This is a genomic window from Scytonema sp. PRP1 (assembly GCF_036697665.2).
Taxonomy (GTDB): domain Bacteria; phylum Cyanobacteriota; class Cyanobacteriia; order Cyanobacteriales; family Nostocaceae; genus Kalymmatonema; species Kalymmatonema gypsitolerans.
In genome coordinates, this window is record NZ_JBAHYJ020000020.1 from 1 (window position 1) to 82,265 (window position 82,265).

Annotated in this window: 80 protein-coding genes and 1 pseudogene; 38 read left to right on the plus strand and 43 right to left on the minus strand. The window is 43.3% G+C overall.

Annotation, left to right across the window (positions count from 1 at the left end):
* Positions 1-295: 295 nt before the first annotated feature.
* Positions 296-1,051: a DUF4351 domain-containing protein gene (locus V5G28_RS03470; RefSeq protein ID WP_332993452.1), complete on the minus strand. Its 756-nt coding sequence runs from the start codon at positions 1,049-1,051 to the stop codon at positions 296-298.
* Between the two features lie 647 nt (positions 1,052-1,698).
* Here V5G28_RS03470 and V5G28_RS03475 point away from each other — a divergent pair.
* From V5G28_RS03475 to V5G28_RS03495, 5 genes are all read left to right on the plus strand, one after another.
* Positions 1,699-3,543 carry a HEAT repeat domain-containing protein gene (locus V5G28_RS03475; RefSeq protein ID WP_332993455.1) on the plus strand — a complete coding sequence of 615 codons (1,845 nt, stop codon included), beginning with the start codon at positions 1,699-1,701 and terminating at the stop codon, positions 3,541-3,543.
* A gap of 256 nt (positions 3,544-3,799) precedes the next feature.
* Positions 3,800-5,536, plus strand: coding sequence for an ATP-binding protein (locus tag V5G28_RS03480; protein ID WP_332993457.1), 1,737 nt, complete (start codon positions 3,800-3,802; stop codon positions 5,534-5,536).
* Between the two features lie 105 nt (positions 5,537-5,641).
* On the plus strand, positions 5,642-6,028 hold the full coding sequence (locus V5G28_RS03485) for a hypothetical protein (RefSeq protein ID WP_332993460.1): 387 nt from the start codon (positions 5,642-5,644) through the stop codon (positions 6,026-6,028).
* A complete protein-coding gene (locus V5G28_RS03490) occupies positions 6,010-7,209 on the plus strand; it encodes an ATP-binding protein (RefSeq protein WP_332993463.1) in 1,200 nt (399 codons plus the stop codon). Before V5G28_RS03485 ends, V5G28_RS03490 begins: the two co-directional genes overlap by 19 nt.
* A 298-nt stretch (positions 7,210-7,507) precedes the next feature.
* Positions 7,508-8,857: an ATP-grasp domain-containing protein gene (locus V5G28_RS03495; protein ID WP_332993465.1), complete on the plus strand. Its 1,350-nt coding sequence runs from the start codon at positions 7,508-7,510 to the stop codon at positions 8,855-8,857.
* 387 nt (positions 8,858-9,244) lie between these two features.
* Here V5G28_RS03495 and coaE read toward each other — a convergent pair whose 3' ends face one another.
* Complete coding sequence (gene coaE / locus V5G28_RS03500) at positions 9,245-9,850, minus strand: dephospho-CoA kinase (protein WP_332993467.1); 606 nt, start codon at positions 9,848-9,850, stop codon at positions 9,245-9,247.
* 334 nt (positions 9,851-10,184) lie between these two features.
* On the opposite strand from coaE, the gene V5G28_RS03505 reads away from it, so the two are divergent.
* Positions 10,185-10,955, plus strand: coding sequence for an SDR family oxidoreductase (locus V5G28_RS03505; protein WP_332993469.1), 771 nt, complete (start codon positions 10,185-10,187; stop codon positions 10,953-10,955).
* A gap of 41 nt (positions 10,956-10,996) precedes the next feature.
* Positions 10,997-11,653, plus strand: coding sequence for a methyltransferase family protein (locus V5G28_RS03510; protein WP_332993471.1), 657 nt, complete (start codon positions 10,997-10,999; stop codon positions 11,651-11,653).
* 247 nt (positions 11,654-11,900) lie between these two features.
* On the opposite strand, the gene V5G28_RS03515 is transcribed toward V5G28_RS03510, so the two are convergent.
* Together V5G28_RS03515 and V5G28_RS03520 are read right to left on the minus strand one after the other, a co-directional pair.
* The gene (locus tag V5G28_RS03515) at positions 11,901-12,644 is read right to left on the minus strand and encodes a serine hydrolase domain-containing protein (protein WP_332993473.1); all 744 of its coding nucleotides are present in this window, start codon (positions 12,642-12,644) and stop codon (positions 11,901-11,903) included.
* Complete coding sequence (locus tag V5G28_RS03520) at positions 12,638-12,985, minus strand: serine hydrolase (protein ID WP_332993476.1); 348 nt, start codon at positions 12,983-12,985, stop codon at positions 12,638-12,640. Before V5G28_RS03520 ends, V5G28_RS03515 begins: the two co-directional genes overlap by 7 nt.
* 318 nt (positions 12,986-13,303) lie before the next feature.
* On the opposite strand from V5G28_RS03520, the gene V5G28_RS03525 reads away from it, so the two are divergent.
* The 7 genes from V5G28_RS03525 to V5G28_RS03555 all read left to right on the plus strand — a co-directional run bounded on the left by V5G28_RS03525 (position 13,304) and on the right by V5G28_RS03555 (position 18,526).
* Positions 13,304-13,561, plus strand: coding sequence for a DUF1816 domain-containing protein (locus tag V5G28_RS03525; RefSeq protein ID WP_332993480.1), 258 nt, complete (start codon positions 13,304-13,306; stop codon positions 13,559-13,561).
* Between the two features lie 134 nt (positions 13,562-13,695).
* Complete coding sequence (locus V5G28_RS03530; RefSeq protein WP_332993484.1) at positions 13,696-14,055, plus strand: PRC-barrel domain-containing protein; 360 nt, start codon at positions 13,696-13,698, stop codon at positions 14,053-14,055.
* Positions 14,056-14,226: 171 nt separating this feature from the next.
* Positions 14,227-15,000 carry a ZIP family metal transporter gene (locus tag V5G28_RS03535; RefSeq protein WP_332993487.1) on the plus strand — a complete coding sequence of 258 codons (774 nt, stop codon included), beginning with the start codon at positions 14,227-14,229 and terminating at the stop codon, positions 14,998-15,000.
* 375 nt (positions 15,001-15,375) lie between these two features.
* The gene (locus tag V5G28_RS03540) at positions 15,376-15,771 is read left to right on the plus strand and encodes a VOC family protein (protein ID WP_332993489.1); all 396 of its coding nucleotides are present in this window, start codon (positions 15,376-15,378) and stop codon (positions 15,769-15,771) included.
* 56 nt (positions 15,772-15,827) lie between these two features.
* Entirely contained in the window at positions 15,828-16,544 is a 717-nt protein-coding gene (locus tag V5G28_RS03545) for an SDR family oxidoreductase (protein WP_332993492.1), read from the plus strand.
* Positions 16,492-17,325 carry an SDR family NAD(P)-dependent oxidoreductase gene (locus tag V5G28_RS03550; RefSeq protein ID WP_336229595.1) on the plus strand — a complete coding sequence of 278 codons (834 nt, stop codon included), beginning with the start codon at positions 16,492-16,494 and terminating at the stop codon, positions 17,323-17,325. Before V5G28_RS03545 ends, V5G28_RS03550 begins: the two co-directional genes overlap by 53 nt.
* Before the next feature lie 154 nt (positions 17,326-17,479).
* Positions 17,480-18,526, plus strand: a complete 1,047-nt coding sequence (locus V5G28_RS03555) for an S-adenosylmethionine:tRNA ribosyltransferase-isomerase (RefSeq protein ID WP_332993496.1) — start codon at positions 17,480-17,482, stop codon at positions 18,524-18,526.
* Between the two features lie 37 nt (positions 18,527-18,563).
* Here V5G28_RS03555 and V5G28_RS03560 read toward each other — a convergent pair whose 3' ends face one another.
* Complete coding sequence (locus V5G28_RS03560) at positions 18,564-19,253, minus strand: HAD family hydrolase (protein ID WP_332993499.1); 690 nt, start codon at positions 19,251-19,253, stop codon at positions 18,564-18,566.
* A gap of 253 nt (positions 19,254-19,506) precedes the next feature.
* Between V5G28_RS03560 and V5G28_RS03565 the strand changes: the two genes are divergently transcribed.
* The gene (locus V5G28_RS03565) at positions 19,507-20,106 is read left to right on the plus strand and encodes a tRNA-(ms[2]io[6]A)-hydroxylase (protein WP_332993502.1); all 600 of its coding nucleotides are present in this window, start codon (positions 19,507-19,509) and stop codon (positions 20,104-20,106) included.
* Positions 20,107-20,214: 108 nt separating this feature from the next.
* Entirely contained in the window at positions 20,215-20,724 is a 510-nt protein-coding gene (locus tag V5G28_RS03570; RefSeq protein WP_332993504.1) for a GNAT family N-acetyltransferase, read from the plus strand.
* 215 nt (positions 20,725-20,939) lie between these two features.
* Here the strand turns inward: V5G28_RS03570 and V5G28_RS03575 are convergent, their stop codons facing one another.
* Positions 20,940-23,264 carry a cytochrome-c peroxidase gene (locus V5G28_RS03575; RefSeq protein ID WP_332993507.1) on the minus strand — a complete coding sequence of 775 codons (2,325 nt, stop codon included), beginning with the start codon at positions 23,262-23,264 and terminating at the stop codon, positions 20,940-20,942.
* A 255-nt stretch (positions 23,265-23,519) separates the two neighbouring features.
* Here V5G28_RS03575 and V5G28_RS03580 point away from each other — a divergent pair, with 255 nt between their 5' ends.
* Both V5G28_RS03580 and V5G28_RS03585 read left to right on the plus strand, forming a co-directional pair.
* Entirely contained in the window at positions 23,520-24,191 is a 672-nt protein-coding gene (locus V5G28_RS03580; protein ID WP_332993509.1) for a ComF family protein, read from the plus strand.
* A 162-nt stretch (positions 24,192-24,353) separates the two neighbouring features.
* A complete protein-coding gene (locus V5G28_RS03585; RefSeq protein WP_073633210.1) occupies positions 24,354-24,815 on the plus strand; it encodes a PPC domain-containing protein in 462 nt (153 codons plus the stop codon).
* Positions 24,816-24,858: 43 nt separating this feature from the next.
* Here V5G28_RS03585 and cobS read toward each other — a convergent pair whose 3' ends face one another.
* The gene (gene cobS, locus V5G28_RS03590) at positions 24,859-25,644 is read right to left on the minus strand and encodes an adenosylcobinamide-GDP ribazoletransferase (protein ID WP_332993512.1); all 786 of its coding nucleotides are present in this window, start codon (positions 25,642-25,644) and stop codon (positions 24,859-24,861) included.
* Positions 25,645-26,228: 584 nt separating this feature from the next.
* On the opposite strand from cobS, the gene V5G28_RS03595 reads away from it, so the two are divergent.
* The 4 genes from V5G28_RS03595 (at position 26,229) to V5G28_RS03610 (ending at position 29,757) form a co-directional block, all read left to right on the plus strand.
* A complete protein-coding gene (locus V5G28_RS03595; RefSeq protein ID WP_096563129.1) occupies positions 26,229-26,681 on the plus strand; it encodes a hypothetical protein in 453 nt (150 codons plus the stop codon).
* 158 nt (positions 26,682-26,839) lie between these two features.
* Entirely contained in the window at positions 26,840-28,072 is a 1,233-nt protein-coding gene (locus V5G28_RS03600) for an RNA-guided endonuclease InsQ/TnpB family protein (protein WP_336229603.1), read from the plus strand.
* Between the two features lie 134 nt (positions 28,073-28,206).
* Positions 28,207-29,352: a tRNA guanosine(34) transglycosylase Tgt gene (gene tgt, locus V5G28_RS03605; protein WP_332993519.1), complete on the plus strand. Its 1,146-nt coding sequence runs from the start codon at positions 28,207-28,209 to the stop codon at positions 29,350-29,352.
* 267 nt (positions 29,353-29,619) lie between these two features.
* Positions 29,620-29,757: a photosystem II reaction center protein K gene (locus V5G28_RS03610; RefSeq protein WP_017318155.1), complete on the plus strand. Its 138-nt coding sequence runs from the start codon at positions 29,620-29,622 to the stop codon at positions 29,755-29,757.
* A gap of 394 nt (positions 29,758-30,151) precedes the next feature.
* On the opposite strand, the gene V5G28_RS03615 is transcribed toward V5G28_RS03610, so the two are convergent.
* Together V5G28_RS03615 and V5G28_RS03620 are read right to left on the minus strand one after the other, a co-directional pair.
* Positions 30,152-31,036 (minus strand): hypothetical protein, encoded by an 885-nt coding sequence (locus V5G28_RS03615; RefSeq protein ID WP_332993523.1) that lies wholly within the window; start codon positions 31,034-31,036, stop codon positions 30,152-30,154.
* A 41-nt stretch (positions 31,037-31,077) separates the two neighbouring features.
* Entirely contained in the window at positions 31,078-32,229 is a 1,152-nt protein-coding gene (locus V5G28_RS03620) for a hypothetical protein (protein ID WP_332993527.1), read from the minus strand.
* A 489-nt stretch (positions 32,230-32,718) separates the two neighbouring features.
* Between V5G28_RS03620 and V5G28_RS03625 the strand changes: the two genes are divergently transcribed.
* Positions 32,719-33,015 carry a 2Fe-2S iron-sulfur cluster-binding protein gene (locus tag V5G28_RS03625; RefSeq protein WP_332993529.1) on the plus strand — a complete coding sequence of 99 codons (297 nt, stop codon included), beginning with the start codon at positions 32,719-32,721 and terminating at the stop codon, positions 33,013-33,015.
* A 142-nt stretch (positions 33,016-33,157) separates the two neighbouring features.
* Positions 33,158-33,271: a photosystem II reaction center protein PsbM gene (psbM, locus tag V5G28_RS03630; RefSeq protein ID WP_041033332.1), complete on the plus strand. Its 114-nt coding sequence runs from the start codon at positions 33,158-33,160 to the stop codon at positions 33,269-33,271.
* A gap of 75 nt (positions 33,272-33,346) precedes the next feature.
* Here the strand turns inward: psbM and V5G28_RS03635 are convergent, their stop codons facing one another.
* The 6 genes from V5G28_RS03635 to V5G28_RS03660 form a co-directional block, all read right to left on the minus strand.
* Positions 33,347-34,198, minus strand: coding sequence for a universal stress protein (locus tag V5G28_RS03635; RefSeq protein ID WP_096563134.1), 852 nt, complete (start codon positions 34,196-34,198; stop codon positions 33,347-33,349).
* Positions 34,199-34,538: 340 nt separating this feature from the next.
* Positions 34,539-35,351, minus strand: a complete 813-nt coding sequence (locus V5G28_RS03640) for a DUF928 domain-containing protein (RefSeq protein ID WP_332993536.1) — start codon at positions 35,349-35,351, stop codon at positions 34,539-34,541.
* 44 nt (positions 35,352-35,395) lie between these two features.
* The gene (locus V5G28_RS03645) at positions 35,396-37,501 is read right to left on the minus strand and encodes a M3 family metallopeptidase (RefSeq protein ID WP_332993538.1); all 2,106 of its coding nucleotides are present in this window, start codon (positions 37,499-37,501) and stop codon (positions 35,396-35,398) included.
* Between the two features lie 311 nt (positions 37,502-37,812).
* A complete protein-coding gene (locus V5G28_RS03650; RefSeq protein ID WP_336229608.1) occupies positions 37,813-38,907 on the minus strand; it encodes an RNA-guided endonuclease InsQ/TnpB family protein in 1,095 nt (364 codons plus the stop codon).
* Positions 38,864-39,499, minus strand: a complete 636-nt coding sequence (locus tag V5G28_RS03655) for an IS607 family transposase (RefSeq protein WP_332993541.1) — start codon at positions 39,497-39,499, stop codon at positions 38,864-38,866. The genes V5G28_RS03650 and V5G28_RS03655 overlap by 44 nt, the downstream gene beginning before the upstream one ends.
* 28 nt (positions 39,500-39,527) lie before the next feature.
* Positions 39,528-39,815 carry a cupin domain-containing protein gene (locus V5G28_RS03660; protein WP_332993545.1) on the minus strand — a complete coding sequence of 96 codons (288 nt, stop codon included), beginning with the start codon at positions 39,813-39,815 and terminating at the stop codon, positions 39,528-39,530.
* Between the two features lie 351 nt (positions 39,816-40,166).
* Here V5G28_RS03660 and V5G28_RS03665 point away from each other — a divergent pair, with 351 nt between their 5' ends.
* The 3 genes from V5G28_RS03665 to V5G28_RS03675 all read left to right on the plus strand — a co-directional run bounded on the left by V5G28_RS03665 (position 40,167) and on the right by V5G28_RS03675 (position 42,443).
* A complete protein-coding gene (locus tag V5G28_RS03665) occupies positions 40,167-41,318 on the plus strand; it encodes an acyl-CoA dehydrogenase family protein (protein ID WP_332993547.1) in 1,152 nt (383 codons plus the stop codon).
* 385 nt (positions 41,319-41,703) lie between these two features.
* Positions 41,704-42,120: a XisH family protein gene (locus tag V5G28_RS03670; protein ID WP_332993549.1), complete on the plus strand. Its 417-nt coding sequence runs from the start codon at positions 41,704-41,706 to the stop codon at positions 42,118-42,120.
* Positions 42,108-42,443 (plus strand): XisI protein, encoded by a 336-nt coding sequence (locus V5G28_RS03675; RefSeq protein ID WP_041038455.1) that lies wholly within the window; start codon positions 42,108-42,110, stop codon positions 42,441-42,443. Before V5G28_RS03670 ends, V5G28_RS03675 begins: the two co-directional genes overlap by 13 nt.
* A 360-nt stretch (positions 42,444-42,803) precedes the next feature.
* Here V5G28_RS03675 and V5G28_RS03680 read toward each other — a convergent pair whose 3' ends face one another.
* The 5 genes from V5G28_RS03680 to V5G28_RS03700 all read right to left on the minus strand — a co-directional run bounded on the left by V5G28_RS03680 (position 42,804) and on the right by V5G28_RS03700 (position 46,584).
* A complete protein-coding gene (locus V5G28_RS03680; RefSeq protein ID WP_332993554.1) occupies positions 42,804-43,139 on the minus strand; it encodes a DUF5615 family PIN-like protein in 336 nt (111 codons plus the stop codon).
* On the minus strand, positions 43,132-43,443 hold the full coding sequence (locus tag V5G28_RS03685; RefSeq protein ID WP_332993557.1) for a DUF433 domain-containing protein: 312 nt from the start codon (positions 43,441-43,443) through the stop codon (positions 43,132-43,134). The genes V5G28_RS03680 and V5G28_RS03685 overlap by 8 nt, the downstream gene beginning before the upstream one ends.
* A 141-nt stretch (positions 43,444-43,584) precedes the next feature.
* A complete protein-coding gene (locus V5G28_RS03690; protein ID WP_332993558.1) occupies positions 43,585-44,154 on the minus strand; it encodes a Uma2 family endonuclease in 570 nt (189 codons plus the stop codon).
* Between the two features lie 157 nt (positions 44,155-44,311).
* Entirely contained in the window at positions 44,312-45,832 is a 1,521-nt protein-coding gene (gene xylB, locus V5G28_RS03695; RefSeq protein ID WP_332993560.1) for a xylulokinase, read from the minus strand.
* Between the two features lie 137 nt (positions 45,833-45,969).
* Positions 45,970-46,584, minus strand: a complete 615-nt coding sequence (locus V5G28_RS03700) for an MBL fold metallo-hydrolase (RefSeq protein WP_332993562.1) — start codon at positions 46,582-46,584, stop codon at positions 45,970-45,972.
* Positions 46,585-47,325: 741 nt separating this feature from the next.
* On the opposite strand from V5G28_RS03700, the gene pgmB reads away from it, so the two are divergent.
* The gene (gene pgmB / locus V5G28_RS03705; RefSeq protein ID WP_332993564.1) at positions 47,326-50,244 is read left to right on the plus strand and encodes a beta-phosphoglucomutase; all 2,919 of its coding nucleotides are present in this window, start codon (positions 47,326-47,328) and stop codon (positions 50,242-50,244) included.
* A 197-nt stretch (positions 50,245-50,441) separates the two neighbouring features.
* On the opposite strand, the gene V5G28_RS03710 is transcribed toward pgmB, so the two are convergent.
* Both V5G28_RS03710 and V5G28_RS03715 read right to left on the minus strand, forming a co-directional pair.
* A complete protein-coding gene (locus tag V5G28_RS03710) occupies positions 50,442-51,233 on the minus strand; it encodes a YdcF family protein (RefSeq protein ID WP_332993567.1) in 792 nt (263 codons plus the stop codon).
* Between the two features lie 46 nt (positions 51,234-51,279).
* Entirely contained in the window at positions 51,280-51,594 is a 315-nt protein-coding gene (locus tag V5G28_RS03715) for a hypothetical protein (RefSeq protein ID WP_332993569.1), read from the minus strand.
* A 167-nt stretch (positions 51,595-51,761) separates the two neighbouring features.
* Here V5G28_RS03715 and V5G28_RS03720 point away from each other — a divergent pair, with 167 nt between their 5' ends.
* Both V5G28_RS03720 and V5G28_RS03725 read left to right on the plus strand, forming a co-directional pair.
* Positions 51,762-52,952: a PstS family phosphate ABC transporter substrate-binding protein gene (locus V5G28_RS03720; RefSeq protein ID WP_332993571.1), complete on the plus strand. Its 1,191-nt coding sequence runs from the start codon at positions 51,762-51,764 to the stop codon at positions 52,950-52,952.
* 400 nt (positions 52,953-53,352) lie between these two features.
* On the plus strand, positions 53,353-54,969 hold the full coding sequence (locus V5G28_RS03725) for an iron uptake porin (protein ID WP_332993572.1): 1,617 nt from the start codon (positions 53,353-53,355) through the stop codon (positions 54,967-54,969).
* Positions 54,970-55,064: 95 nt separating this feature from the next.
* On the opposite strand, the gene V5G28_RS03730 is transcribed toward V5G28_RS03725, so the two are convergent.
* The 4 genes from V5G28_RS03730 to V5G28_RS03745 all read right to left on the minus strand — a co-directional run bounded on the left by V5G28_RS03730 (position 55,065) and on the right by V5G28_RS03745 (position 59,961).
* Positions 55,065-55,952 carry a TauD/TfdA family dioxygenase gene (locus tag V5G28_RS03730; protein WP_332993575.1) on the minus strand — a complete coding sequence of 296 codons (888 nt, stop codon included), beginning with the start codon at positions 55,950-55,952 and terminating at the stop codon, positions 55,065-55,067.
* 138 nt (positions 55,953-56,090) lie between these two features.
* On the minus strand, positions 56,091-56,873 hold the full coding sequence (locus tag V5G28_RS03735; protein WP_083630750.1) for a sulfite exporter TauE/SafE family protein: 783 nt from the start codon (positions 56,871-56,873) through the stop codon (positions 56,091-56,093).
* 156 nt (positions 56,874-57,029) lie between these two features.
* Entirely contained in the window at positions 57,030-57,899 is an 870-nt protein-coding gene (locus V5G28_RS03740) for a TauD/TfdA family dioxygenase (RefSeq protein ID WP_332993582.1), read from the minus strand.
* A 1,378-nt stretch (positions 57,900-59,277) separates the two neighbouring features.
* Positions 59,278-59,961: an EamA family transporter gene (locus tag V5G28_RS03745; protein WP_332993588.1), complete on the minus strand. Its 684-nt coding sequence runs from the start codon at positions 59,959-59,961 to the stop codon at positions 59,278-59,280.
* Between the two features lie 189 nt (positions 59,962-60,150).
* Between V5G28_RS03745 and V5G28_RS03750 the strand changes: the two genes are divergently transcribed.
* Together V5G28_RS03750 and V5G28_RS03755 are read left to right on the plus strand one after the other, a co-directional pair.
* On the plus strand, positions 60,151-60,324 hold the full coding sequence (locus V5G28_RS03750) for a hypothetical protein (protein WP_332993589.1): 174 nt from the start codon (positions 60,151-60,153) through the stop codon (positions 60,322-60,324).
* 399 nt (positions 60,325-60,723) lie between these two features.
* The gene (locus V5G28_RS03755; protein ID WP_096570675.1) at positions 60,724-61,179 is read left to right on the plus strand and encodes an RrF2 family transcriptional regulator; all 456 of its coding nucleotides are present in this window, start codon (positions 60,724-60,726) and stop codon (positions 61,177-61,179) included.
* Positions 61,180-61,300: 121 nt separating this feature from the next.
* Here the strand turns inward: V5G28_RS03755 and V5G28_RS03760 are convergent, their stop codons facing one another.
* From V5G28_RS03760 to V5G28_RS03770, 3 genes are all read right to left on the minus strand, one after another.
* Positions 61,301-61,552 (minus strand): hypothetical protein, encoded by a 252-nt coding sequence (locus V5G28_RS03760; RefSeq protein WP_332993590.1) that lies wholly within the window; start codon positions 61,550-61,552, stop codon positions 61,301-61,303.
* 28 nt (positions 61,553-61,580) lie between these two features.
* Positions 61,581-62,000 (minus strand): YidH family protein, encoded by a 420-nt coding sequence (locus tag V5G28_RS03765; protein WP_442994210.1) that lies wholly within the window; start codon positions 61,998-62,000, stop codon positions 61,581-61,583.
* A gap of 557 nt (positions 62,001-62,557) precedes the next feature.
* Positions 62,558-63,283, minus strand: a complete 726-nt coding sequence (locus tag V5G28_RS03770; RefSeq protein ID WP_332993593.1) for a cadmium resistance transporter — start codon at positions 63,281-63,283, stop codon at positions 62,558-62,560.
* 565 nt (positions 63,284-63,848) lie between these two features.
* On the opposite strand from V5G28_RS03770, the gene V5G28_RS03775 reads away from it, so the two are divergent.
* On the plus strand, positions 63,849-64,772 hold the full coding sequence (locus V5G28_RS03775) for a LysR family transcriptional regulator (protein ID WP_332993594.1): 924 nt from the start codon (positions 63,849-63,851) through the stop codon (positions 64,770-64,772).
* A 245-nt stretch (positions 64,773-65,017) separates the two neighbouring features.
* Positions 65,018-65,455 carry an RrF2 family transcriptional regulator gene (locus V5G28_RS03780; protein ID WP_332993596.1) on the plus strand — a complete coding sequence of 146 codons (438 nt, stop codon included), beginning with the start codon at positions 65,018-65,020 and terminating at the stop codon, positions 65,453-65,455.
* 67 nt (positions 65,456-65,522) lie between these two features.
* Here the strand turns inward: V5G28_RS03780 and V5G28_RS03785 are convergent, their stop codons facing one another.
* A complete protein-coding gene (locus V5G28_RS03785) occupies positions 65,523-65,678 on the minus strand; it encodes a hypothetical protein (RefSeq protein ID WP_332992628.1) in 156 nt (51 codons plus the stop codon).
* 72 nt (positions 65,679-65,750) lie between these two features.
* Between V5G28_RS03785 and V5G28_RS03790 the strand changes: the two are divergent.
* Positions 65,751-66,932: pseudogene (locus tag V5G28_RS03790) on the plus strand (RNA-guided endonuclease InsQ/TnpB family protein).
* Between the two features lie 111 nt (positions 66,933-67,043).
* Here the strand turns inward: V5G28_RS03790 and V5G28_RS03795 are convergent.
* Positions 67,044-67,724: a cadmium resistance transporter gene (locus V5G28_RS03795; protein ID WP_332993598.1), complete on the minus strand. Its 681-nt coding sequence runs from the start codon at positions 67,722-67,724 to the stop codon at positions 67,044-67,046.
* 170 nt (positions 67,725-67,894) lie between these two features.
* On the opposite strand from V5G28_RS03795, the gene V5G28_RS03800 reads away from it, so the two are divergent.
* Positions 67,895-68,560 (plus strand): cadmium resistance transporter, encoded by a 666-nt coding sequence (locus V5G28_RS03800; protein WP_332993600.1) that lies wholly within the window; start codon positions 67,895-67,897, stop codon positions 68,558-68,560.
* On the opposite strand, the gene V5G28_RS03805 is transcribed toward V5G28_RS03800, so the two are convergent.
* Positions 68,543-69,340, minus strand: a complete 798-nt coding sequence (locus V5G28_RS03805) for a sulfite exporter TauE/SafE family protein (protein ID WP_332993601.1) — start codon at positions 69,338-69,340, stop codon at positions 68,543-68,545. The two genes, V5G28_RS03800 and V5G28_RS03805, sit on opposite strands and share 18 nt — an antisense overlap.
* 757 nt (positions 69,341-70,097) lie before the next feature.
* Between V5G28_RS03805 and V5G28_RS03810 the strand changes: the two genes are divergently transcribed.
* Entirely contained in the window at positions 70,098-70,853 is a 756-nt protein-coding gene (locus V5G28_RS03810) for a phosphatase PAP2 family protein (protein WP_332993603.1), read from the plus strand.
* Positions 70,854-71,100: 247 nt separating this feature from the next.
* Here V5G28_RS03810 and V5G28_RS03815 read toward each other — a convergent pair whose 3' ends face one another.
* From V5G28_RS03815 to V5G28_RS03830, 4 genes are all read right to left on the minus strand, one after another.
* Positions 71,101-71,418 carry a DUF433 domain-containing protein gene (locus V5G28_RS03815; RefSeq protein ID WP_442994209.1) on the minus strand — a complete coding sequence of 106 codons (318 nt, stop codon included), beginning with the start codon at positions 71,416-71,418 and terminating at the stop codon, positions 71,101-71,103.
* A gap of 167 nt (positions 71,419-71,585) precedes the next feature.
* On the minus strand, positions 71,586-72,275 hold the full coding sequence (locus V5G28_RS03820; RefSeq protein WP_332993605.1) for a hypothetical protein: 690 nt from the start codon (positions 72,273-72,275) through the stop codon (positions 71,586-71,588).
* Positions 72,276-72,359: 84 nt separating this feature from the next.
* Positions 72,360-73,436 carry a magnesium-protoporphyrin IX monomethyl ester (oxidative) cyclase gene (acsF, locus tag V5G28_RS03825; RefSeq protein WP_336229619.1) on the minus strand — a complete coding sequence of 359 codons (1,077 nt, stop codon included), beginning with the start codon at positions 73,434-73,436 and terminating at the stop codon, positions 72,360-72,362.
* Between the two features lie 437 nt (positions 73,437-73,873).
* On the minus strand, positions 73,874-74,038 hold the full coding sequence (locus V5G28_RS03830; protein ID WP_332993609.1) for a hypothetical protein: 165 nt from the start codon (positions 74,036-74,038) through the stop codon (positions 73,874-73,876).
* A gap of 493 nt (positions 74,039-74,531) precedes the next feature.
* Between V5G28_RS03830 and V5G28_RS03835 the strand changes: the two genes are divergently transcribed.
* On the plus strand, positions 74,532-75,059 hold the full coding sequence (locus tag V5G28_RS03835) for a TM2 domain-containing protein (RefSeq protein ID WP_332993611.1): 528 nt from the start codon (positions 74,532-74,534) through the stop codon (positions 75,057-75,059).
* On the opposite strand, the gene V5G28_RS03840 is transcribed toward V5G28_RS03835, so the two are convergent.
* The 7 genes from V5G28_RS03840 to V5G28_RS03870 form a co-directional block, all read right to left on the minus strand.
* Positions 75,056-75,736, minus strand: coding sequence for a DUF2996 domain-containing protein (locus tag V5G28_RS03840; protein WP_332993613.1), 681 nt, complete (start codon positions 75,734-75,736; stop codon positions 75,056-75,058). The two genes, V5G28_RS03835 and V5G28_RS03840, sit on opposite strands and share 4 nt — an antisense overlap.
* Before the next feature lie 223 nt (positions 75,737-75,959).
* Positions 75,960-76,235, minus strand: a complete 276-nt coding sequence (locus tag V5G28_RS03845; protein WP_073635374.1) for a MoaD/ThiS family protein — start codon at positions 76,233-76,235, stop codon at positions 75,960-75,962.
* 95 nt (positions 76,236-76,330) lie between these two features.
* Positions 76,331-77,635 carry a threonine synthase gene (gene thrC / locus V5G28_RS03850; protein WP_332993615.1) on the minus strand — a complete coding sequence of 435 codons (1,305 nt, stop codon included), beginning with the start codon at positions 77,633-77,635 and terminating at the stop codon, positions 76,331-76,333.
* A gap of 255 nt (positions 77,636-77,890) precedes the next feature.
* Positions 77,891-78,145 carry a MoaD/ThiS family protein gene (locus tag V5G28_RS03855; RefSeq protein WP_442994211.1) on the minus strand — a complete coding sequence of 85 codons (255 nt, stop codon included), beginning with the start codon at positions 78,143-78,145 and terminating at the stop codon, positions 77,891-77,893.
* Between the two features lie 236 nt (positions 78,146-78,381).
* Positions 78,382-78,777: a type II toxin-antitoxin system death-on-curing family toxin gene (locus V5G28_RS03860; RefSeq protein ID WP_332993617.1), complete on the minus strand. Its 396-nt coding sequence runs from the start codon at positions 78,775-78,777 to the stop codon at positions 78,382-78,384.
* Positions 78,774-78,998: an AbrB/MazE/SpoVT family DNA-binding domain-containing protein gene (locus V5G28_RS03865; protein ID WP_332993619.1), complete on the minus strand. Its 225-nt coding sequence runs from the start codon at positions 78,996-78,998 to the stop codon at positions 78,774-78,776. The genes V5G28_RS03860 and V5G28_RS03865 overlap by 4 nt, the downstream gene beginning before the upstream one ends.
* A gap of 304 nt (positions 78,999-79,302) precedes the next feature.
* A complete protein-coding gene (locus V5G28_RS03870; protein ID WP_332993621.1) occupies positions 79,303-82,089 on the minus strand; it encodes a two-partner secretion domain-containing protein in 2,787 nt (928 codons plus the stop codon).
* Between the last annotated feature and the right edge of the window lie 176 nt (positions 82,090-82,265).

Here is an 82,265-nt window from a genome sequence, read left to right on the forward strand (position 1 = left end):
GGATTAAGGGGGGATCAAAAATCTAGATGGTAGATTGAAAAATGCCCAAATGCATCTCAATACAGGTTTTAGCTTAAGTTGACATCCATTAGCTATGCTGTGCCGCTACTTAGATCCCCCAACCCCCTTAAAAAGGGGGCTAAAATTTTATTTCCCCCCTTTTTAAGGGGGGATTAAGGGGGGATCAAAAATCTAGATGGTAGATTGAAAAATGCCCAAATGCATCTCAATAAAGACTTTTAGAGTTGACATTCATTAGCTATGCTGTGCCGCTACAAACTATTGTATAGAAAACTTAATTGCTTTCCTGTTCGTCTAGCCAAGTCACTAAATCAGCTATTGATGACATTCTAAAAAGCGCTCTACCTAAAGCTTCTAGCTGTTCTTTCTTGAAAACTTGAACTCGCTCAATAATTGAGGAATCAATTTCACCAAAGCGTTCATCAAGTAAAGACAGACAGAATCTAAGTTCTCCCTTCTGTTCTCCCTTCTCCAAAATATCCTGATAAATCACTGACTCTTGCATAACATCCTCGCTCAAAAATTGACGAATCAAGTTTTTCTCAAATTTCAAACCCGCTAATATCCCTGTGTAAGCTGCGATATTCTGCCTCGTCTCTCTATCCGGAATTCTAGCAACACTCTGGGCAACCTGCGATAATAACGCTTGTGGTGAGTTTGTTTGCGTTAACGGTGCTAACGGTAATAGTGCAGAATTGTTGAGAAATTGGACTGAATCTTGTTCCCACATCTGCAAAACGCGGTAGCGATGAGTTGTTGTTTCACTGCGATATTCTTCAGTGAATGCTATTTCGTCATTTGTTTGTTGTAAAAAAATGACGACTTGTGTGACAGGGACTTTATACTGACGGATCAATCTAACAGAATAATCCAACATCCGAAAAGAAATCGGTGTTTTAGACCTTGTTATGGTTTGAAATTCTATGTGTAAAATGCGGTTTTCTGTTTGCAGAAATGTCAAAGAATCAGCGCGAATTGGTTCAATGCTCAATTCTGTTTTTATAGCGGTTTTGAGGTAAATGAACCACATTTATGACCTCTCTCCAAACCTCTCTCCTACAAGGAGAGAGGCTTTAAATCTTTCCCCTTCCCTTGTAGGGAAGGGGGTTGGGGGGTTAGGTTTCTTGGCGTAGTCTAATTAACAGCAAAATTGCTGTAAGACTTCGATGCTTCGTGGTTCGACTGCTAGCAACCAACGCGCAAAATCCGTTAGATATTTTTCAGCTAAGATTTTACAAACGTTGTCCTAGCTCACAAATTAAACCTCTAGCATCTCTTTGATTCCATCTGTGTCCATCTGTGTCCATCTGTGGTTAATTATTCTTTTTTTTTCAACTGTAGGGTGGGCAGTGCCTAAGTAAAACTTGATGATTTCAACATTAGTTCATGGCACTGCCCACCTTACAAATTGCTAGGGTGTGTTATGTCGCAGGAATCGCGCACCATCAGAGATTTTCGGTACGTTAGGACTCATGTCCATAACGCACCCTACCAGATGAAAGTTTCAAAGTCGAGAATGTTGCAATCTATTAATGCATAAGTTAATCTCACCAACACCTATAAACAATAGAGAAAACCAACAACTCAGGCTAACCTCAGATTATGATACAACCATCAACGCCTAAGCCTTAATTCCACTGCTTGCAGCATCGCCCCCTCTTCCTGGCTGTGTCCCCCATGCTGAAAACTCCCCGCAAAACCAGAAAGTTTACCTTTCTCCTTTTCCCTCTCACCCTTTTGCTTGTTCTCCTCCTCTCCCTACCTTGGGTGAGTGCGGAAGAAACCGACAAGCCAAAGCCGCAGCCTTGGCAGATTGACGGCATAATGGCTGCGCTTGAAGATGATCTTCCTAGGGTAAAGCAATATGCTTTGGACAAGTTGACGGCATATGATCTGCAAAATTTGAAATCTGTGGGGAGGGAACCGGAAGAGATTGCTAAGAAAGCTGCCGAAATTCTCAAGGATGAAAAGGTTGACGCTAACGTTCGTGCCGAAGCGGCTAAAGCTTTGGGCAATTTGGGGCAAGCGGCAGCAAAATACGTTCCAGACATCGTCAATGTCAATTTCCTCAAGGATGATAAGGTTGACGCTAACGTTCGTGCCGAAGCGGCAAGAGCATTGGGCAATATAAAACAACTCAAGTTAGAAGACGTTATTGTCATCTTGAATTATGTTTATGAGCCAAATCAGGGAAAGCTTTGGTCAAGCCCTTCTTCTTTTTATGATATGAATTTTGAATATTGGCGGTTTTTAACCCATTTTCTTGGAGGTGGCAATGATGAGGTGAAAACACTGCTAAAGTGGCTTGGTAAACCTGATGAAAAAGCAATTCCCGATCAACTTAAACACGATGAAGCCAAGAAAACACTGGAATTATTTCGCAAGATTTGGGTGCTTAGCCAGGGGTTGAATGGATTAAGAGAAGACTTAGCAGAACAGATTTCGATAGTTGCATCCAACAAAAAAGTTCTTTGGAAACCGCAGGATATTAGTTTACTTGAAAGTCACTACAAAAATCTGAAAGCAGGTTATTCCACCAAAGCTCATGCTGTTAAGTCAGTCATAGATAATCTAGAATTTTGGAAGTGGTTTTTCCTTGCCAGAAACATCATCCTCATTCACCTTGCCATTTGGCTTACCCTCATCCTTGCCTACCCCATATCTCCCCAAGTGCAAACAATCTTCTGGAACCCCTGGATAAGGCGTATTTTGGGCTTTGGCTACATTGGCTTACTCCTAACTTGGATTCCTTACCTGCGTCGCCGACTGTTTGAACCATTCAAACCTATCCTGCTAGCTGATGCAGGATTAGACAATTTCAGTTCTCTAGCATATTTTCCCCAATCCGGCGTTGTAGAGACGCGTCATGGCGCGTCTCTACATCAGGATGCAGGGGAAATTCGACCAATTACGCAGGCGATTTCCAGTATCACGGGGCAAATCGTCTTAGAAGGCGACTCTGGTTTAGGCAAATCAATGTTTCTGCGCCATTTGGTGAAAACTTCCCAGCAAACAGTCGCCTATCTACCCGCCCAAAAGTGTGACAACGGCATCATTGAAGCAATTTATGCCAAGCTGCAAGGACAGGTACAAGATGCGAAATTCCTAAGAAACCTCATTTACTATGGTGCCATAGACATCTGCATCGACGGACTCAACGAAGTCACCGCCGATACGCGGGCGAAAATCTCGCAGTTTGCGGAAAGCTATTTCCGGGGCAACATTATTATGACGACACAGCCCTTGGATTGGATACCGCCCTCAACGGCAAAGAAATATGAATTGCAGCCGTTGGAACGTGAACAAATACAGCAGTTTTTGCTTTATCGTCAGCAGCAACTTCTACCAAGTTCGTCTCATACCCCACCTGACTTTTCACCGGATGTGGAAAACCTCTCTCCAAACCTCTCCCCACCTCTCCCTAACCCTCCCCTAAAAGGGGAGGGAAGAGGAGCAGCTTTTATACTGAGAGAGGCTTTTAATCTTCCCCCTTCCCTTGTAGGGAAGGGGGCTGGGGGTTAGGTTTTTCGTGGATTTTTCCACATAACGTGAAAAGTCAGAATAACCCACAATACCAAAATCCCACCCCGCCTTCTTTCCCCCTCCCCGCTTGCGGAGAGCAGCGCCGTGCGGGGGTTCCCCCCGTTGAGGCGACTGCGGAGGGTAGGGTGGGTTCCGAGATTACGAACAAGCCTGCGCCCGCTACATAGCAGCAGCATTCAACGATCAACAATCTCCAGAAGATTTAGCAGCAGCCAAGCGAATTCTTTCCAACCCAATGGATTTAACGCTGGTTGCCCTGATGCTATCACAAGGCAAACAACCAGATTTGTTTCGCCTGCAAGAACAGCAATATCAACTCATGGCGGAAGAATACCTGCGAGAATGGAAACACGAATTTCCACTCAAGAAGTTCTCGCAAGCAGTTTACCAGATGCGGCTCAACGACGAAAGCGCCATACCTGCTGATGAATTTAGGCAAGAATTAATCAGTATGGAAGATGAAAAATATAAAATGGTCGTCAGCCGTCAATGGGAAGATGCTGAGGGAGAACCGCACAAAAGCTGGTACTTTCGCCACGACAAAATTATGGAATTCTTCTTGGTGCAAAACTTTCTTGGCGAAAGTGAAGAAATTCAAGAGCGTGTTAATCAACACATAGATGAACCACGTTTTCGCGGTGTTTACTTATTGTTGGCAACCTTACTCCCCTTAGATACAGCCTTAGAACTACGAGAAAGATTAATCGAATACGCCGCTAATACCAAAGACCATACATTGAGCGATAAATATGTACAGTTATTAAAGTTACGGTTGCCACAATGGACACAAGACGGTACATTAAAGCAACTGCTACAACAACACGAACAGAAAGCTAAGTGTTTGGATTTAGCAACTAAGTTTCTGGAACTCGTAGGTGCGAAAATAAAACGAGAGAAAGAACTGCACCTGACAATCGAAACTATCGAAGGCAGTCTCAGTACCTACACGCCTTTACCAGTTTTGCTAACTGTGGATACGCCAACTGACCAAGATATCATCCGACTGGTTCAAATCTCCCAACAATTGGCAAGGGAGCAGACACAAAGGGCTGGCTTGCTGATATACAGAGTTCCACCGGATACCACCGCCAGAATGGAAACGGCTAAGGTACGGTTACGCGACCATTTTGTGCTGATTCCAATTCCTCTAGCGCAAGTGGAACAAGCGCTACCGAGCCAAGACGAGTGCAGAGGATTGCTAGAGGTGTATGTCGATCGCTACCTCCAGCGTGTTGATTTCTTTGATGACAAAAACGCCATTAGCGACACATTTTCTTTCTTTGGTCGCACAGAAATACTACAGCGTTTGGCAGAAGAACTGCTGAGATATCAAGGAATTGGGCTATTTGGATTACGCAAATCAGGCAAAACCTCTGTGCTGCTTCAGTTAGGATTCTTGTTGCGACAACATCCCATCGTACATATTGACCTGCAACGGTATGGCGGCTCTCGCTACAGTGCGGCTTTGTTCAACGATATCCTTCAGCTTCTTTCCACCCTAGAGACTGAGGCGAAACTCCCATCTTTTGAACCATTTCCCCTAGAGAAACCAGCCGCAGAGTTAACTGGAGAATTCATCCAAAGAGTGATTGACTTTGCCAGTGCAATCCAGCAAACTAAAAAGTATAAATTGCCCATCCTGTGCTTTTTGGATGAAGTAGAACGAATTCTTCCCACTCCAGAAGACTCGCGGGAGAAAGCAGAAGAATTTAATGCTTGTTTTGGGGCGCTACGAGTGTTGTGTCAAGAACAGCGTCAACTGTCACTTCTCGTCGCTGATGTGCATCCAGATTGCAATCGAATCAATATGTGGAAGCAACAAGGGGTGGCAACAAATCCAGTTTTTAGCTTCTTCAAAGAAGTCTTTCTGCCTCCTTTTTCTGAAGAAGAGACGAAAGATATGCTCATTAACATCGGCAAATTGATGGGCTTAGAGTTTGACGAACAAACCCCGAAACAAATTCATCGGTAAAGCGGTGGACACCCGTTTGTCTCTCGTCAACTTGCTCGGTTTTTAACAGAAAAAATACAAAATAAAATTCAAGAGAAAAATACAAAGCCTTCTCAAAGCAGAAATATGCTTATTGAATGGGCGACGGTAGAGCGATATTTAGAAAAGACTTTGACTCATAAAGGCGAGTTGAAAAATTACTTAGAAAAAAGCATTTGGGAAGATTTAGAAAAACGTAATTTTGATGTGGCGATCGCCCTGCTGCGAGCCATAGCCTGCAACGAACATTTTCGTGAGGGGATAACAGAACAAGCGTTACTCAACCAACTCAGTTCTGATTTTACAACCACCCAGTCTTTAGATGCTTGCTTGTGGCTCACAAATGTTGGATTGTTGTATCACGAAGAAGTGGAGCATCAGGATTTCTACCAAATCCGGATTCCACTCTTATCGCGGTGGATCCAAATGCAGATGACTGAGGAGGAGATTGAACAATGCAAAATTTTCCAGTAGAACGCCCGTTTGATAACTTCCGAGTAGCCATCACTGATCCGTCTCACTTCTTTGGACGCAGCGAATTGCTCAATACTATGCTTAAGTCACCCTTCCAAGTGCGGATTCTCCTAGCTGGAAGGCGTTTGGGGAAAACGAGTGCTTTGCGTGCTGTGGAGTGGAATTTGCTGAATCCAAATACTGGTAATCCCCGGCGGGCGTTTCCTGTACTGATAAACTTACAGTTAGAACAACCCAAAGATTTAGACAATCTGCGTTATCTCCTCATAGCCAGACTCCGCGAAGCAATAGAACGCTGGCGAGAAGTTCCTCTGGCTGGAATTCGGCAGATGTACCACGAGTTTCTCAGTCAAGTCAAGAGTGGCGAAGTGACTGTTAGCTTCCTCAAGCAGTTAAATATTAAATTTAATATCAACAATCCTGACTACGAACGACGTTTAAATAACGATAGCTTCCGGTTAGCGTTCTTAAAAACTATAGAGGAACTCCGCAAATTAAATTTTCAAGGTGTTTGCTTTCTCATCGATGGCGCTGAGTTCATCGTGCGCCAAAATTGGGCAAGCGATGCTTGGTCATATCTGCGAGGATTGAAAGATACCGATACTGCTATCAAACCTTTTTTGGGTCTTTTGCTATCAGGTTATCGAGATTTGAAGGAATATCAGCAGCGCGTCGGTTCTCCATTATTAAACATAGCAGAAATTGAATGGTTAGCTCCCTTAAGCGAGGAAGAAACAAAGAAATTGATAGGTGATCGCGCAGAACAGGAACAGATTTCTTTCCCCGACCAAAAAATGACCTCTATTATAGAATGGTCAGGATGCCATCCATATTTAATACAACAAACACTCAATATTATTTTCGACTACCAAACAGACTCTTGCACGAATTTAATCAATAAATTAATCCAGTATCACGACAAAGACTTTTCCTCATGGTGGAATGAAGAACAGCACTCTGGTTGCTTTGGAGAAACTGAACGAACAGTTTATCAAGCCCTGGTTGAAAACCGCAAAGGAACTCCTAAAACTTTGGCACAATATACAGGTTTCAGTCGAGGAAATGTGGCAGATGCTTTAGAAGTCATTGCGGGAACTGGTGTGATTCGGCTGTTGGATGAGGAGTATTATGCCGTAGGTTCTCAACTCTTTGAGGAATGGGTGACTCAACAGACACCTTGAGCTTATATTGATTTATTTAATGAAGGAAAAGTAGCACAATTATTATTATTAAAGTCATATAGCAGCTTTATTTGATTTATGAAATTTATCAACCGCCAAGACGCCAAGGACGCCAAGAAAAGAGAGAAGAAAGAAGAGAAAATTTCACAAAATATTTAGGAGTACTATATAAATAGTAACTTTTTTATAACCTAAAAAACAAAAAATAAAGATTTGTAAAATTCAGGTTTATACTTGTTTTTGCGCTATCAAGGCAACCGAGACTATAATTATTTTCAAGAGAAAATATTTAGAGCTAATGGTTGAATTGCAATTTATAAAGGCGCGTATTTTTGCAGTGTTCCAAAACTTGGGTACTCTTGCATTACTGGCGATCGCTTTTCCGTTCAACTGCATCGTCGTCTTAGCAGCGTTGCTGTTGAATTGTTTCACAAAACCGTTTCAAAAGCAAGTGGTTTTCACCGAGAATCCCAAAAATATCTTGATCGGTGGTGGTAGGATGACCAAAACCCTTCAGCTAGCGCGGTCATTTCACGCCGCAGGGCATAGGGTTATTTTAGTTGACATCCACAAATACTGGTTAAGTGGTCATCGATTTTCCAAGGCTGTCGCTGGCTATTACACCGTTCCTGAACCGCAGAAAGACCTAGAAGGCTACACTCAAGCTTTACGTGCGATCGCTAAAAAAGAAAACATAGACTTTTTTATCCCGGTTGCCATTTTCGCCGTCAGCTACTTTGATCCCCAGAACAAGCCAGTGTTAGTAGGCTATTGCGAGATTTTCCACTTCGATGGTGAAATCACCAAGATGCTGGATGACAAGTTTGCCTTTGCCGAAAAAGCGCGATCGTTCGGTTTATCAGTTCCCAAATCCTTTAAAATTACTGCTCCAGAACAAGTTCTAAACTTCGACTTTTCCCAGGAGAAGAATAAGTACATTCTCAAAAGCATACCCTACGACTCCGTGCGCCGCTTGAACATGACCAAGCTACCGTGCGACACGATTGAACAAACAGCAGCATTTGTCAAGAGTCTGCCGATCAGCGAGGACCACCCCTGGATTATGCAGGAATTCATCCCCGGACAGGAATACTGCACTCACAGTAGCTTACGAAATGGGGAGTTAAGACTGCACTGCTGCTGTGAGTCATCCGCCTTTCAAGTCAACTACGAAAATGTCGATAAACCTGAGATTCTGCAATGGGTGAGCCGTTTTGTCAAAGAACTGGGACTTACCGGAGAGGCTTCCTTTGACATCATTCAGGCTGTTGACGGAACTGTTTATCCAATCGAATGCAACCCCCGGACTCACTCCGCGATTACTATGTTTTACAACCACCCAGGAGTAGCAGATGCATACCTTGGTAAAGAGCCTTTGGCTGAACCTTTGCAACCTCTAGCGGATAGTAAGCCAACTCATTGGCTGTACCACGAAGTTTGGAGGCTGACTGGGATTAGATCATTAAAGCAATTACAAACCTGGGTAAGAAACATTTTGCGGGGGAAAGACGCAATTTTTGAGGTGGATGACCCCCTACCCTTCCTGATGGTACATCACTGGCAAATTCCCTTACTCCTTCTCGACAATCTACGAAGACTCAAAGGTTGGATAAGAATAGATTTTAACCTTGGCGAGCTTATAGAGTGAGATTGAGACTAAGCTGTTCCACAATAAGCTTGCATTATCTGGGCGGGCAAGATGCCCACCCCACAAAAATTTGAATTACCATTTTGATAGAATACTCAAGCTATCTACTGGGTTGCTAGTTAGTCATTAGTGGCGATCGCTTTATTAATAAAACTTACGCAAAAACCTCTCAAACTCTTATTTCTCTGTGTCCTCTGCGCCCTCTGCGGTTCGTTTTCCGTAACTTTTGCATAACTCCTAATTAAGCAAGACTACCCTTCCAAGCAGTGTTGATTTCCTGGACATATTAGTACACTCGCAACCCAAAGACACAAACAGGAGCTAAGAAAGTCACTATTTCCGGATAGTGTGAATCAGCAAAGCGAAATCCATACAATTTGAGGAGTGTCAAACATTGTATCTCGGCTCAAAGCCCAACATTGCTGCATCTACCTGTTTAAGCAGCACTTCGAGAGTAAAGGAGTTATCCAACACAACATCCGCACGGGCTACTTTTTCTGCTATTGGCATTTGACTCATTATCCGGGCTTGTGCTTGCTCTAAAGTTAAATTATTCCGCCGCATCAATCTTTCTAATTGCTGTTGTTCAGAACAACTGACTACCCAAATTTCTGTCACTAAATGAGTCATTCCCGCTTCAAATAGCAAAGGCACAACTAACACTAGTGTTTGTGCTGATGATACGGCAATTTCTTCTAGAAAGCGATCGCCCACATATGGATGAATCAAACCCTCTACCCAGTTGCGTTCCTCTTGACTGTTAAAAATAATCTCTCCCAACTTCTGACGGTTGAGGTTTCCATTTACAAGTAAAATTTGTTTACCGTAACGTTGAGCAATTTCTAGCAGAATAGGCGAATCTACAGATACTGCTTCTCTGGCATAAATATCTGCATCCAAAATAGGCAAATTGTAAGCACTAGCCAAATAATTGGCAACAGTGGTTTTGCCTGTTGCAATGCCTCCAGTTAACCCGATGATGTGTTTTGTCATGAGTTGATTAAAGCTATTAGCAATTAACCATTAGCAACTATAGCAATCCAAAATGATTTCTGAAAAATCTTAAGTATTGTAGGGTGGGCAGTGCTTACGGTATTTTGCCCACTACATCCGGGTTTTGCGTTCGCACTGCCCACCTTACGTGTCGTTCAAAAATCAAATAGGAGCCCTACAGTTATCAGTTATCAGTTATTAGAGGTTGGTTGTCTTGACTGTTCACTGTTCACTGTTCACTGTTCACTGGTCACTGGTCACGGTTCACTGGTCACTTGGTCACTGTTTACTGTTTACTGATAACTGTTCACTGATTGTTGACTCTTAACTAAAAATGCTTTCTGTAGAAAATCAAATTGTTTTGATTACTGGTGCAAGTAGTGGTATTGGTGCTGCTTGTGCCAAAGTCTTCGCAAATGCAGGTGCAAAACTGATTTTAGCGGCGCGGCGCTTGGAGCGTTTGCAGGAACTTGTAGAGACGCGCCACTTCTCATCTGTACAGTTCCATTTGTTACAGCTCGATGTGAGCGATCGCTCTGCCGTACAATCTGCTATCTCAACCCTACCCCCTGCCTGGTCTGATATCGACATCTTAATCAATAACGCTGGTCTGAGTCGCGGTTTAGACAAACTCCACGAAGGCGACATCCAAGATTGGGAAGAAATGATTGATACCAATATCAAGGGTTTGCTCTACCTCACTCGCTATGTTGTTCCTGGAATGGTGAAACGCGATCGCGGTCATGTGGTAAACATAGGTTCGATAGCCGGGCATCAAACCTATCCTAATGGTAATGTCTACTGTGGCACAAAAGCCGCCGTCAGAGCCATTTCCGAAGGTTTAAAACAAGACCTGTTAGGAACTCCTATCCGCGTCAGTTCTGTTGATCCTGGTATGGTAGAAACGGAATTTAGCGAAGTACGCTTTCATGGGGATAGCGATCGCGCCAAAAAAGTTTACCAGGGAGTCACTCCCCTCACACCCGATGATGTCGCCGATGTGATATTTTTCTGCGTCACGCGACCAAGCCATGTAAATATCAACGAAGTTATACTTATGCCAGTAGACCAAGCTAGCGCTACTTTGGTGAATCGGCGAAATTAAAATGAAGGAAAGTTAAAAATCTAAATTTGGTACAACTGTATATGCAAAATACTGCCAAGGCTGAAAAAACCGGGGTGACAGCACTCACGGCGGTTAACATAGCAAAAGCACTCCCAATCTTCTGCTTAATTGCTTTTGCTGTCGTCTTCGGTATTCAAGACTGGCGACAACTCATCTATATGTGCTTGCACATCAGCTATTGTATTTGGTGGTTAATCGACAACTGGTTTTACCCCCACCGGCGACAGATGTTTAATGATCCTGTAGGGGTTGGTGGATTTGTTTTCATACTATTGTCAGTCGGGGTTTTTTACGTGCTACCGGGATACCTGGCATTTATCAACCCCGTCCCTCTATCAATGACCACAGCAGCTCTTGCACTATCGCTTTACATTTTCGGCAGTCTGATCAATGCTACTGCCGATATCCAAAAGCTTACCGCCAAGCAGTACGAGGCAGGGTTAGTTTCTGACAACATCTGGCGTTTTTCCCGAAATATCAATTACTTTGGGGATCTACTACGGTATCTGAGTTTTAGTGTCGTCGCTGGTTCACCTTGGGCTTATTTGGTGCCTGCATATATCTTAGTTTTCTACCTCCAGCTTATGTCCCGCAAAGAACAGTCAATGTCCCAAAAATACCCGGAGTATGCCGAGTATAAGCAATCTAGCGCCCGTTTAATTCCGTTTATTTGGTGAAGCTCATATACCTGCTAGGACAGCATCCGCAGGTGATCCAGCGGCTAAAAGAGGAACACGCAGAGGTAATGGGAAGTTTGTCATCTATAAAAAGATATATTTTGTTTGAATCGCTGACATTTTCCGGCAGCGATTTTTTTTTGCAAAATTAATGACCACAGCTATTGTGGCATTATCACTTTTGAGAAAGCCTTTGTGGAATGGGCATCTTGCCCGTCCAGTTACTACAAATTAAATGCACATTAGCTTATGCAGCTTCAAGAACACGCAATAAATCATCGACCATTCCATAAGGATGCTCTGCGAGAGAGGTATTACAAAAAACAGCTAACGTCAGTTTGCGTCCGTGAAAATCGGGTAAATGCATAGCCCACAGATTATAGCCGGGACCACTTCCACCATGCCCATACTTCTCACCATACTTGGATTCAGGATCTGCCATAATTCCTAAACCATAACAAGGTTTTTTATACCAAGGCTCGTGAGTACCAGTGGGTACAAGAGTTAGCATTTGCTCTAACTGCTTAGAATCTAGCAATTTACCTGAAAAGATAGCCTCAAAAAATTTCACCACTTCTTCAGGCGTAGAAGCAATGAGTCCTGTCGCACACCAATCTGGATGATAACGAGGAATCACATTCTCCATAATTCGTTCCGAATTCAGGTATCGGCAATAACCAGGTGTCAGAACGCCTTTTGTGTCAACATGATGGGCGACATAAGTATTTTGTAAATCCAACACTGAAAAGACATCTTCTTCTAATGCTTGAGCAAATTTTTTACCGCTAACAGCTTCAATCACCTCATACAGCAACATATAACCTGTATTTGAATAACTCCATCCTTCTGGTGGTTCAAAATGGAGTTTTCCTGTACAGGTTAATTCAGCAACTTTCTTATGTGTCCAAGGAACAGAAGGATTCTCACAAACAGCAGGCAAATAATTTTCAAGGCTGGTGTAACTGGGTATTCCATTTGTATGATTTAGCAACCGACGTAATGTGACAGATCCTGAAATGGCATCTTAGGTAACCATTTCGTAAGTGAATCATCTAAATCTAACAAGTTCTCCTGAGCTAAACGCAATAAGCAAACGGAAACAAAAGTTTTGGTAATGCTGTAAATGTAAAATGAGCGATTAACGCCAAGAGCTTGTTTTGCCTCAAGATCAGAGAAACCACTGCTTCCTAACCAGACTCCATGTTTCTCATCATTGATAGCGACATTTACACCCATGCAGCCTGTAAAGTGAAGGGATTGGTTGAGCTGCGCTTGTAAAGTATCTTCTAACCTACTATCCATATAGTGAGGAGATGCCTTTTGATTTGCCATAAGTTTACATTTCTCTAAAAGCGGGTATCTACCTACTTATATTGGGTAAATCACCTACTGAATTTGACTGCTACTTTCTATAGTCTAAAGAATAAGTTTTTAATCTTTGCCGAATAGAAAAACTTTTATTCGCCAGAATATTGTGCATATTCTCTAAAAAAACTCCCCAGAGTTTAACCACCACATTCTTGAAGAGGTTGAGCTTAGCAATGCCTCTTCTTACTGTTTGGTTGACATCTCAACTCTCAGGTTTGAGCCTTGATTTCATCCCTTAGGTGAATGTAGGTAGTCCAATCAAGATAATTGCAGGAAACTGGCATGAATTTAGCAGAAATCCTTGAAAAGGAGCCAATGGAAAAGGGCTGGTGGGTACAAATTGTCTCCTCTGAGCCCTGCTGTACCTACTACTTTGGACCTTTCGAGAGTGCTCAGCAAGCTATTGTTGACCAAGATGGTTACATTGAGGATCTCCTAAACGAAGGAGCACAAGGAATTACTGTTGAGATTAAATGGTGCAAGCCAAAGGAACTCACTATTTGCCCAAAGGATGAATTGGCAGAGAGTTTTCAAATGTGAGGAGAGTTTAATTACCTAGCAACGACCCCAAAAGTAGAGCCGTAGTCAGTGATCCCATTAAGGTGGGCAAAGTTTTAGGAGTCGGTGACAAGACATCACACAACAAAAAACTAGATACAAAACAGGAGAAACCTATGACGCTTTCAAGAATCGAAGACTTTGAAGCAAGTTCCCGTCGCTCTTTTAGAGAGCATGAACTCATGCACTTTGAGGTTTACACTGCGAATGAAGTAAAGGCGGGAGAAGTGGTGGAAATCTTAGTCGATGAAGCCGGACATTCGCAGTACTTGGTTGTCGATCTCAATGACGAAATGACTGGCAAGCAGATACTACTACCATATAGTGAAGCTCAGGTTGACCAAACGACAAGGCGCGTCTACGTTAGTAGATTTAACAAAGCGCAAGTCGCTGAGTTGATGGCATACAACCCAACTGACAACAACATAGTCTGCGGCTTGAACGAGGAAGTGGCTTCTTCTTCGTATCCGTTGTAAAATGCACAAAGCTATATTTGTCAATACTTTCTGAAAATTTTGCACTACCGTAACACTTATCGGATAATCGCAGGCAGACAAAATGTCAGCGATTTTTTTGCGAAATAGTTGCAACTCATAATCATACCGACTATGATTTAAATCAGGAAGATTAAATAAATAACCCCAAGTATGCAAAGCCTTGTTATCGGTGCAGTTGCCAGTTTAGGTGCAGGACTTGCTACAGTTCTCGGTGCCTTGCCAATTTTACTGCCAATAAATCTCACGCAGCGTGTGCAGGGAATCATGCTGGGGTTTGGTGGGGGAGTGATGTTAGCGGCGACATCGTTTTCGTTAGTTGTGCCTGGTACGGAAGCAGCGATCGCCCAAGGTTATTCCAAAGCAAATGCAGCCTTAATTATCGTCATCGGTATTTTGCTTGGGGGAGTATTTCTGCAACTGGCACATAAATTATTACCGCACGAACACTTTTTCAAGCAGGAAGAAAGCGTTCGTGGCAGTAATCTAAAACGAATTTGGCTATTTATTGCCGCAATTACCATTCACAACTTCCCGGAAGGATTAGCTGTGGGAGTGAATTTTGGCAATAATAATATTAGCGATGGAATTCCCGTTGCTTTAGGTATTGGCTTGCAAAATATTCCTGAAGGTTTAGTCGTAGCATTAGCTTTGGTAGGTGAGAAATATTCACGAGGTTATGCTTTGTGGATTTCGCTGCTCACGGGTTTAGTCGAACCAATTGGTGGTGTGATTGGTGCTGGTGTGGTGAGTATTGCTAATTTCATATTGCCTTGGGCAATGGCGTTTGCAGCGGGAGCAATGTTGTTTGTGATTAGTGATGAAATTATCCCCGAATCTCATCGTAAAGGCTTAGAAAAAGAAGGAACTATTGGTGTCATGTTTGGCTTTGTCGTCATGATGTTTTTGGATATTGCTTTAGGATAATTCCTGGTATTTATCGTTACCAGGTTGAGCCTGGTACTTCTCGTTACCAGGCTCAGCCTGGTAACGCATTCCCTGAGGCTCCGCCTCACATTCTCCATAAGTTTTTTGTCCATAAGTTTTTTGACTGTCTTTTGAGGAAAGGCAGAGCCTCAAACAATAAGGGATTTCCAAGAAATAAATTATTCATCTTGTGGGGTGGGCGTCCCCGCCCGCCCAGTTAATAGGACGGGCTAGAAGCCCATCCCACAAGAAAAAGCTGGATATTTTTTTATTTGGAAGTCCCTAATCATTCCCTGGCTCTGCCAGGGAACGAGAAACAGAGCCAGGGAACGAGAAATATGAACGAGAAATATGAAAACCAAAAGGAGCAAAACAATGGACTTGATTCGCTTTGAACACATAAACGTTTCTTGCAAAGATATTGAAGCAACAAAGAAGTTTTATCAAACCCTATTTCCTGATTGGTATGTACGCGCCGAAGGCGTATTCGAGGGTAGACGCTGGATGCATTTGGGAAATAACCAATTTTATCTAGCTCTCAATGATGAAAGTGACCAAGAGCGTGTGCATACGCCCTACGAAAGCATTGGCATAAACCATGTTGGCTTTGTGATTAAAGACGGGGAAGCCATGAAAAAATTGCTTGATGCTGAGAACATTGAATATTACACAATGACAGCTCCTGAAACTAAGCACAGAATTTATGTCAATGATCCTGATGGTAATGAGATGGAGTTGGTTGAATATAACTCAGAGTACGCACTGAAATAATGGCTTGTGGTGGGTGCTGAAGCGCCTACTACTATTACCCAACAGGAGAATAAACAATGACTACAACACAGAAAGTAGCTGTCGTAACCGGTGCAAATCGCGGTTTGGGATTTGAAGCTTCTCGTCAGTTGGCTAAGAAAGGATATCAGGTAATTCTCACCAGCCGAGATGAAGCTAAAGGCAAAGCTGCTGCTGAAAAGTTACAAGCTGAAGGTTTGAATGTCATTTTTCATCCCCTTGATGTCACTAATGATGAAAGCAGTCAACAATTAGCTGAATTTCTTCATGAGCAGTTTGGCAAACTCGATGTCTTAGTAAATAACGCAGCCATCTACATCGATTCTCAAACAGGTGGAAACAGTGTGTTTGATGCCAAAATTGACACTCTGCGGCAAACAATCGAAACAAATGTTTACGGTGTTTTGCGAGTGACTCAAGCGTTGATTGGGTTGATGCAAAAACAAAATTATGGACGGATAGTGAATGTTTCTTCTGGTGCGGGACAACTGACTGATATGGGAAGCGGTGTTCCTACGTATCGCATTTCCAAAACCGCTTTGAATGCCTTAACGCGGATTCTTGCTAACGAATTACAAGGCAAAAATATATTAGTGAATTCCGTTTGTCCAGGTTGGGTGAAAACTGATATGGGTGGTCCAAATGCACCCCGCACGCCAGAACAAGGAGTCGATACGATTGTGTGGCTGGCAACTCTTCCTGATGAAGGTGCAACGGGTGGGTTCTTCCGCGATCGCCAACCAATTGACTGGTAATATAAAGGAGCAGAACATGAATAGATTACAAGGAAAGTATGCCTTAATCACAGGGGCATCACAAGGATTAGGGCGCCAACTCGCAATTGATTTTGCTCGTGAAGCAGCAGCAGGAATATCTATTGTGGCGCGTAATGTTGAGTGTCTGAATCAAGTGCGTAAAGATATTCACGAAATCGCACCCAAAACACAAGTTCTCATCATTGGCGCTGATTTAACTAAGCACGAAGATATCGAGCGTGTTGTTGCGACAACTTTATGCGAATTCAACGGTCATCTCGACATTTTAGTGAATAATGCATCGAGCATTGGTCCTTCTCCCATGCCTTACTTGCTCGATTACCCACTTGAAGATTTTCGTAACGTTATCAACACCAATTTAATCGCCCCATTTTTACTTATTAAAAAGGCATTACCAGCGATGATTGAAAATGGCGGTTCCATTATCAACGTCACGAGTGATGCAGGGGTAAATGGTTACCCTGGTTGGGGCGCTTATGGCATCTCGAAATTCGGTATTGAAGGCATGTCTCAGACATGGGCGGCGGAACTTGAAGACAGCGGTGTGCGCGTCAATTGGGTAGATCCGGGAGATATGAATACCGCCATGCACCGTGCAGCAGAACCAGAGGAAGATCCCACCCAATGGGCAAATCCAGCAGATGTAACTGAAGTGTTCATCTACCTAGCTTCCGATGAATCACGCCACGTCAACGGTCAAAGATTTCAAGCTCAGGAAGAAAATTGGGGTCAGGAAACAGAAGAACCAGCGCTCGTTTAAATCGGTAACAAGTAAGTAGTGAGCGCTTAAGCGCTTACTACAACAAAATTAGTAATACTCATGAGTCATCTATCGAAAGTAGTGTTTTTCATAATCAAAAGTACTACTTTCAAAAAGTAATGATTCATACAACAATACTGTTGGTAAATGTTATATGTTAACAAAACCCTTTACTTTTACACTTCCGGCGGAGCTTTCCGCAAAAGAACCACCAGAGCGTAGGGGAATTGCCCGTGATCAAGTGCGATTAATGGTCATTAACCGTAATGACTACAGAGTCGAACATACCTATTTCAATAGCATTGGTGAGTTCCTCCGCCCTGGTGATTTATTAGTCTTTAATACAAGTCGTACCCTTCCGGCTTCTCTTGATGGCTGCGAGATACCGGAAGGACAATGTATGGAAATCCGCTTAGCGCAGCATCTTGCGGATGATTCTTGGCTTGCTTTACCTTTGTGCCAGCAACTACCCACCTGTAGCTTGCAAACAGGGACGCAAATTCACTTTGGTCAAGGGTTAACTGCCAATATAGAGAATCGCGACACGCATATTCCGCAACTGTGGAAAATACGCTTCTCAAAATCAGGAACTGAGTTGATGGACACACTCTATCGCTTAGGGCGTCCGATTCGTTATGAATATGTTTCAGAACCTTGGGATTTAGACTACTATCAAACTGTCTACGCCAAAGAACCAGGTTCCGCAGAGATGCCATCAGCAGGACGGGCTTTTACGTGGAAGCTACTTTTTGATTTAAAGCGCCGTGGGGTGGAAACCGCACACATTGTACTACATACGGGTTTATCTTCTTATATGGATGATGAACTCGACGCACAGCATCTCGCTTCAGAAGAAGAATACTTCATTAGTGAAGCAGCGGCACAGAAGATTAACCACACCCATAAGGAAGGAGGACGAGTCATTGCAGTTGGGACGACTGTAGTCCGCGCTTTGGAATCTGTTGCAGATGCAAATGGGTTGGTACAGCCCCAACATGGCTACACGCGATTACACATTACTGCTGAGCATAAACTTAAAACAGTGGATGGATTGCTAACTGGCTTGCATGAACCAGAAGCCAGCCACCTCGACTTGCTGACTGCGTTTCTTCCGGGACAGCAAATTAAGCAACCTTATGAGGATGCGGTGCAGCGAGGTTACTTGTGGCACGAATTCGGAGATTTGAATTTGATTTTGTAAGTTTGTGAAAGAAGAATTGGGGTTGAGCAAGTTTTCGTTAACTGATCTCAACCCCAAATAGTTCTTCGAGTAATTCGCTTGCTTGTTCTAAAGAGTTCAACACTCTGTAAGCCAAACTTTTTATTTGAGGAGATGGCTGTTCTAAATCAGGAACCATAATAGTACACATTCCAGCCGACGAAGCTCCTTGGACACCGACATATGAGTCCTCAAAAACCACACACTCTTGAGGAGCAACACCAATTCTGCGACTGACTTCTAGAAAAATATCAGGAGCAGGCTTACCTTGGGCGACATCTTCGCTTGTGACAATCGTTGCAAAATATTGAAAAATTCCAGCGCTGGTCAAACGTCGGATTGTTCTGACTAAAGATGTCCCGGTTGCCAATCCAAGAATGACTCCAAGCCCGCTTAACCTATTTAACAATTCTAATGCACCTGGCTTTACAGGAAGACCTTGTTGCATTTCTCGAGAATCACCCAGTTCAATGCGTTGGGCTGTAACGGACTCAAAAGGAAAGCTTTCGCCATATCTTCTTTTTAAAACTTTTTCCCGCCATGACAAGTCCCGACCGACAAACTCTTGGTATAAGTTGTTAAATAAATCATCGCTCATCTCATAGCCATGATTTTCTAGAGCTTTCTTCCAAGCCCAGCGAGCAATCCTTTCTGTGTCAAAAAGCAGACCATCCATGTCAAAAATTGCGGCTTTGAAATATTGCGACATATTGAGTTTGTCAATGATAACGTGGCAACACCTAACTGTCTATTTTGCTTGTAACGTTGAGCAGCAGTCCACTGTTTAGCGCCTGGTTTTAGAGGATTCAGCAGTGCTTGCATGAAAAATTCAAAGAACGCAGTCGCCTGGGCAGGAAAACCCTACCAAAAGCGCTGCTGCTGGGCGTCTACGTTTTAGATACAACTTCAATAAGACATTTCCAGATTACATTTAAAATGTAGAGTTTTATAACCCAAAACCCGTGCTTTCATCTCAGTTACCGACGATTAACGCCCTAAAACAACCCACGAGTTCCGCTTGGGTGGAACAAGCAATATCTAACTTAGATCTTATTCTGCTCGACCACTCCCACTGCGAACGCAAAGCAGCTAGTGCGGCGTTAAACTTTATGTTTCGCTACCCTTCTAATACCAAAATGGTGCGGGAACTCACCAAAATCGCCCGCGAAGAACTAGAACACTTTGAACTCGTCAATCAATGGCTGGAACGCCGGAATATCCCCCTTGCTAACCTACAGCCGCCTCCTTACGGTGCTGGTTTGAAAGCACAAGTTCGCCCCAAAGAACCAGAGCGGTTTTTAGATTCTTTGCTCGTCACGGGTTTAATTGAAGCTCGCAGTCACGAACGCTTGGGATTGTTAGCAATTCACTGCCCTGAGCCAGAATTAGCGAAATTTTATCACAGCTTGATGGCATCTGAAGCGCGGCACTATGGTACATACTGGGTTCTGGCTGATACTTACTTTGACCGTGAAATTGTTATGCAACGACTGGATGAGTTGGCAGTTGCCGAAAGTGAATTGTTAGCAAATTTGCACCCAGCACCTAGAATCCATAGCTAAAAGTACAGAGATTCACGCTTCAGTGGCAACACGAATTAAGACAGCAAAGGAAAATCCTTATGAGGGGATGGAGTTCTTTGTCTAGAGGTTTTGATACTGTTATTGCAAATGAAAAGTTACTATAAGGATTTTTTGATTCGTGACTGGGAACAGAGCGATTGCCCAAGGGGCAGTGGCAAAGCCAATCGCGCTCCCGCATCTGAAATTATCCGGTCTGTATTATCAGAATACGGTTTGGGTTGGGAACCAGAAGGTGCAGACCGAGATGTGCTGCAAGTGGAAGAATACTACTTAGCAACTGGGGGAGAGTTTTGGGTAATCGAATACCAAAACCAACTTGTGGGTACTGGGGCATATTACCCGATCACACGAGGGGAAAAAGCCGTAGAAATACGCAAAATGTATCTTTTACCTAGCGTGAGGGGTTTAGGATTGGGTAAATATTTGCTACAACAGTTAGAAGCGGCGATCGCAGCCCGTGGTTTTCAGCAAATTTGGATTGAAACCGCCAGTGTTTTGACCGAAGCAGTCAAGCTGTATGAAAGCAACGGGTATCAAAGGGCAACAGGTGTAGAAACCGCTCGTTGCGATAGAGTGTATGTCAAAGTTCTCTATTAGACTTGCACAAGTCAAAGAAAGGAGAAAATCAAACCACAGATTAACACAGATGGACACAGATAATTAACTAGTGTGCATCTGTGGTTCTAAATATCCATTGATCACACTTTTGCAAGCTTTTATAAGAAATCTATTAAAAAAGCCTGGTTTCCCAGGCTTTTCATCAGTTAGCACGATTCAAGGTCAATCTCAGAGGTGGGATTGCTCACTGTTATTTAAGAGGTTGCGAGGAAGTTCGGCAGAGGATTGCCACCGTTACGACCGACAGCGGGGATTTCCAACAGAGCATCCGTAGCTTGCTTGACGCCGTTTTGTGTTTGCACGTTGGGGTCGATGGTGACGGAGTTTTGGTCGCCTGGATGTCCGTTAGGAACGAATAGCTGTGGATGGTCGAAGGGCGCTCTTTGATTGCGGACTCGCTCATCAGTCAGCGCTTTCAAAAAGGCAACCAGCGCCTGTTTATCCTTTGGTTCCAGGTTCAACACTCGCAAACCGCCAAAGTCTCCGCCCCGACTGTAAAAATCAACGACTTGTTCCAAGGTTGCCTGACCACCATTGTGGAAGTAGGGGGCAGTGAGTTCTATATTGCGGAGACCTGGTGTTTTGAAGGCTCCGTCTGCAATCACAGTATCACTAGAACTAACCGATATAGGGGGATCTTCGCCAAGGAGCTGCTGAAATTTCCCCTGCTGAGCCAGCCGTACCTCTGACAGCGGATTGCCTCGCGGATTACCGAATTCGTCTTGATCATTCCTATCAAGACTACCCAAACCAGGGTCTTCGCTGGGGGGTCTGACGCCGATACTAAAGAAACCCGTGTCTTGCACCGGGTTCGTCGGAGGTATCTGCAGACGTCTGATTCGTCCGCTTTGAGCTACGCTGCTCACTGAGGCAGTCGTCAATTCCGAGCCACCGTGGCAGCCAATACACCCACTATTCTGGAAAATGGTCCACCCCTGCTGTTGCTGCTCAGTCAGGGCGTTAGGCTTCTTGGCTAAGAACTGGTCAAATGGTGTATCGTCAGACACCAATGTTGATTCGTAGGCTTGAACTGCCAACCCAAAGAACAACGAGAAGTTGTACTCCATCTGCGTGTATTCGATGGTGGTCAAGCGGTTTCTTGGCTTACGCAAGAAGGTTCGCTCGCCGGTTTGTGGGTTGACTCGGATGACTATATTTGAGCGCCACCACTCCGGTTTAAAAGCATCCCGGATCATCGCCTCGTAAGACTTCCTCAGACCACGTCTGGGCGAATTACGGGACGAGTTGCTTAAACGACCTAAAACACTGTCATCATAAGCGACTATCTGTTTGGCAAGGGGCTGCAGGGCAAGGAACTTCTTACCTAGTTTCCTACCGATCCTTCTCAAAGGCGTCGGATTTGACGCCGGAAGTTGTTGCCTTAACGAGTCAACATCCGTTGATGGTGGCTCCGAATCAGGGTTATTCTCAACACTCCGACCTTGTTGGTCGAACACCCTAACCGTATCCTCTGCTTCGGACTCCTCAATAATAAACGGCGCCAAGGGCGCGAAGGGTGGGTTTTCAAACGCCGTCTCCAAGGAATTGAGCGGCGGTCCCACTGCCTGTGAAGCTAGAGACGAATTATTGAGACTAACTCGTACATCTTCTAGCCGCCTTGGTCTGGTTGCTTTCAAAACAAAAGCATCGGGGTCTCTCAATCCCAAGGGATTCACCCCGTTAAAGGTGTTTTGAGCCAGTCCGTCCCAGAAGTTGCGAAAGTTGAACACCGCATTGATCACCGACGGTGTATGGCGGGGCGTTACCTGGCGGACGTTCGTGCCATTCACATTGAAGGTTAGATCCTCTAGAGGCGTCACATTGTCCTTGTCACTCCCAGGAACCACGTCAACGAACTCTGATCTGAAAACCCCCTGCGAGCCAGTGACGTCATTACTGTCAGAGACAACGCTCGAGGATCTATTATTCGGATCTGCCAGCTTATGGAATGGGTAATCTGCTGCCGTCAGCTGATAGTTCGGGCGACCTCCCGTATTGAAGGTCTTAGGGTCTTCCAAAAGACCTGGGCTGATCTGGTTCTTGGATCTGTTGTCTGCTCCAGCATGAAAGTGACAACTGGCGCAAGACTGGATACCATCGCTGCCAAGCTGCATATCCCAAAAAAGAGACTTTCCTAAGGCGATCGCGGCTGTCTTGTCTTTGATGAAATCCCCTAAATTATCTGGTTCGGGAACCGTGATTTGGCTCAGCGGACGCAGATCAGTTGTTACTTGCGCCGATACAGTATGCCCGGCTAAAATTGCAGCCGTCACTAGAGCTGCAATTGTCGTGCCCCTTTTTATTTTCGTGCTCCAAGACAATTTGGATGCTAGGTGATTGCGTCCTCTTAGCATCTCCGCTGCCCAGATGCCAATAATTTGTGTTATTTCTAAAAGCCTTGATAGCAGATGGATAAAAGGGAAAGCAGAATAATCCCTTCTCCTACTTGCCTTTTGGGTGTCTTTGGACTCCTCTAACTCAGGCAAGCCGCTATGGCTATTTTTTCTAGCATTGCTCATTTGTTTTTCTGTTTTTCTGGTTTTTTGCCAAAATTTGAGTCAATTTATGCTAGTAGTCTGTTGCAACAATATGTGCTGCTTTAAACAGGGTTTCTAGAACCTAATCGAAGCCATAGGAAACAAACTATGGCTCTACTTATTTTTCAGATCCACGTAGAAAATTTACGCAAAGTATAAATTATTTCTTACAAAACTTTACACTTATACATTTTGATTCAAGTATCACTTACAGTAGAAGGGAGTTGTTCACCCTAGATGAAAAACTGGACTCAAAATTTAAAAGGCTTACTCAACCTTTTTCTACAATCCAACTGCCCCCTTTGCGAGCGTCCGACGTCCCAGGACTTATGTCAAAACTGTGCCAGACAGTTGCAAAAATGTCACCTAAAAGACCCAAGTTCTCTGTGGAAAGACCCCCTACCAGTATTTGCTTGGGGGAGATATGGCGGTATCCTTAAACGGGCGATCGCTGCAATGAAATACGAAAACCAACCCCAAATTGCTCGTCCTTTGGGTCAATCCTTAGGAGAAGCATGGCTATTGCATGCGCCCCTTTACGAGCAGAAGATTGTGGTTGTTCCTATCCCACTCCACGCTAATAAGCAAAAAGACCGGGGATATAACCAAGCTGCATTGATAGCGCAAAGTTTTTGCGAAACAACTGGATTAAAATTGAAACAAAATGGCTTGACAAGAGTGCGAGCGACTGAAGCGCAATATTCTTTATCAGCCTCAGAGCGAGCCAAAAATTTAACTGAAGCTTTTGGAATAGGCAAAGATTTTCGTCGCCGTCCAGAAGTTGCGGTGCTTTTGGTCGATGACATTTACACAACGGGTGCGACTGCTATGTCTGCTATGGAAACACTCAATCAAGCTGGAATGAAAGTTGTAGGGTTAGCAGCATCTGCTATTACTTTAAAGGTGTAGGAGCGCAAAGCCCTATCGTGATAAGTAAGTTATTATGTAGGTATTATTTTTTTGAATGCCGCGTGAATTCTTACTCCCTACGGTGTCCCTGCATAGGCAAATTCTGCTTAAGAAAACTATAATTAACCAGATGACTCTGTTTTTGTGGGAATAGACTTTGGAATGATAAATAAGGGTTTGGCGGTGGGATTGAAACAAGTCACAATCATTCCTGCCACGTTACTAGCTATTGGTATAGGTACAACAGCAGCATTCGCTCAAGCCAATAAATTTTATAATCCACTTTCTATACCTGTCGGTAATGAAATTAGTGATACACTCTCTGACAAAGACATTCCCACAGGTCAAGGCGGATTTGCCCGTGATTACATGGTGAAGTTGAATAAGGGCGATAATCTGGCGGTTGATCTGGTGTCTGACAGTTTTGACTGTATCATCACACTGCTGGGACCCAATGGAACAACATTGGCGGAAAATGACGATGGTCCTGATGGTACCAGCAATTCCCTACTTTTTACCCGAATCACGGAAACAGGTAATTACGTCATTCGCGTCCGGTCTTTTGGAGAAACTGGCGTTGGAGCTTTTAAACTTAAGGTCACACGGCTACAGGCAGTTAAATGAAATTATGAATTGTAAATTATGAATTACGAAACTTTTTTATGATTTACAATTCATGATTTTCCAAAGCGGTTAGTATACAAAGAAATAAAGCTTCAGTCCACTCAACGACTGCGCCGTAGGTATCTCCTGTATGTCCACCTAATTTATGGTTAAACCAAGCACCAGTTAGAGTGGCGATCGCACTTCCAGCGAGTATCATTCCTAAGGCGAAAAAGAAACTTTTGTCTAGCAGTATTTGTAAACCACTCAAACTCATCATCAATAACAGCCCTGGTAGCAAATCTTTGTAGGAACGAATCGCTTGTTTGTGAAGTGCGCCTTTGCCAGTAGGTTTTAGATATCGGTATTGGGCGATCGCCACTTGTTGACCCCAACGTCCCCACCCACAAGCAACCATCAAAACCAACCAACGGTATTTCTCTAAATCCGTCAAAGCCGCTGTTTTCATTAATACTAAGGCAATTGCTGCCATTGCTCCAAACGCACCTGTCGCACTATCTGCCATCACCTCTAGTCGCCGCTTTGGATCACCCACTGCCAATCCATCCGCAGTATCCATTGCTCCATCTAAATGTAGTCCACCAGTAATCGCAATCCAAAGACACACCACCAATACGCTGCGGGTTAGCGTTGGCACACCGAAATAATTCATACTGACATCAAAGAACCCTAAAATTCCTCCAATGATTAGCCCGATTTGCGGGGCAAACCGCGCCACTTTCGTGAAGTCTAACCCGTTTATGTAAGGTAGGGGAATGCTAGTATAGAATATAAGAGATGCTGCTATATCTAACACCAGTTGTTTCCACCACTGAAAGCAATTCGTCATATTTTTGACCAAAAGAGGACGCACAACTCAGTTGTCAGAACTCAGAAGGATAAAAGAAGTTTAGATATCAGGATTCAACATCAGTTCTGTAGATATGAAGTGCGAAGTAGGACGGTACAAGCCCCACCAAATCTTGAATTTGGTAGTTCATTAATGAGTACCCGGTTCCAATTCCCCACTGATTGCATTCTGAGTTCTTCTTTAAATAAATTAACAATTCCCTGTCTTTGCCAATTAAGGAATAATACTGACAATTGAGCAACATACAGAGGCATTAATTTTTAAAGCTTTAAATAAGATTTCCATTTATGAGAAACTTATCCAAAAAATTTTGTTATTCTGATCTCAGTATAAAAAGTTAAATATTTTGTATAGGATTAACACTTTTATGCTGGGGTTAGGCAGTCAAAATTTAGTTCACTGGCAGTTTAGCAGTGCTGTTTCTTAAAAACCAGTTATCACAGCTTTTGAGTTATTCGCTCTACAGAGTTGATATTTGATTAAAATGTAGGGGATAAAAAAAGCTGTAGCTTTGACTGCTTTGCTGTGTTATATCTCACCTGCCCTCTTGAAGTTATTTAATTATGAACCATCATCTACCTAACGCAAAGATACCAGCCCCGTGCATTATCAGTACAGGCGTGGTTGTAAATAAGCTTGATATGCGGCGATTGCTGACGGATTTAGGTCGTGTCCGCTACATCTACACTTACGCAGGTAAGTTGCAGAGCGAGGGTGAAGGGGATGTTATGGAAGTATTTGCCAATCCACAACGTTCTACCCTAGTCGCAAATCATGCTCTTTACCTGAATGTTCACAGTTTTGATTACTTGGAACTGAAACAGTCTTCAGAAAAACAAACTTACTTTGACCTAGTGCAAGAAGGGGTGTGTCTGCGACTGATTCCTCTGTCAACTCCCTTGCAAGAGCGACAACAACGTTGCTTGAATGTCAACGATATAGAAGTGATGATGGAGCAGGTACTATCAGCAAAATGGGATGCAGAATTTGACGACGATAATTCAGATTTACTCTAAAGCTCCATCAGCTATCAGCATTTCATTTATCAGCTTTTTGACCATTCTTTAGTAAAAAATCTCTTTATCAAAAATTTGGGTCTAAAACCCCGTCCTTTTAGGACGGCTTTATGTGAAACGTGTTAACATAAAGAAAAAGTTGGTTAGGTCGAGCCAAAATGATAATTTACGAGTTCAAAGTCAAGGGAAAAGACAGGCAGTATAGGGCAATAGACGATGCTATCCGTACTAGTCAATTCATTCAGAACAAGTGTTTACGCTTCTGGATGGATAACAAGGGTACTAGTTTGAATAGATATGACTTGAATAAACATTGTGCAGTCCTTGCTGCCGAGTTCCCCTTTGCGGATGAACTTAACTCAATGGCTCGTCAATCTGCGGCGGAGCGAGCTTGGAGTGCAATAGCGCGATTCTACGATAATTGCAAAAAGAAGGTTAAAGGGAAAAAAGGGTTCCCACAATTTAAAAAACATTGTCGTTCTGTTGAATACAAAACGTCAGGATGGAAACTCTCTACTACTCGAAAAGCCATAACCTTTTCAGACAAAAAAGAGATAGGAACCTTGAAATTAAAAGGAACCTATGACCTTAATTACTATGACATCAAGCAGATTAAGCGTGTCCGGTTAGTACGTCGTGCTGACGGGTACTACGCTCAATTTGCTGTTGATATTGACCTCAAGGTTGAAAAGGTGCCAACAGGTCAAGTAGTTGGCATTGACTTGGGACTGAAGTACTTCATTGCTGATGATAAAGGCAATGTGGAGCAATCTCCCCAGTTTTACCGTAAATCTCTTAAGCAATTAAATCGTGCTAATCGCAAAAAATCCAAGAAGTACGACCCCAAAAAGAAGAAGGCTCAACAACCACAATCAACCAACTACCACAAAGCACGAGAAAGATATGCCCGTAAGCATTTAAGAGTAAGTAGGCAACGAAAAGAATATTGCAAGCGTGTTGCATATTCCGTCATCCAATCTAACGATTTGGTAGCCTATGAAGATTTAAATGTGAAGGGCTTGGTACGTAATCGTCATCTGGCTAAGTCAATATCTGATGCTGGTTGGTCAACTTTCCGGTCATGGTTAGAGTATCTTGGTCACAAATATGGTTCGGTAACAGTCGCTGTTCCTCCCCATAACACAAGCCAGAATTGCTCTAATTGTGGCCAGAAGGTGAAGAAGTCTCTATCTACTAGAACTCATGTCTGTCCACATTGTGGATTTGTGGAGGATAGGGACGTGAACGCAGCCATCAACATCCTGGCACGGGGTCTACGTACCGTGGGGCACACGGGAACTTACGCTTGGGGAGATTTGCCCTCTTGGGCGATTGGTGCAAACCTGTCGTCTAACGGCGAGTCAACGAACCAAGAATCCCCGTCTCTTTAGAGCGGGGAGTGTCAAACAGCTAAATTAGGATAACCAGTTAGCTAAAAAGCTGACGTTGAGGAGCTTTTCGCCTGGGCGGGTTCGCCTTTGAGGCTATGAGCGTTGCTGAATGTTTGATAAAGGTTAATTGTCTCTTGAAAGCAAAATTTTCTTTTCAACGTCTGACCAGCTGTAGCCAAACGAAAGCTAGAGCCGGGATTTTTTTAACCCCTCATGGTCCGGTGGAAACCCCACGATTTATGCCAGTGGGGACGCTAGCAAATGTCAAAACTCTCACTCCTGCTCAACTGCGGGATACACAAGCACAAATGATATTGTGCAATACTTATCATTTGCACCTCCAACCAGGTGAAAGAATTGTGGCTGGAGGTGGAGGACTGCACAAATTTATGGGCTGGAATGGTCCGATTTTGACTGACTCTGGTGGGTTTCAGGTCTTCAGCTTAAGCGAAATGCGAAAAATCAGTGAAGAGGGTGTCACGTTTCGCTCACCTCATGATGGTCAAATTATTAATTTAACACCAGAACGCTCGATTGAGATTCAGAATATTTTAGGGGCGGATGTCATCATGGCGTTTGATGAGTGTCCGCCGTACCCAGCAACTCGAGAAGATGTGGAAGCAGCAACGCTGAGGACTTACCGTTGGTTAGAACGTTGTATTGCGGCACATAAACGCAGTGACCAGGCTTTGTTTGGTATTGTACAGGGAGGCGTGCATCTTGATTTGCGCTCCTCTGCGGCTATTGCTTTAGCACAGTTGGATCTGCCCGGATATGCTATTGGTGGTGTGAGTGTGGGCGAACCGCCAGAACTGATTGCAAAAATTGTGGAAGCGACAGCACCGCTGCTCCCACCAGAAAAGCCGCGTTACTTGATGGGTGTAGGTACCTTTCGAGAAATGGCGATCGCGATCGCTTCAGGTGTCGATTTATTTGACTGCGTGATTCCTACTCGCTGGGCGAGACATGGTACAGCGATGGTGCAAGGCGAACGGTGGAATTTAAAGAATGCACAGTTTCGTGAAGATTTTACGCCTCTAGATGAAACTTGTCCTTGCTACACTTGTCAAAATTTTAGCCGTGCATATTTGTCTCATTTGGTGCGATCGCAAGAAATTTTGGCTTACACTTTGTTAAGCATTCACAACATCACCGAACTCATTCGCTTTACTCAAAGGATACGAGAGGCAATATTAGAAGACCAATTTGCCACAAAATTTGCCCAATGGCTCACTCCTACACCGCAATCAGGTGAAACAGTGAGCAGGAATTCCTTATAATTCTTTGGGCAAGGATGAGAGGGATGTTAAGATTCTGATATTATATTTATCAATGTTTTTGATAAATGTTTTCGTACAACCGTAGGAACTACGGTGGTGCTGCCTGTGGAGGTAATTGTTACTCGGCACTCGATTCATGCGAATGTCTGGAACATCCGAAGAAGCAGGAACTCCTGGTAGCGATGTCAGGAAACTACGTTCCTATTGGACGTAGAGAACGTTCATGATACTTGTGAAAGCTGTGTTGGATAGGTGGATTTAATAAATATGGAAGCAGCATTGTTATTAGCAAAACTACCTGAAGCTTACCAAATCTTCGACCCGCTGGTAGATGTTCTACCACTCATTCCTGTGTTCTTCTTGTTGCTGGCTTTCGTTTGGCAAGCAGCCGTTGGTTTCAGATAAAATTGGTGGACGCGATTAATCGCATCCCCCACCATCATGGAAAAATGACAGCATTATGGAGGGTGGACAATGTCCACCCTCCATAAATCTATAGCAGTCCTATTTGATAGGTAAAAATTATCAACCGCCAAGACGCCAAGAGCGCCAAGAAAAGAGAGAACAGAGAATTTTACGAATGATTTAGGATTGCTATATATAAGTTCTCACTAGTACAAGTTGGCGGAAATGAAACTACCATACCCTACGGGAAGCCCTTCGGGTTCGCAGTCGCCTACGGAGGGAAACCCTCCTGCAGCGCTGTCTCACCGCTACGCGTCTACAAGATTGACGAAAAGCTTATGGTGTAGGTATTTTGAATTTTAAATTTTGAATGCGTGAATTCTGCAAAGCGGTACTAGCTAGCTTTAAGCGCCGCTCTTAATTGTTTGAGAACACGACCGATTTCTACAAATTCCAAGTTATTGGAAAGCTTTTTAAGAGTTTCAGCATCGCTTTTAAGAACAATACTATTGTAAGCCTTGATAGCGGCATTCAATTGACTAACATCTACAATAAGCCCTACTAGTTGTAATCCAGTTCCTAGGGTTGCTTCTGAATCAAAATCTTCTAATAAACCTGCTACGTTATTCACAAGCACTGTGTTGCTTGTAAGAGCAATGTTATTGTAAGTCTCAATAGTGGCATCCAATTGACTAACATCTAGATTGTATTTTTCTCCACTTAGAGCAAGCTGATTATTAGCGACTAGCTGTACTGGTTGTAATCCAGCAACAGTTACACCGGGCGTTGCTACATAATCAAAGCCTTTTAATAAACCTGCTACGTTATTCACAAGCCCTGTAATTAGAGATTGCGGAATTCCTGAACTAGATAAAGAAGTCTGTACCTTACTAATTGCTGTACTAGCAGCAACTCCCCGCACTAGGATGACGACCACAGTACTTCTTGGAGTTTCAACACAAAAACCAGTGCTAATTCGGTCACCACAGCCACTTTGGTCTATTATTCTGGTAGCCACATTATTCAAACTTTGTTGAACTTTCTGTGGAATACTAATTGTACCGTTTACCTCAACTGATACATTGGTACCAGGTACTGGTTGAGTAGGTGCTGACTGATTTGTACGATTAAAACTATCGCCAGAGAAGGAGGATGATTCTGTGCTAGTTCCGTTAACAACATTCTGACCAGCGTAGACCTTTAAGGGTGTAGCGCTAATAAGATTACCTGCAAACAAGAGTAAAAAACCCAAACTGAGGCGAGATTTTTGCTTGTTCATTGCCGCTGCATTAACTTTTTAATTTACACAAAACTCAGAAGTTAGAACTGGAAAACATAGCCTGCACTCAAGCTTAAACCAGTACCTCCATCAAGATTGTCAGTTACGTCCGTGAAAATAGCATTGAAGACTATGGGGGTTTCTCGCAAAGGAGTAAAGGAAGCACCTACGTTAAGGCTATTTCCAGTCCAGCTACTGACTACAGAGACTTGAGGAGCAACTCGTAAACCTACACTACCGAAAAAATTCACAGAATTTTCACCTGCTTCGATAGCCCCTTTAGAACGAAAACTCCCAGTACCAACACCCAGAGAAACAGTCAAAGGCAATTGATTATTGGGCTTTAAATAAAATGACTTAGTCACGACACCATAAAAGGTGTCTTTTGCATTGTTGACTTCTCCCCATTTTACGGGATTTGACCAGCCAACAGCGACTGCTGTACCATCAGCAAAGTACTTATGTAATTTTACACCAATACCTCCACTTTCACCAAAGTCAAAATTTTGACCGCCTAAGCTAGTAACGTTCACATTGATTTCAGCACCTATGGATTCAACCGCGTCTCCCAAACCAAAACCAACAGATGCGGAACCATCGATATTATCCCCATCAAAAGGTAAATATCCTCCAACACCCACATATGCTTGACCCCAACTTGCACCATAAGCTGTAGGAGTCCCTGCACTCGAAGCAGGCGCTGCTTGACCTAGAGGTCTGCCTTCTATAAGGACAGGGTCAATCAGAAGTTGTTGGCGTAACTTATTAATCTCTCCTAAAGTGTCGCCAACAACACCGGAAGAATCTGTTTGAGCAATTCGCTTGGTTGGGGCGAATTGCTTAGCAGATGAGATTTTAGGTTTGATAAATTCTTTATCTTCCTTTGGTATCATGTTGGAATATAAGACAACTCCAACAGCCATTTCAGTTAGATCTGCTTTAGTAGTCAACTTTTGCAGTGGAGAAATGTCTAGAATATCATCTGTAGCAGATTCTGTAGCAGATGTAGAATTTATTTTTTGACGAGGAGAAACGTCTAGAACACCATCTGCAGCAAATGCTGCATTTATAAAGATTACTGTTGTAGTCTGCATAATGGCGGTTGCCAAGGTTATTCCTAAACCCAAATAGATACACCGCGCATATTTAACTTTGAGACTAGCAGTAGCATTAAGTATTTTTTCTCTAGTCATTAGAAATATAAGATACTTAGGATTGACCAATCAAACTAAAAACTTGCGAAAAAGCTGTTAGACATTTCATTCTCCTAATCATCCCTAATGACGAACACAGGTGAATTTAAGGGTTTTGCCTAAAGCTGAAAAGATGCAAGTTCAATGCGAAACCGTTAAATCCAGTAAATTGATGAAGTCATTGTTTGTCCTTTGTAAACGTATTTTTTTTCTTTGGCTTCAGGGAGAATACTTAATAGCTACAAAAAATCAATTTTTTTTCAGTGAAAACACTTAATATGGCAATCCTGAACAACAAGATTCCCGACTTCTTAAAGAAGTGGGAATCTGAGTTGCTTCCCCTGTCCTCCTGTTTGCAGAATAGTCTTGGTTAAAAATTAATGCTTCTTAACATTACGCAAGAAAATAATATAATAAGTAATATATTTTCTTAAGGCAGGTCAAAACTTAGCCTTTACAGTCAGGCTTACAGTGAACGAGGTATCAGATATGGGTAACATCACATTCGTTAAAGAAAATCAAGAAGTCGTGGCGGCAAATGGTGCGAATCTGCGGGAGAAAGCCCTACAAAACAACATCGATATATATAAATTGTTTGGCAAGATGATGAATTGTGGAGGCTACGGTCAGTGTGGCTGCTGCGTTGTCGAAGTCGTCGAAGGAATGGAAAATCTCTCGCCCCGCACAGATGTAGAAAATCGATTATTGAAGAAAAAGCCAGAAAATTGCCGTCTTGCTTGTCAAACCTTAGTTAATGGTCCAGTTAGCGTGGTAACAAAGCCTTAACGGTAAATAATCAAGAGTTAAAAGTCAAGGGTTAAAAAAGATATTTAACTTAGACTTTGAACCCGTAATAAATAACTCGTTGAAGCCGTGATAGTGGTATCCTAAAGTTGTTGACTGGATATTATAGAGAGGCTTTCTTTCCATGCAAGTTAATGAACTGGGGTTCGTGGCGAGCATTTTGTTCGTTTTGGTTCCCGCTGTTTTTTTAATCATTCTTTACATTCAAACTGCTAGCCGCGAAGGGAAAAAAGATTAGTTAAGACCTGTTTTGTCCATTAAATAAAAACCCCTACACAACAAATGTAGGGGTTTTGTTTATGAACCGCAGTACCTAACTTACCGTCCTTGCCAACAATACTGGACAGGTGGCATTAACTCGAACATAGTCAGATAAAGAAGCTCCCAAAAGTCGATCTATATCTACCAAATTCTTGGCAATTGAAGGACGCCGATCCGGAGAACCGAGCAATAATAAGTCTACGTTCCACTCATCTGCCAAGCGACAAATTTCTTCACCTGCTTTACCACTGCTGGTGACACAACGGGCTTGTACACCATATTTTTTAGCTTCTAAAAAAGCTGCAGCTAAAACAGGGCTTTGTTCTGGACTAATTTGTGTTGTGTCAGATTCTTTGCCGCGTAAATCCGTATTAACATTAGCCAGAATTAACTCCCCTCCCTTAATATCTCGCAGCAGGAATAAAGCCAAATTCAAGCAATTTTTTGCAGCATCAGAGCTATCCATTGCCACCATAATGCGGTTAACTTTTTTGACATAAATGTCATCTTTAACCAGCAACATGGGGCGAGAAGATAATTGGAAAACGTACTGACTGACTGAATTGGACAAAATCGATTGCAACCGCTTGAGTCCGCGTGAACCCATAATAATCAAGTCAGCATCGATTTCGTCAGCTACCTCGCAAACAACACGTTTAGGGTCACCTTGCCTTAAAATCGAAGAAACTTTGCTGGGATCTAAGTTCAAATACTGGATCGCATTCGCTAGAATTTTGCCGCCTTCTTCCCATTTAGTTGTCATGGCTTCAGCAGAAACTTGGTCGGGAACAACGTGCAAAACTGTAACTTTTGACCGTTGGATTGATGGCACTTCTGTCAAAGTTTTGAGCATTTCTTCTGCATGCCCCAATCCAGATACAGCTAGCAAAATTTTTTCTATCATCTTACGTCTTGTTGTTCAGGTTGCTTTGGGAACTAGCCATTGGTCATGAGTCATGAGTCATTAATATACTGATGAAAAAAATGACAAATGACAACCGACATTTAAGTTTATTTGCACCTAGTTACCTAAATTTTCAACTAGGCTTCCTTGATTTCAGCTTACCCTCAATTCTGACTGATGAACTTAACGAATGATTATTAAATTTATTAGTTTTAATCTATGTTTACTATTTTTAATTAATGACTTAGTTAAGTATTGCAAAGAAGTACTAATTTTTTTAACAAAAATTTCAAATCTGCTGTTCGCTGTTCTTCTATTATTTTGAGGTGGAGGTTGGGGCTTAGGGTGAAGAACACTTTTGCAAAAGAGGCTGTTGGGCGATCGCCTCTGCTTTAAATAAACCTGTCTGTTTCACCACGCTAACCCAGGTAGCCAATAGGGTGGTATCAGAGGAGTTGCAAGCACGTAGATCAGCCAGAGTTGAAACTAGGTCAAACCATAGACCTTGTTCAGCATAGACTGAAATTCGCTCCCTAGGAGTGAACTGCTTAAGAGTGGACTCAACATTATTACTGACGGCAACCCGCTGTACCCAACCGTATACAGTAATGACAGAATTGGGCGAAGTATCCTGACTGCAGATTAAGGACACAGAGAATTGATATAATTGGTTAATTTCCAAAGGTGGAATTGTTTGACTGGGTAAGGCGAGACTAGTTACACCAGATTCGCGACTGGGTTGAAAAGTCGTGTTGTAAACTAAAGTTCGCTGACCAGTCTCGTTTACCTTATGGAGAGTGAAATTTACTTTTTGCGCCGCGTTTTTGGGCGTGTACCAAAAAAACCGGGGATAAGCGGCGGTTGTTAACCCGATATTAGTTGGCGGTAGCAGTAACGCCAACTGTGGTAATTCCCCGGACATACAACTTTCTCTACGTGTACCGCCATTTTCCCGGCGTCCTGGTAGACCCTTTTTGGGGATGTTTACTTGAAAACCCCTTTTCTGCTTGCTGCGGTTATCGCTTTGTGTTATTTGCTTGGTGATTAGTGGGTTAGAAGTTTGTGCGTAAGTCGCTAAAGGCAAGCTTAACAGCAAGGTAAGTAAGGAGAGTAGGGGGAGATGGAGAAGTGGCGGGAGAAAATACTCCCTCATCTTCCTCATCTTCCTCATCTTCCTCATCTCCCTCATCTCCCCAGTTAAGCCGCTACTGCTAAGCCATTATGTCTGAGCAAAGGTTCAGTACTGGGTTCGCGACCCCGGAACGACTTAAACACTTCCATTGGATGTTTGCTACCACCAAGAGCTAGCACCGTATCGCGATAACGCTTTCCTGTAGCTTTTATAGCCTGTTCGTTGTCTAAACCAGCTTCTTCAAAAGCTGCAAACGCGTCAGCACTCAATACTTCAGCCCATTTGTAGCTGTAGTAACCTGCCGAATAACCACCTGAAAATATGTGTCCAAATGCACATAAGAAGGAATCTTCTGGGAGTGGTGGTAAAACAGTTGTGGTCTTGGCAATGCGCGATCGCACATCTTTTGGAGTTTCCCCACTACCAGGACGATAGCGGTGGTGCAGTTCTATGTCAACAATGCTAAAGTGAATTTGCCGCAGCATACCACTACCACTCATGTAATTCTTTGCTGCTAATAGCTTTTGGTAGTAATGCTCTGGCAAAGGTTCGCCAGTTTCGTAATGCTTCGCCATACCAAACAAAGTCGGTTTGTCGTAGCACCAGTTTTCCATAAACTGGCTGGGCAATTCCACAGCATCCCACTCAACATTGTTAATGCCTGCTGCACTGCTGTAGTCTACCTTGGTCAGCATATGATGCAAGCCATGACCAAACTCGTGGAACAAAGTTTCTACTTCAGAGAAAGTCATGAGGCTAGGCTTGCCATCTACTGGGGGAGTTTGGTTGCACACCAAATACGCCACAGGTAAGCGGGTAGTCGTTACCCCATTTTCTGTAACTTTACCACGGTTGATACAGATGTCCATCCAAGCACCGCCGCGCTTTTCCGCTGGACGGCTGTAGGGATCTAGGTAGAAGTAGGCAATTGGGTTATTCGTTTCGTCTGCTATTTGGAAGTAACGCACATCCTCATGCCAAACTGGGGCTTGACCATCAGCAGGAGTGATATTTACGCCAAACAGCCGCTGCACTAGTCCAAACAAACCATCCAGCACTTGAGGAAGTGGGAAATAAGGGCGTAATTCTTCAGCAGTGAAGGCAAATTTTTCTTCTCGTTGACGTTCTGCCCAAAAAGTGACATCCCAGTGCTGCAAATTCTTTGCTTCTGGGGAACTTTTGGATGCAGCAAAAGCTTTGAGTTCTTCCAATTCCTTGACAGCAGCATCATAACTGCTAGAGCGCAGTTCCTCCAACAAAGACTCTACTGCCTCGACACTCTTAGCCATTTTACTGGCTAGGCTCAATTCAGCATATGTTTTAAAGCCGAGTAATTGAGCCAGTTCTTGACGCAACTCTAAAATGCGTTCAATTAACGGGTTGTTATCCAACTCGCCCGATGAAGCACGGGTGAGAAAGGCTTTGTATAATTTTTCTCGCAAGTCACGTCGGGTACTGTGCTGCATGAAAGGAGCGTAACTGGGGAAGTCCAACGTGATGCGCCAAGGACCATTTTCTGGAGTGGCGTTTTCTTCTCCCGCAGCCCGTGCCGCTTGTGCTGCTAAACTGAGCAAGCTGGGGGGTAAACCGTCGATTTCTTCTTTGGCTGTCAGTGTCATGCTAAAGGCTTTAGTCGCATCTAGCACGTGGTTAGAAAACTTGGTAGAAAGTTCTGCCAACTCCATCTGAATGGCGTTAAAGCCTTCCCGTGCTTCACCTTGCAAGCCAACACCAGAAAGTTCTGCATCTCGGATAGCAGATTCTACGATGCGTTGTTGAGCCGAGTCTAATGTTGCCCAAGTATCACTTGCACGGACTGCCTTAAAAGCATTGTAAATTGGTTGGCTTTGGCTCAGCTTATTAGAAAATTGTACCACCAGCGGCTGTACGGTTTCGTATGCTTCGCGAAGTTCAGGGCTATTTTTCACACCCATCAGATGACTGACTACGCCCCAACTCCAATTTAAGCGTTGGGTCAGCGTTTCTAGAGGTTCTACTAAACCGCTCCAAGTAGGCTCTACATGAGCTTCTATAGTAGCAAGTTCCTTGTCTAGTTCTACCAGGAGTTGGTTGAATGCTGGCACGACATCCTCTGCTTTAATCTCCCCAAAGGGAGGTAAGCCAGAGCCTTTTAGTAAGGGATTCTCTGAGATAATGGCATTTGTACTCATAGTTTTGTGTGAGTAGCGGTTCAATACGCACCTAAAAGCGATTTTTCTTTATATATCATCCAATGTAGCGAGATCTTTCTCTATTGCGGGTTTTTCGCGACTAGAGATGGGAAAACCGCACTCACCGAAACAGTGCACGTCATTCAGATCCCCGACTTCTTTAAGAAGTCGGGGATCTATCCGTCCAGCAGCAGTTTTTTGAAGCCAGTGCTATCAGGTAGGTTATAATCAGCCAAAAATTGCTGATAAGCTGATTCCTCAATCTGCGTCTTGATATACTCTGTTTTGGGTAGTGTTCCGAACGTTTTAAGTTAACTTTGGTTGCCCATTGCTAACAAATGCTCCCTCCATTGCAGGAGTTCAGGACGTTCTACCAATGCCTTAAGATATATCCCAAGGCTCCCATTCAAATCTCTTGGCAGTGTGTGACCACAGCTAGGACATTTGAATTTTTTGTTTCCACCCAATTTGGTGTGAATATGTCCACACTTTGTACAGGTTTTCGATGTGTAAGCTTCTGACACTTCAATGACCTGTGTCTTCCATTCTTGTGCTTTGAACTTTAGATATTCCTTGAATCTATAATGTGACCAATTGAGCATTGCTCTTGCTGTCTTTGACCTGAGCTTTCTAGACTTTTTCACTACCATTTCTGATGTTTCAAAGCTAGGTAATAGAATCACATCAAATTGAGAGCAGAGATAATGAGCAATTTGCTTATGTGCTTCATCTACAATATTACGAATGCGTTCTCTCATTCTTCTAGAAGCTTTAAGCATTCTATACTTTGGAGTGCCTTTCGCTTTAGAGATACGACTGTACAAATTATCTAGATAAGCGCATAGCCTGTAGATTCTACCAATGTCTAAGTTTCCAAAATCACCATTCAAATGAAGACTGAAGAATGTTTGAAATGTTCTTACACCAGGGTCTAGAGCAACTAAGCCTAATCTTTGGTTCTCAGATTTTTTTGACTCAAATACCATAGGAATTATGATGTAAAACTTCCCATTCTGATGCACTAACTTACAATCAAACTCTATGTCTGGAAAAACTTCAGCAGGTTGTAAAGACTTACCTAAAGAAGTTATATACACCGATTCCGATTTCACAGAACCTTTCGGAATATAGATGCTATCCCGTCTCTCTTTTTTCGAGCGAAATTTGACGAGTTGAATCTGTTTTGTCTGCTGGAATTTTTTCTTAGCATTTTTCACAGCATCGCAAGCGTCTTTAATCGCAATTGATTTTATCTGATAAGGTGTTTCTTTCGACCATTCAGGTAAAGATTGAATAATTCCTGTTTTGATTGCTTTCCAAGAAGCCTTAGTATCTGGTTTGTTCAGGTATGCGATAGTTTGATTAAACACATATCGAGCCGTTCCCATCCATTTCTTCAGAGTCACCGTTTGTTGTTGGTTTGGGAATATCCTTATCTTCTTTGATTTCACGTTGGTACTTTCTGAGTCCATGCATCCTGCATGAGAAAACATGGATGATCGAAAGCAAATCCCTTGTAAGTTCTTCTGTGGGTGAAAGTTTATTCTCGTCGAGAACCACGATTTCACAGGAGAATTTTTTACCAAACCATTCGATAAGGTCAAACCCAAATCTAACGAGTCTATCTCGATGTGCGACAACAATTTCACAGACAGTTCTTTCGCTAACCCAGTCCAATATGGATATAAGACCTTTTCTTTTAAAGTTGAGTCCTGACCCGATGTCTGTGATAATTTCGTGATTTGGGTAGCGTCGGCGCATGAACTCAACTTGTCGCTCAAGGTCATCTCGTTGCTTGTGACTGGAGACTCGACAGTAGCAGATTTTCCGCCGTTTTTCCCCCTCTTTTTCCTTGAGGTAGGAGTCAATATCGAACAATCGTTGATTCCCTTGTGTTCGGATACTTGGCAATTGTCCACTATCTGCCCACCTCCTTATCGTGTTTGCATGAACCCCTAGTCTGCCACAAGCAACACGTAAAGGCACGTACTTAGACATCACTAAACTTCACTATTGCTCACTGAAATTAGTCTAGCAAGCTTTGGTAAGCTTTTGTGAGAAATAGTGATATTTTAATTAACTGTTGAAAAACCTCAGAGAGTTGTTTGCTTTCAGAGCATCCATCAATTTCTACCCAACAGGTTCCCTCAGCAACAATGTGAAACGAGACAATTCGCCGTGAAGCTGCTTGCAGTAGCACTGCTAACTGATCTGGCGGTGGCGTTTCAATACTCCAGGGAGCAAAGTACTCGGTACGAAACCGGACACCACCTGAAAGGCGAATCACTCGAAGCACATCAGAGAGAACATCCATAGCACTTTTAAGTAAGAATTATTACAACCGTTCACTCAGTAAAGTGACATTTACTAGTCTGGCGTTTCAGTCAAGAACTCCAGAGTCTTAGTCATTGCACATCCCGTTTTTATAGTCAAGTATATAGTTACAGTGCATTATTATCCGTTAAGCCGCTGTTAAAAACGTAGCATCTGAAGGGACATCACACAACGTTCAAACATTTTCAATTTAACTGTCTCCAGATTGACAGTTTCTAAATCATAAAGACGAGTGCAATCCCCCTGTGGTCTGCACATTGTCTTTCATCAACTATTCAATTAAGTTTGCCCGTATTTGAAATCAATTCCTGTAACTCTAAAGGACGACACTATGTTGGAATTACAAGCCCCTACAGCCTATTCACCTGCCAAACCCTGGATAGAATTTGCTAAAAATTTAGGTTCTCAATTTGCAGAACGTCGCACTGATGCAAACGAAAACGATCGCTTTGTTGCTGAAAACTTTGCAGATTTGAAACAGCATGGATTCGTTTCGGCGGGTGTGCCTACTGAGTTAGGCGGTGGAGGAGCAAGCTACATCGAGATGTGTGGAGTGCTGCGTGAGCTTGCTCATCATTGCAGCTCCACTGCGCTTGCCTTTGCCATGCATACGCATCAAGTAATGATACCTGTATGGCGTTGGCGTCATCAAAATGCTCCTATGGAGGGTTTGCTGCGACGAGTGGCAATGGAACAAATTATCCTCCTCAGTAGCGGTGGTTCTGATTGGTTACAAGGCTCTGGTACGGCAACTCGGGTCGAAGGTGGTTTTTACATTAACGCCTGTAAAGTCTTTGCTAGCGGTGCCCCTGCCGGTGATTTGCTCATGACTAGCGCTGTTTACGATGATCCAGAAGCTGGCTCCACTGTTCTGCATTTTGCGATTCCTGTTCATGCTGATGGAGTCAAGATTGATCCCGTTTGGCACGCAATGGGTATGCAGGGCACAGGCTCCCACAACATCCTGTTATCGGATGTATTTGTGCCTGATACAGCGATCGCGCTGAGACGACCCCAGGGTAAGTGGCATCCTTTGTTTCACATAATCTCAATGCTGGCAATGCCATTGGTCTACTCAGTATATGTGGGTGTGGCAGAAGCCGCACGAGACTTAACGGTGCAGTTGATTCAGAAACGCCCAGAAGATAACCATATTTGCTACTTAGTCGGCGGCATCGAGAACGAACTGATGGCTGCAAAGTTAGCGCTACAACACATGATTACAGTGGCAGATACCAGTCAACCTGGATTTGATACCACTAATCAAATTATGATGGGTCGCACGTTAGTAGCACGTGCTGTGCTCAATGTGGTTGATCTGGCAATGGAAGCTACGGGTGGCACTGCGTTTTATCGTTCGCTGGGTTTAGAGCAATTGTTCCGTGATGCTCAAGCTGTTCGTTATCACCCTTTACGGGAAGGTGAGCAACGCCGACTTGCAGGACAACTTGCTCTCAATTGGACGATCGAGGCAAAAGACTAACTTTCCCCCAACTCTTAACTTAATCAGCGCTGCCCTCCAGTACCAGACGAGCGACTTTACCGCGATGCCCGTCTAGCACTGGAGAGCGATCGTCTAACCTAGGCAAGCGACCAAATTGAAATTCACATCCTCAAAGATGGTAAGTAGGTCGGTACAAATAAAGTTAACGAGTTTCGGCAGTCCTTAGTCATTAGTCATTGGTCTAAGGCGCGGGTTTTAGAGGCTTTTACATTTTTTAACATAGTTCTGTTTATTTCTACCTATCTACTTAGTCGAATTGTCACTATTGAAGGTTGGCTCGATATTGCTAACAGTTGTCATGGAATTAAGTCAACTTCAGCAAAAAGAGTATGATCGTGAGTGTACAAGTATTTAATTTTAATCTGTGTCTGCAAAGGACATCTTTCACGAAGCAGTCAAGCAAGCTCTACAAAAAGAGCAGTGGCTAATTACAGATGATCCACTCAAATTTAAATTTGGTAACGTCAACTTTCAGGTAGATTTGGGTGCAGAAAGACTGGTTGCAGCCGAGAAAGCAGGTGAGAAAATAGCAGTCGAGATCAAGAGCTTTTTGAACCCTTCTGCAATTACAGATTTCTACGCTGCTTTAGGTCAATTCCTCAGTTATCGGCTGGCGCTGGAAGAAACTGAGCCAGAGCGAGTATTATATTTGGCAGTTCCACTAGATGCCTATGGAACTTTCTTTCAACTTGAGTTCACGCAGATTGCAGTACAAAAATATCAAGTTTTGTTAGTTGTTTACGATCCAGTGAATGAGGTGATTGTGCAATGGATAAAATAGCTAAGTATCGAGAGTACATTCAGACCTTGCTTACTCGTTATACCAGTGACGATGTTTCAGATGATCAGGTAGAGGCTCAACTTATCTTTGATACAGAGCGAGATCATTATCAGTGGATGAATGTGGGTTGGCAACAATTTAATCGCATTTATCGATGTGTGATGCATTTTGACATTAAAAACGGAAAAATATGGCTTCAGCAGAACTTAACAGATCAGAATCCTGCTGAGGAGTTAGTTAAAATGGGTGTTCCGAAAGACGATATTGTTTTGGGATTGCAACCTCCGTATAAAAGGCAGTACACAGATTACGGCGTTGCTTAAAGAATAGCCATATATACAGCAGGAGTGTGGTGTGTTGCGCGAGCAACAACGCACCCTACCAAATACTAAAGCTGACAAACAAGCTACTGCCAGATTATGCTTTAGAAAGCATTGTTGCTGACAAATGTTATGAGAACCTTCACTGCGATCGTTGAGCGAGATTCCGAGACCAAACTTTATGTAGGCAAAGCGTAAGAAAAGCAATCGACCGTGGATTAAAAAAACGCTTGAATTAAAACCTGAGCATCACTGGGAATCTCCATCAGGCTACAAAATTTTTGTAGCGGATTGGGGGTTTTTCGTTTCAATGTTCCCCAGAATTGAGTTTTTGAATGCAAGCCTCTCGGTGCTGCTTTCATTTCACACAAACTCGACACGTCCCACCATCTCTTCAGGTGTCATCACCTCATAAATCAAAACCAAGGTTTCAATAATTTCACCAATTGAACGAGTCCCTTTTTTGCAGTAGGTAATGCCAGGATGATCAAGCCTAGAACTTGCAATAATCAAAAAATCTGCATCTTGGGTGAACAGTACTCGCTGTGTTTTCTGAATAAACGCTAACTGGACTTCATCGGTTTGAGTACGTAATTCCACATCATTGGTTGTTGTGACATCAATTCCATAACGGCGCAAGCCAAGCGCGATTGCAGGATCGACATTTTCATCCAGATGAAAGCGAATTCGTTTACTCATTCCTCAACTGTCTGAGTTTCTCTTGGAGATGCGAGGGATGATTTTGCTTCAGTACCTCAACTAACTCATCTTCTTCTGCTATGCGGCGATCAATCTCGTCTCGGTGATCAAAGTAATAAGCCATTGCTGCATAAACAGATGCCAGTGACAGGTCATACTTACCAGCAATCTCTACCAAGGAATACCCTAGCTTTAAATGCATCACCGCCACATCTTCTACAGCAATGCGGGTACCGACAATGCGGGGCTTCCCACTCCGCACATCAGAAGCGATCTCGATATGCTCCCGACTGACTAATTGCATTGGTAAATCTTCCAGATCTGTTTCATAATTTAATAATACACACCTGTCCTGGCTCTTACAAAGTTATAGATGGAACCAGACCAGCAGAATGCTTCCTTGAGCAACCTGCGCTATTGATCACCTCTTTAAGCCAGAGCTATTTTACTCAAAAACAACGCCGCGATAAATTTCCGCCATTGGCAATTCCATCCCAACTGAGTCTAGGGAAATAGATTGTTCCAAGCCTTTAAATTCATTGAACAACCAACCTTGGGTTTGCTTGCTATAGCGTTCGACAAAAGCTTCATCCTGCTCGACTAATAAATATTCGCTAAAACTAGGAATTGATCGATATATCCGAAATTTATTTTGTCGGTCGTAATCTGCGGTGGAAGGAGATAGTACTTCAACAATTAAAATAGGATTCAAGACTTCATCCAAGCGATCATTATTCAGTTGCGGTTCGCCCTTAAAAATCATCACGTCTGGATATACTCCGCGTCGATGTTCAGGAATCCACAGCCGCAAATCGCTGTTAATTGGCTCAAATTCAGTATCGCGCAGCAGAAACTTGAGAAAGGCAAAAATATTACCACTGATGCGGCTGTGTTTGAGGGTTCCTCCGGGCATGGGTATAATTTCTCCATCTCGATATTCGCTGCGTCCTTCCGCTTTTTCTTCGAGCGCGCGATATTCATCCAAAGTGTAGCGGCGCTTGATGGTAGAAATCATAGGTCGTAGCCGATCGCATTGGCTATAGGACAACAAAACTATTTTGTCACAGATTTAGTTCTGGGGTTATCTCATACTGCGAGCGCATTTCTTCGGTAGTGTGCGTTGCGTGAGTATAGCGCAGGTAGATTACTCCTGTTTTTGACAATGTGTTCTGTCAACGAACGGCTTTAAGGGCGTCGTATAATAACTTATATCGCTTAAACCCTGCTTCATACACAGGATTTTCTTGCGGCTGTACCACATTACTATCCTGCGGCAGCATCTTAAATGCAGCTTCTAAGTTGGAATATGCACCAACCCCGACCATTGCCAGAATGGCTGCTCCGTAAGCTGCTCCTTCTTCGGCTTTGGGAGCAATGAGTTCTGTTTGCAAAACATCTGCCAAAATTTGTAACCAGACGCCGGATCGTGCGCCTCCACCTGTTGCCAAGAGTTGATTAACGGGAGCGATAAGCCGGAGGCTTGACGCTGCGCGTATCGCACTAATTACCTCCAACGCTTCCCGCAAGCTAAATGCAACACCTTCCAAAACGGCACGAATGATATCTGCCTGCGTATGAGCCAGTGACAGGTTTACCCAAGCACCGCGAGTATCTGGATCGAGGTGGGGACTGCGCTCTCCTGAAAGGTGGGGCAGAAATAGAACACCACGGGCACCAGGCAGCGATCGCGCTGCCATATCCATCAAATCGGTGTAGGGAATATTCGGTGCAAATGTATCTCGATACCAACGCAGAGAACCACCTGCCGCCAGCGTCACTCCCAAGAGATGATAACCACCATCCACATGACAGAACAAATGCACCCGACCTTCTGGATCGGGAATTGGGCGAACTGCCGAAGGCGGCAGCGCTTCGCTATCGCACGGTGCAAAGATAACTCCCGACGTGCCAATACTCAGACTGCCCCGGTTCAGGTTGCAGGCGGAGATGCCCAGACCGATCGCCGCTGCGGCATTGTCGCCTCCGCCTGCGACTACAGGTAATCCGGCAGGGAGTCCCACGCGGGTGGCGATTTCTGATTTCAACCGTCCGGCGATCGCCGTAGACTCGACTACTGAGGGGAACAACGCTGGGTTGATATTGAGAGCATTGAGAATATCCGTATCCCATTGCCGATTCGCCAGGTTTAAACACCCGACACCAGACGCATCAGAGGGCTCTGTCACTAGCTCGCCAGTGAGCACATATCCAAGATAATCTTTTGGCAAAAGAATCTGCCACAGCCGAGCATACGCTTGCGGTTCTTCAGCCCGTAACCACACCAGCTTCGGAAGCTGAAACCCGGTAATTGCAGGATTTCCAGTGCGCTGGATCAACTCCTGACGGGGAATAGTGGCTTCAATCGCATCAACAGCTTTACCAGTGCGCTGATCATTCCACAAAATTGCCGGTCTGATCACTCTGCCCTCTGCATCCAGAGGAACCATACCATGCATTTGTCCAGACAAACCGAGGGCAATCGCTTGGTGTCCATCTAGCTGTTGAGTAACATCAAACAGGGCATCCAAACTAGCCTCAACCCAATCCGATGGGTTCTGCTCTGTCCAACCGGGCTGTGGGGTTAACAGGGGATAGCTTTTCGTCGTTTGAGCGATAATTTGCCCTTGCAGATCAACAGCGATCGCCCGCACTCCTCCTGTACCCAGATCTAAGCCAACTACGACGTCAGTCAATTGCCCCCTCCCAAATTCAGCAATTCTAGTAGTAAGGACTGAAGTCCTTGTTTTCGTGGAAGAGGACTAAAGTCCTCACTACACATTTAGTAAGGTTATTTAATCGGACATGATATGACTTCGTATTCCCTCAACCACTAGGTGGACTTCGGTCGTTGGCTAGCTGCAAGTTCTTTCAACGCTAAACCTCCATCCCGAAAAACTGGCCACCCATCGCCCACCAGTACAGCCTCTATGCCATTTATATGGGCTAGTCTTTGGACTGAGGCAACCGCTTGCTCTTGATTGCAAAGTTTGTCATTGGGTAAAATCGTTAGGCTTCCTGCTTTGTGTGCTCGGATCAAATCGCCTGTGATCAGAGTTGTCTTGTCCAAAAGCAGTGCCAGCTCACCAGGTGTCTTCGAGCCTTGCAATTCAATCACCTGCAACCCTGGAACTAACTCTTCGCCATCACAAAGCCAGCGAGCGCACTCAATAGGAAACTGACTTCGTTCAGCAAAAGGACCTGCAATTTGGGCACCAGTCACATATGCGAGTTCCTTCGCTGCACGTACGTGATCTGAATTGGTGATCACAATCCAACGAACACTACCTAAGGAATTTAGGTGTTCGTAGTCGTAGGATAACAGAGACAATGGATCGATGAGAATATTACCGTCTGGACGAATCCAAGCAATACTATTGAAATCTATATTGCGTTCTTTATTAAAGGATGACCATCCGTATAAGTCATTACGGTGTAGAAGTTTCATTGGAAATTCGTTGAGTAAATTTAGTACTACATAGTTGCTTCTTCTTAATATATTTATACATAAGGCGAAGTTAAGGTCTGATGGTATTTTGGTTAAACTTTACATTGCTGCAATGCATTGAAATTGCGAATATTCTTCTTGCTGCGTTATAAATCAAAATTTTCTTCCCCTGCAACCCAAGCGCTTCCCCTGCTCCCCCTGCTTATTTTTATGAGGAGGGTCTTCACAAAAAAATATGCTAATAATAATGTGTCATTCTAAAGAAAAGATTAAAATATAATACATTGTATAAAAGTTGTGATAAAGATTTTTATCTAGCAGGAGATAATAGCTATAACAACGCACTCCAAACAAATATACCTCCTCTAAAGCGCTCTGAGATAACTTACTGTCCATCAACTTTTTTGTCAGATCTGATAAATTTATTTATAAATTTTATTGTTTCAGATCTAAATATTTAAAATTTTTAACGAAAAAAGTTAATACAATCTATCAAACGATCGATGAAAATGGGAACCTTTCTTTTCAAGAAGGCATCGTTCTTCCCTGTTAAGGATTTATATGAGTCCAAACAGAGGGGCGCAGGGGAGGACAGTCCTAAAAACCCACAGCGTTGCAGGGAATCCCCAAGTTTTCTGTAAGTGGCGTTCAACTGTTTGTAGTCAATAACTGAATCTAACCCCTAAAAAAGCTATTTCATCCCGACCAACATAAACACCAAAATATAGGTTTTATTAAGTAATGCTCTACTACTCAACTGACACCTCCCAAAATAATCAGCAAGTTTTTGACTCCACTGGCTGGAACGTGATTGAAACAGAGTTCAATCCTAGTCAGCTGCACCACAAAGAAACCGTCTTCACCCTTGGCAACGGGTACTTGGGAACACGGGGAACTTTCGAGGAAGGATATCCCAATGATTCCGCAGCAACAATCATTAATGGTGTTTATGATGATGTTGCGATCGCCACCACACAACTTGTCAACTGCCCCAGCTGGCTGTCGTTGGTTGTGAAAGTCGGAGAAGAACGCTTCCGTCTTGACGCTGGCGAACTTTTGTACTATGAGCGTCGGCTTGATATGCGTTTGGGTTTATTGAACCGTGAGGTGCGGTGGCGTTCTCCACAAGGTCATACTGTGGATTTCCACTTTCAGCGTTTCGCTAGTCTAGCAGATCAACACGTTTTAGCTGTCCGTTGTGAAATCACATCCCAAGATTTTGAAGGTGACATCTCAGTTGAAGTTGAGTTTAATCCCGAACAGGATACCCAAGGTGTCAAACACTGGCAAACGCTAAACTTTGGTACCGCCGGAAATCTTGTCTGGTTGCACAGCCAAACTCTCCATTCTGGAATTGAACTTGGTATGGCAGCTAAGCTTGTGGTTGAAGGTGAAGATGCTGCACCCTTGGGCGAACAGAACGGTTCCGCAAGCTTAACAAAAACCTTCCAATGCGTACCAGGACAAACAGTGACCGTTGACAAAATTGTCACTTTGTTTACTTCACGAGATACAGAAACCCCAATGGCAGCAGCCTTAAATAGGCTAGCAGATGAACCAAGCTACTCCACCCTGTTTGCGGCTCACATTGCAGCATGGGAGCAGGTGTGGCAAGACAGTGACATAATTATTGAAGGCGATCGCAAAGCGCAGTTGAGCATTCGCTACAATATCTTCCAAGTGCTTGCTGCTGCACCACGTCATGATGACCGAGTCAGCATTCCTCCCAAAACCCTCTCCGGTTTTGCTTATAGCGGACACATCTTTTGGGATACAGAAATTTTTATCTTGCCCTTCCTAACCTTAACTCAGCCAGCGCTGGCACGTAACCTGCTGACCTACCGCTACCACACTTTAGATGGGGCGCGACGCAAAGCCAAAGAAGCGGGATACTCTGGCGCAATGTATGCTTGGGAAAGTGCCACTACTGGTGATGAAGTGACTCCCCGGTGGGTACCAGGTAAAAACGGTGAGCAAATCCGCATCTGGTGCGGTGACATTGAAGTGCATATCAGCACAGATGTGGCTTATGCTGCTTTGAACTACTGGCGGCATACCGGTGATGATGAATGGATGCGCGATTATGGTGCAGAAATTATCCTAGATACAGCTGCTTTCTGGCAAAGTCGGGTTGAGTGGAACCCACAGCGCAACAGTTATGATATCCGTGATGTGATTGGACCTGATGAAAATCACGATCGCGTAGACAATAACGCCTTCACCAATCTCATGGCGCAATGGCACTTACAGTCGGCATTGATGTTGTGGAACTGGCTGCATCAGGCTTATCCTGACACAGCAGAACAGCTGGCGATAAAACTCAACTTAGGAACCGAACGTTTTGAAAGCTGGGCATCTATTGCCAAAAATCTTTATGTCAACCAAGACTCAGAAACTGGGTTGATGGAACAGTTTGAGGGTTTCTTTGAACTCGAAGATATTAACTGGGCTGATTACGAAACCCGTACCACATCAATGCAAGGACTTTTGGGAGTTGAGGCGACAAGTCAAAAGCAAATTCTCAAGCAGCCAGATGTATTGATGCTTTTCTACTTGCTACGCGACGTCTACGATCGCAAAACTCTACAAACCAACTGGGATTATTACAACCCCCGCACCGACCATACTTATGGTTCCTCACTCGGTCCAGCAATTCACGCTATCTTAGCTTGCGATCTGAATCATCCAGAAGAAGCATATACCCATTTTATGCGATCGGCGTTGGTAGATTTGGAAGATGTGCGGCGTAACGCAGCCGAAGGTATTCACGCTGCTAGTGCTGGTGGAGTTTGGCAAGCTGTAATCTTCGGGTTTGCTGGTATCCGGATGACTCAATTTGGTCCTGTTGCTTGTCCAAATCTACCGTCAGGCTGGACACGTTTGAAGTTTCGTCTGCAATGGTGCAACGAGTGGTATGAATTCGACTTGCAACCAGAAAAAATTCAAACCTTTGCAGATATTGCGCCAACTTCAGACTCAGCAATTGCTGGCCTCATCTTTGACTTGGATGGTGTTTTAACCGATACCTCGGAGTTACACTATTTGGCTTGGAAGCAACTGGCAGATGAAGAAGGCATAGAGTTTGACCGAGAAGCAAATGAAGCAATGCGAGGACTGCCACGTCGAGAATCTTTGCTGCATATCTTAGGAAACCGCCCAGCAACTGAAGAGCAAATTCAGGACATGATGGAGCGTAAGAATCGCTACTACGTAGAAGTGATGCAGAAGATTACGCCAGCACATCTACTCCCAGGAGTTGCAGATTTGTTGCAGGAAGTACGAGCTGCTGGAATTAAAGTGGCTTTGGGTTCATCCAGCAAAAACGCCGAGACTGTCATCGAACGTTTGGGCATTGCCGAACACTTGGATGCTATTGCTGATGGCTACAGCGTATCCCAACCAAAACCAGCACCAGACCTTTTCCTATATGCTGCACAACAACTTGGTGTTTCACCCTCACGATGTGTTGTGGTGGAAGACGCAGGAGCTGGTGTAGAAGCTGCTCTTGCTGCGGGAATGCGAGCTATTGGGCTTGGTCCTACGGAACGAGTAGGTAAAGCACACGTTGTATTACCCAGTTTAGAAAGGGTTCGCTGGGAAGAGTTGCGATCGCACCTCATTAATAGCGATAAAGCTTCCTTGGTAGAAGTCACAGCTTGAAGGCAAAATGATTGGTCAATTGACCGGATGGCGGGCAATATGCCTGCCATTTTATTTTTTGTTGAGCCACACCCAACAACAGCCTCTGGCTCTAATATCTCGTTACCAGGTTGAACCTGGTAACGAGGGTTTGGAGCCTCTGACGACTCACTGTTGCAACTCTAGGCTTGATCTCAGTTTAGCTATCCTTGAAATACTTACTGTTTTTGCACGTCAAAATTCGCCAAATTCTTGACTTTAGCTACAGGTGGATTTTGCTCAACCGAGTTGTGTTTAAGAAATTCCCCTCGCAAGCCATAGCTGACTAACCCCATGTACTCGTAAAACAAAAGCATTGCTTTTCTAGTTGAAGTTAATTCAGTTGGTATGGGGCTTGTGCGCGGAATCACTTCAAACCCCATACCTTGAAAAGTGAGTAATGACCGTAGCATATGTGGAGGATCTGTCACTAGCAGAATTTGCTTGACTCCTCGTGGTTGTAGCACTGATGCGGTGAACAGTGCGTTTTCCTTAGTGGTTTGAGAACAGTGTTCTTCGCCCAATGCAGCATCAGGAATGCCTTTTGCTTCTAGTTGTTCGACGATTTGGGAACCATCTCCTGCACCACTGGCAAAAATTAATGGTGCACGACGATCTCTCCAAAGTTCAGCCGCTACTTGAACTCTTGAATGTCTAAATGGTTCCCCCCGCCCCAGTACAACAATTGCGTCTACGGTTGTACCAGGATCGGGGGGAATAAAAGTAACTAATCCTTTTTTGGCTACAGCTATGGTTAGTGGAAAAGTGGCACTAAAGTAAATCACGAGTAACACAGTTCCCAAACCACTCCAAAAACGCTTCCAACGTAAGCGTGGAATCATCCAAGGTAAAAAAACTAAAATCAAGAGTGGCAATACAATAAATGTTGGTGTCATTAGCCAGTGAGAGAGCGTTGACTTCAAAACAAGCCACTGGCTAACCGGGCGATCGCACAAAGCTTGGTTGAGCATTTGAAGTTAACCCTATATACTCTATGTGCACTCTTTGTCATCTTAACTAAACTTCATCTAATTGACTGTTAGGGACGAGCGCTTCTACTCCAATCAAAAAAACCCCTGTGCGGCGACTAGGGGCTTTTACCTTTTTCCTAATAAGGTAAATTTCAATGTTTGAGAGGAATTCATACAGTTTAGTAGCGATCGCCTGTGGCAGGCACTGAGTCCCAAAGGGACACGTTACGCGTATGCCTGCGCGCCCCCTTTGCGCAATCGCCGTACGGTGGGGCAAAGCCCCGGAGCGTTTTTCTGGGCTTTGTTTGGCAGCATTGCCCTCTAGGGCGCGCACAAAAGCGCTTTTCTGGGCTTGCGGCACTGTTGTTTGCCCAATCGCACTTTATTAACTTCCTACAGTTAGGTTGCAAAAAACAGTCATAATCTGATAAATATACTTGGTATCTAGTGATATATTGTTACAACATAACAGAAATCTCCAGGGTGCAATACTACCGTAAGTGCAAATACATACCTTGAGAGAATTAAATGAATCCTGATAAATCGAATAATCAAAACTTTATATTATGTAACCATTGTGGCTATGATACAAATCCTTCCACAGCTAAACGCTGTGTGAAGTGCGCTAAACCCCTGAATATAACTGTGCTAAACAGCAACAAGGCTGCCAAACCTGAACCGAAAACTTTGGCAGATTGGCTGTTGACACCTTGGATGATTCGGCTTCTCTCGGGTTTGGTGTTTCTGTTTGTGAGTTGGTTAATCTACTGTGCGTTCGTAACTGTTAGCAGTGTGAACAACTCCGAGCTCATCGGAGTTGACAATTCCAGTGGCAACAATCAGAACACCGCTCCTGATGTCAAACTCTACAATTCCATAAAAGAGGTGCCGAAGGTGCCGGAAGGTACATTTAACTACGGCGGTGGAAACTCCTTTGCAGCTCTGACTGCTGCTGGCTTACACGAAGCAATCACCACAGTTCACCCCAATTTTCGCCTCCGCTATACCGAACCGAAAGACGGTAAACCTGGTGGCAGAAAGGGTATAGCTATGGTGCTTGATGGTCAACTGAGCTTTACTCTGAGTGGAGCACCTCTCAAGGAGGCTGATTATGACAAGGCTAAAGAACGGGGCTTTGGGCTAAAGCAAGTGCCAGTGGCTTTAGATGCGCTTGTCTTCTATACCCATCCAGATATCTCCATTCCTGGACTTTCAGTTGATCAACTTCAAGACATATATAAAGGTAAACTAACCAACTGGAAGCAGGTGGGAGGACCGGATCTGCCGATCATACCTTTCGCCAGGGACCCTAAGGCTTCCACTTCATTGAATGAGCTTCTCGGACCAGAAGCTGATCAAATCAGTTCCAAGGTGCAATTCATCCGTGATTTCACTGGTGCTATTCGTAAGGTAGCCTCAACCCCTGGGGGGATTTCCTTTGGAGGAAATGCACCAATTGTCGGTCAAAGAACAATCCGCCCCCTTGCTATTGCTAAACCTAACTCCCAAGAATATGTGCAACCCTTTATAGAAGATGGCAAGAGGATTAATACTGCCGCAATAAGGGATAGCTCTTACCCGATGAGTCGGCGTATGTTTATTGTGTTTCGCTCCGACGGCACAATCGATGAACTGGCTGGGAACGCCTATGCCAATATGTTACTGTCCAAAGAAGGTCAGCAGATTGTCGAAAAGGCAGGGCTTGTTCCTATGCGCTGAGAACATAAACTGTTCTTCACTTAACGCGAGTTCGACGAAAAGAGTCTACCAACGAAATAATCAGGGATACAGCTTTGAGCGCAGCAGTATAAAATCATATGAAATCCGATTAATTACTGATCGTATGTCATTCTGTAGACGCTTTGCGGCTTCCCGCAGGGTGCGAAGCGGAGAATTTCCAAACGGTGCAATCCATAGAGATACTTCGTTCAGCTGAGTCCTAAGGGAACACGCTGCTTTGTATGCCTGGGCGCCCGCTTTGCGCTTAGGCTGCATTTAGCATGACAGTAATTGTCTATCAGGATTTCATATCAGTCTTTCAAAGCTCTGTCGAACTTACGTTAAATATGCAACGTCGAAAATAAGAAAACCGAATTTAGGTGTGAGTTAGACAAAAACCATGACAAAATTATCTTGGAAATTTCTGTGTTGGAAATTTCTCAAGCTCGTTCCAGTAGTTTTCGCTGCGACATTTTTCGCTGCTAACAGCGCCAAAGCTAGTGAAGTCAACCAACAAGTAACTTCTGTTGATCAACTGTCCCAAGAATCCCAGAGCCTCGGTCAAGTCACATCCGTTTCACAATTTTCTGATGTGCAACCTACAGACTGGGCATTCCAAGCATTGCAATCCCTGGTTGAGCGCTATGGTTGTATTGCTGGTTATCCCAATGGCACCTATCGCGGTAACCGAGCTTTGACTCGTTATGAATTTGCAGCAGGTTTGAATGCGTGTTTAAATCGGGTGAACGAACTCGTTGCCACAGCTACCTCTGACTTAGTAAGAAAAGAAGACCTGTCTACCTTGCAGCGCTTGCAAGAAGAATTCTCTGCTGAACTGGCTACCTTGCGCGGTCGTGTAGATACCCTAGAAGCCCGCACTACTGAACTAGAGGCAAATCAGTTTTCTACTACCACAAAACTCAATGGTGAAGCTATCTTTGCAGTAGCTGGTGTTTTTGGTGACGATGCAGCTGATAGAGACAACAATCCAAATAACAACCCTGACTTGCAAGATAATATTATATTTGCCAATCGCGTGCGTTTGAATTTTGATACAAGCTTTACTGGCAAAGACCGTCTAAGAGCCCGTTTGCAAGCCAGAAATATAACTGAGTTTCAGGGTAGTGTCACAGGTACTAGGATGACTCGTTTGGGATTTGATGGAGATGAAGACAACGACCTTGGGCTAGATGACCTGTACTATCAGTTTCCATTAAGCGATAAGCTGAGAGTCACCGTTTCTGCCGCTAATACTGAATTGAATCATCTTGTGGAAACGTTAAGTCCCTTTGAAAGCTCCGGTAGTGGTAGCATTTCCCGCTTTGGGCGATTTAACCCTATCTACCGAACCAGTGGCAGTACAGGGTTAGTTATCAATTATAAGTTTAGTGAGCGTGCTAGGCTCGATTTAGCTTATATGGTTCGCGATCCTGAAGATCCTACTGATAAAAATGGACTTTTTGATGGTAGCTACGGCGCTTTCGCACAAGTCATATTTGAGCCAATCAAAAATTTAGATATAGGCTTGAGTTACGTTCACTCCTACAATGCCGGAGGTGGCAATAGTGGCGTCAACCTTACAGGTAGTACAGGTAGTGTTAATGCCATCAGACCTTTTGGTAATGTTGCAACTTCAGCAGATTCCTTTGGCTTACAAACCAGTTGGCGAATAAGTCCTCAATTTACTGTTTCTGGTTGGTTAGGCTACTCATTTGCCCAATCGGAAGTTAGTAATGATAACGCAGATATCTTGAACTATGCTGTCACTTTAGCTTTTCCAGACTTAGGAGGAAAAGGTAATCTAGCCGGGATTGTCATCGGTATGCCGCCAAAAGTCACATCAAGTAGCCTGGTAGCCGATCAGGACACTTCTTTACATATAGAGGGTTTTTATCGATTACAAGTCACAGATAATATCGCTATTACCCCTGGCTTATTTGTCATTACCAATCCGGAACACAATCACAACAACGACAGCATTTTTGTAGGAACAATCCGGACCACTTTCAAGTTTTAAAGATATTCTCCTTTAAGGGTTGTATTATTGGCTCGTGAAGAGCAGTTGCTAAATTAACGGGTGCTTTCTTCTACCATATCTTTATACACTAGCGCCTAAGGATGTAACAATTTGGATTTAGGGATAAAGCCAAGTTGTATGTGATGAGTATATTCTGAAATTCCATCAAACCATAATCTATTTAGCTTGCGAACTTGATTCTCTGGAAAAGATGTTCTTCCATGTAGTATACTAGTATTATCAAATACCAGAATTTGATTTGCTTGAAGTTTAAATATCAATTGATTCTTCGGATTATTAACATAGTTTTTGATAATCCTGTAAACATTCTCCAGTTGCGATGGAATTGCAATTGAGACAACTGAATCTGCTCTAAAACTCATTGATATTTTGCCTTCTTTCTCAAGAAATATCGCTCGTCTAGCTGTTTGGTCACCTCTTGTGATGGTCAATGGATAAGTAAACAACCTGTGCAATTCTTGGAGATAGTTTTCCATTAGATATTCATAGACAGATTCACTGTAAACAATTTGAGATAATCCTCCATGTTTAGAGGGTATTTCACATTGCATGGCAACAATTTTAGGAGGTTCCATTTCATATGGACCATCTGTATGCATTAGGTGAGCTTGATTAGTCGTAGCTACATAAGTAGTAGCAAGGGGGGAGTTGCCTAAATTTTCAACCAAAACAATACCATTTTCGTCAGAGCGTTTATGTCTCTTTACTGAGCCAAAAAAATTATTTAAAGCTAATAAATTATCTTGAGGATTTGGCAAAGGTTCACATTCTAGGATGACCAATTTAAATTTGTTGAATAGCTCAAATAAACTTGTTTTGTCTGATTGCGAAATGTCTGTAAGTTTAGTAATTTTTAGGGTTACCTGGCTAATATCAATTTTGGAAGCTTCAGTAATTTTTTTATCATCTAAATTTGCTCCAAAGTCATCTTGTTTAACCGCTAGGATATTACCTGTTAGCATTGTACAAACTCCTTCTTCCGATTAACGTTGATTCATGAGATTACAGAACGTCATTGCTTTCACAATCGGACACATCTGAGTTGTAGATGTTCAAATCGGAATGCACTCTAAAGATTCAGACCTAAGATCTATAATTAATTAGTGCAGACTTTCAACAATCATGAACGTTCCCGTAGCACCCAGAGCCCAAGCAATTAACTTGCGGAGCTTTGAGGCGTCTATTTTGGTAACAGAGCGTGCCCCAAAATAAGAACCCAGCACAGTAGCTGGCACAAGTGATGCAAGCAGTGGTAAATGAACTCCCAAAGTCAAAATACTGCCTGCTGCGCCAATACTGGCAGTAATTAAGTTAATAGCTAAGTTTGTTCCTACTGCATCCTTTGGCTCGATACCTAAAACTCGAATCATTGCAGGTAATCTTATACTACCAAGCGCCAAACCTACAGTACCCGCTAATAACCCCAGAGCAGTTCCAATCACTATCTCAAGCAATAAGTTTTGGCGAGATGAATGCTTATTTTCGCCTTTAGTAGCTTTTTTGGCATTGGCTATCTGAAAGCTTGAGTAAACAAGTACAATTCCTATAACGCTTTTGATCCAATATGCTTCTACACGAGCAAAAGCAAGCGTACTTATAAGTGCACCTATTCCTGAGGGTATACCAATCGCGCAGAGCAACCGAAAATTGACACGACCTTCCCTAATGTGGCAATAAGTTCCAGCCAATGACCCCATAGCAGAAGTAGCTAAGTTTGTACCTGTTGCAATACCTATTGCATTAGTAGTTGATTGTAAGGCATAAACAAGAAAAGGAAGTCGAATATTACCTAGAACAAAACCCACCGAAGCACCAAAATAGCTTAGAAGAAAGGAAATGACTGCAAGAATGAAGATAATGAAATAATTATTGGCATCAAACATAGTGCACCCGATTCATCTTGGAAGAGTCTATCTTAAAATTTGTATTTAAAGACCCAAAAGCCTTTATTATTGCTTTCCTCTAGCAAAATTTACACAAAAATTATTGCTGGTTTTCTTGGATACTTTTTAATGGCTTTCCTAAGGATTTCACAATTTTCATTTAGGGATAAATCCAAACTGGAGATGACGGCAATATTCTGAAATTCCATCAAAGCATAATTTGTTTAACTTACGAAATTCATGATCTGGAAAAGATGTTCTTCCATGTAGTACAGTAGTATTGTCAATTAATAGAATTTGATGCGCTTTGAGTTGATAGGTAAAATGATTTTTTGGATCGTTAACATAGTTTTTGATAATGTTGTAAACCTTTTCCATTTGAGGCGGAATTGTCATTGAGACAACTGAATCTGATCTAAAAGTCATTGATATTCTGCCTTCTTGTTCAACAAATATCGCTCGTGTAGCTGTTTCCTCAGTTCTTGCTATCGTCAATGCATGAGTAAACAAATTCTGTAATTCTTGGGGATGATTTATCCTTAAGTATTCATAGACTGATTCAGCGTAAACAATTTGAGAAAATCCCCCATTTTTAGAAGGGACTTCGCATTGCATAGCAACAATTTTAGGAGGTTCAATTTCATATGAACCGTCTGTATGCATTAAATGCATTTTATTAGTGGTAGCCACATAAGTCTTACCAAGGGGGGAATTGCCTAAATTTTCAATCGAAGTAATACCATTTGGGGCGGCAAGTTTATGTCTCTTTACTGAACCAAAAAATTTCTTTAAAGCTAATAAATTTTCTTCAGGGTGCGGCAATGGTTCACATTCTAGTATGACAAATTCAAATTTGTTAAATATCTCAAATAGCCTCTGTAGCTCTGTCTCAGAAATTTCTGCAACTTTACTAATTTTTAGTATTACCTGACTAATATCGATTTGGGAAGCTTCAAGAATTTCTTTCTCATCCAAATTTGCTCCAAACTCATCTCTTTTAACTCTTTGGAGATTATCTGTCAGCATCGTACAAACTCCTTCTTCTGACTAATGGTGATTCATCAGATTACAGAACGCGATCGCGCACAGCGCCCTGGCGTTCGCGCAGCGTGTCCTCAAAAGAACTCAGTCAATCGCTTTCGCAATCGTACACGTCTTAGTTGCCAATGTTCAAATGGGAATAGATCGCAAGGATTTAGCTTTAGGATTGAGAAATCGGAAACTGACCAGATTGAAAATCATCAGAGCTATTATTCATTAACAAACTCCTTGAAAGCTTTGCAACAACGAAGGTGTCGTTGATTTGTGCGCTGGAAATTGTCATAATTTTGGGATTTTTAATAATTCCCAGACGTTGACAATAACCAATATTGAGATAGGCTTAATAGTTATTTCGTCCTTCTCTTATGTAGTCTCGCTAGCTGTGCTCATCCTTCTACGAACTTAGCGAGTTATCCTATGATTATGTTGAAAATGTCATTAGAAAGGAACCGAATTTTGATAGCCTAATACAGTTCAGCTAAGGAGTACTGAAAATAAAAAAACCAATTTCTTAGAGAAATCGATTTTCTATATTCGTGCTTATCGGTACACCATATTGAGCAATTACCGCTGCGGTAACATAGCACCATTGTATATCTTGTCTGTTTTCATTAATAATCATAGCCATGCACCCCTACGTGTAACATACAGTCGTTGGCATCGTTACATTATTCTACTGTTTTGCATCTTCCAAACAATAATGTGAGAAAGCATTTGTTCACTCAACGCCTTCGCCCGATGGGGGCAAAAAAAAGGTGGACTTGAAATTCCTCACACACTTGTAGGGTATAGATGCAAAAGAGACAATTCATTTATTTTTGCTCGATCGGATAATAAACTAATTGAGCAATGAATACAACAGTTTACTCAACATTTTTTCTATTAGGTATACTCAACTACAAATAAGAACACCCAAAACTGCAAACAGCGCCCTAGATAGTGGTAATTTTGATATTTACCATAAGTCTGATCCCTACTTGTTCCCCAATGCAGATCACGCCTGAGTGTGCGCCAAAATCTACTGTCTTGACTCCACAAAGTTTGATCCCTTTTACAAGTAAAAATAGAGTTATAATCGTTAATAGAAGTGCTTGCATCATAATTTTCTAGCGATGCTTTTCTATCAGCTTCATTTGCATTGCACTCTCTATAACATGATTCCGGCTTGAGTAATTCTTACTATAAAATTTGTCATTCAGGCTCTTCTGCCTATTTCTACATTGCTGTCATTAATAAATATGTAGTGCTTTACCTTATCTCTCTCGGCTATGTTCTTGTTGGCACAATTCCAGTGTATGCTTGTCTGTCGAATGGTTCATTGGCGGATACATCAATTTTCTACAAGCAACTCCATCCTCTTTATTTAATCACGAGTTGCGAACCTAGAAGCACCAGCAGCTGCAACAGAGACGAGCAATATTGCCATGATGGCGCGAAGGTTCAAAGTTTCTCCCAACACAATAAAGCCCATGAGTGCAGCAGCCACAGGTTCCAGACTCATCAACACACCAAACACTCTTACGGGTAAAAAGCGCAGTGCTTCCAGTTCCAGCGAATAAGGAACAGCTGATGAAAGCATCGCTACACCAAATCCCATCAGCAGCACGTTGGGCTTGAGCAATGCTGAACCCCCTGCTAACACTCCCATTGGTAAAAGTACAATAGCTGCTACTGCCATTGCTAAGGCGAGTCCTCTTCCTCCAGGGAAAACTTGACCGACTTTGGCAGAGAAGAGGATATAAGCAGCCCAGAAACTTCCAGCAACAAGTGCCAGCGCCACGCCAACCAAATCTAACTTTAGCCCACCCACGGGAGCTAACAAGATGATACCAATCGCTGCCAGCAGTACCCACAGCACGTCAATAAGCCGACGGGAATTGACAATTGCCACGCCTAACGGTCCAATAAACTCAACAGTCACGGCAATACCAAGCGGAATGCGCTCAACAGCCATGTAGAACGATAAGTTCATCAAAGCCAACGATAGACCAAAAAGAATCAAAAGCCCGTAGTTTGAGCGAATATTCCCACCAGATCTTTTCGCCACAGCATCAACAACACGAGTGCCGCAAATCCAACCCTCAGAGACACTACGCTCATTGGGCTCAAGGCTGCAAACAGGCTTTTGGCAAGTGCTGAACCTAATTGAGCACAGCCTATTGACAAAAGGACAAGAGTAGTTGGTGGTAATGGGGGAACTGAACTGATTCTATTCATTGGTTAACCAAGGATCGTGATGGCGGTAATATTACTATCCAATGCTCCTAGTGGTTTCATTGTTGCTAAACCACAAGAAAACAGCGATATTACCTCTAATCCTTTCACGGGTTTTGGTAGCAGAATCCAAATCAACGCTAGTGGTATAGCAACAGCCAAGGTGGTTAGGACATCAACAGATGATAAAACCTAGACACAAAAAGACTTTTCACCCAGTCCCCAGTAAAGAGTCCAAGCGTCCCCTGCTATATTTTTGGCATACTGCCGCATCGTTGAGAGAACTCGCCTTGGGATAGCCAGTTCCCGGAATCATCACCTACACTCTACAACGCCAGTTGCACAGGCGATCGCCACCTCCACAAATGCTGGCTCCCCCACACCTAGTCTCAACAAACAAGCCAGGTGTGTAAATTGTCTGATCGATGAACTCATTTGTGGTAATTATGTGAAATAATCTACGCAAAGTTGATAGGATTATGAAGGTTTCTGGACAGCAAATGCGATGCTATCACATCCAACACTGCCACGAAAATTAATTTTTCATAAATTTACTCTAAATCCATCGACTAACAGTAGTATATTGAGTACGGACTTGAATAGCCAAAACTACACTCTTTTGGATCTGTCTTCCAAAGTAGAATACGCGCTGCTGGCACTTCTAGAACTGGCTAGCAATAAGGGAAACAGAGCCCCTCTAACTATGAGTGAAATCACTGCTAAGCAACCGATACCGGAGCGCTATCTGGAACAAATTCTTACCAATTTGCGGCGAGCAGGTGTTGTACAGAGTCATCGTGGCTCAAGAGGAGGCTTCGTTTTAGTTCGTGAACCTTGGCAAATTACTTTGCTGGAAATTGTCACTTTGGTGGAAGGTGAACGCAAAGAGAGAGAATCCTCTGTTACTCCCACTTTGGAAAGGAATTTGGTTCATGAAATTTGGGAGCAAGCCAACATCGCCTCTATTGAGGTTTTGCGCAGCTATACACTGCAAGACTTGTGTCAGCAAAGAGAGGCTCGCTTGCAGCAGGGTCCAATGTATTACATTTAGACATTCTCGGAGTCACTATATGCGGATAGCAAAAGATTTTACACACTTAGGCAGACGAACTCTAGTTCGCTGAAGCGAGATTCCCTAACACTGGGAGGTGATTGCGTCGAGGCGATCGCCTTTATCCGGGGCTGAGTCCAGAGGACACGGACTCGCGTTCGCCCATCGCCTTTGGCGGGCACTTCGTGCCTAAAGTGCCGCTACCATTCAATTCAATTAAACCGCAGGAAAGTGCAGGGTGTAGGAGAAAAAGCGGTGCAGGAGGGAAACCTTCCGGAGCCACCCCCGTGCGGAGGTTCCCTCCGCCCTTGGGGAGTGGCGTCAAACGACTGGCGGTTTTGGGGCGCGGCGAAAATGCTACTATTTTTCTCACTCCACCCTACAGTTTATGCCCAGCTTCATCACTCAACTATGACTGTATTTAACAAGTCCAGAGGAACTGTAAAGACGTAATAGACAACCCCAATTCCCAGAAGTATGACAGCGAGGCTGGAGAGGATAACCCATCGATCTGCTGGTTCGTAGGTATCCTCGTCGATGTCGCGACGCACAGTCAGGTAATGCTGACCTGAAAGCATTACTGTTAGTAAACCAACTAATGAAAAGGCTAAACCTAACTTCCAACCATTACCAGGTGCTTGAGGTGCCAGAGGAGGACGGAGGATACGCAAGCGGACAATAAGAACACCAAACCCCATTAGGGCAATTCCACTCCTCATCCATGCTAGATAAGTTCGTTCGTTTGCTAAATGCTCTCGCACTCTATCCGAACTCGGTTTCCTTGGCTTTTCTTTTTCTGAAGCTTCTCCATTAGCCTTCATAAATTTGAATGGTAGCTGCATTGACACAACCTTTTAACAGTTATCAGTTATCAGTTATCAGTTATCAGTTATCAGTTTTATCGTTGGGGGAAACACCACACCAAGAGCGTGGAAAGCGTTGGTGGGGGGTTTAAACCCCCCACCATACGCCTTCAGGACTGTTCACTGTTCACTGTTCACTGGTTTAATCTCTTCTATGAAACTGAGCAAAATCTATTTTAGAAAAGTTAATCTTGATCTTATAGACTTGTTTTAAGAGTATTCCAAACGTGACAATAAGAATTAAAATGTTTATTTTAATTTATTGAAAAAGCAATAAACTTTATTTGTATTATACAGCAAACTTAATAAAATATTAAGACTTTTATTATGTTAATTTTAAATAAGACTGGTATTACAATCATTTGTCATAATTAAATTTGACATTTTTTTGAGACGAAGTGGAAAGTCGAGGTGACAAAACCTGAGATTTGTTCGTCTTTGCAATCGTTTTTTCCTTTCTAAATCTCAGGGATTTTTCTGTGGGGTCATTCTGATTTGTGAATTCTAAGTTTTTTTCAATTTTTTTCAACTTCAGATGCAACTTCAGGTGTTTTCCAAAGGTTCTTACTTACACTCAGCAAGCAAAAAAAGCTTATGACTAAAGTGAGTACAGCCAAAGCAGGATTTTCCAAAGTGTGACAGTCCACTAATATCAAAACTCCCAACCCAATCAGAACAAAGGGAACAAGTTGATTACCGTAGCGGGTTAAGATATCAACCATCATCGGTATGCGGGTTAACTGATATGCTGTATAACACCAAACTGCCACAAGTGAGAAAAATACTCCCAGGATGACTGCCAAACTCTCCCAAGTACTGCTGGCAAATAACGGTGCGTAAATAGCTATGTTGTCACTTCCATTAGCAACTGTCACAGCAGCAACACTATAAGTTTGGGGAGACAAAAAGCTAGTCAACCAAGATCTATCAGACTCTTGTTTTTCTACCTGTACTTCAGGATTATCGTTATCCTCCTGGTTTACCCAACGACTGATGCCAATCATAATCGGAGCAATGCCTAGCAATCCAATCCAAGGTTCGGGTAGGATGAGGCTGCCGAAGAAACTGGGTAAGCTAACCATAACCAAGGCACTGAAACCAAGGTATTGCCCCGTAACAATGTGACGATTACGGAACATTGCATTCACCTGGGAGAAAAACAGAGAGAGAATGACAATGTCGTCGAGGTTGGTAGCAACGAAGGCAGACAGCCCTGTGGGAATTGCAGTGTATAAGCTCATTTCTGTTTGTCCTTTGTTCTTATCTTTTGCTTGCGTTGTCTAAGCTGACGTTAGATTTCGTCATCAAGCGATGAACGAATCACCACTGGAGGAGTTGCTTGCTTTGTCGTCATCACCCAACGAAGTTGCATAGTTTTCACTTTATTGCTACCCATCAGTAGAAGCAAATATTGTTTTTTGTCAAAGTCATAGATTGAATTTATGAATTGTTCTAGCTTTTGTAAAATAAATCACCTTTATAATTTGTCATTTACAGTTACAAGCAGGAGGTTGACCTTAAGTCTTAATTTCTGACAGCAACGTTTGTGGTATGTTTGACTATGAAAATATTTAATAGTTTTATTTCTAACTCGGTAAGTAAACAGGGATCTACTTATGAAGTCACCACTGATACTACTTTGCTCTATCTTTTTAACTACGCTGAGGTAGAGAAGTTGAAGCTAACTATGTCAGCAAAATTTGAATTTTAACAACGGAATTTTTCTAGAATTACCGTACAATACTATACGATATGTTAGCCGATAGTGGCGAAAATAAAACACCCAAGAAGTCTTAAAGAGCCAAAATGACGCTTGAGCAGTTGCGAATTTTTTTAGCAGTTGCGGAAGTCATGCACTTTACGCGTGCCGCAGAAACGCTTTACATTACCCAGCCCGCTGTTAGTGCAGCGATTCAAAGCTTGGAAGCAGAATACGGGGTGAAACTATTCCATAGGATTGGTCGCCATGTCGAAATTACTGATGCTGGCAAATTGCTCCAAATGGAAGCGCAGAAAATTCTTGACCACGTTTCTTTAACTGAGCGGGGCTTGCGAGAATTAAACAATCTACAACGGGGTGAGTTAAAGCTGGCATCGAGTCTCACTATTGGTAACTATTGGTTACCAGACAAAATTAGCCAGTTCAAGCGCCAATATCCCGGCATTCATATCGATTGTACGCTGGGTAATGCAGAAGAAATTTGCGAAGGGACAGCGACAGGGCTTTTTGATTTTGGTTTAGTGACAGGAGAAGTTAAACCCTCGCTCAAGAACTATCTAGAAGTGGAAGTTGTGGGGAGCGATCGCCTACAAATTGTTGTCGGCACATCTCACCCTTGGTTTGATCGCACCGAAATTTCCCCACCGGAACTGCATGACACCACTTGGGTGATGCGAGAGTCAGGTTCGGGAGCGCAACAAATGTTTGAGCAAGCCTTGCAAAATTGGGGAATTGATCCAGCCCAATTGGATGTTGTTTTCGTCTTGAGCAGTAGCGAAATGGTAAAGGCTGTGGTGGAAAGCGGTGTTGGTGCTGCTGCAATTCCTGAATTGATGGTCAGAAAAGAACTACAGCTCTCTACACTTCACCCAATTCATATCGTAGATAGAAGTTCTGGTACAAAGCTAGAAATTGTTCAACCTGTTTGGAAGCTCAAACACCGACAGCGCTTTCAGACTCGAATTGCCAATGCTTTTGAACAAATTTTGACCCAATACGTTATGGTATAGGCGTCTAGTCAGAAGAGCAATACAAATTAAAACTCAAATTTTTGCATTTTTCAATCACTTTTTTTTATTAAAATGAGAAATCAAAGTATTTGCTTTTATAAAAGCTCTTCTTTATACTAGAATAGCGATGCCAAACTAAGGTTGTCTATAGATTGCCTGCGTGATTGTGACCCAAATACTATTGTTTGGGCTGATATTCAGCCTCATTGCAGGAAATAACTAAGTGGGTCTATTTTCTCTTGCATATGGAACTCTCTAATAAATTTGAGTATGCAGTTCTTTCTCTCGTAGCGCTCGCTGGTTGTTATGCTACTGGTGAATCTTTACAGATCCGTGAAATAGCAGCGCGACAAAATATACCAAACCGCTATTTAGAAGAAATTCTTGCCACATTAAGGCGTGGAGGTTTGATTAAGAGCATACGCGGTATCAAAGGTGGATATGTTCTGGCACGAGATCCACGCAAGATGACTCTTCTAGATGCTTTCCGTTGCATAGAAGGATTAGACGCTGGTGTGGCTGATAAACATTCCACTGCCACAACAGTAGAAACTGAAGTCATTCAGGAGATGTGGCAAGATGCGCGTCAAGCAGCTTACTCTGTTCTGGAAAAGTATACGCTCCACGACCTTTATGAGCAACGGGAGAAACGACGACAGATGGAACTGATGTACTATATCTAACGAATTATAAGGGGTAGGCTGAAAACCCCGTGACTTCAGTCCGGGGATGAAAGCCACAACGCAGGGTTTACCCTGCCGTGATGTTTTCTTTTTGTGGTTCGGGTAAAGTATCAATTAAGTCTTCAATAATTTGAGTAATTGTTTTATCTTTTTCGACTGCTAATAAACGTAGCTTATTGATTCTGCGTTCAGTAATCCGAATATGTAAATCTTTTTTTGCCATTACTTGTACACAGCGCGAACATATTAATATTAACATAGATTCAATTAAACAAAACAAGGAGGTGATAACGCAGTGCTGGTACTAGAATACAAAGTGAAAGGTAAGCAAGAACAATATCGCGCCATTGATGAGGCTATTAGAACTACTCAGTTCATCCGAAACAAGGCGATTAGATATTGGATGGATGCACCAAGAGAACAGAAAGTAGACAAGATTGCTCTAAATAACTATTCAACAGCATTGCGTAAAGAATTTGGATTTGTTAAAGAATTAAATTCAATGGCTTGTCAGGCTGCAACAGAAAGAGCCTGGTTATCTATTGCTAGGTTTTACGACAACTGCAAGACTAAGAAATCTGGAAAGAAGGGTTTTCCTCGTTTCCAGAAAGATAATCGTTCAGTTGAATATAAGACTAGCGGCTGGTCATGACATCCTACGAAGCGACGCATTTTCTTTACCGATAAAAAAGGTATTGGAGAAGTCAGACTACTAGGAAAATGGGAGATTCAGACGTATCCTACTAAGTTAATCAAGCGAGTTAGATTAGTTCGTAAAGGTGACGGTTACTATTGTCAGTTCGCGGTCGATGTTGATATTAAATCAGAACAAAGAACAGGTAATGGCGAGTTAGGGCTTGATGTCGGGCTTGAGTTTTTCTATTCTGATTCCAATGGACATCATGAAGAGAATCCTAGGTTTTTGAGAAAAGCCGAAAAAGTCATCAAACACGCTCAACGTCAGATATACAAGAAGGAAAAAGGCAAAAATCAACGACGAATAGCTCGACAGAGATATGCTCGGAAGCATTTAAAAGTAAGTAGACAACGTAATGAGCATTCCAAGAGACTGGGACGCTGCGTGTGCAAGGTTAACGCCTTAGTCGCCTACGAAGATTTAACTGTGAAGAACATGGTAAGAAATCACTGTTTAGCCAAGTCTATCAATGATGCGGCTTGGAGTCTTTTTCGTCGTTGGTTGGAATATTTCGCTCGTAAGTTCGATACTACAGTTGTAGCTGTTAATCCGAGAATGACATCTCAAAAATGCTCGGATTGTGGCACAGTCGTGAAAAAATCCCTCTCAACTCGTACACATAAATGTGTTTGTGGTTGCGAGTTACAAAGGGATGTGAACGCAGCGATAAATATTCTGAATCTTGCAAAAGGTAGGGATGGGCAATCCCGAACAAACGCTGTAGGAGTTGGAATCAATACGCTACTTGGTGAAAATCTGGTAGGGCAAATTCTGACGTAGAGTACAGAATCCCCTGGCTTTAAGTGGGAATGAGCGAAGCGAAATTCACACAGCCAGGGGAGTGTCAAAAATTCGTAATTTGTAATTTGTAATTAAGTCGTTAATTATGAATTACAAGCTATTGTCGTCTTTTACAAGAATACCCAAACATAGACAGCTAGCTAGGAGTTTGATTGGGTTCAAAGCGTCACTTTTTAAAACGATAAAAGTTCCTAATCCTATCAAAACAAAAGGCACAACATAATTACCGTATTGAGTTAGGATATCAGCTATTCCTGTTTGATGGGTTAATTTGTATGCAGAATAGCACCAAACTCCTATAAGCAGAAAGAAGACCGCTATAATCACCAAAAAACTTCCGAAATCGGTACTTGCAAATAACGGTATGTAAACGCTAATATTATCGCTACCGTTAGCAATAGTGATAGCTGCGACACTGTAGGTTTGGGGAGAAAGAAAACTAGCAAAAGTCTTGTCTTCTAATTGTTCTGTTTCTGCTGCGGCTTCCTCTGAAGAATCTTCTTGATTTATTAAACTGCTGATACCTATAGCAATAGGAATTAAACCTAGTAATCCAATCCAGTTTGGCGGTAAGACTAAACCACCAAATAAACCAGGGAGACTGGCAATGACAAGTGCTGTAAACCCTAGATATTGACCTGCAATAATCTGCCTACGAGTGAAGGTAGAATTTACCTGAGAAAAAAAGAGCAAAAGGATAACAATATCATCGATGTTAGTGGCGGTGAACGCAACTATCCCTGTGCTAATTGCAGAAACTAACTCACTCATGTATGTATAACAATCCTATTTGATTTATGAAAATTAAAACGCTTAGATTCCCGACTTATTGAAGAAGTCGGGAATCTAATTATTCACGAATAATTTAGGATTGCTATATATCATAATTTGAATTTTAATAATTTATGATTTGATAACATCATATTTTATGATTATTGAGCATGAATCAACTTTGGACAGCTTTGACTGAAAGTGTCATCGCCTTCGTTGCCACCAATATTGATGATATCCTTATCTTGTTACTATTTTTCTCACAAGTCGATGGCAATTTTCGACGACGACATATTGTCATTGGTCAGTACTTTGGTTTTGCAGCTATCATCATTGCCAGCTTACCAGGGTTCTTTGGTGGCTTGCTAGTCCCACGAGAATGGATTGGATTTCTGGGATTATTACCTATAGCAATTGGTATAAAGCAACTGGTGCAAAAAGAAGAGACTACGGAAGTTCAGACAGTAACCACTGATTTCCAGCAGTCTTCATATAGTCACCCCATAGTGTCTTTTTTCTTGAGTCTTTTACATCCTCAAACTTATAAAGTCGCAGCGGTCACGCTTGCTAATGGTGGTGATAATATCAGTATCTACATACCCTTGTTTGCTGGTAAGAGCTTTGCCAGTTTGCAAGTCACTTTGATTGTATTTTTTCTACTGGTCGGGGTTTGGTGTGCTATTGCTTATCTATTAGCTCGTCAACGTGCGGTCGCTTCTATCTTAAGCCGCTATGGTAGAGCTGCCGTTCCTTTTGTGTTGATTTCCTTGGGTCTTTTGATCATGTATGAAAGAGGAACATTCAGCCTATTATTTGGCTCACACTGGGGAAACTAACTTATAACTCACCATAAGCAAGAGTGTATAAATGATAAACCGTAGTGGGCGTTGAGGCGCAAGCTGGCAAAGTTTAGCACCAAGAAGTACCCCAGGTACAGAGCCTAACCATATTGGTAATACCAAACTCCAGTCAACTGTCCCAAGGGTGAGGTGTCCAAGGGCGGTAAAAAATAATAAAATTGCTGCTTGTGAAATATCTGTACCCACTAACTTACGAGCATCTAGCTGGAAAAAGGCAATCAGCACCAATGCAAACATTGAACCGGAGGAGACACTCGTAAGACCAACTAAACAGCCTAAAACCGCTCCTACACTCATTGCTAAAGCACGACCCAACTTCGTTTTTAAGTCAAACTTTGGCAGTTCTGGTAATTTCACATTCGGGAAAAATGTCAATAGCAGCAGTTGTGCGAGTGCTGACAAGGTGACAAACAGAATCATCATCCCAACCAATTGCAGCATCATGTGGTCTAGGTTATGCTCTCCTGTTTGTTTAACAAAGTGCAAAATTCCTACCCCAAACAGCGATCCAGGAACGCTGCCAAAGGCAAGCCATTTCACCACTTCCACGTCCACAGTTTGCTGTTCCCAGTGCTTGAAGCCGCCGACAAACTTCATCAAGGTGGCAGCCACAACATCAGAACTCACAGCGATCGAAGGCGGAACCTGAAACAAGAAAATAAGCATTGGCGTGATCAGAGATGCTCCGCCAATGCCTGTCAAACCTACAATAATACCAATGAAGAAACTGAATAGGGGTAGTAATGAGTAATTCATACTGCTGTTCTAGTACCAGGGTTTGATGGTGTTTTCTCTCTGAGGTGAAACTCAGCGTCATAGATACAATCCCCTGTTGCGTATTAATTCCAAAACTCAATCGGCTTACCGTACTTTAACTTAAAAAGTGGGCAAACGTCCAGAGTAATGGCACATATGAGTTTCTATTTTTTTGCTACGAAAGATTAATCGTCGGTGTAAAGGGGACTGGGGATTGGGGATTAGGGATTGGGTAAGGGAGCCTCAAAATTATGTCCGAGGCAATAAAGCCCTCCCCAATCGGAGCATTTCCCCCAGTCGCCAGTCGCCAGTCCCCCAATACGGTTAAGTTAGTGGTGTTTAGTTTTGTTAAGATCCCCCAACCCCCTTAAAAAGGGGGCTTAGTACAACTCCTCATTAATGGGGGTCGGAAATCAAAATCTTGACAACTCTGGACAATGATTTATCCTTCAAGCGAATTCCGAACCCCCTTTTATGGTGACGTGTACTTAGTTCCCTCCTTTTTAAGGAGGGCTAGGGAGGATCAATCCTTAACTGAACTGTATTGCCCAGTACCCAGTCCCCAGTCGCTCCTCCCGGACCAACGAGTACGTATGGAGGACAGTGACCTCACCAGTTGAAGCTGTATAATCCCCAAAACTTGATAGAAGAAGGCGACAAATGAAACCCCTCCTCACCTCCGTGATGCTTTGGGGGGATGCGGCGGGCAGTGAAGTGCATATATTAGTCGTAGAAATTCTGTTAGGTTTTGTTGAAAATGTCTAATACGAATGGAAGCAAGCTTATCCCGTCCTTCCTCAACTTTTCTCAAAAACTGCTCGTTTCCCGTTGGCGTTCTTTATTGTTGCTACTGGTAGGGATTTATTTACCTTTACAAATCTTTGGGCTGCTGGCAATAGAAGTCTGGAAGCATGAAGGTGGTTTTCCTTGGGATATGTCGGTTCTCGTAGCAATTCACTCTACAGCACAGGCGCAACTGGATGCGATCGCCGTAACGCTGACTAAGTTTGGGTCGTTTCGGATTGTGTTTCCGGTAGTTTGTGTTTTAGGGCTGGTGTTGTTAATTCAAAAACGGTGGCGATCGCTCACCTATCTACTCACCAGTGTGGTGGGAAGCGCCATCATCAACCGCACAGCCAAGGAATTTATGCATCGAGTGCGTCCCCACCTGTGGGATTCACAAGCACCAGAGTTAGACTTTTCTTTTCCCAGTGGTCATTCCATGACGAGTATGACGTTGGTAGCAACTCTAGTCATTTTGACATGGGGTAGCGTTTGGTGCTGGGTAATTCTGATTGTTGGAAGCTTATTCGTATTGGCTATTGCCTGGACACGACTTTATTTAGGGGTTCACTTTCCCAGTGATATTTTAGCAGGCTGGATGGTTTCCATAGCCTGGGCAATTGGCGTAAGTCTGATTATTAGACCTCATTTGACTAAGGCATCAATTGTCACTGAAACTCCTGCTGCGGAGGAAACTACATTAGAAAGCAATACTGCTCAGATAAACTAATTTATTAACCGGCATTTGTAGAGACGCTTTCATGAGAGCGCGTCTCTACAGGGGGTGAAATACCCATATCTGCTAATACCGTTTCTTTATGAAGCTGCGCTAAACTCTCTTAACCTCTTATTTCTTGGCGTTCTTGGCGCTCTTGGCGGTAGCCTGCGGCACGCCGCTGCGCGTCTACGTTTTTTATTTCTTGTGCTAAGTCCTAAGATAATTAGGCGCGTCTTCATACAGAATTGGTATAAGAACTTCATCCTACTTTCTCATATCTTCTTGGGAAAACCTGCTCAGGCGCTAACCATGCTGCGTACATCAATGATTGCTGAATATCTTCAGGTTCTAAATATGGATAGTCTTCAATAATCTCCGTTACTGTTTTTCTATTAGCAACCAAATTCAAAATTAATGAAACTGGAACACGCATTCCCCGAATACAAGCTTGTCCAGCCATGATGTGTGGGTCAAATGTAATTCTGTCCAAACCTAACATAAATGAGCCCTCCAAAATCGCTTTAATCTCTGCCATAATCTCAGCCACCCGCCGATCCTTCTCTAAGATATCTGTCACTAACTGCTCAAGCGGTAAATGCTCAAAATCCTTCAGAGTGTTGAGGGATCAAAAATCATTTCCCCGAGGTTTGGTTCTACCATAAGCAGTGCTGATTACTGTTTCAACACCCTTGACAGACAGAGGTACAGTATTTTTAGGTAGGGACTGCGCTCAGCATTTCTTGTTCAAGGTATCCACTCTAAAACCACACCTAAGCGAGTGGCTTTATCCTGTTTCGCATTTTGCTGCTGAATATCTGTAGATATACGCATATGGCGAGTGATGGCGTAGCCTACTGATAATGTTGTTAAACCAACTTCTTCTCCAGTACCCGGAGCCACCCAACTCTGTGTCAAAGAAATATCTGCTGCACCACCGCGAGACAACACTAACAACAGTTTTGCACCCAAATTCACTCCATCTGTTGAGTAGCTGTTTGTTTCCAGGTGCCGATAGCCTACCACTGGTGCAATATTGATGTAGCTACCCAAAGGACGTAAATAATAATGCACGTCTGCACCGTAAGCCTCTCGTTGACCATTAAATGTTGTTTGATATTTACCACTTAGCGTTAAACCAGTACGACCAATAAATACATCCTCGACACCCACATTTACTCCAAATACTTGGTCAGAAGAAAAGTAAGAATAGCCTAGCCGTACCTTGGTAGGAAAGCTGGGATCATTCTTAATGTCTTCCAACACATTTGGCACTTGACGCCGCCAACGCTGCAAAACCGGACTATTCTTAATGATTTCCGGGCTTAGATTCAAATCCTGGGCGTCTTTTGAAGGCGTATCACACAAACCAGGAGCAGCCATCAAAACCAAACTCATACCTACTGCAAAGCATAAAGCTGATAACTGCTCTCTCATTCCTCTGTGTCCTGCGCGGTTTGTAAAAAAAAAGTGGCTCTGCATTGTGCAGAACCACTTAAGTTTTAGCAAAAGCCTTATAATCTAGCGAGCAGCGCCTTGGGTAGCAGCAGCATCAAGTGGTTTGATGAAGTACAACCGCAACAGCTGCCAACCATTAGAGATGTAGTAGGGGAGTTTTTGGAAGAATTGCAGGAATTTGGGAGTTTTTGAGCTAGCTATTGCTGTTAGCTTCTCGTTATTCTTAACACAAACTTCCAACCGTTGATAAAACTCCGGATGCTGAACATCCAGTGTAATTGGGAACACTCGCCCTGCGGTTTCATTGGTCTTTTCAATCACGTAAACATCATATTCGCGTGCATCTAAACCAATTGACGCATAAAAGTCTTTGCGCTGGACGTCGTTGAGGTACATCGTCGCGAACACGGACAGCAGGAAGAACCGACTCCACAAGCGCGCCTTCCAATCATTTAACATTTGCGGCTGAGATTTCATGATGGCATCAAAGAAATCCCCGTGGCGGTTTTCATCCTGACACCAGTTTTCAAACCAGCGGAAAATCGGATAAATCCGGTCTTCTGGATGTGCTTCAAGGTGACGATAAATTGTGATATAGCGCCAATAACCAATCTTTTCTGAAAGATAAGTTGCGTAGAAGATGAACTTCGGCTTGAAGAAGGTGTATTTGCGGCTCTTGGTCAAAAAGCCTAAATCCAACGCCAGATTGAAGTCGGACAACGCTTTGTTCAAGAAGCCAGCATGACGCGCTTCATCGCGAGACATGAGAGTGAAGCATTCTGCCAAGACGGGGCTTTTGTCTTTCAAGCGGCGACCGAGTTCTTTGTACAGCAAAAAGCCGGAAAACTCTGCCGTACAGGAACGCTCTAGAAATTCCACGAACAATCGGCGAGGTTCCCCGTCAAGATGATCCCAGGATTGTTCAAACTCGGCATCCCGAACAAAGTGATGGCGGTTGTAGTCTGCACGAAACTCTTCCAGAATGGCTTGTAACTCGTCTTCGTTTGGCGAGATGTCCATCTTTGCCATCTCATCGAAGTCGGTCGTGTAAAATCGGGGTGTCAGTAGGGTTTCTTGGGCTGGGACTTTAATCCCGGACCGCATTTCTTCAAAGCCTGGTTTTTTTAGGGAATCTACCATGTCTTGATTGCCATGAATGTCTTATTATCTTGAGTGCCTGCGAAAGTCAACAGTAATACCCTCACCCTTACGGGTTCGTCAGTTCCCTGGGCGTGGGAAACCCCTTCGGGTATGCGCAAAGCGCACGCCAAAGGCGTTCGCGAAGCGTCTCTGAAAGAGATACGCCAGTTGCCTGCGGAGGGAAACCCTCCTTCAGCACTGGTCTCACCGCCTGCAGGACTGGACTCACAAGGCACAATAGACGACAGTATTTTATTTGTTATAGTTCAGTCTATCAAGGTACAGGGTGAGTACAGGCGGAGAAAACGTTAAGAGTTGCAACAACAGTTCAATTTTTTGGGAAATCCGCAATCGAGGATGTGTAGCCTGTAGTATAAGCCATCCTGACTTGAAAAAGCAGGCGAGCAAAGGAGCAGAGGAGCAGAGGAAAAAAATTTTTATGCGTCTTGGTGTACGCAGTTCATGAGGGCTACTAACTTAGGGACTTCCAAATAAAAAAATATCCCAAATTTTCTTGTGGGATGGGTGTCCCCACCCGTCCCAATATTCAGGGCGGGCTTTCCTGCCCAACGCCAGTCGCCTACTGTCGGGAAAGCCGTCATTCGCGCTGGCTCCCCCACAAGATGGATAATTTATTTCTTGGAAATCCCTTAACGTGAGTTCAATACACCTCTCCCACCCAACGGACCTCTCCTACAAGGAGAGGGAGGAGCAACGAAAAAATCACAGTTTTAAGCCTCTCCCCTTGTAGGGGAGAGGAATGGAAGCGAGGTCAAATCAAATTCATCGAACTCACGTTAACTTAAATCACTCAGTCGGATGAATCTACTGGGTGAGGTGGGGTAAGCGCAAATCCGTCATACTGGAAAGATATAGCCGTATGATTATATATGTAATTAATGTAACATTTAACTCAGGAAAATTTATCTAAGCTGGTTATCTTAGGAATAAGAGCGATCGCCCCTTTGGGGCAGTGCGCTCCACGCAATCGCGGTGGTATAGGAATTCTGAAAACTTTGGCTGCTTATCCTGATCCGAAAAAAACAGAGTAGGAATGTACTTAGGAAAGAGTGAATTAGAGGGGATGGAAACGAGATGAATGCAGAAAACAACAAAAATAATATTAATAATAATAACAATAAAGACAATCAAGAACGTCTTCTTGTCTCCTACATTTTGAGTGCAGCCTGGTTTGTTGGCTTGGGCGGATTGCACCGTTTATACAATGGCAAAATAGGGACGGGTATATTGTGGCTGGTGACTGGTGGTGTGTTTGGTGTAGGGCAGTTTGTAGACTTGTTTATTATCCCGAATATGGTTGATGAACAGCAAATGAAACTTAGACTCAAAGCAGGTTTATCGCCTTTGGGTGTGCCTTTGAATCAACCTGCTGTTGCGACCCAAGTGTATCGCTCTCCACAGGAAAAACTGATGATGGAATTGCTCAAAGCTGCGGAAAAAAGGGGCGGTCAACTTACCGTCACTCAAGCAGTTGTGGATACGGGGGCAAACTTTACTGAGGTGGAAACTGTTTTCAAGGAATTGCTGAAATCAGGATATGCGAGGATAGATAACGACCCCGTTACCGGAGCCGTAATCTACCACTTCCACGAGCTGAACTAATTTCTCCCCAGCCACTTTTGCCCGTTCAAGCGCTGTACCAGTCCATAAACCAGTAAATCAAGCGTGACTTTGCGCTCATCGATTAAGAATGACTCAAGAGTGCTGGGCTTTTTGCCTTCGTAACAGGAAAAAGCCTTTTTCCCTTGAATATCTTCTTCGGTAAAATACAGGTTAAACTGGCGCAAACCATTCTGCCAACTACCCGCGATTTGCCAGCATTCCTCATTTGTGTTAAAACCAATGACGGAAATTTTCTGCTTGGCAAAATTCAGCTGTAAATCTTGCACCCCTTGAGATGCGATCGCCTTTTGTACAGCCGGCAAGTAATCTTGCTGGATAAAATCTGCAAATGGCTTATCTTCTACCGCTGGTGCTTTCTCTTTTTTTGCTCCTGCTTTAGCGGCTCCTTTTTCCCCTGCTGCGGCTTTATCCCCTGCTCCTGCTTTAGCGGCTCCTGCTGGCTTCTCGCCCTTGGGTCCTGCAGTTGTTGTTTTTGCCGCATTGGGATTAGTTTCTGGGTTTGCGGCTTTGGGATCTGGCGCGTTTGCCGTAGGAATGTCTGTCGCTTCGGGTGAGTCTGTACTGGGAGCGTGTTCTTCAGCGACACTGGGAGCCTGCTTGTCTACAGTACTGGGAGCAACTTCCCCGGCTTCATTGTGATTTGTTTCTTCTGCCATTGCTCAGGTCTATCCTTTGTCTTGCTATGAGAGATCACCTGGAGGTCTTTGTCATCTTCATTTTGACACAGCCAGGCCTGTCTCCAAACAACGACCACTTTTTCGAGCCACTAAAGGCTACCTCGTTTGAGGACAAATTCATTCAAATTCCAATGTCATGGATTCAAAATAATTATTTTGAATTTTGAACTTTGAATGCGTGAATTTTGAATTTTGAATTGTCCTAGCCTCCAGCTACAGCAGGTACAATACTCACTTCATCACCATCTTTCAATGGTGTATCTGATCCGTCCAAAAACCGGATATCTTCACTATTTACGTACAAATTCAGGAACCGCCTTGGCTGTCCACTTTCATCGCACAACCGCGACTTAATACCAGGACAGCTTTGCTCTAGAGAGTCAAACAGTTCAGTGATCGTGCTGCCTTTACATTCTAGGGTGGCTTGGTTGTTGGTAAATTTTTGCAGAGCAGTGGGAACTAAAACTTTTACAGACATAGATTTGGAGGGTCGTGAGTTGGAAGTTAAGGGTTGTGTGTCATCAGTCATTTGTTCTTTCTAATCACCAATGACTAATGACCAATGATTAATGACTAAACCAGGACTTGCTGCCATTCTAGGCGATCCAGTGTCCGGGAACGCTCTAGCGCTCGTTCAAAGCTATCGAGTTTTGCCTCAATCGTCAGAGGTTCGCCAATGTAACCTTGTATGGCTTCTTGGGTTTTCAAGCCATTTCCGGTAATGTACACCACGGTGGTTTCATCTGGGTCAATCTTACCAGCTTCTGCCAACTTCTTCAGCACAGCGACAGTTGTACCACCTGCAGTTTCTGTGAAGATGCCTTCTGTTTCTGCCAGCAGCTTGATCGCTTCGATAATTTCGCTATCGGTGACTGATTCAATATGACCACCAGTTTTCTTGGCTACGTCTAAAGCATAAACAGCATCTGCTGGGTTACCGATCGCCAGCGACTTGGCAATTGTATTCGGTTTCACTGGTTTGATAAAGTCGCGTTCTTCTTTATAAGCTTGGGCGATCGGTGAACACCCTTCAGCTTGTGCGCCGCTGAACTTGACTTTCTTGCCTTCCACCAAACCAACTTCTACGAATTCTTGGAAGCCTTTGTAAATTTTCGTGTACAACGAACCAGATGCTAAAGGTGCAACAATGTGGTCAGGCAGTTCCCAACCCAGTTGTTCTGCTACTTCAAAGCCTAGTGTCTTGGAACCTTCTGAGTAGTAAGGACGCAGGTTGATATTGACAAAACCCCATCCATGTGTATTCGCAACTTCCGAACAGAGGCGGTTGACTTGGTCGTAGTTACCCTTGACAGCCATGAGGGTGGGACTGTAAACCAGGCTTCCCAAAATTTTTCCAGCTTCCAAATCAGCGGGAATGAACACGCAACAATCTAAACCAGCGTGTGCCGCAATAGCAGCGGTAGAATTTGCTAAGTTACCCGTGCTAGCGCAAGAAACAGTGGTGAAACCTAACTCGCGTGCGCGGGTGAGAGCAACTGAAACCACCCTATCTTTGAAGCTGAGGGTGGGCATGTTGACGGCATCATTCTTGATGTATAGCTTCTTTAAACCGAGGCGACGTGCCAAGCGGTGCGATCGCACCAACGGAGTCATACCAGTTCCCACATCAATCGGGTTTTCGCTGGTTACAGGCAAAAACTTACGATAGCGCCAGATTGAGTTTGGTCCCGCCTGAATTGTTTCACGGGTGACGGTGGAGCGCAGGGCACTATAGTCGTAGCTTACTTCCAATGGACCAAAGCAGAACTCGCACACATGAAGAGCCTTGAGTTCATATTCCGCGCCACATTCCTTACATTTCAAGGATTTAAACGTGGCAGTGGTGGCTTGGGTGTTGGTGGTTGTCGCCTGTGTCATAAGTCAGCTTTCCCTGGATGTCCGTCAACTGTCGATTGATAGTAACACGAGCAAAAATACTCGTCAAACATACCCGACAAATTTTGTCGGGTATGTTTTCAACATACAAATATAGTATTGAATCCAAAATCCAAAGTTGAATCTAGAATCCAAAACCCAAAAGTGGTATAATAGGATATTGACTTAAGAACTTACTCGAATATTTTCGGCGTCAGACTGTCTGTCCTAACGATTAGCAATCAAACGGATTTCATCTCAGCCGCCACTGACGGGCGGAATTAACACCACCTCATCCCCGTCTTGCAGGATGGTATCTGGTTCGACAAATTGCAAATTCACTCCAAAGCGGGTAATATCGCGCAATTGAGCGAGTTCCGGATGTTCGGTAATTAGGCGATCGCGCACCTCTTTAACTGCTGTATTCTGAGGAAATTCCAGTACGAGTTCTGGGACTCGATAAGCTTCTTGGTAAGCAGCAAATAATTTAACGGTAACGGTAATTCCAGACATAGAGATACAAATGGATGATAAACGTAGTGAAAATATTTGACCTACTTCCACCACTAATACCATTTCACCTCCCTTCAACAGTTGATATCTTGAACGCAACTCCGTATCGTATCATTCACGAGTATCACAATCCGAACGGTATTGGCAGTGTTCTTATGCTCAGGTGTATTTCAGATAAGGATTTCCAACAAATAAACTATCCGATCTTGTGGGGTGGGCATCCCTGCTCGCCCAGTTTATTGATTTTTGAGTGAATTTTTTTGCAACCATTCAGCTATTGATTCTTGAGTTTCTTTGTCACTTGCTAGCCGTTCCATCATAATAACAACTTCCATTTCTGGAACATTAAGTGAGTATCCGTTTATTTCAAGAAAAGTAGCCATCACCACAAAGGCTATCCTTTTATTGCCATCCATGAAAGCATGGTTTTTCGCTAATCCATAACCATAAGCAGATGCCAAGTCAAATATGGATGGTGGTGGTTCCCCATAAGCAAACAAGTTTTTAGGTCTTGCTAAGCTGGCTGAAAGTAAATTGTTGTCTCTAATGCCAGGTAAGCCACCGTGTTGAGCAAGCTGATCTCCATGCATGGCTTTAACAACTATTTCTTCCAACCAAAACGGTTCTTTCACTTCGCTAACTCACGCAGAGCATTCCTATATTTAGTACTTACTTTCCTGTAAGCTTCCATGGCTTTTTCAAAATCTGGATCATGGCTAGTGATTTGAACTCCATCTGGTGTTTCAGTAACAAACACAGTATCTCCTTCCCGAACCCTTAATTTTTGCAGCACTTCTTTAGGGAGAGTAGTCCCTAAAGAATTCCCTACTTTGCGAATTCTAAGCTTATACACGACTAGTTCCTTGTGGGTGATAGTAATACTATTGTAATAACAAATTAAGGTCGCCCGCGTTGGTACCAATTGTGTTGCCTTGTTCCCAGTCAGAGGCTTGGAATACCATTGGGAGGCTCTGCCTCCCATACTTGCGTTACTAGCCACTTAAACCGCATTTCCTGCTTAGACCTGGAAACGAGATTTTTGAAGAGTTTTAGGTTAAGTTGACACGTATGAGCGCCCGCTATGCCCCTACCGGGCTACGTGTATTGGCGTGCGAGTGAGAATTGCTATATAGTGGGCCATTGTTCAAGGATGAGTTTTACTGTTTGGGGCACGCCGCAGGAGTAGACCCCGAACTACTGCCACCTGAGGTATGAGAGATGAGGGTAACGTGCCCTTTGCCGTCGAACACCCAACCAGTAGCAGGTACAATTGGCATACTGTTTGGTTGTTTAGAGGGTGGTTTAGCAGTCGTAATCTCTGAATGTTGCTGTTGCGCGGCAATAGCTGCTAAGCGAGTATCAGACCATATAACATCAGTGCTGAGGGGTTCGTAAGGAGAAGGAGGTAAGCCGCCGCGTCCGGTAATGGTGAATTCGCTACCCTTTTTTCCTGCAAAGGTACCACAACTAGTTTCTATCAAATTAAAGGTATCAACTAACACTACAGGGAGTTCAACTAATCCTTTGCTCGGCTCAAAATCAGGTGTGTTAATCGTTACTTGACCACTTAAATTTGGGTTTATTAGGGAAAATGCTGTGATATCATTCCTTGGTGAATTTTCCGTCTTGATATCGGTGATACCGTTGGTATTCAGTTCGCGTACCAAGTCTTCCCGACTACGCTGTTGGATGCCAAAATTCCCCAAAGATCTAATTCTGATTTTGCCACCACTGCCCTGAAAGGCATTAGCGCTGATGTCGCTGTTTTCATTTGGAACTGTAACAATAAAGCCATTGCGAGCATTGATAGTGATGTTGCCACCATCACCACCTTGACCGCTAATACCCGCATTGGTGGAGATAGAACTCTTACCACGCAACAAAAGTAACTTTCCTATGTTTAGCTCAATATCTCCACCCTTACCCGTTAAAGAGGTTGCAAAAATTCCAACAAGGTCAGGGTTGTTTTCACGGTTAATTATTTTTAAAGATTCAGCAGTAACAGTAATTTTTCCAGCATTACCTGTGCTATTATCCTTCGTTTCGCTATTGATCTGCGCATTTTCAATCAGCAAAGAGTTTGCATTAATGTCGATTTTTCCAGCGTTACTCGCTCCCTTGGTGTTAGTATATACGCCAGTTCCCCGTAACTCTAAAGCTCCTGCGACATTAAAGTTGATTTCTCCGGGTTTACCTGTGTTACTCACAGTGCTAGATATCTCCGAAGCTTGACTGAAAAAAGAATTTGCATGAATGTTGATTTTTCCTGCATCACCCGTGCCAGGGGAGTCAGGCTTTATACCAGCATAATTGATTTCCATACGGTCTGCAACCCGAATGTTGATTTCTCCGGCGTTGCCTGTGCTATTAGTTATACTGCTAAGCCCCGCTTGATTTTGAATCTGGAAATTCTTTGCATAAATGTTGATTTTGCCTGCGTTACCCGCACCTGAGGTATTAGTATTGATACCTGAGTTATTCTGTAACACTAAAGGACCTTCGACCTGAATGTTGATATCTCCGGCGTTGCCTGTGCTATCTTTTGCTGTACTGCTATCTAGCCCTGAGTAGTCAGAAATCTGCAAAGAATTTGCTGTAATGCTGATTTCTCCGCTATTAGGTGCAACTGACTCTCCTTTGCCAATACCAGAATTATTACGGAGTTCTAATTCATCAGCTGTAATGATGATTTTTCCACCATTACCTTGAGTCGCAAAACCAGATCTGTCTACAACCTGTAGAGAATGAGCTTCAACTGTGACTTGTCCGGCATTACCTCCACTATAGTTATCGCTGCCTATCCCACTTTGTCGGAGGACAATAGAATTAGCAGCTTTCAGGGAAATGTCTCCCACTTTTCCTGATGCTGTTGCCTGAGTGCCTACGCCACCGTCATTCTCAAACGTAATGTTGTTGGCATTGATCTGAATTTGTCCACCATTCCCTAAACTGTAGGTGTTCGCTCTAATTTTGGACTGATTGACAAGAATACTTTCACCGACAATGCTGATTCCTTCAGCATTTGTGTTGCCAAGGGTATCAGCATCTAAAAGTGATTCTTGAGTGAGACTGATGTTCTTACCAGCGATCGCAATTGCTCCACCACCATCTCCTGTGGTAGTTACGAATGCTTTACCAGAAAGCTGTATGTTTCCAAAATTGGGAACGCCTTCATAACCCAGCTTCCATCCTTGTTGTACTGGGACGAGATTCACAACCTGATTGCTGCCAAAACTGCCGATTTCAATACGTCCTGCTGGTGACTGAAGTAAGCCACCCTCAAGGGAGACATTCCCACCTACGAGTGCTAAGGTTTTTCCCGGTTCCACTTGTAATCTCGGAACGCTATCATCAAGAGAGCGGCTTTCACTCGTCTCAAGGTTGAATTGATGCCCTGGTCCTTGGACTGTAATGTTTCCCGGATTGCTGCCCATATTCAGTCCCAGGGGTGCGGTTATCGTCAACAAGGGTGGGTTTTGTGATGGTTTCGCACTAAATTGAGTTCCATCAGCAAAATTTATACTGCTGGCAGTACTTGCAATAAACGAACCGCCAATCTTTAAACTGGCATTCGGTCCAAAGATAATCCCATTGGGATTGATGAAAAACAGGTTGGCATTCCCTAGGACTTTGATTAAACCATCAATATTAGAAATAGACGAACCTGTCACACGGCTAATGATGTTTTGAATGTCAACTGCATTATTAAAGTGAGCTTCGTTACCTCTAAGCACGGAAAACTCTTGAAAGCTGTGGAACAGATTGCTTCCCGCTTGGGTTCCGCCAGTGATATCGAAGATCTTCCCATTTATATTGATGACGGAATTATTTGGTAAAGTACCATCTGGTGTAATTTGAGCAAGAGCGGAATGTGCACTGAAAGTATACGCACCACTAACCGCAATGGCTAAGACGCAGCCCCAAGTAGTATTTATCCCGAACATTGCACCCTCGATCTACGTTTTTACAGCGTTTACCTCACTAGACCACAATTAGTTCAACTCAAAGTAACTCATGCTTATTTTCTACAAAAAAAGTAATACTAGGGAAATAAGTATGGCTAAACTTTCCCTAGCTAGAAATCAATACAGTTCAGTTAAGACTCGATCCTCCCTAACCC

Bases quoted from the DNA above. Each gene is read 5' to 3' on its own strand.
- V5G28_RS03470 (WP_332993452.1), bottom strand. From the start codon at position 1,051: ATGTGGTTCATTTACCTCAAAACCGCTATAAAAACAGAATTGAGCATT.
- V5G28_RS03475 (WP_332993455.1), top strand. From the start codon at position 1,699: ATGCTGAAAACTCCCCGCAAAACCAGAAAGTTTACCTTTCTCCTTTTC.
- V5G28_RS03480 (WP_332993457.1), top strand. From the start codon at position 3,800: ATGGATTTAACGCTGGTTGCCCTGATGCTATCACAAGGCAAACAACCA.
- V5G28_RS03485 (WP_332993460.1), top strand. From the start codon at position 5,642: ATGCTTATTGAATGGGCGACGGTAGAGCGATATTTAGAAAAGACTTTG.
- V5G28_RS03490 (WP_332993463.1), top strand. From the start codon at position 6,010: ATGCAAAATTTTCCAGTAGAACGCCCGTTTGATAACTTCCGAGTAGCC.
- V5G28_RS03495 (WP_332993465.1), top strand. From the start codon at position 7,508: ATGGTTGAATTGCAATTTATAAAGGCGCGTATTTTTGCAGTGTTCCAA.
- coaE (WP_332993467.1), bottom strand. From the start codon at position 9,850: ATGACAAAACACATCATCGGGTTAACTGGAGGCATTGCAACAGGCAAA.
- V5G28_RS03505 (WP_332993469.1), top strand. From the start codon at position 10,185: ATGCTTTCTGTAGAAAATCAAATTGTTTTGATTACTGGTGCAAGTAGT.
- V5G28_RS03510 (WP_332993471.1), top strand. From the start codon at position 10,997: ATGCAAAATACTGCCAAGGCTGAAAAAACCGGGGTGACAGCACTCACG.
- V5G28_RS03520 (WP_332993476.1), bottom strand. From the start codon at position 12,985: ATGGCAAATCAAAAGGCATCTCCTCACTATATGGATAGTAGGTTAGAA.
- V5G28_RS03525 (WP_332993480.1), top strand. From the start codon at position 13,304: ATGAATTTAGCAGAAATCCTTGAAAAGGAGCCAATGGAAAAGGGCTGG.
- V5G28_RS03530 (WP_332993484.1), top strand. From the start codon at position 13,696: ATGACGCTTTCAAGAATCGAAGACTTTGAAGCAAGTTCCCGTCGCTCT.
- V5G28_RS03535 (WP_332993487.1), top strand. From the start codon at position 14,227: ATGCAAAGCCTTGTTATCGGTGCAGTTGCCAGTTTAGGTGCAGGACTT.
- V5G28_RS03540 (WP_332993489.1), top strand. From the start codon at position 15,376: ATGGACTTGATTCGCTTTGAACACATAAACGTTTCTTGCAAAGATATT.
- V5G28_RS03545 (WP_332993492.1), top strand. From the start codon at position 15,828: ATGACTACAACACAGAAAGTAGCTGTCGTAACCGGTGCAAATCGCGGT.
- V5G28_RS03550 (WP_336229595.1), top strand. From the start codon at position 16,492: ATGAAGGTGCAACGGGTGGGTTCTTCCGCGATCGCCAACCAATTGACT.
- V5G28_RS03555 (WP_332993496.1), top strand. From the start codon at position 17,480: ATGTTAACAAAACCCTTTACTTTTACACTTCCGGCGGAGCTTTCCGCA.
- V5G28_RS03560 (WP_332993499.1), bottom strand. From the start codon at position 19,253: ATGTCGCAATATTTCAAAGCCGCAATTTTTGACATGGATGGTCTGCTT.
- V5G28_RS03570 (WP_332993504.1), top strand. From the start codon at position 20,215: ATGAAAAGTTACTATAAGGATTTTTTGATTCGTGACTGGGAACAGAGC.
- V5G28_RS03575 (WP_332993507.1), bottom strand. From the start codon at position 23,264: ATGAGCAATGCTAGAAAAAATAGCCATAGCGGCTTGCCTGAGTTAGAG.
- V5G28_RS03580 (WP_332993509.1), top strand. From the start codon at position 23,520: ATGAAAAACTGGACTCAAAATTTAAAAGGCTTACTCAACCTTTTTCTA.
- V5G28_RS03585 (WP_073633210.1), top strand. From the start codon at position 24,354: ATGATAAATAAGGGTTTGGCGGTGGGATTGAAACAAGTCACAATCATT.
- cobS (WP_332993512.1), bottom strand. From the start codon at position 25,644: ATGACGAATTGCTTTCAGTGGTGGAAACAACTGGTGTTAGATATAGCA.
- V5G28_RS03595 (WP_096563129.1), top strand. From the start codon at position 26,229: ATGAACCATCATCTACCTAACGCAAAGATACCAGCCCCGTGCATTATC.
- V5G28_RS03600 (WP_336229603.1), top strand. From the start codon at position 26,840: ATGATAATTTACGAGTTCAAAGTCAAGGGAAAAGACAGGCAGTATAGG.
- V5G28_RS03610 (WP_017318155.1), top strand. From the start codon at position 29,620: ATGGAAGCAGCATTGTTATTAGCAAAACTACCTGAAGCTTACCAAATC.
- V5G28_RS03615 (WP_332993523.1), bottom strand. From the start codon at position 31,036: ATGAACAAGCAAAAATCTCGCCTCAGTTTGGGTTTTTTACTCTTGTTT.
- V5G28_RS03620 (WP_332993527.1), bottom strand. From the start codon at position 32,229: ATGACTAGAGAAAAAATACTTAATGCTACTGCTAGTCTCAAAGTTAAA.
- V5G28_RS03625 (WP_332993529.1), top strand. From the start codon at position 32,719: ATGGGTAACATCACATTCGTTAAAGAAAATCAAGAAGTCGTGGCGGCA.
- psbM (WP_041033332.1), top strand. From the start codon at position 33,158: ATGCAAGTTAATGAACTGGGGTTCGTGGCGAGCATTTTGTTCGTTTTG.
- V5G28_RS03635 (WP_096563134.1), bottom strand. From the start codon at position 34,198: ATGATAGAAAAAATTTTGCTAGCTGTATCTGGATTGGGGCATGCAGAA.
- V5G28_RS03640 (WP_332993536.1), bottom strand. From the start codon at position 35,351: ATGAGGGAGTATTTTCTCCCGCCACTTCTCCATCTCCCCCTACTCTCC.
- V5G28_RS03645 (WP_332993538.1), bottom strand. From the start codon at position 37,501: ATGAGTACAAATGCCATTATCTCAGAGAATCCCTTACTAAAAGGCTCT.
- V5G28_RS03655 (WP_332993541.1), bottom strand. From the start codon at position 39,499: ATGTCTAAGTACGTGCCTTTACGTGTTGCTTGTGGCAGACTAGGGGTT.
- V5G28_RS03660 (WP_332993545.1), bottom strand. From the start codon at position 39,815: ATGGATGTTCTCTCTGATGTGCTTCGAGTGATTCGCCTTTCAGGTGGT.
- V5G28_RS03665 (WP_332993547.1), top strand. From the start codon at position 40,167: ATGTTGGAATTACAAGCCCCTACAGCCTATTCACCTGCCAAACCCTGG.
- V5G28_RS03675 (WP_041038455.1), top strand. From the start codon at position 42,108: ATGGATAAAATAGCTAAGTATCGAGAGTACATTCAGACCTTGCTTACT.
- V5G28_RS03680 (WP_332993554.1), bottom strand. From the start codon at position 43,139: ATGAGTAAACGAATTCGCTTTCATCTGGATGAAAATGTCGATCCTGCA.
- V5G28_RS03685 (WP_332993557.1), bottom strand. From the start codon at position 43,443: ATGCAATTAGTCAGTCGGGAGCATATCGAGATCGCTTCTGATGTGCGG.
- V5G28_RS03690 (WP_332993558.1), bottom strand. From the start codon at position 44,154: ATGATTTCTACCATCAAGCGCCGCTACACTTTGGATGAATATCGCGCG.
- V5G28_RS03700 (WP_332993562.1), bottom strand. From the start codon at position 46,584: ATGAAACTTCTACACCGTAATGACTTATACGGATGGTCATCCTTTAAT.
- pgmB (WP_332993564.1), top strand. From the start codon at position 47,326: ATGCTCTACTACTCAACTGACACCTCCCAAAATAATCAGCAAGTTTTT.
- V5G28_RS03710 (WP_332993567.1), bottom strand. From the start codon at position 51,233: ATGCTCAACCAAGCTTTGTGCGATCGCCCGGTTAGCCAGTGGCTTGTT.
- V5G28_RS03720 (WP_332993571.1), top strand. From the start codon at position 51,762: ATGAATCCTGATAAATCGAATAATCAAAACTTTATATTATGTAACCAT.
- V5G28_RS03725 (WP_332993572.1), top strand. From the start codon at position 53,353: ATGACAAAATTATCTTGGAAATTTCTGTGTTGGAAATTTCTCAAGCTC.
- V5G28_RS03730 (WP_332993575.1), bottom strand. From the start codon at position 55,952: ATGCTAACAGGTAATATCCTAGCGGTTAAACAAGATGACTTTGGAGCA.
- V5G28_RS03735 (WP_083630750.1), bottom strand. From the start codon at position 56,873: ATGTTTGATGCCAATAATTATTTCATTATCTTCATTCTTGCAGTCATT.
- V5G28_RS03740 (WP_332993582.1), bottom strand. From the start codon at position 57,899: ATGCTGACAGATAATCTCCAAAGAGTTAAAAGAGATGAGTTTGGAGCA.
- V5G28_RS03750 (WP_332993589.1), top strand. From the start codon at position 60,151: ATGGCGGTAATATTACTATCCAATGCTCCTAGTGGTTTCATTGTTGCT.
- V5G28_RS03765 (WP_442994210.1), bottom strand. From the start codon at position 62,000: ATGAAGGCTAATGGAGAAGCTTCAGAAAAAGAAAAGCCAAGGAAACCG.
- V5G28_RS03770 (WP_332993593.1), bottom strand. From the start codon at position 63,283: ATGAGCTTATACACTGCAATTCCCACAGGGCTGTCTGCCTTCGTTGCT.
- V5G28_RS03775 (WP_332993594.1), top strand. From the start codon at position 63,849: ATGACGCTTGAGCAGTTGCGAATTTTTTTAGCAGTTGCGGAAGTCATG.
- V5G28_RS03780 (WP_332993596.1), top strand. From the start codon at position 65,018: ATGGAACTCTCTAATAAATTTGAGTATGCAGTTCTTTCTCTCGTAGCG.
- V5G28_RS03785 (WP_332992628.1), bottom strand. From the start codon at position 65,678: ATGGCAAAAAAAGATTTACATATTCGGATTACTGAACGCAGAATCAAT.
- V5G28_RS03795 (WP_332993598.1), bottom strand. From the start codon at position 67,724: ATGAGTGAGTTAGTTTCTGCAATTAGCACAGGGATAGTTGCGTTCACC.
- V5G28_RS03800 (WP_332993600.1), top strand. From the start codon at position 67,895: ATGAATCAACTTTGGACAGCTTTGACTGAAAGTGTCATCGCCTTCGTT.
- V5G28_RS03805 (WP_332993601.1), bottom strand. From the start codon at position 69,340: ATGAATTACTCATTACTACCCCTATTCAGTTTCTTCATTGGTATTATT.
- V5G28_RS03810 (WP_332993603.1), top strand. From the start codon at position 70,098: ATGTCTAATACGAATGGAAGCAAGCTTATCCCGTCCTTCCTCAACTTT.
- V5G28_RS03820 (WP_332993605.1), bottom strand. From the start codon at position 72,275: ATGAGAGAGCAGTTATCAGCTTTATGCTTTGCAGTAGGTATGAGTTTG.
- acsF (WP_336229619.1), bottom strand. From the start codon at position 73,436: ATGGTAGATTCCCTAAAAAAACCAGGCTTTGAAGAAATGCGGTCCGGG.
- V5G28_RS03830 (WP_332993609.1), bottom strand. From the start codon at position 74,038: ATGACGGCTTTCCCGACAGTAGGCGACTGGCGTTGGGCAGGAAAGCCC.
- V5G28_RS03835 (WP_332993611.1), top strand. From the start codon at position 74,532: ATGAATGCAGAAAACAACAAAAATAATATTAATAATAATAACAATAAA.
- V5G28_RS03840 (WP_332993613.1), bottom strand. From the start codon at position 75,736: ATGGCAGAAGAAACAAATCACAATGAAGCCGGGGAAGTTGCTCCCAGT.
- V5G28_RS03845 (WP_073635374.1), bottom strand. From the start codon at position 76,235: ATGTCTGTAAAAGTTTTAGTTCCCACTGCTCTGCAAAAATTTACCAAC.
- thrC (WP_332993615.1), bottom strand. From the start codon at position 77,635: ATGACACAGGCGACAACCACCAACACCCAAGCCACCACTGCCACGTTT.
- V5G28_RS03855 (WP_442994211.1), bottom strand. From the start codon at position 78,145: ATGTCTGGAATTACCGTTACCGTTAAATTATTTGCTGCTTACCAAGAA.
- V5G28_RS03870 (WP_332993621.1), bottom strand. From the start codon at position 82,089: ATGTTCGGGATAAATACTACTTGGGGCTGCGTCTTAGCCATTGCGGTT.